This is a genomic window from Paenibacillus zeirhizosphaerae, from assembly GCF_030705605.1.
GTDB lineage: Bacteria > Bacillota > Bacilli > Paenibacillales > Paenibacillaceae > Paenibacillus > Paenibacillus zeirhizosphaerae.
On sequence record NZ_JAPCKK010000016.1, the window covers coordinates 115,343 to 230,685 of the forward strand.

Here is a 115,343-nt window from a genome sequence, read left to right on the forward strand (position 1 = left end):
CATCTACAGTTGCATTATTGATGGTCTGAAAGATAATTGGATTATACAGTAAATTGCACAAATCAGGAATTCTATTCTTCTCCATCTCCGCCGCCAATAATCTGCAGCAGTTCATCCCCCTCGCGCACCTGTCCCTGCTGAAGCGGGAGCACGTCTGCATAATCATGACTGTTCGTTACAATAATAGGTGTTACTGTAGAATATCCTGCTGCCTTAATCTTTTCCACATCAAACTCAAGCAGCAACTGTCCTGCCGTAACCCGATCGCCTTCCTGGATATGGGACGTAAAATGCTGGCCATTCAGCCTCACCGTATCTATTCCGACATGAACCAGAATCTCCGCTCCTTTATCCGAAACAACGGCTAAGGCATGCTTTTTCTTAAATGCGACGGTTACCGTTCCCTCGAATGGAGCGACAATTCGGCCCGTGGCCGGTTCAATTGCAACTCCTTTACCCATGGCCTCCGATGCGAAAGCCGGATCAGGAACCTCTGACAGGGAAACTACCGTTCCACTCAGTGGGCTGAGCGCTTTATCACTGAATTTTCCGATTGGCTTGCTTGCAGCATTGTCCAACTCAACAGCAGCCTTAGCTGTATCTTCTTCTTCAACCGGATCCTTGAAGCCCAGAATATAAGTTAATACAGCGGAGATCAGGAACGACGCCGTAATGCCCATGATTAGACCTGGGAAGCCTTGTCCTCCTGGACCGTAAAAAATCGGCAGTGTCAGCAAACCAGGAGCACCGGATGCAAAGGCCTGCGTGCCAGCTTGCCCGATAATGGCTCCGCCTACAGCACCGCCGATCAAACCTGCGATGAACGGCCGCTTGAGCGGCAGAGTTACCCCGTAAACAGCCGGTTCGGTAATACCGAACAGAGCGGACAGCGTTGCGGAACCGGCAAGGGTTTTCAGCTTTTTGTTTTTCGTTCTCAGCATGACACCCAAGGCAGCGCCTGTCTGTGCAAAGACTGAAGCGGTTGCTGCTGGTTTGATACCGTCTTTGCCATATACCGCGACATTGTTAATGAACACCGGAATAAGGCCCCAGTGTACGCCGAAAATAACAAGCAACTGCCAGGATGCGCCCAAAATAGCTCCCGCCAGCAGCGGGCTGAAAGCAAATGCCGCCAGCAATGCATCTGCGATGCCGTTACCAACGTAAACGCCGAAGGGTCCAAATACGATCAACGTAAGCGGTACCATCACAACGAGCGATACGAGTGGTGTAACGAAATTTTTGATACTCTCATGGATTACACGGTTGCATAATTGCTCCAGCTTGCTCATGACGATAACGGATAGAATGATCGGAATAACCGTGGACGAGTAGCTCATCATGATCACCGGAATACCGAAGAAGTTCGCTGCCGTTCCTGCATTTTTCAGCTCAATGATTGCAGGATAGAGCAAGGCACCAGCTATGGTCAGGGCTGTAAACGTATTTCCGCCGAACTTCCTCGCTGTAGTAACCGCTAACAATACAGGCAGGAAATAAAACAAGGCATCCGCTGCGGCGTACAGGATAGTATAGGTCGATCCGGCCGTGTCCAGCCAGCCGAAATTGCTTGCAATCAGCAGCAATCCTTTAAGGATCCCCGCACCAGCCATCACTCCCATCAACGGGGCAAAGATACTGGAGATTACTTCGATGACGCTGCCAAAACCTTTTTTAGCGCTGTCCGCCTTTTCCTTTGCTCCGGAGCCGGACTCGTCAAGAATGCTGCTGATTTTGCCGATTGCGCTGTATACCTCAGGAACCGTATTGCCAATAACAACCTGAAATTGACCTCCATTTTCCTTCACCGTAATAATTCCATCTGTTTTCTCAAGCCTGGCTTTGTCCGCCTTGGCATTGTCCTTCAGAACAAAACGCAGCCGGGTTGCACAGTGAACAAGTGAATCGACATTTTTTTCGCCGCCGACACCGCTCACAATTTCTTTAGCTAATTTTTCATAACTCACGACTTACACCCCCATATAGTGGTTAAAAAGTACATTTAAGGAAATCAGGACAAACAAAAAACCTAAGCCATAATAAGTAGTTGACATCTCTGCCCACTCTTTATCACGACTTAGGTTTTGCCTGCATAACCAGTAACAATCCTAGGTTGTTATTCGGTTTGATGTGTCTAGAATATAATGGTTTCATCTGTTTGTCAACGATTTGGTCCTGTTCAGCCCCGCCTTTCCACCAGCTTGGCCTGCACGACCAGTCGCCCCTGCTCAGGATCCAATACGTAATCACAGGTTGAAAGCGTAACAATCCGGTCCGCAGTGCTTACATTGACACCCGTTTCATATTCGGAACGCTGCTTTGATTGCCGGATAAATTCAGCATATTCCTGTTCTGAATGAAAGGAAGTCCGTATGTAATTAAAATCGGCAGTTGTCCGGTACACCGCAAAAATCTCCAGATCGTAGCTGCCGTACAGCGTGTCATAATAAATCGTCCGGTGCGCTGCAAAATATTCCTTATCCAGATATTTTTTCAATCCGCCAAACATGGAATTGTCCTTCATACGGTGACCATAAATGACGGTGTTCAGATCTGCTCCTTCAACTCGGTTCCGGAAATCCAGGAAAATGCTGCCGGCTCTCGTCTGCTCCTGTTTATAATTTCTGGTCAGATAGAACTCGTTATCTCTCGCCTGCACCACAGGGTAATCCACCTCTGTGCCATCGATCGTCAGCCAGCCCACAATGTCTGGATTGATCGCCAAAAGAGGACGGAATTGCGGTCTGATCTCACCGTCAGATGCCGCAGCGCTGGGCTCTGCCCCCGTTGCATCCGGCACGGTAACCGCCATTTCCTGATGATAAAGCCGACTCGCTTCCGCCAGTACCTGACGGTTCGTATAATAGTCAGCCGCATACACAGCCAGCCTGCAGGCGGCAAACAAGAAAATGCCAGCCCAAAGCACCCCTAGTCCCTTTTGTACGACCGGCTTCCGGTACAAAGCAGTCACACGTGTGATCATAGCCATATCCGCCCGCATCATATTCCCGCAGGCAGGACGTATAGTCCCGCATCAGCGTCTCTTCGCAGATGAACACGGACACCGTAAACGGAAAAGAGCATCTCCTCTGTAACGATATCAGACGGTGCCCCCTGATCAACGATACGGCCATTGTTCATCACGATTATATGATCACTGTACCGGATGGCCTGGTTAATATCATGCAGAACCATAACAACGGTCATCCCAAATTCGGTAGTTAACCGCCTTACGAGCTCCAGTATTTCAATCTGGTAATACATATCCAGATATGTCGTCGGCTCATCCAGAAAGAGCACCTGAGTATCCTGGGCGAGCGCCATGGCAATCCAGACACGCTGGCGTTCTCCACCAGACAGGCTGTCAATTGTTAAATCCCGTTTGGACAGCAGATTCGTTCCGGCCAATGCCCGTTCGATGGCCGCCCCTTCTTCGTCACTGTCCGGCTTAAACCAGCCCCGGTGTGGCATACGGCCGTAGCTGACAAGCTTCTCCACAGTCAGATCCGCAGGAGCCTCATTGTGCTGATGAACGATCGCCAGCTTTCGTGCAAACTCCTTGGGAGTATATGTATGAATCGCTTTACCGTCGAGCATAACCTCACCCTGCAAAGGAATATAGTTTCTGGACATGACCCCGAGCAGCGTTGATTTGCCACAGCCGTTCGGTCCAATAATCGTCGTTGTCTGTCCTGCCGGGATATCCGCGGTAATATCATGCAGACGATTCACCTTGTGGTCATAAGCGAAGCTAACCTGCTTAATTTCCATATACCCTGTCCCCCTTCCGCAGCATAAAAATCAGGAACGGACCACCAATGACAGCCATGATCGTCGATGCAGGAATTTCAAGCGGTGCCACCACCGTTCGGCCTAGTGTGTCTGCAGTCAGAATAAGCAGCGCACCAAGCAGCGCGGAAAAAGGGATCACAGCCTTGTAATCCGAACCTACCAACTGCCGGGCAATATGCGGGATAAGTAATCCAACGAACGAAATAACCCCGGCAACAGCCGTCGCCACGCCCGCAAGCAGCACTGCAGCCGCCGAAATGACAATCCTCGCCCGCGTGACGCGCAGCCCCAGATTAGCCGCCGTCTTGTCCTGCAGCGCCAGCATGTTGCACCAGGTTATCAGCATAACAGAAATAACCAGCCCGATAGAGCCATATGTAGAAATCATCTGCACATCCTTCCATGTCTCCATCGAAATGTTGGAGGATACCGATGCATCAGGATTGGTCCCCATCAGATAGCTGCAACTGATCACAAAAGCTTCATTTAATCCGGTGAACATGGCGTTAACCGCAATCCCCACAAGCACGATACGAATGGGACTCAGCCCTGATTTCCATGAAAGCGTATAGACGAGAAAACAGGCCAGCGCACCGCCCAAAAAGGCAAACAGCGGAGACCAATAATACAACTGCGGCAGCAGCACAATCATTACCGTCGGAAAGAAATTGGCGCCTGAGGCAATGCCGATGACACCGGCATCCGCCAGCGGGTTGCGCATAACGGCCTGCAGCAGCGCACCGGATACCGCAAGGCACGCTCCGGCGAATAAGGCGACAATAAGCCGCGGCAGCCGCAGGTCTTTAATGACCTCAACCGTCTCATTCCCCCCTGTAAACAATCCGCGCACAAAATCGAGCATGCCGATTTTCAGACTGCCTGTAACTGCCGACAGCACAATCATATAGAGCAAAAGGACAATGACGATGACAAAGCTCCATACTTTTTTGCTCATTCGGACGACTTCCTTATCTCGGGATACATCATACCCGTCAATTCATCCAGCGCTTCGCCTACCGCAAGATTGGCGGTCGTTCCGAACAATCGTTCTTCCAGATCGTAGACACGGCCATTTTTCACGGCATTAAAATGCTTCCAGATATCGTTTTGCTGAAACTCCTGGTCGAACATTTTCACCACTTCCTCGGACATTCCATGAGCTGCACGCAAAATAATATCAGGATTGGCCTGCTGTAAATATTCAGTGTTCGACGCCAGATACTCCACTTTTTCACCCTGGACAATATTGATGCCACCAGACTGCTTCACCAGATCACCGATAAAGGAATGCTCGGTCGCAACCAGATAACTGCCGGGCACACCCAGAAGAATAAGGACTGTCGGCTGCCGTTTCCCTTTAACCTGCTGCTTGATTTCCGCCAGCCTCGCGTCAATCTGTCCCGTGACCGCCGCAGCTTGCTCTGCGCGTCCGTACTTCTCTCCAAGTCTGCGGATCGTCTGCTGCATATCAGAGACACTTTGCAGATTGAGAAAGTCAGACGTAATACCTGCTCCTGCAAATTTGGGTTCAAGATCGTACTGAAGGGTCGTGACGGACAGTACATCGGTCGGATGCAGCGAACGGATTCTTTCCAGATCGGGGCTCATCGGATTGCCCACCGGAGTGGAATCCTTGTATCGTTCAGGAAGCTCTTTGCTGCTTGTCGGAATCCCGACCAAATCCAACTCCAAAGCGTCCATAATTTCCGTAATTGCTACCGTCGTTGATACAATTCGCGGCTCGTTGCCGGAGCTGTCCGCAGAGGCCGGCATGGACGGCTCGGCGCTGCCGGATACGCATGCTGTCGTTCCTAACAACAGCAAAATACCCATCAGTGTAAGCCATATCGGTTTTAGCATAAGCATCTCCTTTAAAAAGCAAGTCTTGATGCGCATGATGAAGCGCACCAAGACCAGTTTAAAATATAGAAGCAAAACATTTAACATTATCCGGCACAAGCTTCCTGATATCGCAAGAAATACTTCTGCTAAATGCGATCTGGCTTCTTAGAATGTACGTCGATAGACGTTTTGCTTATTGCCCGACGGTGCCGGATCAGCATCCATGCCGAGACGGCAAGCAGCAATGCGTAGACTGCCAAAGGTGCAGCGTCAGCCGTAGCAGGATTTTGTCCTGTGCTCCGCTTTTCAGCAACAACAGGGGAGTTTGTCGCTTTCGTGACTTGCATAGCCTCATCCGCATTTCGGTCGAAGCCTGGTACATCCTCTGCATCGTCAACGGTATTCTCATGTGCACCTGTCTCGGTTGTAACCGCTGCATCAGGAGCATCTCCTTCTGCTGCCTGCAGGCTAGCGCCTGGTGCAGCAGATTCGGAGTTACCGTTACTGTCAGATCCGCTTTGTGCATTGTCCTGAGCTGTCTCATCAACCGCGACGATGCTTGAAGTATCGAACGTAAATTCAACTTCATATTCGCCGTTGGCAGGCAATACTGGTGCATCTGCGGTTTCTGCGGCCTGTACCTCGGTCACCACAGGGGATGATTCTGTTTCCGCCGCTGCAGTGCTAACGCCGTTGTTAGATGCGAGGAACAGAGGAAGCTGGTATCCTGCAGCCGCAGTCACCTCAGGATTTACAATATGAAGCTTGGCTTTGACTGGCTTGGTCAGACTTCCTGCTGCAAAACCGACGACACGGGTGTCGGACACAAGATCAGCGCTTACCGTGTCGGAGCCGACAAATTGACCGTCAAGCTCGACTTCAAATTTGCTGATAGATGAGCTGTGATTCAGCATCAGTTGTGCATAAACTTTATTGTCTTTCACCTTTAATCCCGCACCCTTGCTGAAGAATTGCTCCAACCCTGCCGGTACTTTAAGGTTAAAGTCCACAGTATAGATCCCATCCTTCAGTGCTGGCTCATTTACAGCAGGAGCTTCAATATAAGGCTTCGGTAAACCTTCCTCCAGTTCTCCGACATTGAAAACAAACTGCAGCGTATGTTCTTCTCCGGACACCTTCACTTTGGTATACACCGGCTTGGTCAAGTCCGTGACTTCGAATGTGACCACCCTTGTGTTCTGCTTCTCGTCACGAGAGGCTACGGAGACATCCTTATAGGACTGTCCTCCATCCATCTGCAGTTCGGTTACAGAAGAGCTGTCTCGGATAGTCATGCTCACGGTGTTAACACCGTTTTTGACAGTAAGACCTGCCGGGCTGACGAATTTGTCACTTACGGAGGAGATTTTTTGGCCCCCATCTTCCTTCACTTCGAATGGAACGGAATACTCTCCATCTTCCAGAAGGCTTACCGTCGGCGATCCGCCTACATAAGGATCCGGAGCTCCAGCTTCGATAGAAGAGGGGTAGAACTTGATTATAAAATCATAATCCCCATAATAATTCAATGCCGGGATCTCCACCTTGACCTTGCCTTCTACAGGTTGACTCAGATCAGACACCTCAAAGCTGATTTCGCGGGTGTTCTGTCCCGAATCTTCACTGATTGTTGACACATCATCATATGAACCATCCTGTTTGACCTGCAGACTGGTAATGTAGGAGCTGTCCTTCACAGTCATGTTGATCCGGTTGATGCCATTTTCCTTGATCAATGTGGCCGGACTGACCAGATAATCAGCCATTCGCGACTTTTGTACACCATCCGGGTAAAATGCTCCGAAACGGATGCTGTAAATTCCGTCCTCGGTTTCAACCGGAGCACCGCCGCCCCCACCACCACCGGGAACCGGTGAAGGTGTCTCGGGATTCGAAGGTGTTCCAGGATTGGCTGGGATTTCAGGATTCGTCGGGGTTTCAGGCTCAGGATTGGTTGTACCCGGATCTGTTCCAGGCACTCCTGCTTCACCGAATGATAGATCCACATTGTATTCCTCATCATAAATGAACGGATAACCCACTGTGTCCGTCAAATCCCAATAAATTTTCACCCAGCCGTTCAGTTTGGAAGTCAGATCGGCGACCTCAAAGCGTATCGTCCGCGTATTGGCTTCGGTATCCGCGCTTACCGTCTCGGCTTCGATCAGCTCGCCGCCTTTTTCCGTCATAAAACTGGTAATTTCCGCACTTTGCAGCAGCGTGAACGAAACATACTGCTTACCGCCGCTCACGATCACCTTGCCGCTGGTGGCATCCACATACTTATACATCACCGAAGTTTCTTCCGTACCGTCCTTCAGAATGTTAAAGCTGACAGGATACTCGCCGTCTGGAATTGTGGGATTCGTCGGAGTCGGGTTCTCGGGATCGACTGGTCCGCCGCCAGGATTTTCAGCAGCAGTCAGCTGAATATCGACCGGATGTTCAGCATCGTATACCTGACCATTGCCCATCACCATGTGAACCTGAACCAACGCATTAATCCGTTCCGTCAAGCCGGCAACTTCGAATCTCAGAGTACGGGTGTTCTTGGCAGCATCTTCACCAATCACTTCAGCATCGGTCAGCACACCATTCAGCTCGGTTTTGAAGCCGTTGATTGAAGTGCTGTCCGTCAGCGTGAACGTAACGAATTTTCTGTCTCCATAGACGGAAACCTTACCGCTTGCGGGCACGACGTATCTGTTCATCGAAGACGTTTGATCAGTTCCGTCTTTTAAAAACGCAAGGTCAACGGTGTATTCCTTATCCGGAGTTCCTACAGGGGTTTCTGGAACGCTCGGATATTCAACCGGTACACCGGAGATATCAAAAGCCAGATCAATGTCGTACTCTTCATCATAGATAATACCCAGCATATCTGTTAAATCCCAGTAGATTTTCACCCAGCCGTTTAGTTTGGAAGACAGGTCAGTAACCTCAAAACGCACGATACGGGAGTTGGCAGCAGTATCCTCACTAACCGTTTCCGTTTCCTTCAACTGCCCGTCCACTTCCGTTTTAAAGCTGGTGATTTCCGCGTTTTGCTTCAGTTTGAATGAAACAAACTGCTTGCCTCCACTCACGGTCAGCTTACCGCTTTCGTGGTCTACATACGTGTACATCATTGAGGCTTCATCTGTACCGTCTTTTAGTATCGTGAAACCAATAGGATATTCTCCATCAGGAATCACTCCAACGAGCGCCTGCTCCTCCGGCTGCAACTGTACCTTATAACCAGAGGTTTGGCTGAAGTCATATGTACCTCCTGCCCCGTTGGAAATGGATGCAGAGATTACAGATATCTCAGCAGAAGTTTCCTCCTCAAGCGGCTTCACTTTAAAGGTTAGCAGAGCAAACTCGTTATTCGCATTGGCAGCGTCCTGCTCTGAATCCGCAGATACGAATAGACGCAGCCGATCCTTGGCAGTCTGGTCATAAGACCACGTATAATCATCCAATGCCGTTTCTACCGCAACCAGTTCAAATCTCTCGTCATCGAACGAGATCGTTGATTCCAGCTCGTACACATTCTGATATACGCTGTCGGTAACACCGCTGAATTGCAGTGCCACTTGCAATGAGTCCCCAGCTTTTGCTGTCGAACTGCCCGTTAATTCTGCCTGCGGTGTATCCGCTGCAGCAAATGCTGAACCTGCGAGCGACGGAAACACCGATGTACCCAGTAATAGGCATAGGACGGTAAAAACCGATGCCACTTTTTTTAATAACCTGTTCAATTGATTCAGCTCTCCTCAATTCCCAATTTTGCTGTATACACTGTTGAATTAAGGAGTAACCGGTGTGATGCTGGCTGTATCAAACTTCAACTGCACATCGTATTTACCGTTATAGCTCAGAGCAGGAATGAATACTTCTGTATAAGCGTTAAGCTTGGCATCCAAATCAGGAACCGGGAAACCAATCACTCTGGTGTTGGCAGCTGTGTTCGTGCTGATCACATCAGCGTCTACATATTGACCGTTTCGTTCGGTTTGAAACTTGGTGATCCATGTGCTGCTTTTCAGCGTGAGGGTCACATAAGCTTGCCCACCTGTAACTGTCAGATTAGCCGGTTTTACTGTGTAATTGTCCATCATGGAAGTGCTTTCCGTACCATCCTTCAGCACTTTGTAATTAACGGTATATTTCCCGTCGGCAGGAGCTGCTCCAACCACGCCATAAGGCAAGAGTAAAGCAAACACTACGAACGCCATCAAAGACCATTTGAGCAACAGGTTTTTTTTCATAACGAATCATTCTCCTTTGTTTATCAATTATTTAGCTTTGGATAAAAACACACGCCGGACCAAAAATAACAGCGATACGACAAAAATAGTCATCCATACAGCAATCGGAGCAGTGTCCGCCGTGTGCGGATTACTCACAACTTCATTCGGACTCGAGTTTCTCAACACGTTGTCAGAAGAATTGTCTTCTTTGACATTCTCCTGATTCTGCTCCGCTTGATCGTTACTCACTTCAACGACTGTACTATTTTCAGCCTGCACAGAGGATGCTTCAGACGCCTCCGTCGGGGACACTGCTGGCTGATCGTTCTTCACCGGGGTCATACTGCTGCTGTCAAATGCAAACCGTATCGTATAATCATGGTCATAATCCACGGACGGGACGGTTACATGTATTTTGGACATCAGCGGGGAGTCCAAGCTTTGAACAGGAAACCTGGCTACTCGTGTATCTGCAGCGCTGTCACTGCTGACCGTAGCTGCGTCCACATACCCGCCGCCAGCCGGAACCTTGAACTCGGTAATCCAGCCGCTATGGTTCAACTGGATCTCGGCCTCGATCTTTCCGTTATTCACATGGATCACAGCCGGTTTTTCAAAATAATCGTTAGCCATGGAAACCGAATCGTCTTCGGCTTTTAAGATGTTATAATCCATGGTGTATTCTCCATCCTGCAATGCAGTGGCTTCTGCCTGAACTTGTGGTGAAATGCATAAGCTCAGACTTAAGACCGCAGCGAAGAAAAGGATTGAGATTCCTTTCCATCTCCTCATGGAAGTCCTTTTCCTCCTCTCATTCTCTTTCATTTGATGCTCCAACATCATGCAAGTGCATTTTCTCACTGATTATCATTCTCAATTGATAGTTAAAAAAAATGACCTCTTGCTTGATGTATGTTTTCCTCGAATGTTTCTTCCTTCACTCCATGGCATTCCTCCTCCGTGTAAAATAAGGAATAAGATTCGGTTGCGATTTGATCTTATCCCACTCCGAGCGAAGGTGTCAATCAAAAAAATAAAAATTTTAGTTAACTTAACATTGCAATTGACAGTGATAATGATTTTCATTATCATTTTCCTATGCAGTGCCTTTTTCCTTTTACTTCCTCGTCATTCTTTTAGGAACAGGAGTATTCTATGAATAAACAAGCAATATTGGCAAGCAGTTTCGTTCTGCTCCTCATGGCCGGATGCGGCGCAGCCAGTGACTCTGGCGCTCGCACATCAACCCATGCGCAAGCCGCCACAATTACGGTCACGGATTTTGCAGGAAGGGAGGTTACCGTGCCCTATCCCCCGGCCCGAATTATCGCGTTAAGCAACGGGGATATGGATATTGTGAATGCGCTGGGTGGCAATCTGGTTGGAAGGCCGACATCCGAAGCAGAAACAGAATTATCACATATTGAAGAGGTCGGAACAACGCATGAGCTGGATCTTGAGAAAATCACATTTCTCAGGCCGGATATCGTGCTGGGCAATGCCGTGCTGAACGCCAAGGATGCCTCGATGATTGAAAGCATCGGATCTCAAATGGTTCTGACCGAAGCCAACTCCGTGAGTGATATTCAAGCTCAGACGAGACTGCTGGGTAAAATACTTGATCAAAGCGCCAAAGCTGAAGAGCTTGTACAGACCATTGACGCTAAGATCCTGGAAATGCAAAATTCAAAGCTTGCTTCACAGCCAAGAGTCCTGATGATCTATGGAGCACCCGGCACGTATCTGGCGGCACTGCCCAACTCACTGAGCGGCGATTTGCTTGAATTGGCCGGTGGAGTAAATATCGCATCCGATTATCCTGAGCTGGACAGCTATCCCCACTATGCGCAATTAAACACAGAACGGATTGTTGAAGCCGACCCGCAACTGATTTTAATCATGACGCATGGTCAACCGGAGGCAGTGAAGGATGGATTCTTCAAGGAGATGCAGGTGAATGCGGCTTGGAACGGGATTACTGCCGTCAAGAACGGTCAGGTTCATGTGCTTCCCTCCGATCTCTTTGGTACCAACCCTGGTACCAAGGTCACCAAGGCACTGGATGAGCTTCACGCTCTGCTTAAGGATGTGAACTGAGTACGATGAATATTCAGCAAAGAACGAACAGACGAAATTTAATGCTGCTCATTTCCCCAATTATTCTTATTGCAGCAAGCGTCTACGGTTTAACCTATGGCTCAATCCCGGTTTCAATTCAAGATATTGGGTCGGCCATGCTTGAGCGGCACAACTCTACCTACGGCACAATTATTATGGACCTGAGGCTGCCTCGCATACTTACGGGCATGCTGGTGGGAGCCTGTCTGGCCGCTTCGGGCGCCCTGCTGCAAGGGGTGATGAAAAATCCGCTCGCTGACCCGGGCATTATCGGTGTGTCCTCCGGCGGAGGGTTGGCGGCAGTCATCTGTATGGTGGCTCTTCCGCAATACAGCTATTTGCTGCCGGCGGCGGCATTTGCTGGTGCTTTCGCCACTTCGCTTATTATCTACGGGATGGCCTGGGACAAAGGAGCCTCGCCCGTCAAAATTATTCTGGCGGGGGTGGCCGTCAATGCCCTGCTCGGCGCAGTTATGAATGGAGTTATGGTCGTTTACAGCGACCGTGTGCAGGCCGTGCTTTCATGGTTATCCGGCGGGTTGAACGGACGAAGCTGGCATCATCTGTCCTTTATGGCACCCTATGCACTGATTGGTCTGATCTTGACGATACCCTCAATACGTTCGGCCAATCTGATGCAGTTGGGAGACGAATCCGCAAAACTGCTTGGCCAAAGAATTGAACTGCAGCGGCTGCTGCTCATGCTCCTTGCATCCTTCCTTGCCGGTACAGCGGTTAGTGTAGCCGGATTGATCGGATTTGTCGGCCTTGTCGTTCCACACGCCGTACGGCTTGTCATTGGAGACGACTATCGTTTCCTGCTTCCCTTATCCATCATGGGTGGCGCATCTTTGGTGGTCCTGGCGGATACGATCGCCAGATCATGGTTCGATCCCATTGAGCTTCCTGTCGGAATTCTGCTGGCTGCTCTTGGAGCCCCCTTCTTTTTGATCCTTCTCAGAAGACGGGGGGGAATCAGATGAATGCAAAAGCGCTTGAGCTTAAAGATATTTCGCTTAACAGGGGTTATTTTCGACTGCAGGGCATCAATGCTGAATTTCCGCCGGGGCGTATAACGGCTGTTGTTGGTCCCAATGGTTCCGGTAAATCTACTCTGCTGCGAACGATGACCCGCCTGATTGGGGTCGACTCTGGAGAAGTTCTCATCCATGAAAAGCCTGCTTCCGCCTTTTCACCCAGACAATTGGCTCAACACATTTCCATGCTGCCGCAGGCGAAGGATTCCATGCCCGATCTGACGGTCAGGGAGCTGGTCTCTTATGGACGCGCTCCTTACAAGAAGCTGTTCCATCAACGTCATACGAAAGAGGACAAGCGGGCAATTGATTTTGCGATTGAAGCAACATGTATGAGTAAACACGTGGAAAGACTGTATTACACTCTGTCGGGAGGTGAACAACAACGGGCTCGGATAGCTATGGCGCTGGCTCAAGGAACGGATATTTTACTGCTCGATGAGCCCACGACCTATTTGGATATCGCCCACCAATTGGAAATTTTGAATATGCTGAAGCGGATCAATGAGCACATGGGGATCACCATTGTAATGGTGCTTCATGATCTGCAGCAAGCCGCAGCTTACGGCCATCATATGATCGCCATGAAGCGCGGTATCATTGCCGCAGCAGGCCACCCGTCAGCACTGCTGACGCCGGCGTTCTTGAAAGAAATCTATGACATTGATGCCAAAGTCATGTTTATTGACGGATACCCGCTGATTATACCGATGGCGGGAATACAAATTCAGGAGGAATTATAGATGATCATTGTAACCAACACATCGCAAATTACGAAAGGTAATGCTCACAAACTGATCGAACGATTCAATAAAACGGGAAAAGTTGAAATGATGGAAGGGTTTTTGGGGCTGGAAGTGCTTTTGACCGAAAACACTAAAGACCACGATGAGGTTACAATCAGCACACGCTGGGTTTCCAAAGAAAATTTCCAGGCTTGGACACGCAGTGAAGCTTTCCGTGAATCTCATTCCCATCGGGAGATGCCAGATTACATACTGGACAATAAAATTACTTTTTATGACGTCAAAATCATCAGACAGCCGCTGACAGACATCGAGTCTCCTCAGCTAACTGACCTCCAGGCACAATAATAGGCTCGGGCCTTTGATTTGCTGCGACTGCTTCTCTGTAATCTACAGAGGAGCGGTCGTTTTTGTATACGCTAAAATGAATCGGATGTTGGAATAACATGCATACTGTTTAATGTAACATCAATACTTTTTATGGAGGTAACCATTTTGGATAAAAAGAAATCCTTAAAGCAAAAAATGCAATCCACGGCCGACAAAAGCAGCAATGTCGAGGGCGGCAAAGAACATCCGACTACGAACACCAATATGGGTAAATTCCATATTCCTAACCGTCCCTCCGTCTGAACGAATTCATACGCAAAGGGGATGAGCAGGTTGTATTCCTGTTCATCCCCTTATTCTCAACACTGCTTCTTCCACTTCACCTGATCGAATTTACTCCTTCGCTGCCATATACTGCTCCAATTGGTCGAAGGTTGCGCCGAAGCCTTGCTGCATGCCGTCATGCATAGATTTGAAAGTTTCAAGCTCTTCCTCTGTTGCAGATAAAGGCATCGTGCGCAGGGTAAGCATCGTATTTCCATTTTGCTCTTCAAATGTGAATGTGTTCAAAATCTCCAACGGCAAGGTCTGGATGAATGGTGCCCGGGTTATATTGCCCTCTTCATCGCAGAAGGAACTGACATACACCAGCTTCTCAGGTGTAGAAATTTCACGGTAAATAAACTTGCTCCACATCACATTCTCATCAGCTCGCATCCTGAAATGAAAGCATCCTCCTGGACGAGCATCCAACTGGATCACTTCCAGCGTCCAGCCCGTCGGACCCCACCAATGCTTCAGATGTTCACTGTGGGTAAACATTTCAAATACAAGCTCCCTTGGTGCATTGAAAGTGCGTGTAATGACGAGTTCAACAGTTTCAGACATATTCGTTCCTCCTGGAATATTAACTTTGGTATTCACTTTGCCTAAAGTGTACTGCTTACTTGCTTCGACGGGTTCGTTGCATTCAGCGTGCGTATTTTCAACCTTTTATGGTAATAAACATAAGAGCCTGCGATCAACAGATAACCGATCAGGAAAACGATCATCCCGCCCGAAAATCCGTCTACAGCGATATTCGAATACATCGCGCCCGTCAAATCGAAGAACAATCCGGCATACGCCCACTCCTTGATTCGCGGAAAGCCTGGGACCAGAATCGCCACAACACCCAATAATTTCGCAGCCCCGATAAAAGGCAGCAGATAGGCGGGATAGCCCAAGTGCTCAAATATGGCAAGCCCCTCGGGGGAGGACATCATATTAGGAATCGCCCCCAGACCCATCAATGCCGCCAACAGTACAGTGAATATCCAGTAAGGAATTGCAAGTTTCTTCATCGAATATCAGCCTCCTGTAATTATTGTCAATCGTTCTGCAAGACGGTCAAACGACGATTTGACTCCTTCGATCTCCTCAATAGTTAAAATCAATTTCATGAATAAAATATACCCTTTAAGGAATATTCCTGTCAAGGAATATTATGAATTTGTTTTCCGAATTTCCCCCGCTTTCATATCCTCAATAAAGGACGCACCCAGATTTTCACCTAGAATGCGTCCTTTAACCTATTTTGATCCATGTGCATACGAAAAAATCAGGTTCCACAGAAGGTCCGATAAGCACGCCCCGATAACACCGGCGGCTGGCAGTACTCCGCTTTTTCTGAAGCATGCTCGAAGGGACTCGCAAGAGCTTCCAGCAGCCGCTTCATTACACTCAGATCTCCTTGCTGCACAGCAGCCTCAAGCGCTTCTTCTACCCGGTGGTTACGGGGAATCAGAACGGGGTTGCTGCTCCGCATCAGCTCCTGCGAGGAAGCATATGACCCCTGCTGTCTGCTGCGTCTTACCTGCCACCGCTCCTGCCAGCGGGTAAATTCCGTGGCCCCGAACAGAGCATTGTCCTCCAGCTTCTCAGAGGTTAGCGCCAGAAAGGTATTGGTATAATCAGCTTGGTACTGTTCCATGAGCCGAAGCAGGTCGTCAACAAGTGATTGGTCCTGCTGCTCTTCATTGAAGAGTCCCAGCTTCGCTCTCATTCCCGATAGCCAATGCTGCTCAAACAGCTCGTGGAAATTGGCGATCTCGTCCTCGGCCAACCGGATTGCCTGCTTCTGCTCATCATGCAGGAGCGGCAGCAGGGATTCAGCAAATCTCGCCAAATTCCAGGCTCCAATATGAGGCTGATTCCCATAGGCATAGCGCCCTTGGATATCGATCGAGCTAAATACCGTTGCGGGATTGTATACGTCCATAAAGGCACATGGCCCATAATCGATGGTTTCTCCGCTAAGCGCCATGTTATCGGTGTTCATGACCCCATGTATAAAACCGACAAGCTGCCATTTGGCGATCAGTGCAGCCTGCTGGCGAACGACTTCTCTTAACAGAGACAAATAGCGATTGTCATCATCAACAGCCTCGGGATAATGTCTCTGCAGCGTATAATCAGCCAACGTCCGCAGATCCTCTCTCGTCCCCCAATGGGCTGCATATTGAAAAGTACCGACACGCAAATGGCTGGCAGCGACACGAGTTAAGACAGCACCCGGCAGCTCTGTTTCACGGAATATCGTGTCCCCGCTCGTAACTACCGCAAGGCTGCGGGTGGTAGGTATTCCAAGTGCGTGCATCGCTTCGCTGATGATGTATTCACGCAGCATTGGGCCGAGCGCCGCTCTGCCGTCTCCTCCGCGGGAGTATGGTGTTCTGCCCGAACCTTTAAGCTGAATATCGAACCTTTCGCCATCAGGGGTCATTTGTTCGCCAAGAAGGAGTGCCCGCCCATCACCCAGCATCGTAAAATGACCAAATTGATGCCCTGCATAAGCCTGGGCAATAGCCAATCCTCCCTCGGGCATATGGTTTCCGGCAAACATGGCGGTACTCTCCTCATTTTGCAACGCTTGCACGTTCAATCCGAGGGATTCTGCTAATGAAGTATTAAATATAACAAGCTTTGGCGAGCTAACCAGGTTTAGATGGAGTTTGCTGTAAAATAAATCTGGCAGTTTGGTATAACTGTTATCCCAATTCCATCCTGCTTTCCGGATTGCTTTGTTTTCCGTCATAAGAGCACCTTTTCATTAAATTATTTTCGTAGCCTTTTCCCTATAAGAGTATTATACCCGGGATAAACGAACAGAAGCCACATCCTCTGCCATGAGATGTGGCTCTGACTCTCCGATAACCAGTTCTTTGTTCATGCTGAATACTTCCTTCCCGAGACCAATTTTTTATGGGGCTGCATCCTCCCACTCTTAATTAATCTTCACGTTGTTTTGCGTAATTCCTTCCTTATCCAAACTGCTGCTTTCTCCAAAACTAAATCTTGAGCAGCTTAAATGTCCGCTTAATGGCCTCCGTCGTAACCCAGCTGCTTGTTCCGGCCAGTAAAGCATTATGAAGAAGCACCATCCACAGGTTATAGACCAGCGTTCCTAAACCGATCTCAAGGAGAATAAACATTTTAATCGAAGACATCTCTACAACATACACTTGAAAAGGAATCTCAGATATCCGCTTCATACTCCACCCCGCAAACAATTGATGTTCAGAAATTTATATGCTGGGTACGGCATGTCTAAGAAGAGCCCGCAGCAGTTGAAGGCTGCTTATGGCTTCTCCCAGCAGCAGGAAGGCTGCACAAGGAAGCTATCGGATCTCTCCTACTTTTTAACGAGCTATTGGGATGAAGCTAAACAAGACAGCTCTTGTTCGAGCCATGTGACGCCAAGGTCCAGCCGCTTCAGATCCGAAGCCAGCAGACGCACCTGCTGATGCAATACTTCCGGGCCATCCGTTCCGTTCAGATAGCGACTCATAAAGTGCAGAAATACATCGATCTTCCGCAATCGTATGAGGACAGGAATCACATGAATTTCCTCAGGGTAAAGTCGAATTTGGCCCGCATATCCGGCACAAAACTGCCTTACAGCCTCCCTTTCTTGCTCATGACCAAGCAGACCCGAAAGGATAACGGCAGCTTCCATAACCCGTACGTCCCATGTACAAAACTCAAAATCCAGTAAAGCGGTTACTTTATGCGGGTCATTTCGGTCCAGCAGCAGGTTGGACGCGTTAAGATCCCCATGCACAAGCTGGTGCGGCAGCTTGCGCAGCCGATCAAGCGAATGCAGGATGGTGCCGTATTCTGTACACAATGCCAGTAGTTCCTCACGCAAATCCATAAAAGCGGCCGCCGGATATGCACAAAAACGGCTCACCGTTTCAACATCACATAACGGATAGGACTGCCCAAGCTCATAATACGACGGATAGACCGGGGGCATTTCCAACTGCATAGAGGCAAGCGCAGCAGACAGCTCCGCTGCAGCTTCTCCGAAGGAACGGGCAAAAGTTAAAGTATCATTCGGGGCATGCGTTCCTTCAATATATTCGAACAAGCAGGCAAGCTTTCCACTGCCATCCTCCAATTGAACAATCGTATCACCAGCAAGCGTTTGGACCGGCACTGGCACCTTAAAACGCAGCGGCTGCCGCTGCAGTTGCTCCAATACAAAATGCTCAAACCGGATTTTTTCCTGTTCCTTGTGCGTCTCGTAAATCCTCAGTACACCTTTACCTCGATCCCCGCACACAAAATACGTTGTATTATTCCAGCCCCCTGCTCTCTTCTCCATCTGTCCAGCATAAAAAGGCCAGTAACGCTTTATCAGGTTGTCATTCATCCTTGCTCTCCTTAACTACTCGTTTTTCAAGGTAAACCTGTACAACTGGTAGCTCCCGGTTGGCTGCCGATTGATACACAGCAGCCGGTCATCTATCCATTCGAGAGCCTGAACATTGGGAAGATTGCTGTATAACAGGGAATGTGCCTGCATCTCCTTCACATTTCTCTGGTCCATATACATCCCGTACAGCTCGGTTACTCCTCTTTCATTAATTGCAGTATAGGCCAGCTTTTGTCCATCAGCCGAGACGGCAAAATTAAGGATGCTGCCCTCAATCAATTGCTGCGAATTCCCGCTGTTCACATCCAACAAAAAAAGACCTTCAGGCTTCTTATATACAATGTTGTGGTTTGGAAGAACCCGAAAAGTATCTATTTGGGCTTCCATAACCAAAAGCTTCAGTGTATCTGTGTCTATCTGATATTGAAAAATTGCGGCAATTCGATCATTGTATTGCGCGGACAAATACAAGCTGTTGCTATCCCGATCAAAGGATGCATCCATGACTCTTTCTTGCTGGAAATCTATAGCATCCGATGGCGCACCAGCTTCAAATAAAAGCCATAACCGCTCTTTGACTAACAATCTCGGAGGCAGAATCTCATAATCGCTCTGATCCTCGCTGTTTTGCAAAAAAGCATAGTCCAGATTCACTCCGATGAAGTAACCCTCATGATAAAAAACACTCATCGGAGCCCCCTTGAACTGCCAACGGTTCGTCTGTTTATTCACCAGGTTATAGGACTTGGCGGTTATCCAATCGGATATCTGCCTCCACTTGGGCAAGGAAATAATCTCATTTGGACTGGCAAAATAGAATGCGGAGTTGCCTTCCTCCCGTATCGGAATATTTTCTGTTGTTACATGACCGATCCTTGGTCCCCACGCGGAAATCGCGTATGAGCTGGCGAAATCCTCTTCTCCCAGGAAGAAGGTCTGATTTTTTCCAAGAGTAAAAAGATGACCTGCTGCAAAAAAGCCGAGTATAAAAAAGCCAAGCCATCCGGTCAGCAGCAGCACATCCTTGACCCGGGCAAGTGAAATCCTTTTAAACATTCACCTCACCTTCAAAACGCACAGTGACTGTAGTGCCTTCCTTGACTTTACTATTCACCTGAATGCTCCCCCCGTGCTTCTCAATGATGCCTTTGACAATAGCCAAGCCAAGTCCGGCACTGCCATGCTCCCGTCCCTTCCTGCCCGGCACACGGTAAAACGGTTCGAATAAATGCTCCAACTGTGCTTCCGGTATACCTTCTCCCTGATCCGTCACCTGCAGCATAGGTACTTCGCCTTGCTTGAGCACCTCTACCCGAACTGTGGAATTCACATCTCCGTAATTAATAGAGTTATCCAGCAGATTAATCATGACTTCCTTTAACCGGTTGCGGTCCCCCATCACATACAATTTCTCCGGCACGATACTTTGAATGCGGATCCGGTATTTGGCAGCTTTAATCTGCAGCTCCTCGCTTGTCTCAAGGGCCAGCTCACCCAGATTCACCGGTTCCATTCTATACTCTGTCTGAGCGGACGATGCCTGGGCCAGCGTCAGCATTTCGATGACGGTCTGATTCAGCCGCTTTCCTTCTCTAATAATGGAATCCAGTCCTCGTTCAAAAAATTCACGTTCCGTAAAAGCATTCTCCTTGATAATCTGGGCATACCCTATGATCGTTGTTAATGGAGTCTTCATCTCATGGGTAGCATTATCGAAAAATATTTTGTTTTGCGCCTGCGCTTTTTTCAAAGCATCTCTTTCCTGTTCAATAATATGGATTTGCTCCCTGATCTTCTGCACCATCTTCTTGAACATGCCCGCCAATTCGCCGATTTCATCACGGGAGGACACCTTGATATCGATGTTGTAATCTCCCGCATATACCTGCTGTGAGCTCTTGGACAACTGACGCACAGGTTTGGTGATCTGTCTCGAAATCAATATTGAAGCGATAAACACGATCAGAAAAATGATGACTGCGAACATATTAATCGTCTGCTTGAAGCTCAGGCTGGCGGCATAAAGCTGCGAATAGTCCTTTTGATATTGCACGATTCCATACGTCTGTCCTCCGCTTTCCAATGGATAAGCCAGTGTAGCCATCGCCCGCTCCCCCGCGAAATGAACGTTATACGCAATCTCTCCACGCTGCGCCGCTGCCAGCTCCTCTCCGCCGGTGCCGGCTGCGTTTCCGCTTAGCTGATTTCCATCCCGGTCGTATAAATCCACTTCACTGCCAATATCCGCACTCAGCTGTCTGGACAATCCCTCAGCTTCATCCGCCAGCGAGAGCTCGCCAAGCTCACGGTTGCTTAACAGAAAATATTGGTTCATATAAATATCCAGACTTTTTTTGGCGGCGATCATGTCCGTTCTGACCGTCTGCAGCATATTATCCTCTGTGATCTGATAGGACATGATTAACAACGAAATCAGCCCTGCAAAAATAATAACGGAGAAAAGGATGACAATTTTGTGCTGAATCCCAAATCTCATTGCTGTACCAGTTTATAACCGACCCCAAACACGGTTTCGATCAAAGAGGGACGGTCAGGCTCGTCCAATTTTTTGCGGATGCGTTGCACATGGATATCAACGGTCCTTGTATCGATGGCCACCTCGAAGCCCCACACCTTGTCCAGCAGCTCGGATCTGGAGAATACACGTCCTTTATGCTCGGCGAAGCATTGCAGAAGCTCGTATTCCTTTTGGGTAAACACGATCGGTACGCCGTTTTTCCGGACTTCCCGTTTCTCCTTTTCAAGCGTAATATCAGCTCCCAGGCTGAGAATTTGATCTGATGCCTGGTCAGTTGATTCAGCCGTCAACTCAATTCTGCGGAATACCGCCTTGATACGCACAATAACCTCCCGGATATCAAAAGGCTTGGTGATGTAGTCATCTGCCCCAGATTCGATGCCCAAAATCCGGTCGAACGTATCTGCTCTGGCGGTAAGCATAATAATGGGGGTATTAGATATATCAAGCACCTGTCTGCATACGTCGAATCCTGTCATATCCGGCAGCATTAAATCCAGCAGCAGCAAATCCGGCTTCCACTGCGTAAAAAGTTCAAGCCCTTGCCTCCCGCTCTCCGCTGTTTTCACAGCATATCCTTCCTTTCGCAGAGAAAAGGAGAGCATATCGGAAATGGAAGGCTCATCTTCGATGATGAGGATTTTTTGGTTGTCCATATTTATAATTCTCCCGGTTCTAGATTTCATCCTGGTAGTATAATGTCTGCATGTTTCGATTGTACACATAGATGTATCCAAGTTGTAAACAACAGCAAAAAAAGATCAGGCCTCTCTGTTTTGAAAGAGCCTGATCATAGAATACACTATACAGTTTGGAAATAAACCGCCTTCATCAAGGCTGGGTCGTTACAGGAAGAACTTCCCCAAAGTATTCCTCCAGCGTAATCCCCTGCGTGCTGACCTCTTTAGCAAGATCGATGCCTACATACCGGAGGTGCCACGGTTCGTATTTATATCCGGTGATTTTCTCCTTACCTTCCGGGTAACGAATAATAAATCCGAAATCGGCTGCATGAGCTGCAAGCCATTCCGCTTCCGGAGTACCCGCGAAGCAGGACTCGGCCGCACAGCTTCCGTCAGTGCCTGAGACATCTATGGCCAGCCCGGTTTGATGCTCACTGGTTCCCGGATAAGCGCTATAGGTTTTGGCTTTTTCTTCGCCATCCTTAGCAACATATTGATTAAAAATAACCTTTTGCCGCTCCTCCGACCGATAACCGGACACCCCTGCGAGATAAATTCCATCCTTCTCGGCAGCAGCGAACAAATCCTCAAGCGCTTTGGCAGCCTCTTTCCGCAGCATGCGTTTCTCGATCTTTTCATCAAAGAGAAAGCGGACATTCGGATATACAAGATCGTCAGGACTGTAATTTTCAGGAAGACGATTCTGTTTGTTGACCATTACGGTTACCACATCGGGGTCTGCAACCACAGGCAGCGAGTCGCGATCTTGCTTCTCCTTCTTGGTGTTCTTCCCATCCGCAGCAGGTGCGGGTTGCACCTTGACTTCTTCTTTCCGGGAAGTACCCCGCTCATTCGTACTGCCTCCCTGCGGCTGAGTTGTTTGCTCCTGGAAGCACGCTGACAGCAGAATAGATACACCTGTACAGACAAGCAGCAGGCCTGCATAGAACTTTTTATTGCTTTTCAACACGTATGAACCTCCACTCTTAACCTACGGCATCCCCGGCGGAAATGGTTTTTACCACCTCGCCTGTCTTGGAATCCATTTCAATGTAATAACATCCGATGCTCGCATAGTCTTCCGGTTCGGTAGGATTAAATTCAATGCGCCAAACCGTTTCACCGGTTTTCTCATAAGACCAGAAGTAAGGAGTGACCGTAAATTGACTGAGCGTTTGGGAAGATACCCCGTACTGCTTCGCAACCTGCTCTGTTGCCGTGCGAACGGCTTTCTCAACAGCCATGTCAGATGGGCCAGGTATCGCTGCTTCGGGCAGGTTGAGTTCTTCTGTTTGCGCAGAATTCGTTACACTTCCTTCAACCGCGGGTCCTTTCAGCATTTGAGCTTTGTCGGCTGCGGAGCTGTCGGCAAACACACTTGCGGCACCTACAACGAGCAGCAGAGCCACACTCATCGTTAAGACAGAAGCTTTTTTAAATTTCATAATGGATGTAATCCTTTCTTCTGTGAGATTTTTACTATAGCCGTTGTATAAAGGGCTGAATTTCGCCTTCTGCTCAGCCATCGCAATCAATGACATCGCATAGTTCGGTTTTGCTTGTTCACCAAATATCCTGATGACCTTCTCGTCACAAGCAAGCTCTATATCCCTGCTCATCAGCTTGTACAGCAACCAGGCCAGCGGATTAAACCAGTGGACACACAGCGCAGCCAGCAGCACCATTTTCCACAAGGTATCCAGCCGTCTGATATGAGTCAGCTCGTGCATCAGAATAAAGCTTAACTCCTGCTCATCCTTCACAGCCAGGGACTTCGGAAGAATGATCTTCGGCTTGAATATCCCGTACGCCAACGGTGTCGTTATGCGATCTGATACTACAATCTGCAGAGGACGCCGCAGCTTTTGCTCCTGCAGCCATCGTTCTACGAAGGAATTATTGTATGGCAGCGCCATGCTTAATTGCCTGTAGCTCCTGTAGAAAGCAATCCCGAACCAGAGGATGAAACCAGCCATACCGGCAATCCAGATCACAGTCAAAACCTCTTGAACGCTGACTGCAGCAATTCGGTCAGGAGTTACGGCCAGCACAGCGGCCACGGAACCAGGCTCATACGTATGTTTTGCGGCTTCTATGCTCTGAGACCCTCCCGTGATCCTGCCGATCCATGTGTCAGACAGGCTATGTATCCCCAGCCAGGAAGGCACCGGAATGCTCCATGGGAACAAGAGCCTGCACAAAGCAATGCCCCATAGCATTAGAAAAAAGCTTTTGGGAAAAAGGTGCAGAGCTAGCCATCGGATCACCATAACGGCTACAATCAACATACTGGCCGACAGACTCATTTCAATGATGTTCATGGCACGCACCTTATTTCAGCTTATTGACCATTTGCTTCAGCTTCTCAATTTGGTCTTTATCCAAATTTTTCTCATTCACGAACGAAGCGAAGAACAACTCCGGAGACCCGTCATACCATTTACTGATCAGCTCGGTTGTTTCCTGTTCTTGAACATCCTCCTTACTGATGGCAGCTCTGCAGGTGAAATGAGGCTCAAGACGTTCAACCGCCCCTTTATCAATGCATTTCTTGATGACGGTATAGGTCGTATTTCGGTTCCAGCCCACTTCTTCCTTCAGAATCTTGGCTAGCTGGCCTGCTGTACAGTCGCCTTCTCTCCACAGCACTTCCATCACCTTAAGCTCTGAATCAAACAATTTCAAATATGGTTCACCCCCTATGTGACTATTCTAATAGTCATCTTGTATGCTCATCATATACGCTCCACACCAGAGTGTCAATGACTACTTCAGTAGTCAAATGCCGAAACAGCGTCCGCATGCTAGAAAAAAGCAAAGACGGCTTCTGATCATCAGAAACCGTCTACTCATTGCATGGATCTATACCTTATCTATGGGTTATATACAGGTTTAGGTTTGACTGCCGAAGCAAACCTTTCGGAATAAAAGGGATTATACCCGCTGCCTTTTCCGGAGGGCATCGCTCCCGGAACACCGTCGGCCTCCAGCAGTGGGCGAATAATCAGCTTCACCGGCCACTCTTCCTGTTCAAACAACACCGTTTGCAGCCTCTTCCGGTCGGCTTCAGGAATATCGATAGTATCCAACGCTTCCCGTAGTTTGGCTTCTGTTATCCTCCACATGATGTTCTCCGGTATTTCATAAGCTTCAGACAATGCTTCCATGATCGCAGCCAGATTGACCTGGGTGCCCAGGCTTTGAACATAAAAAATTAATTTATCCAGCGTTTCATTGTATAAGCTGTTGGAATATCCTGGCCTGATATGGTAGCCCGGGTCTTGGATCTGATGCCTGTCCAAATACGGTTGATGCAGCCGCACCGAATCATGATCTCTGAACAGCAAACCAGTGATCCTGTTATCCTTCAGTACAATACAGCAATTCTGACCATGGATTTCAGGCACAATCCCAACCTTAAATAACCTCATGACAATATCATAAAAAATAGCCGACAGCTCCGTATAGAACGTAAGCACTTCTGCTTTAGAGGGGCTGCCTCCCCAAATAAGGCTAAGGAGATGAGAATGGTTGGTCAGCACGACACCCAAAGCGGACATGGGAATAATCTTATATCCTTCCTGCACAATTTCCTGAGGATAGATTCTCAACTGCGCCGCCAAATGCCGGGGGTGATCATCGAATAGCCCCATAGATTCGGGCATATATCCCCACCAATGCTTTTCTTCACATAAAAAAACTCGCTCCGCCAGTGTTTCGTCACAAGCTACCGCCTGACGGAACATTTTCTCACCAGCTAATCCGTTTAACAATTTCACAACAGGCAGATACCTGGCTGCACCCAGTGATTTAACACTGAGGGGCAACTTTACCATTCGGGTTGATGCAGCAGTCCCTGTTAATGAACGGACCGAGGAGGTGGCCAGAAATTCGCCTGCTTGTGCATCCAATACAACAACCGTTCTGTCCTCTATTTCTGTCCGGTAATTGGGCAGAATGATATTTTTCAACTGCCATGGATGTACAGGAATCATGGTGTACTGATTCGGGGATATTCCTTTCTCCGCCAGTTCCTGCTTAATCACGGCCCTTTCTGGTTCGCTCAGTACATCCAATGCTTCTACTTCCTCTTCCGGGCTGCCTTTTATTAGGGCATGGTTGCTTACAGCTACCCAGCGCAAGATGATTGGTTGTGCAAATTCGGCCATAAATTGTTGATAGTCCTGTGAGGATAAACCTACCTTGGCTTTCGAAAGCGGATGAAAGGGGCGGTCACGCAAAGAGGCAATTCTCTCCCCCGTGACATACCAGTCATACGGAGTTTCGGGCACAGAAGCAGGTTGATCGGCCAACCGCTGCAGACTCAGGTCTAGCTGCTCAACCGACACTTTCAAGCCCTCCAGAAATTCCTGCACTCCCGGATGCGCATAGGCCTCTTCAGATAATGTGCTGCGCAGCACAATTTGTGCCAGCTCAGAGGAAGCCTGGATTTCAAGCCATTCATCTCCTATATTCTGATAGATCGGGGAATCCAACACCCACTGATAGCCCTGCTTACAGCTTTCCTGGATCAGAAAATATATTTCACCTGCGTATACTAAAGCCTCTTCATCCTCTGCGTAAAGCTCCCGAAGGCTTGAAGGTGCTGCTGAAAGGAGCGCCGTTGTAGCTTCATTGATCGTAAAAAATCGCTCCGCGATAAACGCATCCATTAAGTCCTTCATGATCCGTTGTTCAGCAGACCTGCTTTCGGCTTGAGCTGCGGCGTGATGCTTCATTCATGATCTCCCCCAGTTAAATAGTAGAATTCAGGATGCGGATGTCCCAGGAAATCATGGTGGGAGATCGTCCAGCAATATGCGCCTGATTTCTCAAAAACAAGTACATCCCCCACACGCAGTCGTTCCACTGCGGCATCCGCATGAAGCCGGTCCTTGGGTGTACACAGCTCGCCCACGATCGTAACTTTCTCCTGCTTAATTTCCGGTCTCGGGAAAGGATACGGCCAGCTTTCGAGCGGAACAACGTGAAACGGATGATTATGCCCCCATGAAGCAGGCAACCGGTTATGATGCGTCCCCCCTCTTACAACAGCAAAGTATTGACCCTGTGATCGTTTGATATCAACAATCTCAACGGCATAATAACCGTGATCAGCGACGACTACTCTTCCAGGCTCAAAATAAAGCTCTGTTGTCTCTAAGCCTGCCACGGTTCGAATTTGTGCCAACAAGGCAGTGAATCGCTGCCAGTCGAAGCCTGATGAGCCATCATAAGAGACCCCAATACCCCCGCCTGCGTTGATGACCTGAATGTGCAAATCATATTTATCCTTCCACACTGCCACCTTTTGCAAATAATACTGAACCATGTCTGCATGCAGGTCCGCCTGCAAGTTGTTGGATAAGGAATGAAAGTGAAAACCACTCAAATGAACGTAGGTATTACCTGCCTCCTTGAGTATAGATACTGCTTCTTCAATAAATTGCTCATCCAGCCCAAACGGAGACGGGCGGCCGCCCATCTGGATTTTCGTCTGCGGTAAGGTGTCCGTCCTCAGATTAACGCGCAGCAGGATATGCACATCCTTTGTCCGTTCTCTCGCCAGCAGGATCAGCTTTCTTAATTCCAGCAGACTTTCGACATGGATATAGGCCACATCTTTACTGATCGCCAGCTCAAGCTCGTAGTCTTTCTTCCCTGGCCCTCCGAATAGAACAGGAACACTTTCAGACACCTCCCTCACCTTGAGCAACTCACCGGCCGACGCCACTTCAAATCCGTTTACCAATGGCAGCAGCGCCTCAATGATTCTCTTATCCGGATTGGCTTTAATGGCGTAAAACAAGCTTGTCCGCTCAGGCAGCGTGTTCAACATGCTTCTTACCTGCTGCCGAATGCCGTCAAGATCATAGATATAAGCGCAAATCGGCGCTTTGCTGTTTTCCCGCAGCTCGTGGATTAGATGTATAACTTTAGGATTCATACTTCCCCTCCGGCAGACCCTCGATATTCGTGCAGCTTCTGTCTGTATGCCCTGAAAGCTGTGTTCCTGTCATCGCCAAGCACAAAAATACGTGTGCCGTTGTCCGCCCATTGGGTATAACCGTCTAAACTTCTGGCAACGGACGCATAAGGCACGCTGCATCGTCTGGACACTTCCAATAGCTCCTCCAAATTCCTCTGCACCTCCGAATGGCCGGTATCCCATGGCACATGAAGCGACTGGGACAAATCTGCCGCTCCTTCCAGTACAAAACTGACCTGCGGCACAGATAGAATCGTTTCGCTTTGCCGAACACCTTCTACACTTTCGATCATAGGCACGATCATAATTTCTTCATTCGCTCTGGCGATATATTCGCTTAACGGATATTTTCCAAATACACCTGGCCTGCCGCTGTTCAGGCTTCTCCTGCCAAGAGGATGGTAAAATGCATACTGAACGGCCTTCTCCACTTGCTCCTTCCGTTCCACATGCGGGATTACAATGCCCTGCGCACCGCAGTCCAGCACCTTCAATATTTCAATCCGATCCACCTTGGATATTCTTACGAGCGGGGTCATCTCCAGCAATTCTGCTGCCCGAATCAGTTCTTCAACCGTCTCCATATTAGTGGACGCATGTTCGTAATCGATGATGATAAAATCATATTCTGCATGACCAATCATTTCGACCACAATCGGATGCGGAATCGATACAAATAATCCATAAACCGTTTCGTTTCTTTGTATTTTTTCTTTCAGCCTGTTTTTCCTCATAACAACAGATCCTTTGCCAGTCGCAGAGAATTTTTCACAGACCGGAAATACAGTTCACTGTCTCCATAAATACGCCGTTTTGTCATTTCTTCCACCAGGGCATTTTCAGAAAATAAATCAAATATCTCATACCGTTCCTTATACTCCGGGTGAGCCTCTTGGTAGGTCAGGATCGTTTGTGCACAATTTTGCCAGAATTCAATCTCGCTTAAGCCCAATTTCTCAAACGCAAAGCAAATTTCCGTCATGCAAATAAAGAAGAAAGCATCATAAGTGTAATCTCTTACCTCCGACACATTCTCGGTTTGGAGAAAGGAATATCTGTTAAATTTGCGGTGAGTCTCCGGCTCAGGATGTAATTTCGGAGCCCAATCCGGCCGCAGCAGCTTGTCTGGCGTATAACGGACACCATCATGCAGATCTTTGACGATTATTCTTTTCGGGAAATTGTTTTCTACGACCAATATAATATTCTGGGCATGGGATTCTAGTGCAATGCCATGGGCATACAGCAAGTGAATGATCGGCAGCGTCACCGTTCTGATCAGCGCCTCACTCCATGGCCTGATTCCGTGCTGATCAATGGCTTTTTGAATGAAGGGCTCTCCGTTTTTTTGTATAAGAAACAACGCGTTCAGCGGCCATGCCTCTTCATTTTCTTCAAGACAGACAGAGATATTTTCCCTGTATATGGCACCAAGCGTTCCATACGCTAAGCGGTACGGAATGGACTGCATCTCATCATATCGGAACGAAATCCCCATAACCTCTCTTAAAAGTTGAAACTGCTCCTTCAGTAAAAACGGATCATTCTGAATGATTTTAAACAGCCAATTGCTGATGAGCGGCGCATTTTGCGTAGTGTGATGAGCAAGAATACGGCTCGTTGAGGTATTCGTTATGCTGAGTGAGAGCTTAATATAACTGGCTTCGGCATTGCTGCGATGGGACAAGGAACGAATCGATTGCTGCGGCCTGTACGCACTGCTTGACGTGCCAAGACTGATCATATCCTTGTCCGCCCATTGCTGGGTGAAAAGGGATTGAAGCCGATGTTCCCACTGCCAGGGATGCACGGGAAGGAAAATATATTTTTTGCGGCTGTTGCCCTTCTCCTGTACGATTTGTTGAAATTGGGTGATGTCCTCCTCGGTCAGATGCTGCTTAACTATTTCATTCAAGGACGTTTCTGGGGATACGGATACATCCGTCAGCTCCTCATTGACTGCGACCCAATGAATATGTACGTTCTGGTTAAACTCCGGCCCATAGGCCATATTATCCGTGAGCGAGAACCCGATCCTTGATTTGTAGCTTGGATGATAAGGATGTCCGTCCGTCATATGGCTTTCCAATGCTTCATAATGCCTGTCTTCCGCAGAAATATGCTCCGGCTGAAGCTCCTTGGACTGCTGATCCTTCACGAGTGTTTCCAGCAGCTCATGAATAAACTGATCCGTCAGCAGCCCGCTCAGCTTATTCTGAAGCAGCTCTTCGAGAAAGACATAAATATTGCAGCAAATCTCTCCCTCTCTCCTAATGGAGCCTTTCTTGATTTTGATTCTGCCAAAGGACCATTTCTCGTCTGCCTGGCACGAGTAATGGACAATGCCTCCGTCAGCCTTTATTCCTGTAAACAGCCACTCTTGTTCTGCCCGTTCTGTGTCCATGATCCCTTCATAAATGAAGGCCTCCAGCGTCTGCCGCATGATTCTTTCGCTTACTTCCTCCATGCAAGAAACCTCTTCTTTATACAAACTGCTTACCGTCTTCACTCGTCTCACTCCCCATATACTTCATTACGTTGGTCACTGGAATATAAGCTGGACTTTCGCTATTTCCCGTAAGACAGCTCATCAGGTTCTTTTTCGCAAGAAAGGCGTCCGCGGTCAGCAAATGCTGAATCAACTCTCCCTTGTTCCTTGCGTACTCCTCCACAAGAACTTCCCAGACCATCCGCCAAAACTGCTCTTCAGTTCCGTCAACACCACTGGCGATCGCATGGATCAGAGATCCTAGATGATTGACAAAAAAATAGTACGCCGTACGCGCCCAAGCATCTTCCTTCGAATAGAATAGCGGCCCTGCCGTGTTCTCATTGGCGCCTGCCCTCTCCCTATTCACACTAACCCCTTCCAAATCCCGAATGATAAAGACATGCGGCAGGCCGTCCCTGATCGTTAATAAGGAATTTTGCAAATGAGCTTCAAAATGAATACCTTCCACCTCGGCGACCCGAATGATCGGCAGCAAAGAAATTTGCAGATATCGCCTGAACCATTCGTCTATGCTGCGATTGTTCATCAATGAGAATAACCGCGGCCGCTCTCCTGTTAGGGGTACTTCCACCAGACTGGACAGGACGTATGTGGAAGACTCATCGAAATCGATGGATCGATAGGCTGACGTGAACAACTTTGTAATTTCATCATCTCCGAATCGGCAGGTGCAGACGCCTATTTCATAGGCGATTTGGGTATGCGGCTCTTGTGCAAAGCAGCCTTTCCTTAATAAATAGCCGGCCGCATCCATCGTTCTCCGCATTTGCTCCCGGTTATTGTTTCTCATCAAGTTGGTAATCTGAATATTTAGCGAGAGCTTGATGTTACATTTCAAATCAGGGATATACACCGTACGCACTGAGGAAGTCGGATACACCCGGGGGCCCAAGCTCCCAAGCGGAATGAGCTTATCCTGTTCGATATACTCCTGTACTGCCTGAATCGTCTGAACATGTTCATACTGCCAGGGATGGAGAGGCAGTATAGCATAGCTATGGCCCTTTTCCATCAACAATCGGCGGGTATGCCCTGCAATAGTTACATCCAAATCAATTCTGCGGTGTTCCGTCACCCACTCTTCTTCAAAAACATCCTCCCGAACCGCGAAATAACACAATTGGAACGAGCTGCGAAGCTCGGGACAATAGGCTCTAACTTCCTGTGCGCTAAACCCCATTGTATTCTTGGGGAATGGATGAAACGGATGACCATACAGCAGCGATTGCTCGGATGATATGTAATCCTGCACCTGACCGCTGTCGGAATGCTGCAAAAATAAAACCAGCTTTTCATAGCTGTTCTCCACTTTATTTATAAAATCAATCGTCCGCTCGTCCGGAATGGACGGGTCCTGCTGCCTCAACTCTTGTATGATCAATTGGACTAAATAAGCATGGTCCAATGCCTCTCCTCCATTGACATAGAAGCTTTCATATTCATGCTCTCCTGTCACCGAGAAATAAGAAAATCTTCCATAGATATGAACACCGCTTGCCCCAAAGCGGATCGTGTATGTGTATTCTTTGGGATCAATGGCAACTGACTCTGGATGTTCTGAGCAAAATTCTCTGATATAGCTGTTCAGCAGCACCTTGCACTGATGAAGATTTGCCTTTATTTCAGACCGCAGATTGTCTACTGTTTCCAACATCGATAGCTACCTTCTTCCTTTTCACTACTAAAACAAGCGGTAATGTCGCCAGCATCAAGAAGCCAAGGGCTATACATTCTTCCTTTAACGCGAACCACTTGGCAAGCTCTACACTCACTCCCGAGGAAGAGATCGTTTGCCAGCGGACCTCGTAATAAACCGCCAGCAGCATGACAACAAATGAGGATGTTAAACGTTCGATCGTACTGGATAATACAGAACCTTCATGCAAATCATCTTCCGACAGCGAGTTCAGCCCGACGGTGGTGATCGTTAAGCTGGACAAGCCGTTTCCAATTCCTCTAACCGCCATCATAAAAGCAATGACAATGAAAGATACGGACTGTGGAAAAATTGCAAATACAAGTACAGAAATGGCAACTAGTACGATGCCATAGGAAATAAAATTTAACGATCTGCCTTTATCGATGAAGCTACCACCAATCCAAGCGAACAGGCTCGTAAATATGGCTGCCGGAATAAACACAGCGCCCGTTATCGATGGAGCCAGATGGAATACCTCCTGCAGCATCAGCGGCAGAACCAGAATCACACCGAACATCACAGAATCCTGAATCGCTGAAATAAGAACCGTCATGGCATACAGCGGATTTCTTTGCAGCAGACGATAACGGATTAAAGGCTCGGTTCTATCATTCTCTTTTTGTATAAAACGGACTGCCGCAATCGCCCCCAGCATCATCAGTGAGGCAGGTAGCCAAAATGAAACGGTCTGAATCGAAATGAGCTGAATCCCCAGACTTATAGCAGCAACGCTGACAACCATCAGAACCACACCCTCCAAGTGAACTGCCTTGCGGCGAACAGGCTGGTAGGATTCCATGTTCGTGCAGCACAACAGCAATGACAAAAGCGCAAAGGGGACATTCATCCAGAACAAATGCTTGATTTCACCAAATTGAATGATCAAACCGCCCAAGGTCGGTCCGATGACCGGGGCAATCATAAGCAGCATCCCCCATAATCCAGTGATTCTGCCTCGTGCTTCCTGACCATACATATCAAACAGCAGCACCAGCGACAATGGGATCATTAGACCGGCTGCCGCTCCATGCATGAAACGTACCATTAGCACAACCTGTACATGCTCATAGAACAGACCCCCAAGAACTGAGGACAGACCATAAATACCAAGCCCGGCAATATAAGCGCTTTTTCTGCCGATCCGATCTACGATAAGCGAGGTTAGCGGCATCGTAATTGTCATCGCCAACATGTAAAAAGTAATCAGCCATCCGCCCAATGCCGTGGAGATACCGTATAATCGCACAAAGCCCGGCAGCAAAATATTAAAAGCGCTGTTCGTTAAAACCAGTGAAAAAGCTCCGCTCATAATAGCTAATAAAATGATATGTTTGTGTGCCTTCCTGACCTTCACCCTTCGAATCACAGCATCTCAATCGCTTCTTCAACAGATTTCTCAAAAATATACAGTACTTCCGTAGCTTCGTGTTCCGTTATCGTAAGCGGAGGCAGGAATCGCATCACGGCGGAATGACGGCCGCCAACCTCAATAATCAGCCCATTTTTAAAGCATCTTTCTTGCACACAGGCAGCTAATTGTCCGGATGGCGGGTAATGCCCCAATTGGTCTTTAGACGCTGACGTATTCACCATTTCCACGCCAATCATTAATCCTCGTCCGCGCACATCGCCAATTTCTTCGTATTTTGCTTGGAGGCTGTGAAGATAAGCGAAAAATTGCTCGCTGCGCTGCTCTACATTTTCAAGCACCCGGTTATTCTTCAGGTACTTTAAGGTCGCCAAGCCTGTCGCCATCCCCAACTGATTGCCGCGAAATGTCCCGATATGGGCACCCGGATTCCACTGATCCAGCTCTTCTTTGTAAATCAGTACGGACATGGGCAGGCTACCCCCAATCGCTTTGGAGCAAATAATAACATCTGGAATAATACCCGCATGCTCGAATGAAAACATTTTACCGGTTCGTCCGATACCGGTCTGCACCTCGTCGATGATTAAAGGAATCCCCCTTTCCGCCGTAATGCGTCTCATCTCTTTCAGCCATTCAATATCCGCGGGAATGGATCCGCCTTCTCCCTGGACGGTTTCCAGAATCATGCCGCATGGAGCGGCGATACCGCTCTCGCAATCATCCAACAGATTTTCAATGTATTTTGCACTGATTCTAGCTGTCTCTCCCCGGCCAATGCCGAATGGGCACCGATATTCATAAGGGAATGGCAGAAAGTGCACGTCCGGCAGCAAACTTTGCAAGTGCTGCTTCTTGCTCAGGTTGCCGCTCATAGACATGGTTGCTTGTGTCGAGCCATGATAACCGCCTTGGAAAGCCAGAATCGATTTCCCCTTAGTTGCGTTTTTCACCAATTTAATGGCAGCTTCTACGCCATCCGCCCCCGTCGGGCCACAAAATTGGATTTTGGTAGTGTCTTTTAACTTTTCAGGGAGGATTGAGAAAATTTCTTGCATAAATTCAATTTTTAAAGGAGTCGCCAAGTCCAACGTATGTAAAGGAATCTGCTCGTCCAACACATCCTCAATCGCCCGGATCACAACTTGATGATTATGCCCCAGTGCCAGAGTGCCTGCGCCTGACAAGCAATCATAGTATCGCCTGCCTTCCACATCCGTAACGATCATCCCCTTCGCTTTACTGATTACGAGCGGGAAATGGCGCGGATAGGATTTTGCGTTGGATTCTTTTTCGTTCTGAATTTTCAAGTACTCATTCTCAACATTTACTGGAATCATGATTCGAACACTCCTTTAAATAAATATTGCAGGTAAGCCCCCGCAACGTCTCTGGATTTTCCACAGAACGGAAAGACATGATCGGTTAGATCAGGCAAAGCGTTTACCTCAAGGATGCCTTCATTCTCTCGATTTAACGGCAGGCTGATATCTTTGCACCGGATGTCGATACCGGCAACATCAATCTTCAATACCCCTGCCGCCTGAATAGCCATCTCTGCATTAGCCGTACAAATCTCTTCCGTGCGGTCAATCACGATTTCAGTAATCTCATCCGCTGTTATATCTTCACTGTAGAACAATTGCACCTGTTCTCCTTTTACCGGAACATCCTGAAGTGCCTTGCCTTGATTATGGAGATTCAACAGCAGGCGTTCAGAGTCGCTTCTTATAACTTCCAAGCCCTCAAACTCATCCGCACCGTTACGTCCAAGCCTACCTTCGTTAAGGCCTTCAATAAGCTGCTTGATTGTGGAATCTCCATCGCCTTCTATATATGCCGGTTGATATTCCAACACCCCTGCGACGGCTCCGTCAATCACCAGTACCCGATAGTCATAACCGGTGATGTATTTTTGCACGATGACCTGCTCGCTGTACAATTTTGCTGTGGTGATGGCAGCATCCAGATCTGCTTCCTTCTCCATGCCTACAGCGACCCCGAGGCTGCGGCTGGCATCCATCGGCTTAACAACCCATTTGGGATTCCTGTTCAAAAAATCCAGCAGCTCGGCGCCCCTTGCAGAGACAATCATGTATTCCGGTACTGGCAGGCCGGCTCTTTTCAATAAATGATAGGAAGCCTCTTTGTTCTTAGCCAACAATCCAGCGATTAACGGCAGTCTATCAGATCGGGTCTTATTGATAATCAGCTCTTTATCTTTAGATTTCAGTATCAAAAAGTCCTCACAACCAGGTATCAGCAGTTTCCCTTCAATCCCCATTTCTTTTGCTCTGTCGATGATGAACCTGTTTTGGATGTTATTGACCAAAAAATCACTTCTTCCATAAATTTTGTAAAACAAATCTAGTAATTTCAGAATATATGATAATGATTATCATTGTCAATATATACAAGTATATTATATTTTTTTGTTGCAAACTCGGAGAAATCAAAAGTGAATTAGGGATTTGATCTAGGGGAAAGATGGGGTGGTATGGCAACCACCCATTCATAACGTGGATTATTCCTTTCTTAAGGGGCAGGTTGTGCAATAGTCATGCTCCTGAGAAACTTTATATAGCAGACAGCATGTTTTTCGCTTACGCTTGGGGATATTTGAAGCAGTCATAACCATATGGGAATTGTTGAACTTGGTGAGAGGATTCTCCTTCTCTCCAAATAAGTGCGCTGGCGCTTCATACAGCAAATAATGAAAATCAGCTTGGATTCGCAGCTTTTGTTCCTCCGTTGCTTCCTCCACCATCCGCTGTTCATATAACCAGTATACAGAGATCGCCATATTCTCCCATAGTATGGAGGTGGGAATTCTAGCGGCTTTAGAGATAGAACACCATACCTTAGCGATATTTTCCGCGAAAATACTGGTGATGATACGGTCGCGCCATTCCGTTCGTCCTTCTTCTGGCGGTTGAGTGACCTGACAATCGGTCAGACTTACTTCCGGCAGCCAGGAGCTACCCTGGAAGACGGACTCGATTCGGCAATTCTCGATAGCATAATTCAACCCTTTATTAAACATCGTCATAGCATATAAACCGGATGCCATCGTCAGATAAGCATACCGCTTAGAAAATTGTGAGGCTGCGGCCGCTTTGGCAGACGTGCTAAATATGTCGGCTGCCTGCTCCAAATATGCCTGACATTTCTCTATATCCAGCAATTCCCGTGCTGGTACGGACAATGAACTGTCAGACGTGCTGTTCTGGCACAGCCGATAATCCTTCGATAAAATTTCCAATTCCGCCGGCTCAAAATACGACAGTTGTGCGTTCAGCATAATCTATCCTTCTCCCCTTTCCGTGCGGAATGCATACCGGTGTGCCAAACAGCGGATCTGTGCTGATTTCACACTTCATCCCAAATACGGCTTGAACCATTTCGCCCGTAATAATGTCCTCGGGTTTGCCCTGGATATGGACCTTTTTGTTATGAATGGCAACCATATGATGCGCGTAGCGGGCAGCCAGGTTCAAGTCGTGAAGCACCATAACGATGGTCCGTTGTTCTTTTTCATTCAGTTCAAACAATAAATCAAGAATTTCGATCTGATGCGTCATATCCAGATAGGTCGTTGGTTCATCCAGGAGCAGAATATCCGTTCCTTGAGCAAGAGTCATGGCGATCCAGGCTCGTTGGCGCTGTCCACCGGAGAGAGAATCAACCAGGCGGTCCGCAAAGCCCTTTATTTGGGTAGCCTCCATGGCTTGGCTCACCATGCGCTCATCTTCTTCGGACCACTGCTGAAGCCAATTTTGATGAGGATATCTTCCCTGCTTTACTAGCTGCAATACGGTTAATCCTTCAGGCGCGATCGGTCCTTGGGGTAAAATAGCAATATTTCTCGCGACCTCTTTCGTCGGCGATTTTGCGATTGCTTTTCCGTCGAGCAGCACCATCCCTTTTTGCGGCTTTAACAAACGCGCTAATGAACGAAGCAGTGTAGACTTTCCACACCCGTTACTCCCGACGAAGACGGTAATTTCCCCTTGCGGGATCTTCAAATGAAGCTCATCTATAATCGGGCTATTCCCGTAGGACAAGGTTAATGCTTGAGTTTCCAGTAGTGGCATATGTTTACTCCCTTTAAATGTTTTGTTCACTGATCACGGTTGCGGAAGAGCAAATAGATAAAAAACGGTGCGCCGATGCCGGATACAAACACACCGGCCGGAAGATCAAGCGGCAAAAAGGCGGTGCGCGCCACGATGTCCGCCAATAAGACGATCATGCCTCCGATCAGAGCCGACACAGGCACAAGACTGCCAAATGAGCGGCCAACCAGTTTTCTGGATATATGCGGCGCGAGCAGGCCAACGAAGCCAATGCCTCCAGCATAGGCAACCGCCGATCCTGCCAAGGCAACACTGATAAATAAAAGCACAAATCGGTGCAACTGCACGCTTACCCCTAAACCGGCCGCCACCTGATCCCCCATCTCCTGAGCATTGGCAGTTCTGGCAAAGAATAAAGTCAAAGGAATACATATAAGCACCCAGGGCAGCATGGCAAGGATCTCGTCCCAATTTGCGCCATATACACTCCCGGTCATCCATAGATAAGCCTGCGTAATGGAGACTGTATCCCCAAGCACCAGCATCAGCGTAGTCATAGCGCTCATAGCTGCCGCCATCCCTATGCCTATAAGTACAAGCCGGATGGGAGTAACCCCTTTTTTCCATGCCAAAAGATAGATGAGCACAGAAATACATGCAGCCCCTGCAATCGCAGCCCATGGAAGCCAATCCATACTGACGGTGCCGGCAAAGTAAGTAATAAATATGACCGCCGCCAAAGTTGCTCCGCCTGTAACTCCGATAATATCCGGTGAACCCAGCGGATTTCTGACCATCCCCTGCAAAATAAGCCCGGATACCCCCAATGCAGCTCCTACCAGCAAGGCTAACAGCATGCGGGGTAACCTCAATGTATCAATGATATATGTATACTCGTCGTTCCCTGTCCCCAGTGAATGCTTGATCACCTCTATTGGAGGAATCACGGTGCTTCCAACCGATAATCCAGCCACAAGAAATGCCGTAAGCAGCATTATTAATGCTACAAGCACGACGATCAATCTTTTCTCGACCAGAAAAGAAATGTTCCCCGACCGGCTGCGCAGTGTAATGTATTTGCTCATTCCTTCGTGAACCCCCTGCGTGCAATATAGATAAAGAACGGGGTTCCGATTAGCGCTGTCATCACACCAATTGGCACCTCCTGCGGCATGATGATAAATCTTGCAATCACATCCGCGAGCAGCAGCAAACTGGCACCCAGAATCGCAGAATAGGGAATAATCCAGCGGTAATCGCTGCCGACAAGTCCACGGACCATATGGGGAACCATTAAACCGATGAAGCCGATGGAGCCCCCAACCGCAACAGAGCCTCCAGCCAGCACAATGATGACGACCGCCATCAATGCTTTAACCACAATGGTCCGCTGGCCCAGCCCTTTAGCGATATCATCCCCTGAAGTCAATATGTTCACTGGCTGCCCGAGCAGGAAAGCAACAACCCATCCCACGATCATAAACGGCAGGATAGGCAGCAGCATCTCTACCGATCGTCCTGCGACAGAACCAGCCAGCCAGAATAGTGCTCCTTCTAAATTTTGCCCACTGATGACCAATAAAGCCTGCGATAAGGATACGAATAGAGCATTGATAGCCGCTCCCGCCAGAACAATCTTAATGGGAGACAAGCCATCCCTTCCGAGCGAGCCCAGAAAATAAACCATGACCGCTGCAATGCCTGCGCCGATAAACGCAATCCACATATAATCTGTTAGTGAAGACATCGAAAAAAACGAAAGGCCCATCACGACAAAAAAAACGGCCCCGGAGTTAATTCCAAATACACTGGGTGAGGCCAGCGGATTTCTCGTGAGAGCCTGCATCAGCGCACCGGCCACAGCGAGACTTGCTCCGATCACAGTAGCAATGACTGCTCGCGAAAGCCTGGATGTCGTTAAAATGATATGCTCTGTGGATTGGCCGTCAAAATGAAGGAATGCATCTACAGCGGTCTTCAGCGGAATGGGCGTTTGGCCGAATACAATACTCGAAACAAAAGACCCTATGAGCAAGCACAAGCCAAGTATTAACCCAAGACCCTTTGCTGTTCGTCCAGAAAATAAGTGTGTCATGATTCTCTCTCTCACCAACTCATTATTTTTAAAAAGACAAGAACAAAGGTGTCAGACTACCAGCCTCTATTCTTGTCATTTCGCAAATCTGCCAATTATTTATTCAATTGAAAATGCTCATAAAGCTGGTCAAGCATCAGGTTAGCGGCCAGTGGACCTCCACCCATATTCCAAACCACTTCATCAATCGTGTACACCTGGCCGGCTTTTACCGAATCAAGGTTTTTCCACAGCGGATGATTTGTCCATTCCTCATAGTTTTTCTGAACCGCTTCTTCACTGCCCGGGTCCGACAGGAACACAAAGCTTACATCAGCATTCATGCTTGGTATGCTTTCTTTATCAGTCAGTCTGATAACGACTGTTCCTTTATCGGCTTCCTCCTGCAAATAATCAGAACGTACAAAGCCAAGCTCATCGAGAATATCCCCAGCAAAGCCTGTTACATAAATGCGGGCATGGTCTGCTCTGAAGTTAAGGACGGATACTTCAATCGGCCATTTGTCTCCCAGCTTGGCGCTGATTTTCTCTTTAAAATCAGCTGCTCTTTCGTCCCATTGGGTCAGAAGTGTCTTCGCTTCTTTTTCTTTATTCAACGCTTTTCCCATTAAATCGACGGTTTCCTTGAACTTATACACCGTTTCATGGGTGACGGTCGGTGCGATCTGTGATAACTGCTCATAGATTTCTTCGTGACGAGTTTTCGAAGCAATAATCAGATCCGGTTTAAGCTTTGCAATTTCCTCCAGATTCGGCTGCGTTTCCTCACCCACAACAGCAACCCCGTCAAGATCATCACGGATGTATGTATAAAATGGCTGCTCAAGCCAGGATTCCACAGCTCCAACTGGTTTTACCCCCAGAGCTATAGCAGCATCTGTCGCTCCCTGATATAAAGTGACAATTCTCTGCGGTGTGCCTTTAATCTCGGTTTTGCCCATCGCATGCTCAATCACCCGCACCTCTTCTTGCCCCACAGTTTGTTCCGCCGCCGCTGTCTGGCTTGCTTCGGAAGCTGTGTCTACCGGTTTATTTGACCCGCAGCCTGCAAGTACAAATACGATCATGAATATTGCAGCCAGCATAAATATACTTTTCTTTGCCTTCAACACTGGTCCCCTCTTCCTTTCTCTCTGCCCGAATATAACCACCAATAATAATGATATTGATTATCATTACCATCAAAATTTAGTTAATCATACCCTGCAGGCGTTGTCAATAAAATCCTGTTCTATAGTACATTAAAGGGGCGCCCCCAAAGGTCCATTGACCGGGGGCACCCCTTTTTCGAAGATTTATGCTGTTATTTTTATCTTCTTTCCTGTACTTGCTCACGCAAGAGATCTATCAACTGCTGCAACGACCTGGAGCCAAGGCCCCCTTCTCCCCTTTTTCGAATGGACACAGAGCCGCTCTGCCTCTCCTGCTCACCCAGCACCAGCATGTAAGGTACCTTTTCAAGCTGCGCTTCCCGTATTTTATAGCCAAGCTTTTCACTCCGCACATCTACCTCGACACGTAGCCCCGCTTGATCCAATGCCAATTTTACTTGGTATGCATATTCAGTATCCATGTCAGATACCGCCAGGATTTTCACCTGAACAGGGGCAAGCCACAACGGAAAGGCTCCGCTGTAATGCTCGGTTAGGATACCGATAAACCGGTCAATCGATCCGTAAACAGCCCGGTGAATAACGACAGGACGTTGTTTGGTGCCATTATTTCCGATGTAGATGAGGTCAAATTTGTCCGGCATCTGAAAATCAAGCTGGATCGTGCCGCACTGCCAGCTTCGTTTTAGCGCATCCAGGATGTGAAAATCAATTTTGGGACCATAAAACGCTCCGTCTCCCGGATTGATTCTATATTCGATCCCCCGTTGATCCAAGACATGCTGCAAGGCCTTTTCCGCCTGATCCCACAGCTCTTCCGAACCCATAAAGTCATCCGGCCTTGTGGATAGCTCAATTTTATATTCAAAGCCGAAGGTTTGGTATACATAATCAATCAGCTCGATCACACCGCTGATTTCTGCTTCGATCTGCTCAGGCAGCACGAACAAATGGGCGTCGTCCTGGCAGAAGGTCCGAACCCGCATCATACCGTTAAGGGCTCCCGAAAATTCATGACGGTGCACCTGACCAAATTCGAAAAGACGCATTGGCAGCTCTCTGTAAGAATGCAGACTGTTTTTGTAAATCAGCATGTGGCCTGGACAATTCATCGGCTTAAGGGCAAACTTGGTATCGTCCACATCCGTGAAATACATATTGTCTTTATAATGGTCCCAATGGCCGGATTGCTGCCACAGCCTGTTGTTCAGCATCAGCGGAGCCCGAACTTCAGTATAGCCACGCTGAATCTGCAATTCACGCGAGAAATTTTCAAGCTCATTGCGTATAGTCATGCCTTTGGGAAGATAGAACGGCATTCCGGGCGCTTCTTCGGAAAACATAAACAATCCAAGCTCTCTTCCGAGCTTCCGGTGATCCCGTTTCCTTGCTTCCTCCAGAAGCTTTAAATGTACAACAAGGTGGTTTTTCTTAGAAAAAGCTGTGCCATAAATACGTTGAAGCATTGGATTTTTGGAGTCTCCCCGCCAATAAGCGCCTGCTGTATGCAACAGCTTAAATGCTTTGATCATCCCTGTGGAAGGAAGGTGCGGCCCTCTGCACAAATCGATAAACTCGCCTTGCGAATAGAGGGTAATGACCGCATTCTCAGGTAAATCCCGGATCAGCTCTATTTTGTAGGTCTCTTCCCTCTCTTGAAACAGCTGCAGAGCTTCCTCACGGCTTACAATGCGACGTTCAAAAGGTAAGTTCTCGTGGATAATGCATTGCATCTCTTTTTCGATTTGGACAAGATCATCTACAGACAGCGGATTCTGTAAATCCATATCGTAATAAAAACCGTCGTCGATGACTGGGCCTATGCCGAGCTTCACCGCCATGTCTCCGTATACTCGCTTGACCGCCTGGGCCAGTACGTGCGCTGAGCTGTGCCTGTAAATCTCAATTCCTTCCTTGCTTTCGAGTGTGATAATTTCAACAACACCTTCCTGCTGCAGCGGTTGGTTAAGATCTACGAGTTGACCGTTTAATTTTCCGGCAACCGCCTGTTTCAGCAGACCTGCATTGATCGAAGCCGCCACCTGTCCCATTGTGGTGCCTTCCAGATACCTCCTCACCGCTCCATCCGGCAACATGATGTTAATCCCCATGACTACTCCTCCACTTCTTGAATTATGGTGAATGTGAACGCAAAAAAACGCAGCTGTCCTCAAGGGACGAGTGCGTTCTGCTCGTGGTTCCACCCTAATTCAACCTTGCTTGCGAGGCTTATGCAGTATGCGCAGAGCAGCAAGGTCCTTATTGGTATCCGGTATCGGGGATAATGCGGTGACGCTTATTGCTGTAGAACATATCCACAGGTTCAACGCCACGGCTGCAAAGGGGTAATTTCACATCCGGTTTCTGGAGAAGCTTTCAGCCTGAGCTTCTCTCTCTGGGCAGCTCGTGAAGGAAATCATGTCTTTGGTCAGTGCCGAACTATGATTTGTTGGTTATCTTACAAAATTAAGTAAGTGGGGTCAAGACCTGAAGTGAACTTTCTTTAGAAAAATTCACATCAATCGATTCTCCTGGTGTAGTTGATCAAAAATGATCTGGCTTACACGGGACACACGGTCACGATCCTGATAAGTCAGCCACACCAATTCGGCGATTTCCGAGTCTGGCTGTAGTTCCCCGCTGAATTCTGCGCTGTAGCAGCTCATTTTTACCGTGATACCTTCCGGCTTGCCATCCGCTTGTGCTGCAAAGGTTCCAACATAGGAGATGCTTTCTGGGAGAATGTGAACGGATAGTTCCTCCTTGATTTCCCGGATCAGCGTTTCTTCATCCGATTCGCCGGGCTCTCTTTTTCCCCCTGGCAAATAATACAACCCTTTCCCATGGGAACGTGCACCAAGCACCTGGCCGTTGCAAATGTAAATCCATGCAATTTTATCAATGATTTTGCTCATAGAGTTCACCTGCTCCAGAATTTTGAGGGTTTGAATTTTCTACGTTACGCAGCCGGAGACGGCCGCCTGATTTGAATATGAAAATGCCGCCAACGATGACGAGTACACCAACCAACTGATTGAAGGTAAATGGAACCTTGATCAGTCCCAGCCAGCCTTGAGTATCGAACCATAAGGCAAAGCCGAGCTGTGAGGCCATTACGATGGAAACGGCGTAGGTTGGGCCGAGCAGCTTGATTCCCTGTACGAGACATATCACGACGGCCACGCCTATCATGCCGCTGAACCAATACCAAAGCCGCATGCCGGACAGCTGAAACAGGCCTGCGCCTTCGAAGATAAGCCCCAATGTAAGCGAAGCTGCAAATCCCATTCCCAGCACCAAAGCGGTTGTTGCCCACAATCCCGCTTGGGAATTCACCTTGTTGTTAAAAATATTTTGCAGACCAACCAGTGAGCCTGCGATACATGCCCATACGATTCCTGACAGCATCATGAACCTCCCGTTTGCTGCCTGACTGCCTCTGCTTTACGGATTCGCAAGTGCGGTCAAGCCGTCTCGATCTTTGATAATGATAAAACCATTCTTTCGCTCAATCAGTCCCTTTTCACCAAGCTTTCGGATCACCCTGTTCAGATGCCGGTAGCTCGTTCCGATCAAATTCGCTATATCCGTTAAATTCAGGATGTTTAAACGGTCACAGCAGCCACACTCTGCCGGTTCAAAGGGAACAGACAGCAAATAGCTTGCCACTCTCACCTCCACCGGATGCATCAGATTGAAGCTCATGGAATGGGATTTGGTGAAAAACTTTCGGGTGATAATGTCCAATAAAAACTGCAGCAGCGGAGCATGATGGCTGCCGTATTTTCTCAACCAACGGTACCGAACCCCGATCATATACACAGGAGTTGCCGCTTCAACCGTGTTTATGAGCTCAATATCCCGTATATATTCAATGTCGCCAATGACCTCAAGTGCGGTTTTTAAAGAAATGACAAGTGTCTTCCCATCCTCTGAAGTGGTATAGATCTTGATTTGACCTTGAACAAGCACATATAAAAACTCGGAAACATCTCCCTGCGAGCAGATGATCTCCCCTTGTTCAAAGCTGTATAACGATAAATAGGGAGTCAGCTGTTCATTAAACACGGATTCCAATTGATAAGCCTGTAAAAAGTCGGTTAACTGCTCGCGTTCCCGGACTTCCTTCATGATCGATACTACACCGCCTTATTATCGCTTGCCTCTGGGTCGGGCTACATCTTGAGAATCATCACCCCTGCGATCATCACCCCTATGCCAATAAGCTGCGTCGAGCTCATCTTCAGCTTTTTTCCACCAAACCAGCCGTTGCTGTCGATGACGAAGGTTGTACATAGCTGGGTAATCAGCAGGGCAGCGATCGTAAAAGTGACCCCTATTTCCTGAATGGCACTAACGTTGCTGTAAATGATGATTGCCGCAAATGCTCCCCCTGTCAAGTATAGCGGCTTTACCTGTCTGAAGTTCCGCCAGGTTCTGTCGCGCAAGATCAGCAAAAGTAGCAGAGCCGTAATGAAGCCGGTCCACTGAGTAACAGCCGCAGCCTGCCACGTTCCTATGTCTTGGCCAATCCGTGCATTGGCGACTCCCTGCAGTGTGATAAAGGCCCCTGCTGCGGCTGCAAATAAAATACCTTTCATTCTGCCTCCCCCTTTTAAATTATTAAAAGACGGATGGCTGTTTTGAGGTAGGACATATGTCCTCGCGCGCTGAAGGATTATATGTTTCCGCCATCCCTCCGGCGGTCTCAACCGGGCATAAAACAAAACAGCCGGGTCACATTCCACAGCGACCGGCTGCTTTTCTTCATTTTCCTGCCTATATCTTAAAAACGCGGCAGATTGGAGAGATTGTTATTCGGATATAATCGCTAAAAATGAACATTGGACTGATCTTCACTGCTAATACTGCCGGATTGAGCGGCAATGGGATCGTCAATATTGAACGGGGGATGGTGAATTTCCTGCTTCTTATTCTGATCTGTCACAAGATCAATCAAGTAGGCTTTCAGATCGACAAGACGCAGCTTGGACGGCTTTCGGTCCGTTCCGGCAATAACCAGTGGGATCAGCGACTCCTCCAAACTTAGGGAGCCATGCGCTCCCCCTCCCTTATGCGTTGGGGAACTTCGGTCAACCAGCTCATATCCCGGTTTGGCTCCTACGATCAGAAAGCGGCCCTTGTGAGAATTCAAGGAACCGAGTATCCGCTGCAGGACATCCGGGTATTTCCCGTACCGGATTTCACGGGCGGTCTCATCCAACTGCAGATCCAGCATTTCCGTTCTCCCCTCGATCGTCCACTTCTGCTGATAAGCATCCGTCCATTCGCCCGCCGCTTTGAAACGCAGCTCCTGACCATTTTTCGCTACCACCATCCAGTCGTCTTCCTTCCATGCAACAAAATCCATCCGGGAATCCCCCACCAGCCGCTGTGCAATATCCCGCAAACTCAGCGTCCCCTTCAAACTGTATACATAGGCCATCGTTTCGTTAACGGCCAGTACGATTTCCGTATGCGCAGTTACCCTTTTCCCCGGATACAGCACATTGTATTCTTCAAGGAGCTCATGAAGATGAATGATAGGCCGATCTTGGGCCTGCCTAATTTGACTGACACCGCTGTCCCCTGAAATGACGAAAACCGCCCGCTCAAGCGCCTGCTCTGGTGAACCAAACACCTCCAGCACCGCTTGCAGCTTCTTGTCTGCCTCTATGGCCCCTTCCAGAACGGACGGACCTTTCTTATGCAGCAGCTTGTCCATACCCGGCATGTAAACATATAAAAAATCGGGGAGCCGATCCGTCCGGATTAAGTGCTTCAATGTTTCCACTGAATATGTATCGTTCAGCCCCAACCGGTGCAGGATGCTTTGTGGTGCCTGTATTTTCCCTCTTAGCGGGTTGGTTAAGGCTCCCAGACTGAACCATTCCGGTCCCTTGACTTGAATGTGGCCGGGCCATGAAGTGATCATACGCATCCAGAACGGAATCGTCATATTGTGCTGAACAGGACCACGGTATACGAGCCCATTAATAGAGCCGCAAGTGTATCCCAGATGTGATAATTCTTCATAAATCGTCGGCACTTCAGCATTCAGATACTCCCGATTTAACCGGATCACCGCATCCTCAAGCACGGATGGTATTCCTTGCCTCACCACCTCCATGGGTCCTGTCCCGTAATTGATCACCCGTTCGGAATCCTCATCATACCAGGCCAAGCCGGGCACGTAGTGTTGATCCGGGTAGGTTCCGGTCATCAGTGAGCTGTCAATCGTAACAGACATGGTGGGGAAGGATGTGACGACATCACGGTAATATTGGCCACGTTGAATCAAGAACTGCAAAGCAGGCAGCTTCTTCTGCGCAATGCCTTGATCAATGGCTGAAGCAAGCAGCGAATCAATCAAAATATAAATGACGCTCTTATTGGAGGCATGAGCGGATTTTATCGCATAGGCTGGAGGCTTCTTCTTTGACTGCCTGAACTGAAAAAGCAGTGTGCCCACTCCCAAGATCAGAATTGCAATCGATATGATGACCCACATCATTTCGTAAGGCCTTTGTGTCAGCAACCTGTTCACCCACCATTACTGTATTTGGATACCATTACTAGTGTGGTCTGGTTTGCCGTTAATTATCAGGATTGTTATATCATATATGCATCATCGACCACCCGCCGATATCCTTAAAGCCAAGTCTTTTATAAATGGCTCCTGCCACCGGATTTTCATAAAACAAGCAGAGTGTCCTGCCTTCGGCCAGCAGCAAAAAAATTTAAAGGGGCGCTCCCCTAGTCATTCAGACTTTGGGAGCGCCCCTGCAAACCGTTTTCCTTATTTAAATATGTTTACGATGATATCAGCCTGCTCCTGTGTGATAGTACCGTCAACTACGATACCCGCCAGGGCCGCTTTCAAATAGGCTTCGTTGCTTTTATCCAAACCGTTTTCAATGCTTTTTTGCTTGGCCTGGCTAAGAGCTATATAAATGGCATCCTGTTGAGCTTCTGTAATTTCCCCCTCACTTACGAGGTCACCCAGCGGATTAGGCACCTTGCCGCCAATCGGGAGGTACGGGTAGTTGGCTTTCACTTCTTCCGAGGTGTAATCCTCCAAATCCAAGCCGCTAATATCAAACAGCGCATGATCTCTGTCCTTCCGGTCATATTCATACACAAAGGAGCTATACAGCACCATCTTCCCATCCTTCTCCTCATGGATCTCAGACTTCACCGGCAGACCGGTTTGGGCATCCAAATAGGCGGTTTCGGTAGATTTGACCTTATACATGTTGCTTGGGGATGTTCCTTCATTAGACTCATAGGTTAGAATTACTTTTTTGAGCTTTTTTCCATCCACGGTTACTGTATCTGCATTTTTCCATTCCTCGGTTTGATACTGCTTTTCCATCAATTCATATAGTGGACCGCTTGGTGCGCTGTCTTCAGGAGCTACAGTTACTACAATTCCGTCCTCAACATTGCCTTGAGCATCCCACGCTACCTTGGCCGAGGTTGTTCCATTGTGAAGGGAGTAAAAACTCATTTCTTCCCCTGCAAAGTGTGCATCTGTTCTTTGATTGTAAGTGAGCGGATCTCCCCACGTTTCCTCATAGCCAAGAAGATCACCGTTTGCAGCGTAAATCGATTTTTTAACATAATGCAATAACAACGAATCGTTTTCCGCTACAGTATGATTTGCAACGACCGGACTAACTACAGCGGGCTTCACCGCCTGGTCGGCTGCGTTGGCTGCTACCAGTGCGGCAGTAGAGCCAAGGGCGACGGTGGTCATCACGGATGCGGCGATAAGTGCTTTTTTCATAATAAAATTTCTCCTTTGATTTCATTTTTTGGTGATACACCTGATCACCTTGATATCAGTTTAGTCGGCTGATGTAACATTCCATTGATCTGATGTATCCAGGTTGTAAACAGTTTGTATTGGATATTTTCAAAAGGCTTGCATCATTCAGAAAATGATTGTATGATGTTATTATAACAATATATGAGCAATTGTTCATGTGTTAGGAGGAGAATTTTATGACCCATTCCACTCATCAGCACCCTGCCCATGACCACCATGATCATGGACACAGCCACGGACATGCTCACGGGCATCATGACCACGCGCATGCCCACATGCCAAATAACAAAAAAGGCCTTGCGATTGCTTTGATCATCACAACAGGAATTATGTTTTTGGAGTTCTTCGGCGGCTTGATCACCAACAGTCTTGCTCTGCTGTCCGATTCGGGGCATATGCTTAGCGATGCCGGAGCGCTCGCTTTAAGTCTGGTTGCCATGTTCCTGTCGGCTAAAGCGCCGTCGGCCCAAAAATCCTACGGCTTTTACCGGTTCGAAATATTGGCCGCCCTGTTGAACGGTATCGCACTGTTTGTCATTGCCGGATTTATCATTTGGGAGGCTTATGAACGCTTTTTTGAACCTCCAACTGTAGCCAGCGGCTCCATGATGGCTATCGCTTTTATCGGGCTGCTTGCCAATCTGCTCAGTGCCTGGTTCTTAATGAGAAAAAGCGATGTGAAAGAGAATATCAATGTGCGTAGCGCCTATCTTCATGTTCTTGGTGACGCGCTCGGTTCTGTAGGTGCCATCGTGGCCGGACTGATTATGAGCCTGACCTCCTGGTATGTCGCTGATCCGATTATCAGCGTGCTTGTCGCCCTGCTCATTTTGAAAAGCGCCTGGGGTGTCATCAAAAATGCCGTTCATATCCTGATGGAGGGTACACCGGCAGGAATCGATTCAGCACAGGTACGCGAGACCTTGATGCAGGTAGATGGTGTCGTCGATGTGCATGATCTCCATATTTGGACTATCACTTCCGGACTAAACTCGTTGAGCTGCCACTTGGTGATTGAAGACAAGAAGGATCACCAGACCGTGCTGCAGGAGGCGGTTCGTCTGATCGAAGAAAAATTTAACATTGCCCACACCACTATTCAGGTGGAAAATGGACAGTTGCAGCACGGGGAGCTGAAAGTTTAATTGCAGCACAGGTGACTTTTTCAGGTGCAGATTAGAGCTGACGGCTCATCTGCATCTGTTCGGCATACACAGTAAAGCCGATTTGCTTCAGGATTGCCCCGGCCAAAGCACTCGCACGCTGCGGCAAATTAGGAACGATACGGTTAATATTTTCTTCAAAATTGCCAAACACATGACCTAGCATCCTATGTATCAGATATTCACTGTCAGGGTGGTCAGGGAGCGCTTCGCACTGGTACAACGTAGTGGAAATGTGCTCACCCTCCGGATTGAAAGCTTTACGGTAATAGGCATAACCCGCCGCTTCCCCCTGCTCGCTGCGGAGGATGACCGCCTCGCCTTCCTTTGCGCTCTGCCAGTGCGTTTGCCAGGGATGGGACATACGGTAGAAAGGCAGTTGTCCCGCATGAACAGGGAACGCTGCTTCTGCACTATATGTTCCGCTAGCCTGAATGATTGGATAGCTGTAGCCGGGAAGAGCGCCTTTCAGGGTTAAATACTCCAGTTGATCCACGATTCCATAACCAGCTCTCTTGTATAAGGCGATGGCGCTTTCATTTACAGTTAACGCTTCAAGGGTGGCCGTTTCTACTCCTTCTTCTTGCAAAAGTTCAAGGGCTGCGGACAGCAGCTTTCTGCCAACTCCTTTGCCTCTCATCGACTGCGCAACTCCCGTTCCGCCGTTCCAGGCGATTTTCCGGCCCTGAACGGTGCGCACACCATGCATGATGATCCCGACGGGCTGGTTGTCATCCAATGCGAGCAACGTAAGGGTTGGCGACAGGTCCTCTGCGACCATCCTTTTCAAAAATGCCTCTGGTGTGGTGGCAGCATTAACATAATACCCTTCAAAACCCTCGTTCCACGCCTGCACAGCTTCATCCAGGGTGCATGAGGTCATTTTTTCAATTCGGATCAACGCTTATTCCTCCCTCCGCTACTTAAGAGTATAACAAAAGAAGATAGCATCTACGATATGGGCTTAGGCAACTATCCTCTTGAAAATGGGCAATAAGTTATGGGATAGGATATAATTGGATATGGGATTTTGGTAAAACTCTAACTATCCAGAATCTGGAATATAATTATTTAGAAAAATCAAATTCGGCAGGGGAGTCGGAGAGGAAATTTATGTATCGGAATAATTTCAAAATAATTTTATTGTTGATGGTGCTGTTATTAGTTACAGCTTGCACTCAAAGAGAAGTTGTTCCAAGAACTATATCTGAACAACCTGTTCCAGAAAAAATAGTGGAAACAAATCAAAAAGATTATATAACCGGAAAAGAATTTCCAAATGATGACGATTTTGATGTGAGAGATTATAATTTTTTGTATGATGAAAAAGAAAACTCTATTGTTATAAATATATGGTATAAATTTGGACAAGTCCCTAAAAGGTACATTATTGACGGGCAGCATTCATACTATCTCTATCTAACTGTACCAGAAGACTTGAATAAATATTTTAAATCGCCAAATTCTGATGTGGTAAAAGGCGAAACTTTACTTGAAGAAGATAGTTCCTTGGAATATCAATCAGAATTTAAGATACCTTTAAAGGACCATGTCTCACCAAAACAAATTCAAACCATATTAAAGCAACACCAATTTTACACTATAACTCTTTTTGAGAATCCAGATGCACCAGCAAAAAAGATCATTAATGTTTTCGAAGGGCTAAAGTAAAAGTAAATTCCCGAGCTTTGTCAGCATACTGTTGGCAAGGCTTTTTGTATTTATAAATATATTCCTAAAAAACAAATAAGCTCACTTTTGTATAGTGATTTCATACAAAAAATGAGCTTATTAAAATGCCTTTATTAAAGCTGAGGACAGATGAATTCTTTGACTACTCTTCAAACTCCACATTATGATAAACCTGCTGCACATCCTCCAGATCCTCCAGAGAATCGATAAGCTTCTCAAATTGTGCCTGGGTATCCTCTGGCAACGTTACATACGTTTGTGGTAGCATCGTCAATTCCGCAACGGTAAACTCGTCAACGCCGGCGTTTTTCAACGCTTCCTGTACGGCATGGAATTGATCCGGCTCTGCGTATACGATTACAGCTTCGTCTTCCTCCAGCACATCACGCACGTCCACATCCGCTTCAAGCAAAACTTCGATGACTTCATCGACAGATTTTCCTTCCAGACCGATGATGGCCGTAGCGTCGAACATATAAGCAACCGAGCCGCTAACACCCATGTTGCCGCCGTTTTTGCTGAAAACAGAGCGTACTGCAGGCGCTGTGCGGTTCACGTTATTCGTCAGTGCGTCCACGATAATCATGGACCCGCTGGGACCAAACCCTTCATAACGGAGCTCTTCATAATTTTCATCCGCACTGCCTTTGGCCTTCTCAAGAGCGCGGTCAATAATCGCCTTCGGCACATTGTAGGTTTTGGCGCGTTCCAGAACTACCTTGAGGGCACGGTTGGATTCCGGATCCGGTTCTCCTTTTTTGGCCGCTACGTAGATTTCTACGCCGAATTTCGCATATACTTTGCTCGTATTAGCGTCCTTGGACGCCTTCTTTTCTTTAATATTATTCCATTTACGACCCATACTGTTCCGCTCTCTTTCTATATCGAATCTTGATTTAACATATCAAACATAACCTTTTATATTATAGCTCTTAAAATGGGCACGAACAAGTTCCATTGGGCTCACAGATGCTACACGCCGGTTATTTATGAGGCGCTTCCGCTTTCAATAAAAAGAAGCCGACCCCATTTCCGGTCGACCTCGTGTTTTAGCAGATTCATTTTTATTTAGAAGGAAACCGCTTGAGCCCATGTGCCAGCCTGCTCTTCCAGATGGTGGACACTACGCACAAAACGGACGGTTTTCGTTTCAGAGTACATCACAACCGAGTGGGTTTCCGCACGGCTTCCCGGAAGATGTCGTACACCCTGCAGGAAGTCTCCTGATGTTACGCCTGTTGCCACAAACAGCACACCTTGCCCGCCAACCATATCGTCCATGGTCAGCAGCCGCTTCGGATCAGCGATGCCCATCCGCTTGCAGCGCTCGATATCCTCGTCGGAATCGGGGAGCAGTCGGCCCTGGATATCTCCGCCCATGCACTTCAGCGCTGCAGCAGCAAGAACACCTTCCGGAGCGCCTCCCGAGCCTATATACAGATCAACACCGCTGTCTGCGCATGTATCGATGGCTGCCATGACATCGCCATGCCCGAGCAGCTTGATACGCACGCCCGATTGTCTCAGCACTTCAATAATGGAGCGATGACGGTCCCGGTCCAGAATGGAGACGGTCAGATCCGTTAAGGGACGGTCCAGCAGCAGTGCCGCTTTGGCAAGCGTCTGTTCGAGAGGATCATCGAGCGACAGCTTGCCTGCCAGCTTGGGACCGACGGCCAGCTTCTGCATATACATATCGGGAGCGTGAAGCAGACTTCCTTGGGGAGCTGCTGCAATAACCGAGATGGCATTATTCAGTCCTTTCGCGACGGTCTCTGTTCCCTCCAGCGGATCTACAGCAATATCCATCTTGGGTCCTTTGCGGTTACCGACTCTCTCTCCAATATAGAGCATGGGTGCTTCATCCATTTCGCCTTCGCCGATAACGACGGTGCCATCCATCGGAACCGTATTGAAATGGCTGCGAAGGGCGGTTGTGGCTGCATCATCAGCGTTGTTCTTATCTCCCCTGCCGATCCATTTTGCCGATGCCAATGCTGCCGCTTCCGTGATACGCACCAATTCCAAAGCCAGTTGACTCTCCATTGTTCATCCCTCCAGCTAAATGATGTTTTGTTTAGAGTATCTTCAAGTCGTTCAGAATCAGTCCTGCGGTTTCCTCGATCGCTTTATCCGTTACATCAATTACGGGACAGCCAAGCTCTCCGAAAATACGGCTGGCGTATGCAAGTTCTTCTTGAATTCGCTCAATTGAGGCATACTGCGCATTATTGGGCAACCCCATCACTTTGAGGCGCTCGCTGCGGATTTTTAGCAGATGCTCCGCGTTAATCGTCAGGCCGAATATTTTGCCCTCCAGCTTTTCATATAATTGGGCCGGGGGAGTAAGCTCGGGAACGAGCGGGTAATTGACTGTTTTGTAGCCTTTATGGGCCAGGAACATGGACAGCGGTGTTTTGGATATGCGGGATACACCAAGCAGGATAAGATCCGCCCTCAGGATCGCGCTGACATCCTTGCCGTCATCGTACTGCACGGCGAAATCCATCGCCTCCACCCTTCTGAAATACGGCTCATCCATGCGGTGAAGCAGACCGGGCTTCTCGAAAGGATCGTTATTGAACGTATCCGCAACCGCCTGCATCATCGGTCCCATCACATCCACCACACGCACATTTAAGCGTACCGATTCCTCCTTAATCGCTTCCCTCAGCTCCGGAAGAGCCAATGTATAGGCAACCAGGCCGCCTCGTTCCGCAACCTCCTCCATCATCTCCCTTAATTCCTCTTCGTCCCTGACATTCATGTAGCGTTTGATCTCCGTGTTCGGCAGATCGAACTGCCGCATCGTCGCCTGAACGACGGCCTCGGCAGTTTCTCCGATCGAGTCTGAGCATATCGCAATAAAGTGGCTAGACGACTGTATCATTCCATTCCTCCCGTTAATCCTCGGCAACCATGTCGAGCAGCATTTTAATAATATTGGTCTTCGTAATCCGGCCCACGACCTTCCAGTGCACGCCCGGTTCATCGGAGCCGGACGGTATGACAACCGGAAGACTGTCAATTTGATGAGCTATAATTTTTCGTGCCGCCTCCAGGATGGTATCCTCCGGGGATACGGTTACGACATTAGGCTGTCTGGTCATGATCATACTAACCGGTATAGTCCCAGCCGACGGATTCCCCAGCGTCACCTTCAGCAGATCCTTTCTGGAAGCTACTCCCGCCAGGTTCCCTTCCTCATCCGTTACGATCAGATTGCCGACGTTAGCGAGGAACAGCGACACAACTGCATCCTGGATGGTTGTCGTTTCTCTTACAATGACAGGAACGCTGTGTATCTCCCCAACCTTCTTCTGCAGCATCTTAAATTTTTCTTCCTGCTTCGGATTGCCCTTTTGCCCAAGGAAGTAGCCTACCTTCGGTTTGGCATCAATATATTTCAGAATCACGAGCTTCGACAGGTCCGAGCGCAGCGTCGGTCTGCTCACATTCAGCATCTCTGCGATTTGTTCACCTGTAATCGGGGCATGCTTTTGCACGATTTTAACGATTTCCGTTTGTCTTGGCGTTAATTCGATGTTGATCCCTCCGCTTTGTCTCCACTTTCCATGTCAAATTCCAACAATTGACTTGCACATATAATACGTCATAAATAATGATTATGCAACATACTTTAGTATATATAACATCATAAATATTTCTTATAGGTCCATTAATACCATAAATGACTTATGGAAAAGGGGATGTCCCAGATCAACGGATCTGTAGGACATCCCCTTTGCGATTTGCAGCTCACATGTTGGTTTTGGCTCTCTCTTTCGCATGAGCCTTCTTAAGATCGTCCTGCACGCTTTGTTCCCAGAGCGCTACGCCGGAACGATAGGCAGCCCTGCCATTCAAATGACCGGCCACCGGACCAGTTATAAACACAAACAGGATGCCAAGCAGCAGCTTGATGCTTACATGATCCAGATACAGCCAAAAGTAGAGGAATGCTCCGGTCAATACAAGCAGTACGCCAAGCGTGGCGCTCTTCGTGGCGGCATGGGAGCGTAAATACACGTCGGGCAGCCGGATCAATCCGAAAGCGCTAAGCGCTGTGAACAATGAGCCGGCCAGCACAATGATTCCGCAAATCCATTCACCGATGATGATCATCGCCTCCATGTTCAATCACGACGCCCCTTTCTATATATCTGGCAAAAGCAGTCGTTCCGATAAACGTCAAAATGCCCAGCAGAAGAATAATATCCATGAAGGCCTTGGTCTCCAGCAGCATGCTCAGAACGGCGATCATGGAAAGGATAATAATGCCGATCGTGTCCAGCGCGGTAATCCGGTCCGCCATGGAAGGACCCAGCAGAAGCCGCACCAGACAGCCTAACACCGCAAGCGACATCGTGACCAGCGAAGCAATGAGCAATCCGTCCATCATGCCCGTGTCACCTCCATAATCGCCCGTTCAAAGCTGCTTTTGATCTGGCGTGATAATTCATCCGCATCCTCTATATCCATGGCATGAATATAAAGTGTCTGCCCGTCATGGCCAACCTCCAGCGTCAACGTACCGGGAGTCAGACAGATCAGGCAGGCAAGCAGTGTGATCTCAAAATCCGTCTCCAGCTCGGTGGTCATGGCAAAAATACCGGGACGAATGCTCAGCTTAGGACGGAGAATTTGCCTCACAACCACCAGGCTGGACACCCACAGCTCCTTCAGAAACAGCAGCAGCAGATAAACAACCGCCATCGCCTTTTTCATATAAAATCTGCCGGGCCGCACGCGGTAAATCGCCCATATGAGCACTATGCCGATCAGATAGCCCACGATAAATCGTGCAACCAACCATTCATCGTGGAGAAAGGTCCACACAAGCGCAATCGTAATATTCAACCCAATTTGATAGGCCATCTCAACTACTCCTTTAATACGGCTTCAATATAAAGCGCCGGCTGCACCAGCACCTCCCCTGCCTGGGAAACGTATGCATAGACCCCTTCCGAGGCGAAGCCCAGCATAAAGACCAGCAGCAGCAGGAAAGCCGACGGAATGAAAGCTAATTTCCATGACATTTTCGGATGAGAGACATTACCACTATTAGGAGCAGGAGGCTTCTCCTCCCCCCAGAACGCCTTCATGAACACACGAATCAGGGAATAAAGCACGATGAAGCTGGAAGCAACACCTATCGCTGTCAACCAGTACTCGCCTTCTGCCAGACCACCGCGCACCATCAGCAACTTGCCGGGAAATCCGCTGAGCGGCGGTATGCCAACAAGCGCAAACGCCAGAATCAGAAACATCCAGCCAGTTAGGGGATGACGCTTGATCAAGCCGCCCATTTCGCTCAATTTATCCGTGCCCGCAGCCGTTATAATCATGCCACCCAGGAAAAACATCAGCGCTTTGGCTAGCATATCATGGACCAGGTAGTACACGGCCCCATCCATCGCATCTCCGTTTCCGACCGCCACACCGAAGGCAATAAAGCCAACGCTAATAATTACGTTATAGTTCAGGATGCGCCGGATATCCTGATAAGCGACAGCTCCAATCGCCCCCAGGATCATGGTGCCAGCCGCCAGCCACCCGATCCAGCTTTGGATTTCAAAGGGCTGCTGCGGAAAAATAAGCGTAAATGTCCGGATGATAGCGTACAAGCCCACCTTGGTCAGGAGCGCACCGAACAGAGCTGCGACCGCCGGCGGAGGAGCGCCATAGGAGCCCGGCAGCCAGAAAAAGAGAAACAGGCCGGCCTTCAAAGCGAACACGATCAGAAACAGAATCGCTATGACGGACAGGATTCCTCCCTGCCCCGTTTCTATAATGCGCAGGCTCAAATCAGCCATGTTCAGCGTACCCACCACGCCGTACAAATAAGCTACCGAAGCCACAAACAAGGTAGAGGACACAATATTGACAAGTATATATTTTAGCGTTTCCCGGATTTGCCGCTTCGTTCCTCCGAGAACCAGCAGCGCATAAGAAGCGATCAGCATCACCTCAAAGCAGACAAACAGGTTGAAGATGTCCCCAGTGAGAAAAGAACCGCTCACCCCAGCGAGCAGAAATTGAAAAAACGGATAGAAATAATGCCGCTCACGCTGCTCTCCAATCGTACCGAAGGCATAAAACAGACAGGCTGCACTGACAACCGCCGTCGTCAGGACGAGCAGAGCCGCGAACATATCCGCCACAAACACAATACCGTATGGCGGCACCCATCCCCCCATATGCAGCGTCTGGATTCCCTGTTCATGAACCTGCTGAACGATAACAGCCCCGACAATGATATTAATGAAGACACTAACGGCACTGATCACACGCTGAACCAGGACATTGTTTTTAAAAAATACAAGTACAACCGCCGTACACAAAGGAATCAACAGCGGTAAAACAATCAGGTTATTCATGATCTTCCTCCCCAAGCTGATCCATGCTGTCTGTCCCCAGCTTCTGATATCCTTTATAGGCCAGCACGAAGAAAAAGGACGTGACACCAAAGCTGATAACAATGGAGGTGAGAATAAGCGCCTGCGGCAGCGGGTCTACATAGGAGCTCGCCTCTTCCCCAAGCAGCGGAGCCGCTCCTGTCTTCAGCCGCGACATCGTGAGCAACAGCAGATGCACGCCATGTGTCAGCAGGGACGTCCCCAGAATAACCCGCAGCAGGCTTCTAGACAGAATCATGTATACCCCTACGGAAAATAACACCCCGATCGCCAAAGCCATATACAGTTCCATGCTACTCATCCCTCACAATCGTTAACAAAATATTCATCGTGACACCGATCACAGCTAGATAGACCCCAAGATCAAACAGCACGGCCGTAGCCAGCTCTGTTTTGCCCAACAGCGGAAGCTGAAAATATCCAAAGGCATGCGTCAGAAACGGAACCTGGAACACGAAAGAGCCGATGCCGGTCAGCAGGGCGACCGAAAGCCCAATGGCGATTAGCTTTTTATAATCCACCGGAACGAGCTTGTTAACGATCTTCATTCCGAAGGCCATCAGCATCAGCACCAGTCCGCCAGAGGTCATTAGGGCCCCAATAAAGCCGCCTCCAGGCTCATGATGTCCCGCAAAAAACAGATATAACGCAAAGGTCATAACAATGTACACAACGCCTGTTCTCGCTGCCGTTCTAAGAATGACATCGTTGCTCTTCGCAAGAAACATACCCGCTCCCGGGCGTTTGTTTTTAGGCGGCAATCCATTAACGTCTTTATCCAGACTCAGTCTGACCAACGAATAAATCGCCAGGGAGGCAATACCAAGCACCATGATTTCCAGCAGTGTATCAAATCCCCTGAAATCAACGAGGATGACATTGACTACATTGCGTCCCCCGGCCAGATGATAGCTTTCCGCCAGGAAAAAATCCGAAATGGAATCGAAAGCCCGGCTACCGCTTGCTGCGAGAGCGATCAGGGTCATGACCAGTCCGACTCCGACAGAGATGACCAGATTGGGCAGTCTGAACTTCAGAGACGAGCGGTCTTTGCGCAGCTTCGGCAGATGATAGAAGCAAAGCAGAAACAGGGTGACCGATACGGTCTCGACAATAATCTGGGTCAACGCCAGGTCGGGAGCCCGAAACACGACAAAGAACAGAGATACAGCATAGCCAACCGCGCCGGTCAAAATAATGGATGTGACACGGGAATGGGCAAATGGAACTGCCAGTGTTGCCAGTACAAGAACCAGCAGCACAACACCTTCGTAAAACGACATTGGGGCGAAGCCCGCCATATTCAGGCGTATCCCATCCGCCGCATAAAATGCGACCAGCAGGGAGACGATCATAAACGAAAAAATATAAAGCAGATAATGGCGGACAGATCCGGTCATATAAGTGCCTGTGATCTTAAGCGCACCCTTATCCAGCAGCTCCAGCCCCGAGTCATACACTTGGTTAATGCTGATCCGCCCTGTAAGCGGACGGTGCAGAACCGGCACACGTCCATGCAGGAGGTACAGCACGATGCCAAGAGCAACAACCCCAATGGTCATGAAGATCTCTGCCGTCCAGCCATGCCAGAAGGAAATATGCACATCAAACGTTTCACCGGCGGCAAGCACAGCCGGGTGAACTGCTGATAATGCCGGCTCAATTAGTGTCTGTGACAGTACATTTGGGAACAGGCCGAACACAACGGCGAGCGAGCCCAGCACTACAGGGGGGATCAGCATGCCAAGCGGCGCCTCATGCGGTTTCCGATCCAGCTCGTCAGGCTTCAGCTTGCCTGTAAATGTCTTGAATACAAGCAGCATGCTGTACACGAAGGTACAGATGCTTGCGATCCAGGCGACTGCCGGTACAAGCGCACCCCAGGTCTGCAGATTCCAGAGCTCCAATTCCATGACACTCAGCACGCCGGTAAAAAACATCTCCTTACTGAGAAAACCGTTAAACGGAGGTAGACCTGCCATGGAAAATGTGCCGATCAAAGCAACGGTAAAGGTAACAGGCATAAACGCCATCAGCCCGCCGAGCTTGCGGATATCCCTCGTGCCCGCTTCATGGTCCACATTGCCCACCACCATGAACAATGCCCCTTTAAATATCGCATGGTTGATCAGGTGAAATATGGCGGCAGTTGTAGCCTTCGTATAAAAGAGGGCTTCCTCTCCCGTATAGAACGCGGCGGCAGAGCCAATACCCAGCAAGCTCATGATCAATCCGAGCTGACTGATGGTTGAAAATGCCAGCAGCGCTTTCAGATCTGTCTGCTTCATCGCCCGGTAAGAGGCATAAATAAGGGTCACAAGCCCAAACCCGGTTACGAGCCAAAACCAACCCGTCAGACCGGCAAACAACGGACTTAACCGGGCGACCAGATAAATTCCCGCCTTCACCATCGTGGCGGAATGCAGGTAAGCACTGACCGGGGTTGGCGCTTCCATCGCATCCGGCAACCAGATATGGAACGGAAATTGGGCAGATTTGGTGAATGCTCCGACCAGAATCAGCAGCATGGCAGGCACCAGCAGCGCCTGATCAGCCAGCAGTCCCGCTTGACTCATGATCCCACTGACACTAAATGTTCCGGTCATCACATAGAGAAGTATAAAGCCGCTGAACAGAGCCAGACCGCCAAACACCGTGATCAGCATGGACTTCAAGGCACCGTATAAGGATCTTTCCCTGCGATGCCAGAAGGCAATCAGGAGAAATGACGACACGCTCGTCAGCTCCCAGAAGCCGTACAGGACCATCATGTTGTCGGACAATACAACTCCCAGCATGGCGCCCATGAACATAAGCAGATACACATAAAAGCGATGAACCGCCTCTTTGTTCTTATCCAGATAAAATAGGGAATACAGGACGACCAGCGAGCCGATTCCGCTGATCAGCAGGGCGAACAGCAGGCTTAGTCCATCCAGCCTGACGGCAAAATCAACACCTAGCGAAGGCATCCACGGCAGGACCGAAATCCCCTGTTGCCCATGTTGAACATCAGGCAGACGGCCCAAAAAGTATACAAACAGCAGGAGCGGAACCGGAAGGACGAACCAGCCGGCATGCACACGGCGAGCCAGGCGCTTCGTAAGCGGCATGGCTGCGGCAAGAATGAATGGTAGTACGATGGCTGCATGCAGCAAAGACAAGTTTCTCTCCCCCTCATACGATTCATTTACGATAAAAACAGCTTTTCCATAAATACCATAATTCTGACCCAGATTACCAAAAAAACACAAAAAGAGCCCGCTGTTGGCAGGCTCCTCCGGGTTAATGCATATGCTATTTTCTGTTCGCAATTAGATATAAGTATACATGATTTTGTATTTTGTGTCAAAATTGCTGCGCTTCGAGTGCTAATAATAGGCTGATGAAGTATAAAAATTCATAAGAGCAGGGAAATCTGATGATAAAAGGAGTGATTCCCCTGCTGAAACGCAGCTATCTCATTTGTACCGCTCTATTTATCTTGCTGATTCTGGCTGGAGCCTGGCTGAACCTACGGATACATACCGGATTGACCAAAGGCAGCACAAGTTTAACCGATCCATACCAAGTCCAAATCCAATCCACCGGTGAGATTGAATCAACTCCAGTCACTGACTTCCGGCCGCGTGAATATATTAAAATCCGTCGTATGCAAGAGGATTAATATTCAATCTCAGCTAAACCATTCATTTACCTTATCTCGGTCCAGCTTCTTGACGACCGCCGTCAGCAACGTTGCAGCCTGATCAAAATCCTGTTTGGACATCACTCCGTTATGGGAGTGAATGTATCGTACCGGGAATCCGAGGGACAAGGTTGGACAACCAATACCGCTGATATGAAACCTCCCTCCATCCGTACCCCCACCCGGCATAACGTCAACCTGAATTGGAATAGCGAGCTCTTCCGCCGTATCCATTACCAGATCACGTAGCCCCACATGAGGAATCATGGTGGCGTCAAACAGCAGGACGAGCGGACCTTCACCTACATTGGACACCGTATGCTGGGATTCATTTCCCGGTGTATCGTAAGCTACGCCCACGTCCAAGGCAAATGCAACATCGGGCTGAACCGCATTGGCAACCGTTACAGCACCACGCAGCCCTACTTCTTCCTGCACCGTAGCCCCAGCATAGATGATGTTGGGATGCTGGTCATTTTGCAGCCTTTTCAACACTTCCACAGCGAGCGCACAGCCTGCCCGATTATCGAGCGCTTTACCGACCCACAGCTCATCATTCCGCATAGTAGTAAATTCAGATACAGGCACAACCCAGTCTCCTGGGCGCACCCCCATCGCCTTGGCATCCTCTGCGTCCTTCGCCCCGATATCGATATACATGTTCTTCAGCGGAACGACCTTCTCCCGCTCGGTCTTCTCCAGAATATGCGGCGGTTTGGAGCCGACAATGCCTATATAATCTCCCTTGCGTGTCTTCACCTTAACCCGCTGCGAGAGCACAGAATGCGGCCACCAGCCTCCGAGCTGCTGGAACCGCAAAAACCCCTTCGACGTAATGGCAGTCACCAGAAATCCAATTTCGTCCAGATGCCCTGCCAGAAGAATTTTAGGTCCGTCAGCAGCCCCCGTTTTCCTCCCCAGCACACTTCCAAGCCGATCCTTGACTATTTCATCTGTCAACGGCTGCAGATACTCCAGCATTTTATCTTTGACATTGCCCTCAAAGCCTGAGACTCCATCCGTTTCAGTTAGCTCCTTCATCATCTTTGTCATTTCATCCATCGTCTTACCTCCTGTATGTATTAGGGCAGGCCCTGGATCGGTCGGATGGACCCGTGATTTGTCCTGTCAATCGGTTGTCAAATATTGTCCGCTGCCTTCAAGCATCGGAACAAGGTACTCTAGCGCCTCCAGATCGTCTTCACCGGCTGCCGTCAACCTGATGCTCGACCCGGGAGCGACAATCATGAGCATCATACCGAGCAGGCTTTTCACATCAATTCGATGTTCGGCATCCCCGATATTGAAGGTTATCGTAATATTCGAGGAAAAACGAGAGGCTTCCGACGAAATATGAACGAGCTGATCACGACTCAACTGTTGTTTAATGGAAAATTCATGTACTCTCATCGTGGGTAATCTCCTTCAATTTGCAGTTCTGTACTACTACAATATCGACAAAAAGGAGCCCTGCCTAAACCTGCGATGTGTCCAAACGTTCCCTTCTATCGAATTGCTCTAAGCTACTATATTCAACTCTAGTAAAAAAAGATTGGATTAACGCATCCCACATTTCGCCGCTAATCCTGTAACGGGAGCAATCCTGCTCTGTAGAGATAAGTCCATAGCCAACTGCTTGGTTATGTATTCCAAATAATTATAACATTGGATGGTTGTCAACAGAATACGGGAATTGGAATTTTTTCGAACATTACATATCCTTGCCATTCAGAGCTTTGATCATAGGATAGTGAGGGATTCCCACTTCCATAAACAAGTCCCCTTCGGTCATATAACCAAGCTTTTCGTAAAAAGGTACGGCTGTCAGGCGACCATGCAGCATGATTTTCGAAAAACCTTGCTCCAAGGCCATCTGTTCAGCAAAAACGACCATTTTCCTGCCGATAGCTTGTCCCTGCACGGCGCTATCTACGGCCACCTGCTTCATCTGGAGCCGGCTGTCGTCCAATCTTTTCAGCAGAAGCACACCCACCGTACGCCCGTGCGCTACTGCGCGAATATGGTAATCCTCCACCTCTTGGTCGGTAGGATCATCATGGATGCTGAGCCCAAGCGGTCTTCTCAGCACACGATCCCTTAATTCCAGCCCTTGCGCATACGCGGACGAGCCCCATTCCATACATTCTACAATTACATTCATCCCCGGTCCCTCCTGCCAATTCGTGTATAACACAGCGTCAACAAAATCACACAATAACCTATTATATTAGACTTTCCGCCCGAAAGGTCAAGCGAATCCGACGTTGGTTTTCGGCGCTTGGCCTCGGTTTGGCGATTCTTCATGTTGTTTAAAAGTAGGTGCATGTACGAAGCAGCGGAGAGAATATGAAAAATCCCGCCACAGGTCAACGGGATTCTTAAGGCATTGGATTATTTTAATACACCCGCTTGATCCGTACCGCAGCCACCTTAAAGCCCGGCATCTTGCAAAATGGATCGAGTGCCGGACTCGTCGCAAGATTTACATTTTGCACACCGCCCCAATGCATCGGTACAAAAATGGTATCCTTGCGGATATGACCAGAAATACGGCTGCGAACAGAGAAGCTGCCCCGTTCCGATTCAATCTCTACCCACTGGCCCTCTTCGATCCGGTAGCGGCGCGCCGTGTCCGGGTGAATTTCCACAAAATTAGCTTCCGACCTTGCAGCCAACGTGGGGCTCCGTCTGGTCTGGACTCCCGTCAAATAATGGGCCAGCACCCTGCCGTTCGTCAGTATAAGCGGATACTCCTCGCTAACCGCTTCCTTGGCAACAGAATTTTGCAACGATGTAAATTGCGCTTTCCCGTCAGGATGAGCAAATGCCTCGGAAAACATAAACGGCGTGCCGGGATGGTCCGTTGACGGACACGGCCAGTATATGCCTTCCTCTCTGCGCAGCCTTTCATAGGTAATCCCGTAATAATCCGCTGCCCCGCCTTTACTCGCCACTCTCAATTCTTCGAATATTTCTTCAGAAGACGTATAAGAAAATAGCTTGCCCTTTCCAAGCCGCTCCGCGATATCACACAGGATATGCCAATCATGATGCACCTCTCCCGGTGCGGGTAAAGCCGCTTCCCTCAGCAGCACTCTTCCTTCCAAATTAGTAAGCGTGCCAGTGTTCTCCAGATAGGACGAAACCGGGAGCACAATGTCCGCCATCCGTGCGGTTTCGGAGAGCAGCATATCCGCCACCACCAGAAAATCCAGCTTTTCCAGCCCATCCTTGACTAAATTCACATTCGGATTGGAAACGACCGGATTGGAACCCATCAGAAAAAGGGTCTTGATCTGCCCCTGGTGCATAAGCTCCATCATTTCATAAGCGGAAACTCCCTTACCTGGAATATCCTCAGGAGCAACTCCCCACACCGAAGCGACATAGGCGCGATCCGCCTCATTTTCAATAGATCTGTAGCCTGGCAGTTGGTCCGCTTTCTGCCCGTGCTCTCTGCCACCCTGACCGTTGCCCTGACCGGTGACCGCTCCGTAACCACAGCCTTCCCGGCCGATTTTGCCACTCGCCAGCACAAGATTCAGGAAGGCTCTGACAGCCAGATGCCCATCCGTCTGCTGTTCCACTCCCCTTGCCGTGAAAACAATACCGGTCTCGGCCAGTCCGTAGGCTGATGCCGCCCTACGGATTTGTTCCTCATCGATCCCGCACACCCGCGCGGCCTCCGCCGGATCGACATCCTTCATGCGGGCGTACAACTCCTCATAACCGCCGGTCCGCTCGTGGATAAATTGCTTATCGATCCAGCCTTCATCCAGCATGATCTTCAGCATGGCATCCGCCAGCAGGATATCCGTGCCCGGTCTAATTTGTAAATGCAGATCGGCCATTTTGGCCGTTGCCGTAGCACGCGGATCGATGACAATAATGAACGCCCCGTTTTCTTTTGCTTCATTAAAATAAGGCATCAAGGTCGGCTGGCATTCCGCAATATTGGTGCCTGCCAATATGATGCAGCGAGCCAGTGGAATGTCGGCCAGCCTGCAGGTCAGTCCGCGGTCGATGCCAAAGGTCCTGCTGCCTGCGGATGCAGCCGCCGACATGCAGAAGCGGCCGTTGTAGTCGATGTACCTCGTGCCGACGCCAATACGCGCAAATTTACCGAGCAAATACGCCGTTTCGTTTGTCAGCGATCCGCCGCCATACACACCAATGGAGTCAGGACCGTGCGCGGTCATCGCTGCGGCAAAACGTTCCGCAATCGTATGCAGCGCCTCATCCCACGTTGCAGGCACCAGCCTGCCTTCTTTTCTCATAAGCGGCTGTTGCAGCCGTTCACTATGCAGCGCATGCTGGTGGGCATTTAATCCCTTTACGCACAATCTGCCGCTGGAGGCCGCATTCGGCAGCCCTTCTACGGTATAGGTGACCGCTCCCGAAGGAGTGGTTTGCATATGGATTTGCGCCTTGCACTGTACACTGCAGAATGGACACTGCGTGTGAAGCACCTTATTCCCTGTGCCATCCGACTCCTCAACAACAGCCGCACCTGTCAGCCCATTTTTCATTTCGTTTCCCCTCCTGCTCCATCCTTTTCTCTATCTGGTCGCCTCAATAGGCTGCGGACGATTGAGCAAACCTTCCAGCAGCTCTTCTTGATTAACAGGGTCATAGAGAGTCTCTCTGACCGAAAGTAAGCCGATCCGCTCAAGCCATTTCCACAGCGGTTCACCATACCACGCTTCCTTCCGGTACATCTGCAGGCATGCAGACGCCAAATCGGCGGCCTGATCCGCTGTCTCACTCAATCCGATTAGTTGAGCTTCGCGTACCGGGCGTCCGCTCGTGCCGCCTGCATACACCTCCCATCCAGCCGGGCAGGACACCAACCCAATATCGCGGATTAATGCCGCAACGGGAGAACCCGTTCCTTCGGCTACGGCGGCTGTAATCCGGCGGGGCAGGCTAATCCCGTTCCATCTGAGCCTCAGCTCCGCCGCCAACGCTGAACCCTCTTCGGCAAAGCCGCTCCCCATCGATTCATCCTGAACAATAAGCATCCCTGAAGCTGTTCCGTATCCCAAGATAGTTGACGGATAAGGCTTCCGCAGTCCTTCATGACTCATCTTCAAATCCAAATAATAATGTACAGCCGGTCTGCATACCTCACAGCCTTCTTGCTGACTCGAGCCTAAACGGGCATATATTTCTCCAGGGCTCGAAGCAGAGATCCGGCTCACAGCTTGCTTGAGCTCTTCATGATCCAGCGCCGTACAATCACATACCGACACCTTTTCAGCCGCCACGGGCTCCACCGTTGCCCCGCCCGCAGCCTTCCCGGATGCCGCCAGCTTGACCAAAGCTTGAACCATAGGCCTGCAGCCGCCGCAAGATGTGGAAGCCTTGGTGTGCTTCCTTACTTCCTCTTCCGTCTTAAGACCGTCCTTGGTAACGGCCTGCAGGATGGTTAGCTTTGTCACCGCATTACAGGCGCATACCGTATCCATATCCGCCATGGCCGCCGCCGAGGCTTCTGCCGGATTCACGCCGGTTTCAGGCGCTGCAAGCTTCGCCACTTCTTCACCAAGCTGGACCGCTTTAAGTAAAGCCGGGGCTTCGGAAATATCGCCGTACAGAACTGCCCCCACAGTTTTGCCATTAACCATCGTCACTTTTTTGTAGGTTTCACGGATACCATCGTACTGCTGGAGCGCCGTAATGATGCCGCGGCCCCCAATATCTCCAGCGGAAAACACGTCGATACCCGATACTTTTAATTGTGAATAAGGTATAGATCCGGTATAGGGCCCCGTCTGTTTGCCGCATAACGAACGCGCCAGCACCCTTGCCTGCTCGTACAGCGGGGCTACCAGCCCGTAGGCGATGCCACGGTGCTCGGCACATTCCCCAACCGCATAAACCCCCGAAATGCTGGTGGCAAGGTAATCGTCGACGAGGATGGCCCTGTTTGTGTGCAGACCGCTGTCTCTGGCCAGATCAATGTTAGGCTGTATGCCGACCGCCATAATGACCAAATCGGCCTCTAAGGTGCCTCCATCCGCAAAGCGCAATCCATTTGCTCGTTTCCGACCCGTAATTTTGACCGTGTTTTTGCTAAGATGGAACACCATGCCTTGTCTCTCAAGCTCGGCTTGAAGCAGCCCTGCCGCCATCGGGTCCAACTGCCGGTTCATTAGGAAGGGAGCGTTGTGGACGACCTGAGCTTCCATACCGAGATGGAGCAGGCCCCTCGCCGCCTCCAAACCGAGCAGCCCACCGCCGATCACCGCCGCCTGACGGCAGTTGCCGGTGCTTCTAATTAACGCCTCGCAGTCCTCCATGGTACGAAACGCCATGACACCTTCTTTATCCGCACCCGGTATGGGGGGGATGAAGGCTGAAGAGCCTGTTGCAAGCACCAGGATGTCAAAAGGCGTTTTAGCACCGGAAGCGGTCACGACGTAACGGCCAGCCGTGTCGATCCGGGCGACCCGCACTCCCGCGTGCAGCTTAATTCCGTGTTCCTGATACCAGGACCAGTCATTTAATACGATGTCATCAAATGCGACATCTCCCCGCAGCATTTTAGATAGCATAATCCGATTATAGTTCGGATGGGGCTCCGCTCCGTAAATGGTAATATCAAACCTCTCGGGGTCATGCTGCAGAATTTCCTCCACACATTTTATACCTGCCATCCCGTTGCCGATGACAACCAGCCGTTCTCTCATCCTACCCTCTCCTTTCCAGGGACCAAGACCTGCTCTCTTTATATAGAAGTCTTCTGTTCGGATCAGAAGACAGAAAAAGCCCTTTTCCTAATAATTATAGAAAAGGGCTCCATTGCCGTGTTTACCGTCACCACATTGTGACAGCTCATAGAAACAGCGTATTCGAAGAATGATTATATGTCAATAAAAATGACACATTTAAATGAAATAAGCTTTTTTTAAAACAATTAGAATTTTTGTGTTATCTATATTGACATTTGCTTTGCCGCTTTTTATAATTTGAATCAAATTCACAATGTTGTGAGCAACAGCATAGGGGCGGGGGAACACAATGACGTGCTCCCTGCTACGGCAAAGAGGCCGCAAATCGTTCTGTAAAGGACGGATTGCGGCTTTTTTTGGGATTCACTGGGATTCATCTAGAGAAAAGAAGACAAGAAAAAACAAAAGGGAGAGAGATGAAGGATGGAGAAGAAAGGATTTTTGCAATCCGGGCATAAGCCCACCCTGTTTGGAGCATTCCTCTATTTTGACATCAGCTTTATGATCTGGGGCATGATCGGCCCGCTGGCCGTTGTCATCGCGGCGGACATTCCCATGGATCCCGTGCAGAAGGCTCAACTGGTAGCCCTTCCCGTGCTTGGCGGTTCAATCCTCAGATTGCTGTTCGGCTTTCTGTCCGACTACATTGGACCGAAGCTGACGGGACAGATTGGCATGATTGTGACGCTAGTTCCGCTGCTGCTGGGCTGGCTGTGGGTCGATTCCTTGGATCAGTTGTACGTTGTAGCGCTTCTGCTCGGCGTGGCGGGAGCATCCTTTGCAGCCGCACTGCCGCTTGCCGGTCAGTGGTACCCGAAAGAGCATCAGGGTCTGGCCATGGGCATTGCCGGAGCCGGCAATAGCGGCACCGTCCTGGCCACCCTGTTCGCCAATCGTCTGGCACAGCATTTTGGCAGCTGGGAAATCGTATTCGGACTCGCAATCATTCCCATTGCTATCGTATTTGTCGTATTTTCTCTGTTTGCCCGCAACAGCCCGAACCGTCCTGAACCTAAAAAGCTGTCTGCGTACGCAAGTATTCTCAGCCAGAAGGACGCCTGGGTATTCTGCGGATTATATTGTGTAACCTTCGGTGGTTTTGTGGGTCTCGCCAATTATCTGACGATCTTTTTTAACAGCCAGTATGGACTTGCCGCCGTGCAAGCAGCCGATATCACAACGATCTGCGTAATTGCAGGCAGCTTCTTCAGGCCTGTTGGAGGATTTTTGTCCGATAAAATCGGCGGAGCCCGCATGCTGACCTTCCTCTACGCAGGAGCGGGAATTATGCTGGCCTGTGTGGCCCTGCTGCCGCCACTGCCGGTCGTGATCGTGCTCCTGTTCGCAGGTATGATGTGCCTTGGTGCGGGCAATGGCGCGGTATTCCAGCTCGTGCCTCAGCGCTTCGGCAATGAAATCGGCCTGATGACCGGTATTGTCGGCGCCGCTGGCGGAGTTGGCGGTTATGCCCTGCCGCTCATCCTCGGCAATCTGTATAAAACGACCGGCTCTTATGCCCCCGGTTTTATTACCGTAAGCCTGATCGTAGCAGCAGCGCTCACCCTGATCATCGTGATGCATATGAAATGGAAAAACACCTGGCTGAACGTCTCCACTGCCCGTACAGGCAAGGCGGTTTCCTGAGACAGCATCGAGAGTTTTACGTTGACTTTATTCGATTCCCAAAGGCAAGGAAACCTGATTTTGCAGGTTTCCTTGCCTTTTTCTTTAACCTACTTTTATCCCAAATGCTAACCATCTGCCATCTATATCCTCAACTACAAACTCTCTATTATTGTAATCGGTGTTCCCCAATGAACGAACTATTTTCACATTTGAGTTGATGAATTCCTTTTGAAGCTCTTCTTGATCTTTCGTAATAAAGTAAGCATCGTACCCGTATCCATATAACTCTCTATTGGGAATTACCCGCTGCTTGTTCGCTTGAGTTAAGATAATTTCCGTTGTGTCACGATACAAACAAATATGGGGTTCAACCGCATTCATGTACTGGACAACCCTGAAACCCATCTTTTGTTCATAAAAAGCTGCCGTTTTAGGCATATCTGGTGTTGGAAACACACAATGTGATTCTAATAATAATTTATTCATTCTGTATTCTCCTCTTTAAAAGCTATACAATTAAGGTTTTGTGATGTGCCAGTGTATCGCGATGGGGTTGCTGCAACTGGTCGCTTTGCGCTTTTCAGGCCAGACAGCGGGGTTGTTTTTCCGTTACCTGCGAACCCCTTTCCATGCGGTCAAGAGCCTATGCTTCATCACCGCTTTTATCCCGCAGCAAGGATTGGTTATGAACCACCTTATGGTCGATAAATTTCAAAATGCGTTCCAAATCGGCTATCTGATCGGTGATTTTCTTCCGGTATTCTTGAAGCTTGGCATTCAATTCCGGAACGGATTTAATCGCTTCCCTAAAGGGAAAAGTAAGATATACCTTCATCTCCTCCAAAGACATATTCGTTTGCTTCAGACACTGGATCAATTCCATCCTCTCTATATCCTTCGAATAATACACCCGATGGCCGTTTGGTTTCCTGGATGGAGGAGAGATCAGTCCAATTTTTTCATAATGTCGAATGGCATCCTCCGTTAATCCGGTTTGTTGGGCGGCCTGCTTGATCGAGAGTCCTTGGTCCACGTTATATCACCAGCCTTAACGGTTAAATTAGCACTCATTGCATATTTGCACATGCAAATTCCTGCTTATAGATTCTGTCTACTTTATCCAGAACGTTCGCGCTCTGGTCATTGAACTTGAAGGGCGTCGCTTTGCCTTTATTAAGAAAAATGCCCGTAGCGCCTTTATGATGACCCAATGCAGCGTCATATAAACGGGCCGCTCCTACACTCGGATGGGAGAAGAACAGGTTGACAATCGGAATCATGAAGCCAGGCATCCCTACACCCTTGGACATCTTGGTCTTGCTAGGGCCGGGGCAAACGCTACGAATCCGGATTCCTTCCGTCAATTGTGCAGGAGCGATTTGCTGGGTCCATAGTGAAAGGGCCAATTTGGTGGCGGCGTACGGACCCAGAAGTTTTTTGAATCCGACAGGCTTGTCTAATGTATTGTAATCGAACTGTTTGACCATCAGCAAGGCGTTGGATGAGGTGTTGACAACGGTTTTCAGTTCTCCCTTTAACAAAAGCTCTCTGAGCTCCATGAAAATAATGTAGGGTACCACTGTATTGACCTCAAAGTGCGTTTCGCGCCCTTGTATCGAGTACTGGAATTCTCCGAACGACACGCCGGCATTATTGAAAAGCAGGTCAATATGGTCCTCGCTCTTCTTAATCTGCTCCAAGGCTCTCCTGAGACTTGAAAAATCAGCTAGATCCCCTTTATAAATTCTTAATTGATTCGACTTTTGAGCCGTTTGAATCACTTCATCAGCCGGAAAATTGGAACGGTTCAGTGCGATGACCTGCCAGCCTTCGGACAACATTTTCTTGGCCAGCTCGAATCCTACGCCAGAATTGGAACCCGTTATAAGAGCAACTTTATTATGATGATGTTTCATTATCTAATCTCTCCTGTCTGTCAGTTTGACTGAACACCTTCATGCTACAACCTGGTGTTTACACCAAGTCAAGCGATAAAAAAATGCGAAAAAGATCCAACCGCGACAATGATCTGTCGTTATTGGACCTAAGCCGTTCCTGCAGAATATCCCCTCATCACTTCTTCAAGCTGATCAGCCTCTTATCAACTCCCCGAAGCAGGCTGCAGCATTTCCTTCTCCAATATCACATATACGCTGCCGCTGTCGTCCGTTTCGGTCTGGAAGGTGGTTACGCAGCCGTCATCCGGAGCTTGGACAAGCCCGTTTGCCAGATCGATTTTCCAGTCATGCAGGGGACAGTGCACCTTCGTACCGCATACCATGCCCTCCGACAGCTTTCCGCCTTTATGCGGACAACGGTTTTCCAATGCTTTAATGCTCCCGTCATCCAATCGAAATACGGCAATTTCTATTTCTCCCAGCCGGAATGTTCTCGCACCCCTGAGGTCGATTTCCTCTACGCTCGCTACCCGTATTTTCTGCTCCATGAATGCTTCCCCCTTAAAGTTTTGTGAGCGTTACTGCTTTGATATCTCTTCGTACAAAACTACTTCGAAAGCATATGCTCATGTACCATTCAAAGGCTGCTCAGCGGCTCGAAGTTTTTGCGCAATTCAGGGTTCTCGATAATTTCTTTCCACGGATCGCTCGTATAACTAAGCGTCTCCTCAATTCTTGCGACCAGCGCTTTCCGTTCTTCTTCGTCCGCCAGCGCCACCTTGATCGATTCGAGCCCTACTCTCTCCACCCAATGCGCCGTACGCTCATTCCAGCTTGCCTGCTCGCGGTAGTACTGCAGGTAGGCTGACGTCCACTCAATCACTTCTTCTTCCGTTTTCACGGTACAAAGAAGCTCGGCCGCTCTCACTTTAATGCCTCCATTGCCGCCGACATAGAGCTCCCAGCCTCCGTCGATGGCCACAACGCCCAAGTCCTTGATCGTAGCTTCGGCACAATTTCGCGGACAGCCGGACACGGCAAGCTTAACCTTCGCAGGCGCATTAAGGCGTTCAAATGCCTGCTCCAGCTTGACGCCCATTCCCATCGCATCCTGTGTCCCGAAGCGGCAGAAGGTGTCGCCGACGCAGGTTTTTACAGTACGCAGCGTCTTGCCGTAAGCGTGCCCAGACGGCATATCGAGCTCTTCCCAGATGCCGGGCAGATCCTCTTTTTTCACGCCAAGCAAATCCAGCCGCTGTCCGCCCGTAAATTTGACCAGTGGCACATTGTATTTCTCTGCCACAGCAGCAATTTTCTTCAGCTCTCCAGGGGAGGTCACACCGCCGTAGATACGCGGCACCACAGAATACGTACCGTCCTTCTGAATATTAGCGTGATAGCGTTCGTTGGTCACGCGGGACTCTTTTTCATCCTTATACGTTCCAGGAGAAATCATGCCCAAATAATAGTTCAAGGCAGGACGACACTTCGAGCAGCCTCCTGGCTCATCCCAGCCGAGCACATTCATGACCTCTTTCACACTGCTGAGGCCCATTTCTTTAATACCGCTAACAATTTCGTCACGGGACAGCTTCGTGCAGGAGCAAATACCTTCTTTTACACCTTCACCCGCCTCATCACCCGCATACAACTGCAGCAGGCCTTCCACGAGCGGCTTGCAGCCGCCGCAGGACGCAGAGGCTTTCGTGCAGGCCTTAATCTCTCCAACCGTCCGGCAGCCGTTAGCTACCGCTTCGCCGATCATCTGTTTGGAGACCCCGTTGCAGCCGCAGATAATTTCGTCATCCGGCATTTGCTCGAATCGGGCCATCCCGGAAGCCTCTGCTTTACCGGCCGGGAAGCCGAGCAGCAGCTCTTTCTCCCTGCCTGCCACGGATTCACCGGATTTAATCAGTGAAAATAAACTGGCTCCATCGGTTGTATCCCCGAACAGAACGGCTCCAACCAATATGTCATCCTTGAGCACGATTTTTTTATATACCTCGTCAATTTCATCCTGGTAACGCAAAGCCCGCAGCCCCGGTGCATCCTCATACAGCCCCGCTGAAAACACATCCACACCGGACACCTTCAGCTTAGCGGAAGTGACCGAGCCTTCATATCCGGGAGTTTCGATTCCCGCAAGCCGCTTGGCAAGCACAGTGCCTTGCTCATACAGCGGCGCCACCAGTCCGTAACTAATCCCCCGATGCTCCACACATTCTCCGACAGCGTAGACGTCGGGCACGGTCGTTTCCATAAAATCGTTCACGAGGATCCCCCGTCCGGTCCCTATACCAGCCGCCTTCGCCAGCTTGATCTCGGGTTGTATCCCGACCGCCATGACCACCAAATCTGCCTGTTCGGTGCTCCCATCCCTGAATACAAGGCGCTCCACACGTCTGTGCCCTTCGATCGAGGCCGTTTGGCATTCCAATCTGAAGGTCATGCCCTGGCGTTCAAGCTCGCGCTGCAGCATCAGGGAAGCCGCGGGATCAAGCTGGCGGTTCATCAGATATCTGCTGTTGTGAATAACCGTAACTTCCATGCCGAGATTCAGCAGCCCCCTGGCCGCTTCCAATCCCAGCAGCCCGCCGCCGATAACAGCCGCCTTGCGGTAGCTTCCCGCCGCTTCCATCATCGTGTGACAGTCCTTGATATCACGGAAGCCAATCACACCTTCCTTATCGGCACCCGGCAAAGGCAGCATAAATGCTTTGGAACCCATGGCCAGCAGCAAAACATCATAGTCCGCTTCCCGTCCGGAGGCGGATATCACTTTCTTTTGTTTAACATGGATATCAGTTACCGGATCTCCAGCATACAAACAGATGCCATGCTCCTCATACCAGCTCCAATCATTGATAACGATATCCTCCAGACCGGTACCGCCCGCAAGTACGGAAGAGAGCATAATACGGTTATAGTTAGGATAAGGCTCCGCTCCGAAAATCGTAATATCATAAAGCCCCGGCGCCACCTTCAGCACATGCTCGATGGTTCTGACCCCTGCCATTCCGTTGCCGATCATAACGAGTTTCTTCTTATTTTCCATGACGCTTCTCCCCTCCATCAATCACACCTCAACATTCTTCTGAAGCTCTTCTGAAAAATCAAAAAGCCCACTTCTCCCCGCAAAAATAATTCACAGGTGAAGATGGGCTTCATTGCCGCTTGTTATGGATACGCCATTGTATCCGATACATTCATTTTTAAATTATTGGTTCAAATATATACTCTGACACTCTTCATGTCAATATTATTGACGTAAAAAACAGCTAGAATTTATATTTTATGATAAACCCAGAATTTCCGAGGTATCATATGTCACATTTCAAAAAAGATGATTGCTTTTTCATCAAAAAGACAGCAAAATAAGCAAAAGGATATGTCAGATTTGCTATCTTTATTCATTTCTTGCTTATGGAAAGTGTGGATCTAAGTCATTTACAGGAGGGGGAACCTCTTCATGCGTTCATTTTTGGTTATTGATGTTCAGAAAAGAGCTCATCCGAACAACGCGGGTCCGGAAGCTGTCCTGGAAGCTCACGGTTACCAGGTATTCCTGGCCCGGGATAAAGCCTCGGCCGATCAGAAGCTTCTGGACGTCGATGCCGCTATTCTGCATCTGCCTGTCGCGTCGATCCAGATGTGGGGTGTGGAGTTGACGGAGAAAAAGGAATTGCCGCTTTTTTGGTGGTGCAGCACGGACGCGGCACTTTCCTCAACGGAGGATTGCGAGGTTGATGTATCCATTGACGGAATCCTTACACCAGGTATGGAGGAGCATGAACTGAACTGGGCGCTTCATTTCGGCGCTAAACGTTTTTTCGAACGCAAGCAGTGGAAAAGTGAGCGCGACCAGTTAAAAGCCCGGCTGGAGGAACGGAAATGGATTGATATGGCCAAGGGTATTCTGGGCGAGGTTAACGGCATTCCAGAAGCTGAAGCCTACGAGCTGCTGCGCAAAAAGGCCATGAACGAGCGGAAAAGAATCGTGGACGTTGCCGTTTCCATCGTCAAGGCTCATCAAATGTTGAAGGCATAGCTCATAAGGGGGAGATTGGATATGAATATGATTCAATTGTTGAAGGAAGTCGGGCGTGGCAAACGCGGAGCGCGAGACCTGACCTATGAGGAAGCCGCCGCTGCTGCCAGGCTCATTCTTACACAAACGGCGTCTCCAGCGCAAATTGGCGCCTTTCTTACCGCCGAGCGGATCAAGATCGAAAGCGTGGACGAGCTCGAAGCATTCGTGGACGTATGCCGCAGCTATGCCAACCGTTCGGCTGACCGAGAAGGCATCGATTTCGCAGGCCCTTATGACGGGCGGACTTCGACCTTTATGGCCACCTTTGTATCCGCCTTTATCGTCGCTTCTTGCGGACTGCCTGTTACACTTCATGGCACCGAGCCACTCCCGCCAAAGAGAGGGATTACCATTCCGATGCTGCTCAGGGCGATGGGTATTGACAGCTCGCGTGTACCACGCCGGCAAGCCGCTGCTGCGGCAGCGCACACAGGGGTTCTGTTCGTCTCTGCCGAGCAGGAATGTTCGCCTCTGGGAAAACTGCGCCCACTTCGCGAAGAACTGGGACTGCGGACCGTGCTGAATACAGCAGAGAAATTGATTGATTACAGTTGCTCTCCCTATCTTGCTTTCGGAGTATTCCATAACACCGTCTTCGAAAGAACCGCCAAGCTGCTCGTTAAACTCGGCTATCGTAAAGCCATTATTGTGCAGGGATGCGAAGGCTCGGAGGATCTGTTCATCGAGCGGCCTACCCGCACCTATGTGGTGGAGAATGGAGAAGCGCGGCTGGAGCTGATCGATCCGGAAATGTTCGGTCTGGAATGCATCGTGCCCGAGCTGTCCTGGACGCCGGCCCTCCAGATCGAGGTGACGGAGCAGGTGCTGAACGGCGGAGGTCATATGGCGTTTACGAATCAGGCTCTGTTGAACAGTGCGGTGCGCCTTTATATCGGTGAGCGTGTTCAATCGATTGAGGAAGGAATATACACGTGCAAATCCGCACTTGAAAGCGGAGCTGCCCTGGACAGCTATCAACGCTGGAGAACGGCCATGCAGGACGGCCAAATGGCTGCCACTCCCTCCGCCGCAACGCGGCTGCTCAGCTAAGCAAACCGTCATAGAACATACAGAGGGGAGCCCCAGAGGTCCATTGACCGGGTGCCCCCCTCTGTATGTTCTGAGGCTCCAATAACCTCATCTGCTAATGGTCCGGCTCTGGTTACTTAACGGCTTTTTAAACCACCTGTCCAGCTTCGGCTCCACCATCCATTTAAACAAACCGCGGATACCCCCACCTGACAGGAGCAGAGTCAGCAATACACCTGCAACCGGTAGAAGCAGCTGCAGCGCCGGATAGCGGAACCATGCGTAAAAACCACTTGCCTTCGCCAAATACTTGATGATAAAACCATGCAGCATGTATACATACAATGTATTTCTGCCTCCGGCCGTGACGAGAGAAATCCTTCTTTCCGGTACAAGCGCAAGCACAGCGCCGCCAAGCAAAATTGCCCCTGCATACACAGCTGCGCGGTACAGTCCTGCAGTCCATTCAGGATGCCCCATGGCTTCGTATGGAACACTCCCGAACAACCATCTCTCCTCAAAAACGTTTCCGTACAAAACCATGACCGCAGCAGCAGCCATCATGATGATAACCGCTATACCTCGCATAACCGGAGTTTGAAGACGAGAAATACGCTCTCTATCCAGATAATAGCCTGCCAGAAAAAACGGAAAGAAGACCAGGGTACGTGAAATGCTTGCATAATATTGGGCATCATTCGCGTAACCGGCCAGGATGGCAACTATAATAGATAATGGAAGCGCATAGCGGATTTTCACCGCATAAGGCAATGCAACCTTCCACAAAATCATACTGAACAAAAACCACATCAGCCAGTAGGGCGTAAAATAGGAAAACCTCAGCACCTGTTCGCCAAGCACGTAATAATCAAACAAGGAATACAGCGTTTCGAAAATAAAATAAGGAATAACCAGCTTGCTGATCACCTTGTTCGTATATTCGCCGCTGCTTAGATTTTTGCTGAAATACCCGGATACCAACACAAACAGCGGGATATGAAAAGCGTAAATAAACAAATATAAAGGCCGCAAAAAAGGCTCTCCGCTAAGCGGTTCAATCAGATGCCCAGTGACGACGAGTGCAATCAGCACAAACTTCACATTATCGAAATAACCATCTCTTGCTATCATACTGCTCACTCCTTCATTGCTGACTTATTACCCTGTTTGCCTGGAATGAACGCTCTGATCCGAAAAAAAGGATACAGCCCAAGCTGATGCTCAGGTCTGTATCCTTACATGTTAAACAATATGCAGCATTTTGTCCAAGGCCAGCACCGCTTCGCGCTGGATATGAGACGGCACTTTTACAATTCCTACCGGACTCCCCTGCTCGATCTGCTCAAGCGACCATAGAAGATGGGGCAGGTCAATGCGGTTCATCGTTAGGCATGGGCACATATCAGGATTGAGGGAAACGATGTGCTGCTCCGGATGTTCACGGATGATTCTTTGCACAAGATTCATCTCTGTGCCTACAGCCCACTTGCTGCCTGGCGCGGACTTGCGTATCGTTTCGATGATAAACTTAGTCGAGCCTGCGCAATCCGCCAGTTGCACTACTTCATGCGAGCATTCCGGGTGCACGATAATCCGGACTTCGCGGTCCAGCTCCCTTTGCCGCATTACGTTTTCAACCGTAAATTTCTCATGAACGGAACAGTGACCTTTCCATAAAATAACTTTGATCGTTTCAGGGTCCTGCTCCGTTAGCAGTCTGTTTTCATGCGGGTCCCACACAGCCATCTGTTCCAGCCCTATACCCAGGTCATACGCGGTATTCCGGCCCAAATGCTGATCGGGCAGGAACAAGATCCGCTGCTTCTGCTTCAGTGCCCAATCCACCACCTGTTTGGCATTGGAAGAGGTTACGGTTGCCCCGCCGTTTCTGCCAACAAAGGCTTTGATTTCTGCTGTCGAGTTGACATAGGTTAACGGTAGAAGCGTATCGCCGAATAAGCTCTGCAGCTCGCTCCACGCTCTTTCCGTCTGCATCATATCGGCCATGTCCGCCATCGAGCAGCCTGCCCGCATATCGGGAAGGATGACCGTCTGCCGCTCGGAGGTCAGCATATCGGCGGTCTCTGCCATGAAGTGAACACCACAGAATACGATATATTCAGCCTCCGTATTCAGCGCGGACTGCTCAGCTAGTTGCAATGAATCGCCGGTAATGTCAGCGAATTGGATCACTTCGTCCTTCTGATAATGGTGGCCGGGGATCAGCAGCCTATTGCCGAACTTCTCTTTTAGTGCAACCACCCGCTGCTCCATCTCGACTGTCGTCATTTGCTTGTATCGCTCCGGCATCATTCCTTGATGCCCTTTCAACGCTTCCAGAATAGACATTTTCACTCATTCCTCTCCCAAGGCTTTGGGTTCAGCCCCGTCTATATTTTCACATCCATACTAATATCCAGACTCTGCACCGAATGCGTCAAAAATCCAAGTGAGATGCAGTGAACTCCGGTTCCACGGAACAAAGACAGGCTGTCCGGTGTTATTCCGCCTGAAGCCTCTGTAACGATATGCGGCGGTGTCAAGCCGACGAATTCCCGGACGGTATCCGGTGGACAATTATCGAACATAATGACGTCTGCGCCCGCCTCAATTGCCTCCCTAAGCTGCTGCTCATCCTCAATCTCGACTTCGATCTTGACCATATGTCCGGCTGCGGCGCGGACTCTCGCTACTGCTTCCTTGATGGAACCGCAGGCGGCGATGTGGTTATCCTTAATCATGATGCCGTCATACAGGCCGAAGCGGTGGTTATAACCGCCGCCCGTGCGGACAGCATACTTTTCAAGCATTCGCAATCCCGGCGTTGTCTTTCTGGTGTCACACAGACGAATGTTGGGATCATTGAGCCTGTTCACACAATCCCGCGTCAGTGTTGCGATGCCTGACATCCGTTGAATCAGATTCAGTACGACCCTTTCCCCGGTCAGAAGAGAAGCAGCACGACCCTTCAATTCCGCAATCACGGTGCCGGGGGCCAGTGTCTCTCCGTCTCTTCTGCACATTTCAATCTCGATGTTCGTATCAAGAATGGCGAAGCCTTCCCGGATAATGTCGCTGCCCACGAAGAGACCGTTCCCTTTGCTGTGAATGACAGCTTCACAGACCTGATCCCCGAAGATCAGTGAGGATGTCAGATCCCCGCTGCCGATATCCTCCACATAAAAAGTCTCCAGCATGCGTTTCAACTGTAAACGTTCCATGATTGAGCAATCCCTTCATTTTCTCTGATTTGTATGCCGTTCCTGCTGTGAATGATCTGCTTCCCACGCCAGTTGTCATCATCTGTCACAGAAAAATCAACGCGGAAATGAGCTCCCCGGCTTTCTTCCCGCTGCAGCGCAGAGGCCGTAACCAGCTTGGCGAGCTGCCATAGATGCAGGCGTTCAAGCTGCTCTTTTGTGATCTTTTGCACATGAACAGGGTCTAGCTTCACTTCATGCAGCCAGCGATACAGGGCCCTAAGCTCCTCCCCGCTCCTCTGGATAGACATGTTATCACTCATACGCTGCTGCAATTCTTCAAGGGCCATCCGGGGTAGCTCATAACTACCCTCCCGCTCCTTCGCCGGAAGGCTTCGCCCGGACTCGCGGGCAAACTGGCCAGGTACAAGCTGTGTAATCCGCTGCGCCACCCGGTCACCCATGACCAAAGCTTCCAGCAACGAGTTGCTTGCCAGCCTGTTGGCTCCGTGCAGGCCTGTGCAGGCCGCTTCTCCTATCGCATATAGGCCAGGAACCGTACTCTCGCCCCATTCATTAACCCGTATGCCTCCCATCAGAAAATGCATGCCCGGAGCAACCGGAATCCTGCTCTCCCTGATATCTATTCCCGCAGCCTCACACAGACTGGAAATGGTCGGGAATCGGTCCGCAAAATCCCGGCAGCCGCTGATATCGATGTATAGCGAATGTCCATTCCGAATTTCCTCATGCATCACCCTCGCTACGACATCCCGCGGGGCAAGGTCCGCCATCGCATGACGTCCGTTCATAATCCGCCTGCCGGTTTCATCCCGGATGACTCCGCCCTCGCCACGTACCGCCTCAGAGACGAGTCCGTAGCAAATGCCCTCATGCACGAGCAAGGTAGGATGAAATTGGATGAATTCCAGGTCTGTAAGCTCAGCACCCGCCCTGTAAGCCATCATCAGACCATCGCCGGTCACCGTTGTGTCATTGGTATGACGGCTGAACAGACTCCCGCAGCCTCCGGCCGCGATCACGACAGCATCGGCCCTCATCTCGAACAGTCCGGTTTCCTCATGGCTGGCCAGCACTCCAGTGCAGCTTCCCTGCTCCATTAGCAGTTCATACACCGTGACCTGCTCCATCACACGCACATTGTCACCCAGACGCTCCACCAAATGCCGGACCAGCATTTTACCTGTCGCATCACCACCCGCATGGAAGATCCGGTTCACATGATGCCCGCCTTCCCTGCCAAGCTGCGGCTCTCCCTGCTCATCCAGATCAAATGGAAAACGCTGCTCAAGCAGCCGTTCAAGCATGTGTCTGCCGTCCTCGATGATGCCTGCGGCCACCTTGACATCATTATGTCCGCCGCCGACAGCCAGTGTATCGGCCAAATGAGCCGCCGCAGTATCTCCTGCCTGGTGGAAGGAAGCGATCCCTCCTTGTGCCAGCATGGAATTGCTGCGGGTGACAGTGCTTTTAGTAAGCAGCGTTATCTCTGTATCCTTGGGCATGGCCGTGGCAAATGACAGTGCTGCAGCCCCGCTTCCGATCACAATCACCGATCGAAAAGACATAAAACCACCCCTTTGTCGTCACATGTGTCTTGACACATATGTTTACACATCTCTACAATAATCTCAAGGTTTTTATTTCGGTTGAATTTCTGACATAAAGGAGCAAAGCGATGATTTATCTGGACTACGCCGCATCCGCCCCCATGAGCGAGGAAGCGCTGCACGTGTTTCATGAGTTGAATAAAGAAGTATACGGGAATGCAAGCAGTCTGCACGATGCCGGGGGTAAAGCCGAGCATATACTCAACTACTGCCGCAGACAGCTCGCCGGACTCATCCATGGACGTGAGGAAGGGATTTATTTTACAAGCGGAGGTACGGAATCGAATATACTTGCCCTGCAATCCGTATTGAACGGGCTACCCGCCTCGAAGCGGCATTTCATTACGACCTCGGTGGAGCACTCCTCCATCCGCAATCTGGTCTCCTTACTGCAAAGCCAAGGCTGGGAAATCTCCATCATGCAGCCGGATCTGAACGGTCGGATCACCCCTGAAATTTTGCTCAGCCATTTAAAGGAGAACACGGGCCTCGTCTCCATACAGCACGCCAATTCGGAAACCGGAATCATCCAGGATTTACAGGAGCTGTCGTCTGTTCTGAAAGAACGCCATGTACTCCTGCATACTGATGCGGTTCAGACCTTTGGCAAAATACCTGTTCATGCCGATGAGCTCGGCTTTGATGTGCTTACAGTGTCCAGTCACAAGCTTTACGGTCCGAAAGGGGTGGGCGCGGTGTATATCCGTCCCGGCATCCCTTGGAAGCCCGTCTACCCTGGCACCACACACGAAAAAGGCTTCCGCCCGGGCACCGTCAACGTTCCGGGTATCGGCGCCTTTATTGCAGCCGCTGCCGCAATGATCGGACAAATGACGGAGCTCTCGCAACATTTTCAGAAATTAAGATCACACCTGTTCACGGAAGCGGAACGGCTCGGTATCCCTTTGAAACCGGTTGTGCAAGAAGTGCGGGCACAGGTGCTGCCTCATATTGCAGGCTGCTATTTTCTGAAGGCCGAAGGACAGTATATAATGTTAGAATGCAACCGTAACGGAATATGCATATCCACCGGAAGCGCATGTGCCGCAGGGCAGCAGGAGCCCTCACCTTCCGTCAAGGCCTTGGGAGCAACAAATCAGGAGGCCCTGCGTTTCATCCGTATATCTTTCGGACAGCATACGACCCTGCAGGAAATGGACTTGCTCCTGAAGACCCTGCAGACAACGTCATTCAGCAAGCTATAAGTGTGTCATAAGGAGGGAATTAAACATCATGAGCGGAGAGATCAAGCTAAGCGGTGCGGAACGGCGTGAGAAGCTGCTGCAGTGGCTGAAGGAGAATTCCCCGCTGACGGGCAGTGAGCTGGCCCGGAGATCATCGGTGTCGCGCCAGGTCATTGTACAGGATATCACGCTGCTCAAAGCCAGGAATGAACCGATCATGGCCACCAGCCAGGGTTATATGTATCTGGCCAAGCCCGAGGCAGCCGACAGGCTGATTGAACGCATTGTCGCCGTCCAGCACGGCCCCGAACGGACTGAGGAAGAGCTGCAGCTCATTGTTGATTACGGAGTCACCGTGAAGGATGTCATTGTCGAGCACCCGGTTTATGGCGAGCTTACTGCCCCCATTCTTGCCTCCACCCGCCAGGACGTTCATCAGTTCATTCTGCGCATCACTTCTACGAAGGCGTCCTATTTGTCCGAACTGACGGGCGGTGTTCATCTTCATACGCTGACGGCACCGGATCAGGAACGGCTCGATCAGGCATGCCAAGCCTTGGAGCGTGCGGGTTTTCTGCTGGCAGACTCATAGAAGGGGTTATAATCTTAAGAAACGGGCAGCCCGTTCCGCCTCATGCGGAGGGTTGTCCATTGTTTTTTCCGCAACCCCGTCGTTCCTCCAGCCTATAATTTTCCCCCTGGATAGTTAAAATTTATCCTTTCTTTCAGCTTTTCACCTTTATATAGTGGAATCAATCCTAAATCCTAGAATAAAGGAGGAAATTCATATGACCCGAAAAGCAAAAATGAATAAAACGCTTCGCTCTGTCACGATGACGGTCTTCGTGTTGGTTTTTGTCCTGATCTCTTCTGGTGTTATTTCAGCTCATGGTTACGTGAACTCCCCGACAAGCCGGGCGCTGCTGTGCCAGCAAAAGGTGAATACGAACTGCGGACAGGTACAGTATGAGCCTCAGAGCATAGAAGCCAAGGGCAATTTCCCCACAGGCGGTCCTGCTGACGGACAAATTACGGGAGGCGGCATATTCCCTGAACTGTTCGAACAAACGGCAAACCGCTGGAGCAAGGTCAATATGACCGGTGGTCCGAACACCTTTAACTGGACCCTCACCGCTGCTCATGCCACCACGGAATGGAAGTATTATATTACGAAAAAAGGCTGGAACTCCAACAAGCCGATTGCCCGCAGCGATCTAGAGCTGTTCTGCTCTTTCAATGACGGTGGTGCCCGTCCGGCATTCAGTGTGTCTCATACCTGCAACGTACCGACAGACCGGAGCGGGTATTATGTGATTCTCGGCGTGTGGGAGATTGCGGATACCGGCAACGCCTTTTATCAAGCCATTGACGTGAACCTGTCCAACGACGGTACCGGCGGCGGATCAGATACGCAAGCTCCAACCGCCCCTTCCAATCTTCGCTCAACTGCAGCAACCTCCTCCTCTATAGTACTTGCCTGGAATGCCTCTACCGACAATGTTGGTGTCACAGGATATACGATTTACCGCGATACTACTCCTGTGGGAAGTGTAGCGGGCACCCTGACAAGTTACACCGTCACCGGACTGTCTGCAGATACGCAGTATACCTTTACAGTCAAAGCAGTTGACGCCGCAGACAATGAATCGGCTGCCAGCAATGCTGCAACCGCCACGACCTCTGACCCTTCCACCGAAGCACCAGATTGGGCGCCCAATACAACCTACAATGTAAATGATCTTGTAACTTATAACGGGGTCGTGTATCAATGCCGCCAAGCCCACACTTCTTTGGATGGATGGGAGCCTTCGACAACTCCGGCACTTTGGACAGAAGTCTAAGATCAGGTTTTTGAGATGCACACATGAAGAGGATGAAGCCCGTCCTGCCGGATGCTTCATCCTCTCTTTTCATTGGTACAGGTCCGGGGATTATGATATAATCCGGTTCAGCACAAGACAAAGTTTACCGGAGGTATTATGCTAACGTTTGAGCAAAAAATCAGCATTCTCGAGGTCTTTCCTGAGCTGGAGCGCAGGGACGTCTCTCTCGGGCGGGTTAACTTCCACTATGAGGACAGCGTGTATGATAAAAAAACGGTCGTCTACCACCTGCATCCCAATGGAAATGGTTTCGTTTACGGAGCGCTCCTGTCCGATTATAAGGCGGATAGCAAGGGATTGGTGAATATCCGCGATTTCTCCGCTGAGGAGCTGAAAGCTATAGTGCACGCTTCGATTCGCTCTCTCTCGGGACAGAATCGTCTGAAACCGACAGCCGATGGACATCCGTCCGTCTCAGGCGCTGCTGAACAAGCCTCTACTTGGGCCGATGCCGGAGGGCATACGTTGAATCTGCTGCAGGAGGACGATATGTGGTATATTTACGCAAGTGAAAGCCTCGAAATGGTATTCGAAACCCTGGATGAAGCCGAAGAGTATTTGCGTGAGGAAGGCTTCTCCCCTTCTTAAAGCCAATCAGCCCCTTCCGTACATGGAAAGGGCTCTTTTATTTATACCTCCAGCTTTACCGCTTCAGCTCGTGTCTCTTCAATAAATCTCTTACACGCAGCCATTTCCTGCTCGCTCGCCTGTTCCATGATCATATGCACCTCCGGTTTATACTGCTGCAGAAGACGCATGTATAACGGGTAGTTCATATCCCCCAAACCCGGGGCTACGGTGATCACCCGTCCATCCTCTGTCCGCTTACGGTCCTTGGCATGGCAGGCGATAATGTGTGAGCCAAGCAAGTCGAACGCTTCCCGGATAACTTCATCCTGTCTGTCTATGTTGCCCTCATGAAGCAGATTCCCCGGATCAAGCACAACGCCGATGTGGGAGGAAGGCACCCGGATCAGAAGCTCATTCAGCTCCCTGGCGGTTCCGACCAGATGACCGTTCGCAGCCTCCAGGCCGATAAACACGCCCCACTTCTCTGCTTCTTCCGCCAGTTCCTTTACCGTTTCACGCAGAATAATCCAATCCAGCTCATGGTATGCACCGTTCGGATGGGTGCCCGTCTCCGCCGCTACCATTGGAGCTCCGAATAGATGCGCATACCGGATCAGTTCTTTAAAACGTTCCTTGTTTTCACGGAGCACTACGGGATCACGGTGAAAAAAATGCAGATAGCAGCCCAGTACGGATACCGTGACACCATGCTTGCGAAATTCCTCCGCCATTCCCATCACAAGCCCCGGACTCAATCGACCGGCCTTCGTAAAATCCACATCGCTGACCGCCTTCCACAATGCCAATTGAATATGGCTGAAGCCAGCGTTCCCGATTTTGGCGGCCAACTCCCGGTAAGGCAGGCTGCCGAATAAGTGGGCCAGTACACCAACAGACATGCTCATCATCTCCTCTGTGGAAATATGCAAATTTCTAATCTAACCCAAGTTTAACTTCAAAACAGCCCTTATGGTTGGATTCGCTTACAAAAGTCTGATTTTTGTTGCTTTTCTGCTATTTTTTAATTGCAAATCGCCTTGGGAATGATAAGATAAGAATATAATTCGCATTTATATTATTAATAAATGATTTTATTACATTATTGATGCGGATTATTGTGCAACCGTTTCATTAAATCATTATAGATTCGCCAATAAAGGAGATGAGTAATTTGGGCAAGCTTATCATTAATGCAGATGTTAATAAAGGGACGATCAACCGCAATCTGTACGGCCATTTTGCCGAGCATCTCGGACGCTGTATTTATGAAGGGATCTGGGTTGGACATGACTCCCCCATTCCGAATACGGAGGGCATGCGCAATGACGTGATCGAAGCGCTGCGTGTCCTGCGAATCCCTGTTCTGCGTTGGCCAGGAGGCTGCTTTGCCGACGCATATCTCTGGAAGGACGGTGTAGGGCCTGATGAGCAGCGTAAAAAGGTTGTAAATGTTCATTGGGGCGGTGTCGTGGAAAACAACCATTTTGGCACACATGAATTCCTTCGTTTGTGCGAGCTCATTGATACAGAGCCTTACATTGCAGGCAATGTAGGCAGTGGGACCGTCCGTGAAATGGCCGAATGGGTAGAATACATAACGTTTGAAGGCGAGTCGCCCATGACGGAATGGCGCAAGACCAATGGACGCGAGGAGCCGTGGTCCTTGAAGTATTTCGGCATCGGCAATGAGAACTGGGGCTGTGGCGGCAATATGCGGCCGGAGTATTATTCGGACCTGTACCGCCACTACTCCTCGTATGTCCGGAATTACGGTGCCAATAAAATATTCAAAATCGCATGCGGCCCCAACACCGCCGATTACAACTGGACCGAGGTGCTGATGCGCGAGTCCGGGAGCCTGATGGACGGCCTAAGCCTGCACTATTATACGACCCAGACCGGTGAGTGGAACAATAAAGGCCCGGCAACCGGGTTCGATGAGCAGTTATGGTTTCAAACGTTCAAGCAAACGATCTATATGGATGAATTAATCGAACGGCATGATGCGATCATGTCCAAATACGACCCGCAGAAAAAAGTCGCCCTTATGGTCGATGAATGGGGAACCTGGTATGACGTCGAGCCTGGCACCAATCCCGGCTTCCTGTACCAGCAGAATACGCTGCGTGATGCGCTGGTGGCTGCCGTCAACTTGAACATTTTCCACAAGCATAATGACAGAGTACAGATGGCAAATATCGCGCAACTGGTCAATGTGCTGCAGGCTGTCATTCTGACCGAAGGCAACCGGATGCTGCTCACCCCCACCTATCATATTTTCGATATGTTCAAGGTTCACCAAGGCGCGGAGCGGATCGATCTCGTGCTGGAATCGCCACGTTATGAAATGAACGGCGAATCCATTGAACAGATCAGCGCATCCGCCTCGGTAGACGAAGGCGGCACAATGCACATTTCACTTTGCAATCTGCACCATGCCGATTCCGCTGAACTGCGCTGTGAGCTGCGCGGAACGAAAGCGGGGGCTGTCGCGGGCAAAATACTGCAAGCCTCCAGTCTGGACGCCCATAATACATTTGATGAGCCTGAACAGGTCACCCCAGCAGATTTCCAAGACTTCCGGCAGGAGGACGGTATCTGGGTGATCAAGCTTCCGGCAGCATCCGTCGTTGTGCTGAGTGTACAATAAGGGGGATGGCATCCATGTCCATGCTGCCCAGTGCTTCACAGGCAGATAACTTCTGTAAAGGCTGCACTGCAACGGTTCATATCTCAGAGGAAGAGATTCAAAAGCTGTTCGGTCATGTCGCCCGCATCCGTTCCGTTAAGCTGACGACAGAGGCAGAATATGAGCGGCGCATGCAGACCTGCCGGGCGTGCGAGGCTTTTCAATTGGGCACCACCTGCCGCTGGTGCGGCTGTCTGATGGAAATCAAGGCCAAGCTGCAGGCCTCAACCTGCCCCGCACCGGCAGGAAGCCGCTGGTAAAGCTGTCCCTCAGATTTAGCAAAAAGGTCAAGCACAGGAGCAAGTTTATCCCTGTTCTTGACCTTTTTGTACTCCCCTTACAACCAAATTTCCGTTACCTTTCCGCCTTCAAAAATGGCGGCTTTAAAATAAAAAGATCTGTCTCCGTATACCCATATTTCTACACCTGATTCATTACTTTTCGCGGTTGGACGGCCCCAGGCGAACTCTACCTGTGTCGTATTCATCCCAAAATCCACTTCATTATTTTTAATTTTGTTCCATACGGATGAGGACCAGTTATATTTCTTGTAGGGATCGTAGGTCAGGAACTGATCCGAATCGGACAGCATGTCCGGTATGCGTGAGGCTCCGATCTGAGAAGGCGTTTTGAAAATCTGGCCTCCCGGTGTCCGGAACACAACGCTGAAGGAGCTTACCCCCATGGCATCTGAGCTGACCTCGATATCCTGGATGGTGACTTTGCCAAAACGCTCCCCGGCATTATAATAATTATTCACCCAATAGCTTTTGCCGATCAGCTTGACCAGACTTCCAAGCTCTATCGCCTTCTTGATCTTCGCAGTTTGAGAAGATTCAACAACCAGTTCGGAGCCGCCTACAATCAATACCGCCTGTTGAAGCTTAGCATCCCATTGAACGGTTCCTTTTTTCAGATCAGTGATCAAACTTGCCGGAAATACCGTCTGCCCGTTGACCGTCTGCAGGGTACCTTTCAGTGTAATTGGTTTCCCGTTGACTGTAGCTGCTGCGCTGCCTTTCTTCATAGCTATTGTATCTTTGCCCAATTGCACCGTAAATTTCTGCCCTGCTGCCGCAACCGAGCCGCCGAGTGTCTTGAAAACAGATTGCAGAGGCAGATACGCTTTATTGTTCAGCATAGCCGCACCGGTAAGATGTTCACCGGTCGTAACCGACAATGTAATGGCGGAAGAAAAGCCTCCGGTGTTAAGATTCACGGACGTGCTTCCGATACCGCGTACCTTCAGCGTCCCAGACTGCTGCAGCTCGGCCACCTGCGTCTGATCCACCATAATTTCTCCTGCCTCCGGATCACGAATCAGCTTATATCCATTGGAGTAGGTTTCATGCACCTGCAGCCGTATCGTATCGCCTACAGCCGCATTCACCTCACTGCTCATCAGGGAAACTCCGCTCAGTACCGGCACATTTAAGACAGTGCCAGTCCCGTTTTTATAACCGATCCAGGAACCATCTCCCCTCTGTACAAAAAGCTCATTAGCTGAATCTACAAGCTTGACTGCGTCCGATATCCCGCTCAATTGTACTGGCTTGTAGCCCTGCATTCGATCGTAGGTCCAAACAGAACCGTCCTGGTGAGCGGCATACAGCGTATGTGTGCCTTTCTTCCAAAGCATGGAGCGGATATCCTGTCCTACCTCCACCGGCTCCTCATCTGTCATCAGATCCAGCATAACGACACGGCCATCCTGTCGAAGCACCGCGGCATATGCGCTATTCATCCGGATATCAACGGCATTGTCTACATGACCGACGATTCGGGGCTTGGAACCTTGGTATCCTGAAGAATAATATATGTCCCCCGATTCGGTAATAACCGTAAACTGCTCCTCCAGCTTGTCTCCATCTACTACTCCGGAAAGTCCGTCAATGGTTTGGCCGCCAACGAGCACCGATCCATTCTTTTTAATCGTCAGACCTTCTCCGGAAATCTCGGAAATCCCGGCAGATTGCGCAGGTATCACAGCTTCACCGGTCGCCGTGCTCCAGGATAAGGATTGACCATTCTTTGTCCAGCCATAGTGGCTGGAACCCTTGCCCGCCGTAATTCCCTCCAAATTTAAGTGCTGCAGCACAGGACCGTCAACGCTGGTGGTCCATAAGGAGCCATCATCAAGAATATAGTTGCTGCGGTCAATGACATCGGCTATTTGGGCGGTTTTCCATGTGTTGCTGACCGCAGCCTGACCCGCTGATACAGGTACTGCCGTCATAGGTGCCGCTGCCGCAAATAGCAAAGAAACGGCAAGAATTGCTGCTGCTTGTTTCATAAGTGCTCCCCTTTTATGAATGTAAAATATGATTCTCTGAACATAGGAAAAAAGACCCTCCTAATTATACTAGAAAACCCTTCACATTTCCTTTATTTTCTTATATAGCAATAGCCTACGCTGGCTTCACATCATTCCAAGCAGCTTCGCAAAATCATAGGCAGGATATATAGCCCGCTTTCGAGCATGAATTTACTATTATTCACCCAAATTAAGTGAATTTTAAGCTTAGCGACATTTTTCATTAAGGTTGGACATATATAATTATACTAATAATCGTTTTCCGGGGAGGGCTTAAGATGACCGACAGAGCGTATACATCATTGTGGATGACCCAATTTTTAAGAGGTACTGACCAGGAGAAGAGGCAGCGGATTCAGGAGGCCAAGCGGAACAATGATATAGATTTGATCAGCAGCATCTATTTTCATCTTTCGCTGCGCAATCAGGAGCATTTACTATAATGGCAATTGCATAGCTTTCATTGCCTGCTCCTATTCACCTTTGCCCATGCATTTCATATGATGAATGTAGATGAAGCCTCTCTAACTCATGCTGAGATGAAGGAGGAGTATATGATGAATCATTCTGCCCGGAACATCAACCTTATCGTATTTATCATCGTCTCTTTGGCATTTATCTTCGGATTTGGGAAACTTACACCCAGTAATTCTGACACCATTATCCTATCATAATGACCTAGCGCACGTAGGAGGGAAGCGTAATGGCTAATCAGAAAAATGGCAGAGCCAAAAAAAAGGCTGCTGTGCGCCAGAGCCCTCCTCCTCTATCCCAATTAACCCCTCAGCAAATTGCGGTCATCGCCGGTCTGCTTTCCAATGCTTTAATTGTGGAGTCCATCCTGGTGGATAAGGATCAGCAACTGGAAATCGTACTAAGCGGCTCCTTACGACGGCACGGCAAACTGGATCATCTTTTGTCCAAACTGGATGCTACCTCACTTCGTGATTTTTTCGATGCTATGAATAAAAGTTGATTTTTAGAGAAGCACACTATTCTAAAACCAACAACCTCCACACTCTGAAGCTTAGCTTCTATTTCTTGGACAAGTTCCCTAAATCCTGAGCAGCATCTAGGCTTAAGATGACGATGATAACAAAAGAACAGCTCAATTATGGTAGTCATCTGACCATAATCAATAGCTGTTCCTGCCTTTCTAACATCTATTGCATCATACGATTTATATCCTTCTATCCGCTCATCCGTTGCAAATGGACTACTTGGGTTTGATTTCTCCCAGGTATGGATCGGAACCTAATTGGAACGCAGCGGTTCTATTGGCACCGCCACCTGGCCGTGTTCAAGTGAGACAGATGGAAGAGATGCGGCGAGCTTTCGTTCAGCATCTTCTCTCTCCAAGTCTTGCTCACTAATCTCACCAGACAATACCCCGCGCATACGCTTCTGATCGAGCAGCCCCTCCCATTTTGCTACAACAAAAGCGGCTACACAGTTCCCCATTAGATTAGTGAAGACTCGCATCGTATCCATAAACCGGTCTGCGCCGAGCAGCAGCGCGACTACAGCTACCGGGAAAGCGTTGAGGGCAGCCGCCGTGGCGGACAAGGCCAGAAAGGCTGAACCCGGAACCCCAGCCATGCCCTTGGAGCTAAGCATCAACACCAGCAGCATCGTAATTTCCTGCCCTAAAGTCAGTTCAATGCCAACCGCCTGCGCAAGGAACACGGTAGCAAGCGACAGATAGATGGATGCCCCGTCCAGATTGAACGAATACCCGGTGGGTACAACCAGCCCCACAACAGCACGGTCGCAGCCTGCCTTGGTCAGTTTATCCATCATCCGCGGCATGACCACCTCCGAAGATGCGGTGCCGATAGCCAGCATGATTTCAGCGCGTGTATATCTCACAAACTGTAGAAAGTTCAGGCCAGTAATCCACCACGCTGCCAGCGCCAGCAGGACCAAAAATAGCAGTGCTGCACCATAACAGGCCAGGATGAGCATACCGAACGAGGACAGCGTAGCTACACCGTAGGCTCCCACCGTGTAGGCCATCGCTCCAAAAGCTCCGATCGGGGCGAGCTTCATGACATAACCGATAATGCGGAAAACGATGCCCAGCACTTGTTCGATCAGGGTCAGGACATTCTCCTTCGCCTTGTGCTCTGTTGCAGAAAGTGCTACCCCGAACAGGCAGGCGAACAGAAGCACCTGCAGCAATGCATTCTGGGCAAAAGCATCCACAACGCTGGTAGGAATGATGTTCAGAATGAACTCGACCACACCAGGCAGATGGGACCCATTTGTCTTGGCTTCAATGCCGTTTGCATCCAGTGTGGACGGATCAATATTCATGTCTGCTCCAGGGCGAAACAGATTAGCCGCCGTTAAACCGAGCACCAGCGCGATAGTGGTTGCAATTTCAAACCAGATGATCGCCTTCATGCCAATCCGCCCTACCGATTTAATGTCTCCGATTTTAGCGATTCCCGTGACAATCACCAGGAAAATCAGCGGTGCAATGACCATTTTGATGAGCTTGATGAACCCGGTTCCAAGCGGCTGCAGCATACTGCCCAGATCAGGCCACAGCACACCAACGGTGATGCCAATCACCACGGCGATGATGATTTGAAAAAAAAGTGATTTCACAAAAGACATTAAACGATCTCTCCCTTGCGTCGGATGGATTAACGTACTGTTCACGTGTAACTTTTTATACCATCCAGGATCAGAAGACAACAATGAAATATCTTTAATTTTGTGAATTCATACAAGTTGAGAAACCAAATTTAGATGCGAAAACGGAAAAAGACGAATGTTACGTCAATAAAAATGACACAACATCCACCTTTAGGACAAAATTATGATCATTCTCTAGATCGCCACATTCCCCACCTTATGGACAAGATACATCATCCCGCCCAGAAATAAAGCAAGCCCTACATACCCAAGACCAAACTTCAAGCGGGACGCCAGAGGCACTTCATAATAGCTGTCATTTTCGAACACAGCATAGTCAACAGCCACATGGATTCTTAAATGAAGACCACTCTCCGCTTCCAGGGGCTCAATTTTATACACATGGACCCGCTCTATGATCCCCTGCCGAGGCAACGCAAGAGTGCCCTCAAAATCCATGCTTTCCCACAGCACTTTAACGTACTGTCTTCCTTCCCGGTCACTATATGTCATGTAAGGCAGCTCCCGCCGGTGTTCCGGTCCGGGAATAAGCATCCCCTGTTCCTTCAAATGCTCTACCGGAAGCAAAAAGCTGTCGGTTTCGATTTCACTTTGTTCGTTCGGACGGCGCCGAATGTATTTTTTGTACAAATCAAAGGCGAACATGCCCCAAATAATAAAGAACACAAAGGATTTCAAATAAATAATGACAACCAGTCCCCCAACCAGACCGACCACCCATAACCAGCGGGTAACCGCAGTGGCAATGCGTCCGCCATCGAGAGGATGAATCGGAAGCAGATTAATCAGGTTGAGGAAAAAGCCTACATAGGATAACGCATATAATAGCGGACTATCCGTTATATAAGCAGCGACGAAAACGGCTGTCGAACCAACCGTCCCAAGCAGTGGCCCACCAAAAGCCATATAAGCCTCTGTAACTGCATCCTGCGGATGCTTCTTCAATGCAATCAATGCACCTAAGAACGGAATGAAGACAGGTGCACTAACCGGTAGCCCCTTCCGTTTTGCGGCAATAACATGCCCCAATTCATGAACAAACAGTAGCAGGACAAACCCGATCGCAAATGACCATGGGTAGATCAAGGCATATGCACCGATGGAAGCCGCCATAGAAAGCAGCGCACCGCCGAATTTCCCCAGCTTCAGCAAAGCCAACAAAGACTTCCCTTTGGCCAGAAGGAGCACGATTACAGCACCCCAGGACCAAATGGACGAAGATTTCTTGCTTTCTTCCTGCTTCAGTACCATCAATCCTTCCTGAATTTGAATTCATCATGAGATCACACTTCACTATTTTACAAGCAGTTGCCCCATAAGATAAACTAAATAAAGAAAAAAAGCCGCCGTATACATAAACGGCAAGCTTAGTCTGGACCTCATTATTCATTCAATGCTGTAGTCAGTGCCTTTAGATTCTCCTGCATGACCGCGATATAATCACGATTATTCTTGATATCATCCTCAGTCAGCCCTTCCAGCGGGTTCAGCACAGCGGTCTTGGCTCCGATCTCCCCGGCAATCGTCTGGGCTACTTTGGGATCGACTAGCGTTTCGAAGAAAATCGTCTTCACCCCGTGCTCTTTGGCAAACTGTACGATCTCGGCCATTTGATCCGGGGACGGCTCCTGATCAGGGGACAGGCCGGAGATCGGCACCTGTGTCAGACCATATTCATGTGCAAGATAGGCAAATGCGGCATGCTGAGTGACAAGCTCCTTGTTCTTGACATTAGCAAGGCCGTTTCTGTAAGCCGTATCCAGCTCCTGAAGCTTGGCGATATAGGCATTCGCATTTGCTTCATAGTCAGCCTGGTTGGCGGGATCCGCCTTAATCAGAGCCTGCTCTATCGCTTTAACTTCCTTCTGGGCAAGCACGGGACTCAGCCACACATGTGGATCTTGGGCGTAATCATGGGAATGGCCCTCTTCTTCCCCATGCGCCTGCTCCTCACCTTCGTGGGAGTGCTCTTCTGCCTCATGTTCATGTTCCGCTTCTGCACTTTCAGTAAGATCTATACCGCTCGTAGCTTCTATAACAATCCGTTGATCATTGCCGGTACTGGCCAATGCGTCTTCCACCCAGGTTTCCACGATGCCGTTGTATACAAATACATCGGCCTCCTGGATCTGTGCCATGTCCTTGGCGCTTGGCTCCCAATCATGAGGCTCCGTTCCGGTAGGCACCAGTGCCGTTACGTTGGCATGTTCCCCGGCGACCTGTCTGCTGAACTCATACATGGGATAAAATGTCGTCACAATATTCAGCTTGTCACCGTCCGCGCCCGACTCCGCACCATTTCCCGCCCCTGTGCTTGTGCTGCCTGCGCCAGATCCGCAGCCTGCCAATGCAAGCACAAGTCCAGCACTGACCAACCATGATTTTGCAAAAAACTTGTTCAATACTCTCTCCCCTATCTATATCGTTCTAAATCCTTCTATATCGTTCAAACAGCCAACATTACTGCTCAGGTACGTCTTTAGTGAAATTCGTAGCATGTTCATGAATCTTGGCCTGGTCATCCGGCTTGCCCGCCGATTTGAGCTTAGCCAGCTTCCGCACCAGCCGCTTAATGCCTGTGCCCACAATCAGCAGAAGCAGCAGAGCAAAGGCAATCGTACCCCCAGGCGGTGTGCTGAATTCATAGGACGCGGTGAGACCTGTGAAGACACCGACCAGACCGATCCCCATCGCTAGGAAAATAGCTGTCGTGAAGCTCGGGGCAATCCGGATAGCCAGTGCCGCCGGCAGCACGATCAGAGAGGATACGAGCAGCACGCCGACAATCGGCATCGCAGCAGCGACGACCATCCCCGTCAAAATGCTGAACCCAAACGAGATCCAGTTCACGGGCAAGCCGTTCGTTTTTGCCGTTTCTTCATCAAATGTAATCTGATACAACGGTCTTCTAAAGAAAAAGAAAAACAACGCCGCCAAAACGGCTACAAAGAACATCAATTTAAGCTCGGTTGCATCCACCGCCACGACCGATCCGAACAAGTAGGACGTAAAGCTCTTGTTGACGCTCTGGTCAAGGCTCATCAGAATGACCGCCGTTGATAGCCCGCCTACCATAATAATGGCGACAGATATTTCGCTGTAGGTTTTATAGGAACGTCTCACATATTCAACGATGATGGCCCCTAGGACCGCAACCGCAAAACCGCTCAAGGTCGGATTCAGCTTCAGGTATGCTCCACCCGCCACACCGGCCAGCGAGACATGGGACAACATGTCCGCCATCAGCGCCTGTCGGCGCAGCATGAGATAGACTCCAAGCACCGATGCCAGCAAAGCAATTATCCCACCGGCATAAAATGCCCGTTGCATGAAGTCGTAGTGCAGCATTTCCATCCGCCCTCCTCCTTTCTTTCGAGCTCAATGATGCGATCCAGGTACCCCTGAACCTCCGAAAGTCCGTGGGTGACCATGACGACGGTTCTGCCATGAACCTTCACCTGGTGATGCATCAATTCATAGAAGCCCTGACGGCTTTGCTGATCCATGCCTGTAGTCGGCTCATCCATGATGAGCAAATCAGGGTCCTGCGCAAGCGCCCGCGCGATACAGATGCGCTGCTTCTGTCCACCCGACAGCTCACCGATCCGGCGTTGTCTCAAGCCCCACATGCCAACCTGACGCAGTGCCGTCTCCGTTTGCCTATGATCCTCCTCCGTCATTTTCCGCAGCCATGATCCCTTCGTATAACGGCCTGAACGGACAAATTCCAACACCGTGCTCGGGAATCCTCCGTTAAAGGCTGCGATTTGCTGTGATACATATCCAATGACCAGCTTCTTGCCCTCCGCATTCACCGGGGAGCGGAACACCTCACCCTTCCAAGGCTGAAGCAGTCCCAACAACAGCTTGAGCAGCGTGGACTTGGATGCTCCGTTCGGTCCGGTTACGGCCACAAACTCGCCGGAATAAATCTCAATACTTGCATCTTCAAGGCCAGGAACATCGTTATAACCAAACACGACATTCTGCAATGATGCCAAAAGCATACGAATTCGCTTCCTTTCCAATCTTCCATTCTACATGTATACACCGGGACACTTCTGTAAATATTACGATCTGTGTACAAAAAAATAATGTCCATCCGGTTAAATGTAATTTTTACGTACAAATCAGTTTACCATCCGTTTACACGTTGCGTCAACCCGTTTATGCTCCACACCCGCCTGGCTACCAGGCTGCAAAAAAAGAAGCCGGGCCGCGCAGCTTCTTTTAAGACCTGTGCTCCTGGCACTCTTCACAAACCCCGTACACTTCAAACCGATGATTCATAATCTTGAAGGAACCCGGAAGATGAAGAGTCTGCTCCATAGGGCAATAATCAAAAGTAAGCGTCTTTTCACAGTTCACGCAAATAAGGTGATGATGATGGTGCTCTGTGCAGCTTGCACGGAACTTCAAGCCGCCGTCCATAAAATAAAACTGCTCCAAGGCACCCATCTCGCTCAGCAGACGCAAATTGCGGTACACAGTATCAAAGCTGACATTGGGGTACTTGACGGTCATTTGATCATAGACATCCTTAGGTGACAAATAACCATCAGCTCCGGCAAAAATATCGGCAAGATTCTTCCGTTGTTCGGTAACGCGCCAGCCGTGCTGTGTCATAATATGAATCATATCCTGAACCGTAGCTTCATGGCTTTGTTTATGCTCGTGCTTGTGCTCTGTCATGGCATATCGTCCCTTCCCTTATGCAGAAACTGTACGGTGCCGGCTTCTGCAACTCTTATGACGATATTTATTTTAACAGTAATTATTACTTATTGCTATCCTAAGCTTCAAATACTTCTTGCGGAAGCCATGGCAAAGGGTTATCAAAGGTGGCCCAATTCAGGGTCATTTCTTCTTCAGTTAACAAGCAGGCATCCAGATTGTGTTCAATGGCTTCACGGTCCATACCAATCCCGATCATCACAAATTCGCTCAATCGGTCGCCCCATGTCTCGTCCCATGTCAGCTTCACCTCGGGATCATTACGAAAGACCTCTTCCTGTTCCTCCGGCGGAAAGGACGCCAACCAGGCCCCGGCAGGTCCGAATTGGATGGATGGTCCGGCCTGGCTTAAGCTGGCTGCCCAATCCTGTTCGATGGCAACCCATATCAAACCTTTGGCTCTCACCACCTCCACAGGCCACTCACTGAGATAATCAGCCAGACGTTCCGGGTGAAACGGCCTTCTGCGGCGGTAAACGAACGAACTAATGCCGTATTCGTCTGTTTCAGGAGTATGGTTGTCTTTACCCAGCTCCCGAATCCAGCCGGGGGCCATGCTGGCTTTCTCAAAATCAAAAAGTCCTGTATTCAAAATCTCGGTGGGCTCTACCTGTCCTTTAACCGTGCGAATGATTTTGGCAGACGGCTGAAGCTTCCGCATCATTTCCTCCAGCTTGTTCAGTTCTTTCTCTTCCACCAGATCACATTTGTTAAGAAGCAGCACATCACAGGTCTCAATCTGGTCCATCAGTAAATCTACGACATCTCTTGTGTCCTCTTCACCAGCCGCTTCGCCCCGTTCTAATAGACTTTCCCCTGATGCAAAATCATGCCAGAACCGATATGCATCCACCACCGTAACCAGACAGTCAAGTCTGACTAAATTCGACAGGTTGATGTTCGAGCCCTCGTCAGCATATGTAAAGGTCTGGGCAACAGGCACCGGCTCACTGATCCCCGTCGATTCAATCAGAATATAATCAAATTCCCCCTCTGTCGCCAGCTTATTCACCTCCAGAAGCAAGTCTTCGCGGAGCGTACAGCAGATGCAGCCATTGGATAGCTCGACCAGCTTTTCTTCAGTACGGGACAAATTGGCTTCTCCCTTGACCAGTTGAGCGTCAATATTCAGCTCGCTCATATCGTTTACAATAACCGCTACCTTCATGCCATCCCGGTTGTTCAGCACATGATTCAATACCGTTGTTTTTCCGGAGCCCAAATAACCGCTTAAAACAGTAACAGGCACCTTTTGGTCAGTCATAATCACTTCTCCTTGTGTTTAAATTGTAATTATTACGATTGATTTAAACACCTTTACACCCTATTGTCAACCGTATGGAATGCGTCTATTTGCTCTCATATAGGACAACATACAGGCACCGAGTAGGTGTAATCCATAGAATATACCGTTACTTGATAAACCATTACCAAAGAAGGTAACGATTCAATAGAGGAGGTGACTCATATGTCAAAAGCGGCAGTCCGCAGAAGCGATGTCAGCAAACTTATCGGCAAGCAAGTGTATGCTCTTAAAAAAGACGGCACCGTGGTCGAAGGCAGGCTTGTACGAATCAACGGGAACAAAATCTATGTAACCCATCCAAATAAAAAAGTGAAAACCTCTGCCATCCTGCCACTCGTGCTTTTTGACCTGCTTGCTATCAGCACTGCTCCTTATGCCTTTGGCTCCTATCCACCTTACGGCTACGGCACACCTTACGGCTATGGAACACCACCCGGATATCCAGGATATTTCTGGTGATTGTCGAAAATACTCTCCTTTGAATAGCACAAAAAAGTCCCGGTAATCGGGGCTTTTTGGGCTGATAAGCAGACGTCAATCAGTATACTTCAAAGCCTTCAAGCAGGGGGCCGCCATACGGTTCGAGCCATTGAAGGGTGAGCGCAATGAGCTGCTCCATGGAATCATTCCGGTATAATTCTTCGAGGCCTGCCTCAAGTGCTGTTCCCTTCTCCGGATCGAACAATCTCAGATTGCGGATTAAATGTTTTCCTTCCCCGATCCACTGATTGTTCGCCCTAAGCATCAGCTTACATAACGCTTCGCTCAGCTTGCTCGCCACAAACCAGGTCTCACAGAGCTGCGTGCTTCCCTTCAAATCCTGAATATGCTCCGTGATCTCGTACCGTGCGTGATCCAGTTCATATTCCCCCCATGGCATTGGTCCGTAAGCCAGGTCAGCACGGGCCTCCTCAAGCACTTCAAGCCCGTCTTCATCTGCCCGGATAACCTCGCCCTCCGCTATAATTCTTTGCAGTGTGGGATTCCCTTCGTTAATCCCCGCATCGAATAGTTCCCGATAGGATGTGGAATTGAGAATAAACAGCTCTGTAACCCATCCAAAGGCAGCAACGGTTTTCCGAAAAGGAAGCTCCTTGCTATTGTCATAGATGACAATGTCCAAATCTGAGTAAAGCGTGACCTGTTTCCTGACCGCGCTTCCCCCCAGCACGGCAAGAGAGCAATCGGGGAAATCCAGATGAACTAGGCTTTTAGCCGCCTCAAGTGCTTCTTTTCGCATAACAACACCTCCTCTTCAAGCCCTTTTACCGCTCAGTATATTCATCAGCCCCGATTCGTTGCATGGGTGAATATCCAGATATTCTGTTCTGAAGCGGACAAGCATACAATGTTTCCAAGATCATGTTCTAAAAGGAGACGGAAGATGCCGAAAACCATGCCTCTTAAGCTGCTGCCCTTGTTCCTTTCCTCTGCCTTCGCTATTCCCGTTATTGTAATCTTCAGCCCGCATTGGCTGTCCATGCTTCAATCCAGTGCACTGCAGCAATTAAAAACGGTTTTTACTGGTATATTTCTGGAGGCTCTGCCGTTCATGCTGGCTGGCGTACTGCTGTCCTCCCTGGTGTTATTGTTTGTGTCCGAGCAATGGGTGCGCCGCCTGATGCCCTCTAATCCATTTGCCGGTGTACTGTTTGCTGTCCTGCTTGGCATATTGCTTCCCATTTGTGAATGCGGGCTTATTCCCGTCGTGCGCCGCCTGATGCGAAAGGGCATGCCAACGTATATTGCCGTCACCTTTATGCTCAGCGGACCGATCATTAACCCCATTGTGTTCGCCGCCACGGTGATGGCTTTTCCGGGTCATCCCGGTATGGTCGCGGCCCGCTTTGGACTTTCCTTTACAATAGCGGTGATCACTGGACTCCTTGTGTACGTTTTTGTCAAAACCAACCCGCTCAAGCGCCCTGTGCAGCATTTTTCTGCTCCGGCACCGCAAACGTTCAATCATCATCATCGAACCTGGAAAACCTTTTTTGTTCATTCCGGAGATGAACTGATCGATATGGGAAAATACCTGATTATCGGCTGTCTGCTGACGGCAGCGATCCAGACCTTCATTTACCGTGACGATTTGCTGGCCATTGGCAGTGGACCTGTGCTTTCTTATGCTTTTATGATGAGCTTTGCCTATGTACTGTCGCTCTGTTCTACTTCCGATGCCTTTGTCGCTTCGTCGTTTATCCATTCCTTTACAGCCGGGCCGCTGATCTCGTTTCTGGTGCTTGGCCCTATGCTCGACTTCAAAGGTACGCTGATGCTGTGGAGCACGTTTCGTCTCCCGTTTGTCATCGGGATTGGAGTAGTGATCATCGTGCTTGTTTTTATAGGCTCTGTCCTGGTGAACAGTATGGTTCCATGATGATTTAAAGAATGCGGCTGCTGAAATTCAGAAAAAAGGAGGCGAACAAACGATGAATTCTTCCTTCTCCATACGAATGCATTATTTGCTGCGCATGCTGCTGATTGCCGGCCTGGCCGTCTACATCATACATCTGAACCGGGCTGATGCGCTGCATTATTATCTGGCTCCACATATGCAGCTCCTGCTGCTGTGCTGTCCTGTTCCTTTGCTGTTTATCGCTCTGAGTATGGGACTTCACGGGGTGGGAGGACGCACCGAGGAGCTGTGCGACTGTGAGCATACACTTCCCGATACATTATCCAAAAAAATCTTTGTTTACGGACTCTTTGTCCTGCCTCTGTTGCTCGGTGGCTTACTGCCGGATAAGTCCCTGGGCAGCGATATGGCCGCAAAGAAGGGCATGTCCTACACCCTGCCCGGCCAGGAGCTTCGCCGTAAGCAACAGGATGGCTCCGTACAGGGTATAGGGCAAGCGGCAGCAGCGGGGAACGGGGAAGCAGCAGCTTTAAGGTCGCTGGACGCGAGATTCGTGCCGCCGGATGAATACAATGTGGAGTTTGCCGAGCTTGCCAAGCGATTATATTTGGAGCCGAAAATCGTCGTGCAAGAGAAGATTTTTTCGGAAACGATCGGGGCTATTGATTTGTATAAGCATGAGTTTGAGGGCAAACCCATATCCATTACAGGGTTTGTATATAAAGACGAGCAAATGGGAAATGGGCTGCTCTTTGCCATCGGCCGATTCCTGGTCATGTGCTGCCCCGCAGACGCCACCCCATTTGGCATTATGGTGGAGGCAGAGCATGCGCCAAAGCTGGCCAAGGATTCCTGGGTCAAGGTGGAAGGAACACTGCATGTGGCGGCAGATGAAGGTGTGGAGAGACTGGAAATCCGCGCTGCCAAAATTACGCCAACAGAGGAACCCGAAACACCTTATATTTACACACAGGCGGATGCCTTGGCCATATTTGACCGGCTCTAATCATCCATTCAACTTACTCGGCTAAATGCAGAACAATGGAATCAGCTGTTGGCATAGGCCTCTTGCGCCACCCGGCCGCATGCTTCGATACGATCCGCAGAAGCTCGCTTAATGCAGGCGACTGCCACTTCTTCGTATGGTATGCGACCTGTGTGGAGACACGCTGTGGGCGGTCATCCCAGTTCAGCCTCAGCAGCTTGCCTTCCTTCAGCTCATTCTGTACAGTAACGAGTGGCAATAACGACAGACCGAGCCCTGTCATCACACATTGCTTTATGGCTTCAATGCTCCAGAATTCAAGCTTGGGGTCCGGAAAGATTCCGTGGCTGTTCAGATGCTGCTCAAAGAGGGCCCGGTACGTACAGCCAGCTTCAGTATGCAGAATGGTTTCCTCTCTGAGATCGGCGGGCTCCACGTGCTCCAGCTCTGCAAGGGCATGATGAAGCGGGGCGACCAGCGCCATCTCCTCTTCAACCAGCAGCTCGATATGAAGGTCTTTGTCCTCCAATTCCGGCTGCAGCAGGAAAGCCATATCCAGTTGTCCAGCACGGACCAGATCCTTCAGCTCCCAGCATAAGCCTGGCTTGAGGGAAATTTTCACGTTCGGATAACGCTCACGGTATTCCCGCAGCACGGCAGGCAGACGGAACGCAGCCAGTGACTCTGGCGCCCCGATCATCAGCGTACCGCCAACATCCGCAACCGAATGCACGGCATCTCTCGCCAAAGCATGCATTTTGGCAATTTCCTGTGCATAGGGGAGAAGTCTTCGTCCCGCATCGGTCAGCATAATCTTCTTACCTATTCTGTCAAATAACGGTGCACCCAGCTCAGCTTCAAGCGCCTGAACCTGGGCTGTGATGCTGGATTGCGCATAATCGAGCCGCAGGGCTGCCCGTGTGAAGCTTCCTTCCTCTACCACCACAAGAAATGTAAATAAATGTCGAGATTCCATAACTCCTCCTTACCCATCGATTATTCCGATGCAAATCATTTGATATTTCCGTTTTTCCGATGTACCTATTATCTGTTAAGCTGGGTTCAAATTCAAGGAAAGAGGAAAAAATTTATGGAATCCAACGGCTCTCAACAGCTTCAAAAAACGATAGGAACTCCACAGGCTGTAGCAATGTATATCGGAGCTGTCATCGGCTCCGGCGTTCTGATCGTTCCCGGGCTGGCGGCGGAGATAGCCGGCCCTGCCTCTCTGCTTGCCTGGGGATTCATGACTTTGCTTATTTTGCCGATGGCCCTCTCCATGGGCCTGCTGTCGGCCAAGTACCCGAATGCAGGCGGAGTCTCCCATTTTGTCACCCTTGCTTTCGGCCCCCGTGCAGGAGCGCTTGTCGGCTGGTTTTTTCTGATGTCCGTACCGATTGGGGCTCCTGTCGCCGCCTTAACCGGTGCCGGTTATTTGACCGCTGCGCTCGGCTGGGGCGACAGTGCCCGAATTCTCATTGCTTTCCTGATTCTGGCCGCCGGCCTGTTGTCCAACTGGGTTGGCATGAAGCTGGCTGGAGGAATTCAGGTGGTCGTTGTGATCGGCATCGCAGCCGTGCTTTTGTTCGCATTCGCCGTGTCGGTCCCCCAGATGGAAGTATCACATTTCACGCCATTCCTTCCACATGGCTGGGTAAGCATCGGGCAGTCTGCTGCCATCTTGTTCTGGTGTTTTATCGGATGGGAAGCCGTTTCGCATATGTCGGAGGAATTCAAGAATCCGCAGCGGGCTGCCGTAAAAGGTGTGATGATCGCTGCCGTCATCGTTGGTTTCCTTTATTTTCTGTCCGCGCTGGCTACCGTTGGGACACAAAGCTACCTTAGCGGTGCGGATACGGCGCTGGTCCATATGATCAGCGTACCGTTGGGACGCTGGGGAGCCTTGATTGCAGGCGTCATGGGCATTTTTATCTGTACAGCAACCATAATCGCTTACACCGGTGCCGCTTCACGTGTGGCTTACTCCCTGGCCCGCGAAGGTCACGCTCCGGCATGGATGGGTCGGTTATCCGGCAAACACCATTCCCCTACAGGCGGTCTGATCTTCCTTGGCATTACATTTACGCTTATCATGTTTCTGTATGCCAGCAAAATAATTTCACTAACAACACTTATACAGTTACCCAACGCCGCTTTCATTCTGACTTATTTGTGCGGATGCGCCGCAGGAATACGGCTGCTGAAAGAAGACAGACGGGCGCTGGCCGTAAGCTGGATCTCATTTCTATGCACAGCCGCCGTCTTTCCTTTTACCGGCTGGGCCATGCTCTATCCGTGCGCCATTTTGGCAGTCTACTGGATTGCTGCTTTACTCAGACACAAAAAAAGCGGCCGCATCCACTGCACACCGCTGTCTGATCAGCCCTCGACAGGAAAAAAAGCTTAAGTTGATCAGTCCAATGTCCCTGCCTTAATCGTATTAAGCAATCAGCATCGCCCCTGATCGGCCATTGAGCCGCCATTAGGGGCGATGCTGAAATGCTTCCAGATCGATCCTCCGGTTGCCCAGCAATTCAACTCCTTCAGCCTGCAGAAACAGACATTGCAGCTCAGCCGATTCATCATCCTGGACGGCAATTTCACCTTTGGCGTTGACTACACGATGCCATGGCAGACGATACTTGCGGCTCATGGAATGAAGAATGCGCACGACCTGCCTCGCGGCACGGCTGCTTCCCGCTTCTCTGGCGATCTGTCCGTATGTCATCACTTTTCCCTCCGGAATCTGTTGAATCACTTCAATGACCCGGGCTGTAAATGGTGTCAAGCTTGAAATCCTCCCGTTCAAATAAGCTTTGTTTAACATTTTATTCGGGATTTGAAGAAGAAATCAAGGCTTTTAAATCCGTTTCTATTTTTACCGGAGCGGTGGCCGGAGCATAACGCTTTATAACTTTTCCGTTCCGATCGACAAGGAATTTCGTGAAATTCCATTTAATTCTGCTCGAAAGAACTCCTTTTTTCTGTTCTTTTAAAAATGTAAAAAGCGGATCTGCGTGCTCTCCATTCACATCAATTTTCGCAAAAACAGGAAACTTCACCCCATAATTCAGCTGGCAAAATTGAGTGGTTTCTTCTATATTGCTGAATTCCTGATTATTGAATTGATCACAGGGGAAACCAAGTATCTCCAGACCTTCTGCTTGATATTTTTCATATAGCTCCTGTAATTCTTTAAACTGCGGCGTTAATCCGCATTTGCTTGCCGTGTTCACTATAATTAACACTTTGCCTTCATATTCTTTTAATGATCTTGTTTCACCATTTGGCATTTTTGCTTCAAAATCATATACCGTCTTCATGATTAATGTCCTCCCGGATTGCACGGATGCGAAATTTGTATAACACCTTCTATACTAGCACGTGTCTTCCAAACTAGAAATTGGTTCATATTTCTTTTGACGTTAAGCCCGAGTAAATCAAGATTTTTATGTAAAAGGCTCTGCCAGCCAAAAAGCCGATAGAGCCTAATATGCGGTTTAATCCTGAAACACGTTAGCCAGCCGATGATATTCATCGAATACTCTATTTATGTCTGCTGCTATTTTTTGTGCGCCATAACTGGTTGAGTAAACAGAATTGGCCGTAAACACTTCCCCCTGAACAATAGAGCCATTGGCGTAGATAGGCAGGTCTTCACGCAAGCGATGATTATTCGTGTTGATGGATACGCCGCCAAGCCCATTAAATTGAAGCAATTGTTTGCCTGCCAAGTGTGACAGCAGCGAATCGGTGTCCGCCGTCTGGAGACCTGTCGTGTTGATGATGACATCATAGTTATCTGTATTTATCGTTGACAAATCATCAACATTTATCATGCTGAGCTGGCCGGAGCTGAACAGTTCCGAGATAGTCCTTGCATTACGAAGGGGCATGGAATGAGCAATTCTCCCCAGCCAGGAGTTGACTTCAATGTTAAAGCGCTTTTTATCGTCCAGAGACAGCCGCGGCCAGACAGTGTTCAAGCCGTCGATCACATCCATTAAAATATCTTCCCACACATTCTGTTTTTGATTACATAGTTGAATTTCATAATTTAATTGCGCAACAGAATCTCGATCCCCGGGAGCAATGAAATCTGTTAAATACATACCATGTTCAAGGAAGTGCTGGTCAAGCATATCCAACATGCAGGAAATGAGAGAATAATCATTGGGCAGCTTTCCTGATCTCATCAAATAATGATTAAGAAAGCTGCGTTCCGTTGGTTTAATCACCTGCTTCCGTACGGAAGGAAATAATTGACTCGTCGAGCAAATATCTATACGCCCCTCATGTTCGCAGCCAGCCAGATGCGCCAACGTGTCTACCGCCGATAGCTTGCTCCCCAAAATCAGTACAGATGCCCTCCTGTCCATATCGGTAAGGTTTTTTGCCGGGTAAGGAGGCAAAATTTTCTCTCCTTGCAGAAAGCCTACATCCTTTTTAAATTGAAGTCCTGTTGAAATAATGACAGCATCATAATCCGTAATTTCTTCATTAACGTGAATGCAAGGCTTGCCACCCTTGGTGTTAACATAAAGATCATAGACCCGGTCAGAAATAAAATTCACTCCAGATATATACGTTCTAGCGACAGACAGCTCTTTTTCTAAAAAAGCTGAGGCCAGATCCCTCGGAACCACATCACCGGTAGACACATGCAATCCTTGGTCATGGACAAGAAATCTCTCGAAGCCATCAGGCTCCTCAGGATCAATAAAACTGACACCCACGCTGGTATTAAGCAGCATCCTTTCAGAACCGGTATTAAAGGATCGTCCTCTAAATGGAAGCCCCGGATCATAGATATCTATCACAACATGTTCACCCTTTAAAACTTTACAGACTGAGATAGCATCAACAATACCTGACGGACCCGCACCAACAATTGCTAACCTGAAAGCTTCCATTTCTCGACCTCTTTTCTATAAAATAGTGGTTGATCAAATTAATAATAACATCATTTTATTGCTATAATATTAAAATTCATCTATGTAATTGGAACTATTTTCATGATTACTCCTCTCGGTTCAACAGTTAAACTCGCTCTTCAACTTCCCGTTTACTATCGGTAGTGCCAGTGCTATTTATAAAATCAATATGCTTAAATCCCCATCCACACATATCGGTCAAAACAGAACTCAACGTTGTCCCATGTTCGGATAGCGAGTATTCGACCTTTGGAGGGATGGTTTGGTACACTTTGCGAATGATGAGTCCGTCCCGCTCCAGCTCCCGCAGCTGATTCGTAAGCATGCCCTGCGTCACATTGGGCAGCTGGCGTTTTAACTCACCGAACCGTTTGGTGCCTTCCTTCAGCAGAATAAACAAGATGAGCGGCTTCCATTTGCCCCCTATGACCTGCAAGGTCGTCAATATCCCCTGTTTTCTATACAACGGATTGTTCTCGGCGTCCATATTCTCCCCCCTGATTTTGACTCTATCCAAGTACTTATCTCTACTTTACCAAAGCAGCCTGATTTAAAATAGTACTACTTATTTTCGTACATAGTACAGTTTAACGTACTATCTTTATCCCAGGCGGCATCTATCGTACGGTTTTCAAGACTAAGTATGAATAAAAAGCGTACTTTTCAAAAATAGCTTTCGATTGAATAATTGGAGATGCAAATAAGCTGGCTTTAAAAACAGGAGGCAAACAAAATGAAAACGATGGTAATCGTTGCACATCCAGGCCTGGAGGCATCCCGTGTCAATCGGACTTTCATGCTGGAGATTCAAAATCATGCAAATATCGATGTAAGAGACCTCTACAGTATTTATCCCGATTGGAATATTGACGTGGAAAAGGAACAGCAATTGCTCCTGTTGTATGACCGGATTATTTTTCAATTCCCTTTTTGTTGGTATAGCTGCCCCCCGTTATTAAAAAAATGGTTTGATGATGTATTTACGTACGGATGGGCGTTTGGACCTGAAGGAAATCATTTGAAAGGCAAGGAATTTATGCTTGCAACTACGACGGGAGGCCCGGAACACGGCTACCAGGCGGGCGGAGACAATTGCTTTACGATCAGCGAATTTTTCAGACCGATACAAAGAACGGTAACCAAATGCAACGGAACGTATCTTCCGGCTTTTGTTACCTATAATACTACTCATGGTACCGATGCCTATTTCGCGCAAGAGGCCAAGAGATATGCAGAATATATCCAAATTTCTTCGAGCTTGCTCGTGCATTGATGCAGCTTTTTCTCAATTAAGGGGAGCAGCGGCAATAATTCACTCCCAAACCTTGTCAAGCTGATCAGAATAAAAAAGAATGGCCCTTTTATATTTCTGTATTTCGCTGTCATTGGAGCTTTCCGCTATGCACTGCAGCAGAATTTCCATCGCTTGCGGATGCTGCTGCAGGTTATACAACGTCATCGCGTAAAAAACCTTCATCGCCCGGTTGTCCGGAAACAGCTCCATTCCTTTGCGGAACGTGCGCTGCGAGCCCTCATAATCTCCCAGTGTGCGGTATGTGCTGCCCATTCCCAGCAGTGCCCCTTCCAGGTCTTCCCCAGACAAACCCAGCGATACCGCCTTTTCATAATAAGGTATGGCTTCCCTCTCCCGTCCCAGTACGTCAAAGCTCCAGGCGCATTGGTAGTTCACCAGCGCATCCTGCGGGTGCAGTTCCACCAGTTCCACCAGTATTTGGTTCGCTGCCATAAGCTCGCCTTCACTTCTGAGCTGCAGGGCTTTGTCCAGTCGCTCCTTCATCCCCTCACTCCTCTATTTAGTCAGTATCATCCACAAAATCTTCGATTCCGGACACCTTATTAATGATTGTTCAGATGAACTTTGTAATAGGCCTTCCGATAATCGGTTGGTGTCATCTGCACATACTTTTTGAACAGGCGCATAAAATATTTTTCATCCTCAATTCCTACCTTGGCGGACACCAGCTTCACGCTCGCTGAACTGCGGGACAGGATGTCCTTGGCCTTCGCAATTTTTAACAGATGTATGTACTCCTGCAGATTGTAGCCGGTCTTTTTCTTGAAGAAACGTGAGAGATAATCGCGGTTGTAATTGAATCTGCTGGCAACGTCGGCTACCGAAATATCCTGCGCCGCATGAATCCGCACCCATTCTATAATTTCTGCGATATTGCGGTCTCCCTTGTTCAGTTGGGCGCTGCGGTACACTTCCGTAATCGTCTGTTCAGTCAGCTCAATAAGCAGAGAGGTCGTTAAATAATGGGCGCTTTGGCGTGTATAATAATTGGAATGCACGATATGCTGCAGTTGCTGAAACAGGATGTTGATCCGCTCCACCGCCTGCGGCGTAAGCATTAACGGCAAATAAATATCCGAACAGGTGCGGTCCGCATCCGGTCCATTCAGAGCGGGCCATACACGGGCCATCTCCTGCTCATCCAACCACTCAACCTGCGCGGACGGGATAAAATGAAACCAGTAAAAAGAAACACCCGCCTCGCACGGCTTATGCCCGTGGTGGACAAGTCCGGGCTGCAAAAGCAGCACCTGGCCTGGCTGCAGCTCGTACTCTACTCCATTTTGCGAGATATAAAGCGTTTTGTGAACCCCAATCAGCACTTCATAGGAATCGATGCATCGTTCACTGTGCGTCCAGGGCACACTCGAAATAAAATGACCGCATGATATGAATTCTACCGGATTCGTGATGTCTGTCTTTAGAAACTTCATATCCTCAGCTCCTCAAGCCTGTGATTCTTATCCATGATTCCATCGGTCAGTATAATCCACCTTTTCTGTCAGTACAGCTACTTACAGCCACAAGCAATCATGTTATGATTTCTTGTGCAAGCGCTTGCATTCGTGAGAAACTCCGCGTTCCCGAACCATCCGATCTTTGTCCATTGAAGGAGGGTCATCCTGTGAGAAAGTTACACCTGCTCATCATTGTCCTGTTATGCTCACTGCTTGCCTCAGCCTGCTCAGGAGGTATGTCTCCAAACGGCAGCACGTCAAACGGTGACCAGGCAGACGGTATCGTCACCCTCAAGTTCATGGGCTGGGAAGCCAGTCCGCTGGAGACCCAGAGCGTGCAGCAGGGACTGGATGCCTTCATGAAGGCACATCCCAACATTAAAGTCGAATATCAGCCTGTCCCGCAGGCGCAGTATGTGCAGAAGCTGCTGACCATGCTCGCCGGCAATTCCGCGCCGGACGTCTTTTTCCTCGGCTCTACGGAATACAGAGCTTTTCAGAAGCGGGGCGTACTGCTGGATTTAACCGACCGCTTCCAGGCCGATCTCTCGGTGGATGAGTTTATTCCTTCGGCAGCAAACATTATGCAGATTGACGGCAACATCTACGGCGTAAGCAGCTGCACCGTTTCCCCTGTACTCTACTATAACAAAGATATTTTTGACAAGGCGGGTATTGCCTATCCGCCTGGCGATCCGGCCAAGGCATGGACGTGGGAGCAATTCCGCGACACGGCCAAGCAACTGACGATTAAAAACGGCGACAAAGTCACGCAGTATGGGGCGTTTGGTCTGGAAGCCTTCGCCAACACGACGGCCGAAATTTTGTCCAATAACGGGACACTCTTTAATGAAGACGGCACCAAAATGACCATCAATACACCACAAACGAAGCAGGTGCTGCAGTCCGTGCTCGACCTGCGGCTGGTCGATGGTGCTTCCCCAACCGCCAAGACGCTGGAGAGCATCGGCATGAAGCCCGCCCAGATGCTGCAGACCGGCAAGGTTGCGATGATGATCGACGGTTCATGGGCTTTGCAGGAGCTGGCAACCATGGGCTTCCCTGTAGGTGTCGCGGCGCTCCCCAAATTTGAGCGTGCCGTGACTCAGGGACAGGCGCACCTGCACTCCGTCGCGGCTAATACGAAGCACCCGGAGGAAGCATGGGAGCTGGTGAAATTTCTTTCCTCCGAGGAATATCAGATCGGGCTGGTGAAGGAAGGCTTATGGATGCCAAACCGGACCGCTCTTTACACCGAAGAAGGCATCGCAAAATGGTATAACGACAAGGTTCATCCCGAAGGCTTCAAAGAGCTGGTCCCTTTCTTTAAAGATGCGGAGGCTCATCCTTTCTCCCTGATCCGCCAAAATAAAGTGAACGATATTATTACCGAGGAAACGGATAAGCTCTGGTATTCCGGTCAATCGGTGGATGCTACTCTCGCCAATATTGAGAAAAGAGCCAACATCGAGCTTGCCCAATGAGTTTCTGGCACACCAGCATTTATTCTGACGGGCACGCCCGGTACAGCAAGCCGGGCTCCGTTACGGAGGTGACCCCGTATGCACCCGAATCAAGACTTGGCTGACCCTGATATGGCATCCGTGGAAATCCGCGTTCCAAGCCGCTCAAGCAAACTCAAACGGTTATTTTATAAGGACGGAACCTGGGCTTTTCTGCTGCTGCTGCCCAACCTGCTCGGCTTTCTTGCTTTTACGTTTCTGCCGGTCATCGCTTCATTTTTTCTAAGCTTCACATCCTGGGATATGTTGAGCCCCATACAGTGGGTCGGGATGGAGAATTACGCCGGATTAATCCATGACGAGACCTTCATCAAGGTATTCTGGAACACCCTTTATTTTTCGGCCGTTTCCGTTCCGCTGGGTATCGTACTGGCGCTGTTTCTGGCTGTGGCATTGGATCAGAACATTAAGTTCAAAAAATTTTACAGGGCAGCCTACTTTCTGCCGGTCATTTCCTCTATGGTGGCCGTGGCGGTGGTGTGGCAGTGGATCTACAATCCCGAATACGGAATTCTGAATTACTTCTTGGGCTTCTTTGGCATCAAGGGACCGGATTGGCTGACCAGCACGGTATGGGCTATGCCCGCAGTGATTATCACGAGCGTGTGGAAAAATATCGGGTTTAACATGCTGCTGTTTCTGGCCGGCCTGCAAGCGATATCTGAAAGCTACTACGAAGCGGCGGACATGGACGGAGCCCGTTGGCACCACAAATTTCGTTATATTACCGTTCCGCTGCTGTCACCGACCACTTTTTTTGTGACCGTCATGTCTGTGATCGGCTCATTCCAGGTGTTCGACACCGTGTTCCTGATGACCCAGGGCGGGCCGGCGCGTTCCACCTCCGTCATCGTGCATTACCTCTATGAGACGGCATTTAAGTATTTTAATATGGGGTATGCAAGCGCGATGGCGTATGTTCTGTTTTTCCTGGTGCTGCTGATTACCCTGTTCCAGTTCTGGCGTCAAAAAAAATGGGGCATTTATTGAAGGAGGCTGAGCCGTGAAAACGAATCTGGCGCTTAAAATAACCGCACACGCCGTACTGCTTGCAGGTGCCATTACGATGATTCTGCCTTTTCTCTGGTCTGTCAGCACCTCGCTGAAAAATATCAGTGAAGTGTTCGTGTTCCCGCCCACGCTGTTCGGGGAATCCATTCAATGGGAAAATTATTTGCGCATATCGGACCGGTTTCCGTTCATGACCTATCTGCTGAACAGTGTTAAAATCACTGTGATCGCCGTAGTGGCCCAATTGATCACCAGCTCCATGGCCGGGTATGTATTTGCAAGACTCAAGTTCAAATACAGGGAGCTGCTGTTTGGACTATATCTGGCTACGATGATGATTCCTGCCCAGGTGACCCTGATTCCCAACTTTATCATCATGCGTTCGTACAATCTGGTGGATACGCATTGGGCGCTCATTCTGCCCGCGCTGGTATCCGCTTTCGGCACATTCCTGCTGCGCCAGTTTTTCCTCACGATTCCCGCCTCGCTGGAGGATGCGGCCAAAATCGACGGATGTACGCCTTTCGGGGTCTACTGGCGCATTTTCATCCCGCTTTCCAAACCGGCGATGGCTACACTTGGTGTATTCGTCTTCATGGGCATGTGGAATGATTTCCTCTCCCCGCTCGTGTACATTAACTCGCAGGACATGATGACACTGCCGCTTGGCCTCGCCGCCATGCAGGGCATGTATTCGACAGACTGGCCCGTTCTGATGGCAGGTACTGTCATTACAATTATTCCGCTTATTGTCGTGTTCCTGCTGGCCCAGGATTTTTTCATCAAAGGTATTACGTTGTCCGGTTTGAAAGGTGAATAAAACATGTATAACGCCAAAAATTTATAATCGAAGGAGTATGACCATGAGCACAATGAACAATCAGGTACAGAAAAAGATGAATCCTTTAACCCTGCAGCAGGTGACGATCCAGGACTCCTTCTGGAGCTCACGGGAGCAAAATGTAACCGAGACAGTCGTCCCTTATCAATGGGATGCATTGAACGACAATATCCCCGGCGCGGAGCCCAGCCATACAATCGAAAACTTCCGTCTTGCCGCGGGTGAAGCACAAGGCGAATATTACGGCATGGTGTTCCAGGACAGCGACCTTGGCAAATGGCTGGAAACCGTCGGCTTCATTTTGTCCAGGGAACGGGACCCCGAGCTGGAAAAAACGGCCGATGAGGTCATCGACCTGCTGGAAAGAGCGCAGCAGCCGGACGGGTACCTGAATACGTATTATACGGTCAAACATCCGGGAGAGCGCTGGACCAACCTGCGCGATAATCATGAGCTGTACTGTGCAGGTCATCTGATGGAAGCAGCCGTATCGTATGTTCAGGCCACCGGCAAAAGGAAATTCCTCGATATCATGGCCAGATATGCCGACTATATCGGTACGGTTTTCGGTCCGGGACCTGACCAGATGCAGGGTTACGACGGACATCCGGAAATCGAGCTGGCATTAGTGAAAATGTACGAGGCCACCGGCCAGGTTAAATATTTGGAGCTGAGCAGCTTCTTCGTCGACCAACGCGGACAGCAGCCGCATTTCTTTGATCAGGAAGCCCGGCAACATCAGGAGAATACTGCCCGCAAGCGCAATTACGATTATTTCCAGGCCCACGCTCCTGTTCGTGAGCAGCATACGGCGGAAGGCCATTCGGTGCGGGCCGTATACTTGTACAGTGCCATGGCCGATCTGGCGGTACAAAACGGGGATCAGCAACTGCTTGATGCGTGCAGACAGCTCTGGAAGGATACGACCCGCCGTAAAATGTACGTCACCGGAGGTATCGGCTCCTCTGAATATGAAGAAAGGTTCACCGTACCCTATGACCTGCCCAACGACCGTGCCTATGCGGAGACCTGCGCAGCGATCGGGCTCATGTTCTGGGCACACCGGATGCTGCAGATTGAGGCGGACCGGGAGTACGCAGACGTCATGGAGCGCGCGCTGTACAATGGTGTGTTGAGCGGCATTTCGCTGGATGGCAAAAGTTATTTTTACGTCAATCCGCTGGAGGTATGGCCGGATACAGCCAATCATCGTCACGATATGTCGACGGTTAAGGTCACCCGCCAGCCATGGTTCGGCTGCGCCTGCTGTCCGCCGAATATCGCACGCCTGATCGCTTCGCTCGGCCAATACATCTACTCGCAAAATGACGAGCGTAAGGAGCTATACGTGCACTTGTATATCGGCAGCAGTGCGACGGTTGATCTAGCCGACCAAGAGGTGCGCCTGATCCAGAAAACCAATTATCCCTGGGATGCAGCGGTTGAGCTGGAGCTGGACATGGACCACGAGGCTGAATTCGGTGTTTCGCTGCGGATTCCGGGCTGGTGCAAAGAAGCCAAAATCACTGTCAACGGTAATGAAGTAACGGATGCCGTAATGAGCAACGGTTATGCCTCCCTGCACAGAACCTGGCAGCCAGGGGACCGCATCATGCTGGAAATGAGCATGCCGGTCGAGCTGGTATTTGCCCATCCGGCACTGCGGGAAAATGCGGGTAAAGCTGCCCTGCAGCGGGGACCGA

At 49.4% G+C, this 115,343-nt stretch carries 109 protein-coding genes and 1 pseudogene (1 of these 110 cut by a window edge); 28 read left to right on the forward strand and 82 right to left on the reverse strand.

Translation table 11 applies throughout. The annotated features are described in order from the left end of the window. Positions 1-71 precede the first annotated feature (71 nt). The 8 genes from OIN60_RS10315 to isdC form a co-directional block, all read right to left on the reverse strand. On the reverse strand, positions 72-1,967 hold the full coding sequence (locus tag OIN60_RS10315) for a beta-glucoside-specific PTS transporter subunit IIABC (protein WP_305754787.1): 1,896 nt from the start codon (positions 1,965-1,967) through the stop codon (positions 72-74). 212 nt (positions 1,968-2,179) lie between these two features. After that, positions 2,180-2,983, reverse strand: a complete 804-nt coding sequence (srtB, locus tag OIN60_RS10320; RefSeq protein WP_305754788.1) for a class B sortase — start codon at positions 2,981-2,983, stop codon at positions 2,180-2,182. Positions 2,984-3,000: 17 nt separating this feature from the next. Then, positions 3,001-3,771 carry an ABC transporter ATP-binding protein gene (locus OIN60_RS10325; protein WP_305754789.1) on the reverse strand — a complete coding sequence of 257 codons (771 nt, stop codon included), beginning with the start codon at positions 3,769-3,771 and terminating at the stop codon, positions 3,001-3,003. Continuing rightward, positions 3,761-4,747 (reverse strand): FecCD family ABC transporter permease, encoded by a 987-nt coding sequence (locus OIN60_RS10330; protein WP_305754790.1) that lies wholly within the window; start codon positions 4,745-4,747, stop codon positions 3,761-3,763. The genes OIN60_RS10325 and OIN60_RS10330 overlap by 11 nt, the downstream gene beginning before the upstream one ends. Next, a complete protein-coding gene (gene isdE / locus OIN60_RS10335) occupies positions 4,744-5,658 on the reverse strand; it encodes a heme ABC transporter substrate-binding protein IsdE (protein WP_370872491.1) in 915 nt (304 codons plus the stop codon). Before isdE ends, OIN60_RS10330 begins: the two co-directional genes overlap by 4 nt. Positions 5,659-5,780: 122 nt before the next feature. Further along, the gene (locus OIN60_RS10340) at positions 5,781-9,374 is read right to left on the reverse strand and encodes an NEAT domain-containing protein (RefSeq protein WP_305754791.1); all 3,594 of its coding nucleotides are present in this window, start codon (positions 9,372-9,374) and stop codon (positions 5,781-5,783) included. A 48-nt stretch (positions 9,375-9,422) separates the two neighbouring features. Continuing rightward, positions 9,423-9,884, reverse strand: a complete 462-nt coding sequence (locus tag OIN60_RS10345; RefSeq protein ID WP_305754792.1) for an NEAT domain-containing protein — start codon at positions 9,882-9,884, stop codon at positions 9,423-9,425. Positions 9,885-9,911: 27 nt separating this feature from the next. After that, positions 9,912-10,709: a heme uptake protein IsdC gene (gene isdC, locus OIN60_RS10350; protein ID WP_370872463.1), complete on the reverse strand. Its 798-nt coding sequence runs from the start codon at positions 10,707-10,709 to the stop codon at positions 9,912-9,914. 312 nt (positions 10,710-11,021) lie between these two features. Here isdC and OIN60_RS10355 point away from each other — a divergent pair, with 312 nt between their 5' ends. From OIN60_RS10355 to OIN60_RS10375, 5 genes are all read left to right on the forward strand, one after another. After that, positions 11,022-11,963, forward strand: coding sequence for an ABC transporter substrate-binding protein (locus OIN60_RS10355; RefSeq protein WP_305754794.1), 942 nt, complete (start codon positions 11,022-11,024; stop codon positions 11,961-11,963). Between the two features lie 5 nt (positions 11,964-11,968). Continuing rightward, on the forward strand, positions 11,969-12,967 hold the full coding sequence (locus tag OIN60_RS10360) for a FecCD family ABC transporter permease (protein ID WP_305754795.1): 999 nt from the start codon (positions 11,969-11,971) through the stop codon (positions 12,965-12,967). Then, entirely contained in the window at positions 12,964-13,764 is an 801-nt protein-coding gene (locus tag OIN60_RS10365) for an ABC transporter ATP-binding protein (RefSeq protein WP_305754796.1), read from the forward strand. The genes OIN60_RS10360 and OIN60_RS10365 overlap by 4 nt, the downstream gene beginning before the upstream one ends. After that, positions 13,765-14,115 (forward strand): heme oxygenase, encoded by a 351-nt coding sequence (isdG, locus tag OIN60_RS10370; protein ID WP_305754797.1) that lies wholly within the window; start codon positions 13,765-13,767, stop codon positions 14,113-14,115. It begins immediately after the preceding gene. 147 nt (positions 14,116-14,262) lie between these two features. Continuing rightward, positions 14,263-14,400 carry a hypothetical protein gene (locus tag OIN60_RS10375; protein ID WP_305754798.1) on the forward strand — a complete coding sequence of 46 codons (138 nt, stop codon included), beginning with the start codon at positions 14,263-14,265 and terminating at the stop codon, positions 14,398-14,400. Between the two features lie 90 nt (positions 14,401-14,490). On the opposite strand, the gene OIN60_RS10380 is transcribed toward OIN60_RS10375, so the two are convergent. From OIN60_RS10380 to OIN60_RS10535, 32 genes and pseudogenes are all read right to left on the reverse strand, one after another. Next, positions 14,491-14,985, reverse strand: a complete 495-nt coding sequence (locus OIN60_RS10380; RefSeq protein ID WP_305754799.1) for an SRPBCC family protein — start codon at positions 14,983-14,985, stop codon at positions 14,491-14,493. Between the two features lie 41 nt (positions 14,986-15,026). Further along, a complete protein-coding gene (locus OIN60_RS10385) occupies positions 15,027-15,440 on the reverse strand; it encodes a DoxX family protein (RefSeq protein ID WP_305754800.1) in 414 nt (137 codons plus the stop codon). Between the two features lie 257 nt (positions 15,441-15,697). Further along, positions 15,698-17,173, reverse strand: a complete 1,476-nt coding sequence (locus tag OIN60_RS10390; protein WP_305754801.1) for a protein adenylyltransferase SelO — start codon at positions 17,171-17,173, stop codon at positions 15,698-15,700. 253 nt (positions 17,174-17,426) lie between these two features. Next, a complete protein-coding gene (locus OIN60_RS10395; RefSeq protein WP_305754802.1) occupies positions 17,427-17,630 on the reverse strand; it encodes a hypothetical protein in 204 nt (67 codons plus the stop codon). A gap of 155 nt (positions 17,631-17,785) precedes the next feature. Further along, positions 17,786-18,793 (reverse strand): phosphotransferase, encoded by a 1,008-nt coding sequence (locus OIN60_RS10400; protein ID WP_305754803.1) that lies wholly within the window; start codon positions 18,791-18,793, stop codon positions 17,786-17,788. A 15-nt stretch (positions 18,794-18,808) separates the two neighbouring features. Continuing rightward, complete coding sequence (locus OIN60_RS10405; RefSeq protein ID WP_305754804.1) at positions 18,809-19,852, reverse strand: TolB-like translocation protein; 1,044 nt, start codon at positions 19,850-19,852, stop codon at positions 18,809-18,811. Further along, positions 19,845-21,293 carry a sensor histidine kinase gene (locus OIN60_RS10410; RefSeq protein ID WP_305754805.1) on the reverse strand — a complete coding sequence of 483 codons (1,449 nt, stop codon included), beginning with the start codon at positions 21,291-21,293 and terminating at the stop codon, positions 19,845-19,847. The genes OIN60_RS10405 and OIN60_RS10410 overlap by 8 nt, the downstream gene beginning before the upstream one ends. Beyond that, the gene (locus OIN60_RS10415; protein ID WP_305754806.1) at positions 21,290-21,991 is read right to left on the reverse strand and encodes a response regulator; all 702 of its coding nucleotides are present in this window, start codon (positions 21,989-21,991) and stop codon (positions 21,290-21,292) included. Before OIN60_RS10415 ends, OIN60_RS10410 begins: the two co-directional genes overlap by 4 nt. A gap of 175 nt (positions 21,992-22,166) precedes the next feature. Beyond that, positions 22,167-22,985 carry a M15 family metallopeptidase gene (locus OIN60_RS10420; protein WP_305755518.1) on the reverse strand — a complete coding sequence of 273 codons (819 nt, stop codon included), beginning with the start codon at positions 22,983-22,985 and terminating at the stop codon, positions 22,167-22,169. A gap of 19 nt (positions 22,986-23,004) precedes the next feature. Next, the gene (locus OIN60_RS10425; RefSeq protein WP_305754807.1) at positions 23,005-24,339 is read right to left on the reverse strand and encodes a M56 family metallopeptidase; all 1,335 of its coding nucleotides are present in this window, start codon (positions 24,337-24,339) and stop codon (positions 23,005-23,007) included. Positions 24,340-24,349: 10 nt separating this feature from the next. Next, on the reverse strand, positions 24,350-24,703 hold the full coding sequence (locus OIN60_RS10430; protein WP_305754808.1) for a BlaI/MecI/CopY family transcriptional regulator: 354 nt from the start codon (positions 24,701-24,703) through the stop codon (positions 24,350-24,352). Between the two features lie 188 nt (positions 24,704-24,891). Beyond that, positions 24,892-26,757, reverse strand: a complete 1,866-nt coding sequence (locus OIN60_RS10435; protein ID WP_305754809.1) for an IucA/IucC family protein — start codon at positions 26,755-26,757, stop codon at positions 24,892-24,894. Next, entirely contained in the window at positions 26,754-27,965 is a 1,212-nt protein-coding gene (locus OIN60_RS10440; protein ID WP_305754810.1) for a type III PLP-dependent enzyme, read from the reverse strand. Before OIN60_RS10440 ends, OIN60_RS10435 begins: the two co-directional genes overlap by 4 nt. Then, positions 27,962-28,741, reverse strand: coding sequence for an HpcH/HpaI aldolase family protein (locus OIN60_RS10445; RefSeq protein ID WP_305754811.1), 780 nt, complete (start codon positions 28,739-28,741; stop codon positions 27,962-27,964). Before OIN60_RS10445 ends, OIN60_RS10440 begins: the two co-directional genes overlap by 4 nt. Then, positions 28,738-30,474: an IucA/IucC family protein gene (locus OIN60_RS10450; protein ID WP_305754812.1), complete on the reverse strand. Its 1,737-nt coding sequence runs from the start codon at positions 30,472-30,474 to the stop codon at positions 28,738-28,740. The genes OIN60_RS10445 and OIN60_RS10450 overlap by 4 nt, the downstream gene beginning before the upstream one ends. 16 nt (positions 30,475-30,490) lie before the next feature. After that, complete coding sequence (locus tag OIN60_RS10455) at positions 30,491-32,173, reverse strand: IucA/IucC family protein (RefSeq protein WP_305754813.1); 1,683 nt, start codon at positions 32,171-32,173, stop codon at positions 30,491-30,493. Beyond that, a complete protein-coding gene (locus tag OIN60_RS10460) occupies positions 32,142-33,584 on the reverse strand; it encodes an MFS transporter (protein WP_305754814.1) in 1,443 nt (480 codons plus the stop codon). Before OIN60_RS10460 ends, OIN60_RS10455 begins: the two co-directional genes overlap by 32 nt. After that, positions 33,581-34,927, reverse strand: a complete 1,347-nt coding sequence (locus OIN60_RS10465; protein ID WP_305754815.1) for a diaminobutyrate--2-oxoglutarate transaminase — start codon at positions 34,925-34,927, stop codon at positions 33,581-33,583. Before OIN60_RS10465 ends, OIN60_RS10460 begins: the two co-directional genes overlap by 4 nt. Next, complete coding sequence (locus OIN60_RS10470) at positions 34,924-35,826, reverse strand: ATP-grasp domain-containing protein (protein ID WP_305754816.1); 903 nt, start codon at positions 35,824-35,826, stop codon at positions 34,924-34,926. Before OIN60_RS10470 ends, OIN60_RS10465 begins: the two co-directional genes overlap by 4 nt. Positions 35,827-36,111: 285 nt before the next feature. Further along, on the reverse strand, positions 36,112-36,888 hold the full coding sequence (locus OIN60_RS10475; protein ID WP_305754817.1) for an IucA/IucC family C-terminal-domain containing protein: 777 nt from the start codon (positions 36,886-36,888) through the stop codon (positions 36,112-36,114). Further along, positions 36,860-37,681 carry an ABC transporter ATP-binding protein gene (locus OIN60_RS10480; RefSeq protein WP_305754818.1) on the reverse strand — a complete coding sequence of 274 codons (822 nt, stop codon included), beginning with the start codon at positions 37,679-37,681 and terminating at the stop codon, positions 36,860-36,862. The genes OIN60_RS10475 and OIN60_RS10480 overlap by 29 nt, the downstream gene beginning before the upstream one ends. 26 nt (positions 37,682-37,707) lie before the next feature. Beyond that, a complete protein-coding gene (locus tag OIN60_RS10485; protein WP_305754819.1) occupies positions 37,708-38,748 on the reverse strand; it encodes a FecCD family ABC transporter permease in 1,041 nt (346 codons plus the stop codon). Further along, positions 38,745-39,758: a FecCD family ABC transporter permease gene (locus OIN60_RS10490; protein ID WP_305754820.1), complete on the reverse strand. Its 1,014-nt coding sequence runs from the start codon at positions 39,756-39,758 to the stop codon at positions 38,745-38,747. The genes OIN60_RS10485 and OIN60_RS10490 overlap by 4 nt, the downstream gene beginning before the upstream one ends. Positions 39,759-39,853: 95 nt before the next feature. Next, entirely contained in the window at positions 39,854-40,843 is a 990-nt protein-coding gene (locus OIN60_RS10495; RefSeq protein WP_305755519.1) for an ABC transporter substrate-binding protein, read from the reverse strand. 224 nt (positions 40,844-41,067) lie between these two features. Then, the gene (thrS, locus tag OIN60_RS10500; RefSeq protein ID WP_305754821.1) at positions 41,068-42,981 is read right to left on the reverse strand and encodes a threonine--tRNA ligase; all 1,914 of its coding nucleotides are present in this window, start codon (positions 42,979-42,981) and stop codon (positions 41,068-41,070) included. A gap of 402 nt (positions 42,982-43,383) precedes the next feature. Beyond that, positions 43,384-43,785, reverse strand: a complete 402-nt coding sequence (locus tag OIN60_RS10505) for an NUDIX hydrolase (protein ID WP_305754822.1) — start codon at positions 43,783-43,785, stop codon at positions 43,384-43,386. Then, complete coding sequence (locus OIN60_RS10510; RefSeq protein WP_305755520.1) at positions 43,769-44,278, reverse strand: DMT family transporter; 510 nt, start codon at positions 44,276-44,278, stop codon at positions 43,769-43,771. Before OIN60_RS10510 ends, OIN60_RS10505 begins: the two co-directional genes overlap by 17 nt. 36 nt (positions 44,279-44,314) lie before the next feature. Further along, complete coding sequence (locus tag OIN60_RS10515) at positions 44,315-45,001, reverse strand: Crp/Fnr family transcriptional regulator (RefSeq protein ID WP_305754823.1); 687 nt, start codon at positions 44,999-45,001, stop codon at positions 44,315-44,317. Between the two features lie 44 nt (positions 45,002-45,045). After that, complete coding sequence (locus tag OIN60_RS10520) at positions 45,046-45,471, reverse strand: DMT family transporter (protein ID WP_305754824.1); 426 nt, start codon at positions 45,469-45,471, stop codon at positions 45,046-45,048. 230 nt (positions 45,472-45,701) lie between these two features. Continuing rightward, positions 45,702-47,408, reverse strand: coding sequence for an alkaline phosphatase family protein (locus tag OIN60_RS10525; protein WP_305754825.1), 1,707 nt, complete (start codon positions 47,406-47,408; stop codon positions 45,702-45,704). Positions 47,409-47,487: 79 nt separating this feature from the next. Next, positions 47,488-47,592 (reverse strand): annotated as a pseudogene (locus tag OIN60_RS10530) (GNAT family N-acetyltransferase); the annotation flags it as partial. Between the two features lie 77 nt (positions 47,593-47,669). Continuing rightward, entirely contained in the window at positions 47,670-48,659 is a 990-nt protein-coding gene (locus OIN60_RS10535; protein ID WP_305754826.1) for a hypothetical protein, read from the reverse strand. A gap of 218 nt (positions 48,660-48,877) precedes the next feature. Here OIN60_RS10535 and OIN60_RS10540 point away from each other — a divergent pair, with 218 nt between their 5' ends. Beyond that, positions 48,878-49,846 (forward strand): cation diffusion facilitator family transporter, encoded by a 969-nt coding sequence (locus OIN60_RS10540; RefSeq protein ID WP_305754827.1) that lies wholly within the window; start codon positions 48,878-48,880, stop codon positions 49,844-49,846. Between the two features lie 31 nt (positions 49,847-49,877). Here OIN60_RS10540 and OIN60_RS10545 read toward each other — a convergent pair whose 3' ends face one another. Continuing rightward, the gene (locus OIN60_RS10545; protein WP_305754828.1) at positions 49,878-50,765 is read right to left on the reverse strand and encodes a GNAT family N-acetyltransferase; all 888 of its coding nucleotides are present in this window, start codon (positions 50,763-50,765) and stop codon (positions 49,878-49,880) included. 212 nt (positions 50,766-50,977) lie between these two features. Here OIN60_RS10545 and OIN60_RS10550 point away from each other — a divergent pair, with 212 nt between their 5' ends. Then, positions 50,978-51,535 carry a hypothetical protein gene (locus OIN60_RS10550; RefSeq protein WP_305754829.1) on the forward strand — a complete coding sequence of 186 codons (558 nt, stop codon included), beginning with the start codon at positions 50,978-50,980 and terminating at the stop codon, positions 51,533-51,535. Positions 51,536-51,698: 163 nt separating this feature from the next. On the opposite strand, the gene OIN60_RS10555 is transcribed toward OIN60_RS10550, so the two are convergent. From OIN60_RS10555 to OIN60_RS10600, 10 genes are all read right to left on the reverse strand, one after another. Continuing rightward, positions 51,699-52,418: a YebC/PmpR family DNA-binding transcriptional regulator gene (locus OIN60_RS10555; protein ID WP_305754830.1), complete on the reverse strand. Its 720-nt coding sequence runs from the start codon at positions 52,416-52,418 to the stop codon at positions 51,699-51,701. Between the two features lie 206 nt (positions 52,419-52,624). Further along, the gene (gene glpX, locus OIN60_RS10560) at positions 52,625-53,602 is read right to left on the reverse strand and encodes a class II fructose-bisphosphatase (protein WP_305754831.1); all 978 of its coding nucleotides are present in this window, start codon (positions 53,600-53,602) and stop codon (positions 52,625-52,627) included. A 31-nt stretch (positions 53,603-53,633) separates the two neighbouring features. Further along, positions 53,634-54,446, reverse strand: a complete 813-nt coding sequence (locus OIN60_RS10565; RefSeq protein WP_305754832.1) for a pyruvate, water dikinase regulatory protein — start codon at positions 54,444-54,446, stop codon at positions 53,634-53,636. Positions 54,447-54,459: 13 nt separating this feature from the next. Beyond that, positions 54,460-55,074 (reverse strand): helix-turn-helix transcriptional regulator, encoded by a 615-nt coding sequence (locus OIN60_RS10570; protein ID WP_305755521.1) that lies wholly within the window; start codon positions 55,072-55,074, stop codon positions 54,460-54,462. 241 nt (positions 55,075-55,315) lie between these two features. Then, positions 55,316-55,681 carry a monovalent cation/H(+) antiporter subunit G gene (gene mnhG / locus OIN60_RS10575; RefSeq protein WP_305755522.1) on the reverse strand — a complete coding sequence of 122 codons (366 nt, stop codon included), beginning with the start codon at positions 55,679-55,681 and terminating at the stop codon, positions 55,316-55,318. Next, positions 55,665-55,958: a Na(+)/H(+) antiporter subunit F1 gene (locus tag OIN60_RS10580; protein ID WP_305754833.1), complete on the reverse strand. Its 294-nt coding sequence runs from the start codon at positions 55,956-55,958 to the stop codon at positions 55,665-55,667. Before OIN60_RS10580 ends, mnhG begins: the two co-directional genes overlap by 17 nt. Continuing rightward, positions 55,955-56,434, reverse strand: coding sequence for a Na+/H+ antiporter subunit E (locus OIN60_RS10585; protein ID WP_305754834.1), 480 nt, complete (start codon positions 56,432-56,434; stop codon positions 55,955-55,957). Before OIN60_RS10585 ends, OIN60_RS10580 begins: the two co-directional genes overlap by 4 nt. A 5-nt stretch (positions 56,435-56,439) precedes the next feature. Continuing rightward, positions 56,440-57,936, reverse strand: a complete 1,497-nt coding sequence (locus tag OIN60_RS10590; protein WP_305754835.1) for a Na+/H+ antiporter subunit D — start codon at positions 57,934-57,936, stop codon at positions 56,440-56,442. Beyond that, positions 57,929-58,267, reverse strand: coding sequence for a Na(+)/H(+) antiporter subunit C (locus tag OIN60_RS10595; protein WP_305754836.1), 339 nt, complete (start codon positions 58,265-58,267; stop codon positions 57,929-57,931). The genes OIN60_RS10590 and OIN60_RS10595 overlap by 8 nt, the downstream gene beginning before the upstream one ends. Before the next feature lies 1 nt (position 58,268). Continuing rightward, positions 58,269-61,139, reverse strand: a complete 2,871-nt coding sequence (locus OIN60_RS10600) for a Na+/H+ antiporter subunit A (RefSeq protein ID WP_305754837.1) — start codon at positions 61,137-61,139, stop codon at positions 58,269-58,271. A gap of 257 nt (positions 61,140-61,396) precedes the next feature. Here OIN60_RS10600 and OIN60_RS10605 point away from each other — a divergent pair, with 257 nt between their 5' ends. Beyond that, the gene (locus OIN60_RS10605; RefSeq protein WP_305754838.1) at positions 61,397-61,642 is read left to right on the forward strand and encodes a hypothetical protein; all 246 of its coding nucleotides are present in this window, start codon (positions 61,397-61,399) and stop codon (positions 61,640-61,642) included. A gap of 9 nt (positions 61,643-61,651) precedes the next feature. Here OIN60_RS10605 and OIN60_RS10610 read toward each other — a convergent pair whose 3' ends face one another. From OIN60_RS10610 to nirB (OIN60_RS10630), 5 genes are all read right to left on the reverse strand, one after another. Further along, a complete protein-coding gene (locus OIN60_RS10610) occupies positions 61,652-62,725 on the reverse strand; it encodes a M42 family metallopeptidase (RefSeq protein WP_305754839.1) in 1,074 nt (357 codons plus the stop codon). A gap of 66 nt (positions 62,726-62,791) precedes the next feature. After that, positions 62,792-63,073, reverse strand: coding sequence for an HPr family phosphocarrier protein (locus tag OIN60_RS10615; protein WP_305754840.1), 282 nt, complete (start codon positions 63,071-63,073; stop codon positions 62,792-62,794). Positions 63,074-63,374: 301 nt separating this feature from the next. After that, on the reverse strand, positions 63,375-63,824 hold the full coding sequence (locus tag OIN60_RS10620) for a GNAT family N-acetyltransferase (protein ID WP_305754841.1): 450 nt from the start codon (positions 63,822-63,824) through the stop codon (positions 63,375-63,377). A gap of 235 nt (positions 63,825-64,059) precedes the next feature. Further along, positions 64,060-66,192 (reverse strand): assimilatory nitrate reductase catalytic subunit NasC, encoded by a 2,133-nt coding sequence (gene nasC / locus OIN60_RS10625; protein WP_305754842.1) that lies wholly within the window; start codon positions 66,190-66,192, stop codon positions 64,060-64,062. A gap of 30 nt (positions 66,193-66,222) precedes the next feature. Continuing rightward, a complete protein-coding gene (gene nirB / locus OIN60_RS10630) occupies positions 66,223-68,355 on the reverse strand; it encodes a nitrite reductase large subunit NirB (RefSeq protein WP_305754843.1) in 2,133 nt (710 codons plus the stop codon). A 465-nt stretch (positions 68,356-68,820) separates the two neighbouring features. On the opposite strand from nirB (OIN60_RS10630), the gene OIN60_RS10635 reads away from it, so the two are divergent. Then, a complete protein-coding gene (locus OIN60_RS10635) occupies positions 68,821-70,041 on the forward strand; it encodes an MFS transporter (protein WP_305754844.1) in 1,221 nt (406 codons plus the stop codon). Between the two features lie 84 nt (positions 70,042-70,125). On the opposite strand, the gene OIN60_RS10640 is transcribed toward OIN60_RS10635, so the two are convergent. From OIN60_RS10640 to nirB (OIN60_RS10660), 5 genes are all read right to left on the reverse strand, one after another. Next, entirely contained in the window at positions 70,126-70,509 is a 384-nt protein-coding gene (locus OIN60_RS10640) for a VOC family protein (RefSeq protein WP_305754845.1), read from the reverse strand. 157 nt (positions 70,510-70,666) lie between these two features. Then, entirely contained in the window at positions 70,667-71,056 is a 390-nt protein-coding gene (locus OIN60_RS10645; protein WP_305754846.1) for a MerR family transcriptional regulator, read from the reverse strand. A gap of 34 nt (positions 71,057-71,090) precedes the next feature. Further along, positions 71,091-71,939, reverse strand: a complete 849-nt coding sequence (locus tag OIN60_RS10650) for an SDR family NAD(P)-dependent oxidoreductase (protein ID WP_305754847.1) — start codon at positions 71,937-71,939, stop codon at positions 71,091-71,093. A 185-nt stretch (positions 71,940-72,124) separates the two neighbouring features. Next, positions 72,125-72,469 carry a nitrite reductase small subunit NirD gene (gene nirD, locus OIN60_RS10655; protein WP_305754848.1) on the reverse strand — a complete coding sequence of 115 codons (345 nt, stop codon included), beginning with the start codon at positions 72,467-72,469 and terminating at the stop codon, positions 72,125-72,127. Positions 72,470-72,558: 89 nt separating this feature from the next. Then, positions 72,559-74,976, reverse strand: coding sequence for a nitrite reductase large subunit NirB (gene nirB / locus OIN60_RS10660; RefSeq protein WP_305754849.1), 2,418 nt, complete (start codon positions 74,974-74,976; stop codon positions 72,559-72,561). A 414-nt stretch (positions 74,977-75,390) separates the two neighbouring features. Here nirB (OIN60_RS10660) and OIN60_RS10665 point away from each other — a divergent pair, with 414 nt between their 5' ends. Together OIN60_RS10665 and OIN60_RS10670 are read left to right on the forward strand one after the other, a co-directional pair. Beyond that, positions 75,391-75,969: an ANTAR domain-containing response regulator gene (locus OIN60_RS10665; RefSeq protein WP_305754850.1), complete on the forward strand. Its 579-nt coding sequence runs from the start codon at positions 75,391-75,393 to the stop codon at positions 75,967-75,969. A gap of 21 nt (positions 75,970-75,990) precedes the next feature. Further along, on the forward strand, positions 75,991-77,061 hold the full coding sequence (locus tag OIN60_RS10670; RefSeq protein ID WP_305754851.1) for an anthranilate phosphoribosyltransferase: 1,071 nt from the start codon (positions 75,991-75,993) through the stop codon (positions 77,059-77,061). 87 nt (positions 77,062-77,148) lie between these two features. Here the strand turns inward: OIN60_RS10670 and OIN60_RS10675 are convergent, their stop codons facing one another. The 4 genes from OIN60_RS10675 to nadB form a co-directional block, all read right to left on the reverse strand. After that, entirely contained in the window at positions 77,149-78,171 is a 1,023-nt protein-coding gene (locus OIN60_RS10675) for an acyltransferase family protein (protein ID WP_305754852.1), read from the reverse strand. A 111-nt stretch (positions 78,172-78,282) separates the two neighbouring features. After that, positions 78,283-79,389 (reverse strand): quinolinate synthase NadA, encoded by a 1,107-nt coding sequence (nadA, locus tag OIN60_RS10680; RefSeq protein WP_305755523.1) that lies wholly within the window; start codon positions 79,387-79,389, stop codon positions 78,283-78,285. 41 nt (positions 79,390-79,430) lie between these two features. Further along, complete coding sequence (gene nadC / locus OIN60_RS10685; protein WP_305754853.1) at positions 79,431-80,261, reverse strand: carboxylating nicotinate-nucleotide diphosphorylase; 831 nt, start codon at positions 80,259-80,261, stop codon at positions 79,431-79,433. After that, the gene (gene nadB, locus OIN60_RS10690) at positions 80,243-81,829 is read right to left on the reverse strand and encodes an L-aspartate oxidase (RefSeq protein WP_305754854.1); all 1,587 of its coding nucleotides are present in this window, start codon (positions 81,827-81,829) and stop codon (positions 80,243-80,245) included. The genes nadC and nadB overlap by 19 nt, the downstream gene beginning before the upstream one ends. A 110-nt stretch (positions 81,830-81,939) precedes the next feature. On the opposite strand from nadB, the gene OIN60_RS10695 reads away from it, so the two are divergent. From OIN60_RS10695 to OIN60_RS10710, 4 genes are all read left to right on the forward strand, one after another. Then, positions 81,940-83,076, forward strand: a complete 1,137-nt coding sequence (locus tag OIN60_RS10695; RefSeq protein ID WP_305754855.1) for an IscS subfamily cysteine desulfurase — start codon at positions 81,940-81,942, stop codon at positions 83,074-83,076. 28 nt (positions 83,077-83,104) lie between these two features. Beyond that, on the forward strand, positions 83,105-83,647 hold the full coding sequence (locus tag OIN60_RS10700) for a transcription repressor NadR (RefSeq protein ID WP_305754856.1): 543 nt from the start codon (positions 83,105-83,107) through the stop codon (positions 83,645-83,647). 196 nt (positions 83,648-83,843) lie between these two features. Then, positions 83,844-84,896 (forward strand): lytic polysaccharide monooxygenase, encoded by a 1,053-nt coding sequence (locus OIN60_RS10705; RefSeq protein WP_370872464.1) that lies wholly within the window; start codon positions 83,844-83,846, stop codon positions 84,894-84,896. Between the two features lie 138 nt (positions 84,897-85,034). Next, positions 85,035-85,526, forward strand: coding sequence for a hypothetical protein (locus OIN60_RS10710; RefSeq protein WP_305754857.1), 492 nt, complete (start codon positions 85,035-85,037; stop codon positions 85,524-85,526). A 41-nt stretch (positions 85,527-85,567) separates the two neighbouring features. Here the strand turns inward: OIN60_RS10710 and OIN60_RS10715 are convergent, their stop codons facing one another. Continuing rightward, the gene (locus OIN60_RS10715) at positions 85,568-86,407 is read right to left on the reverse strand and encodes a sugar phosphate isomerase/epimerase family protein (protein ID WP_305754858.1); all 840 of its coding nucleotides are present in this window, start codon (positions 86,405-86,407) and stop codon (positions 85,568-85,570) included. A gap of 263 nt (positions 86,408-86,670) precedes the next feature. On the opposite strand from OIN60_RS10715, the gene OIN60_RS10720 reads away from it, so the two are divergent. Together OIN60_RS10720 and OIN60_RS10725 are read left to right on the forward strand one after the other, a co-directional pair. Further along, positions 86,671-88,158, forward strand: coding sequence for an alpha-N-arabinofuranosidase (locus OIN60_RS10720; protein WP_305754859.1), 1,488 nt, complete (start codon positions 86,671-86,673; stop codon positions 88,156-88,158). Positions 88,159-88,172: 14 nt separating this feature from the next. After that, entirely contained in the window at positions 88,173-88,457 is a 285-nt protein-coding gene (locus tag OIN60_RS10725; protein WP_305754860.1) for a DUF6171 family protein, read from the forward strand. 77 nt (positions 88,458-88,534) lie between these two features. Here the strand turns inward: OIN60_RS10725 and OIN60_RS10730 are convergent, their stop codons facing one another. After that, entirely contained in the window at positions 88,535-90,490 is a 1,956-nt protein-coding gene (locus OIN60_RS10730) for a copper amine oxidase N-terminal domain-containing protein (protein WP_305754861.1), read from the reverse strand. 299 nt (positions 90,491-90,789) lie between these two features. On the opposite strand from OIN60_RS10730, the gene OIN60_RS10735 reads away from it, so the two are divergent. Both OIN60_RS10735 and OIN60_RS10740 read left to right on the forward strand, forming a co-directional pair. After that, positions 90,790-90,954, forward strand: a complete 165-nt coding sequence (locus OIN60_RS10735; protein ID WP_305754862.1) for a hypothetical protein — start codon at positions 90,790-90,792, stop codon at positions 90,952-90,954. 260 nt (positions 90,955-91,214) lie between these two features. Continuing rightward, positions 91,215-91,487: a hypothetical protein gene (locus OIN60_RS10740; protein WP_305754863.1), complete on the forward strand. Its 273-nt coding sequence runs from the start codon at positions 91,215-91,217 to the stop codon at positions 91,485-91,487. A 278-nt stretch (positions 91,488-91,765) separates the two neighbouring features. Here OIN60_RS10740 and dctA read toward each other — a convergent pair whose 3' ends face one another. The 7 genes from dctA to OIN60_RS10775 form a co-directional block, all read right to left on the reverse strand. Continuing rightward, positions 91,766-93,133 carry a C4-dicarboxylate transporter DctA gene (dctA, locus tag OIN60_RS10745; protein WP_305754864.1) on the reverse strand — a complete coding sequence of 456 codons (1,368 nt, stop codon included), beginning with the start codon at positions 93,131-93,133 and terminating at the stop codon, positions 91,766-91,768. 216 nt (positions 93,134-93,349) lie between these two features. Next, positions 93,350-94,426: a site-2 protease family protein gene (locus OIN60_RS10750; protein WP_305754865.1), complete on the reverse strand. Its 1,077-nt coding sequence runs from the start codon at positions 94,424-94,426 to the stop codon at positions 93,350-93,352. Between the two features lie 131 nt (positions 94,427-94,557). Then, positions 94,558-95,577, reverse strand: coding sequence for a metal ABC transporter substrate-binding protein (locus OIN60_RS10755; protein WP_305754866.1), 1,020 nt, complete (start codon positions 95,575-95,577; stop codon positions 94,558-94,560). 58 nt (positions 95,578-95,635) lie between these two features. After that, positions 95,636-96,529, reverse strand: coding sequence for a metal ABC transporter permease (locus OIN60_RS10760; protein ID WP_305754867.1), 894 nt, complete (start codon positions 96,527-96,529; stop codon positions 95,636-95,638). Next, the gene (locus OIN60_RS10765; RefSeq protein WP_305754868.1) at positions 96,475-97,182 is read right to left on the reverse strand and encodes a metal ABC transporter ATP-binding protein; all 708 of its coding nucleotides are present in this window, start codon (positions 97,180-97,182) and stop codon (positions 96,475-96,477) included. Before OIN60_RS10765 ends, OIN60_RS10760 begins: the two co-directional genes overlap by 55 nt. A 223-nt stretch (positions 97,183-97,405) precedes the next feature. Further along, positions 97,406-97,867 (reverse strand): Fur family transcriptional regulator, encoded by a 462-nt coding sequence (locus OIN60_RS10770; RefSeq protein ID WP_305754869.1) that lies wholly within the window; start codon positions 97,865-97,867, stop codon positions 97,406-97,408. A gap of 100 nt (positions 97,868-97,967) precedes the next feature. After that, entirely contained in the window at positions 97,968-99,173 is a 1,206-nt protein-coding gene (locus OIN60_RS10775; protein ID WP_305754870.1) for a GTP-binding protein, read from the reverse strand. Between the two features lie 204 nt (positions 99,174-99,377). On the opposite strand from OIN60_RS10775, the gene OIN60_RS10780 reads away from it, so the two are divergent. Continuing rightward, positions 99,378-99,674 (forward strand): hypothetical protein, encoded by a 297-nt coding sequence (locus tag OIN60_RS10780; protein WP_305754871.1) that lies wholly within the window; start codon positions 99,378-99,380, stop codon positions 99,672-99,674. 79 nt (positions 99,675-99,753) lie between these two features. On the opposite strand, the gene OIN60_RS10785 is transcribed toward OIN60_RS10780, so the two are convergent. Further along, positions 99,754-100,455, reverse strand: a complete 702-nt coding sequence (locus tag OIN60_RS10785) for a nucleotidyltransferase domain-containing protein (RefSeq protein ID WP_305754872.1) — start codon at positions 100,453-100,455, stop codon at positions 99,754-99,756. Between the two features lie 144 nt (positions 100,456-100,599). On the opposite strand from OIN60_RS10785, the gene OIN60_RS10790 reads away from it, so the two are divergent. Beyond that, positions 100,600-101,595, forward strand: coding sequence for a permease (locus OIN60_RS10790; RefSeq protein WP_305754873.1), 996 nt, complete (start codon positions 100,600-100,602; stop codon positions 101,593-101,595). A gap of 52 nt (positions 101,596-101,647) precedes the next feature. Next, positions 101,648-102,580: a TIGR03943 family putative permease subunit gene (locus tag OIN60_RS10795; RefSeq protein ID WP_305754874.1), complete on the forward strand. Its 933-nt coding sequence runs from the start codon at positions 101,648-101,650 to the stop codon at positions 102,578-102,580. A gap of 13 nt (positions 102,581-102,593) precedes the next feature. On the opposite strand, the gene OIN60_RS10800 is transcribed toward OIN60_RS10795, so the two are convergent. Continuing rightward, positions 102,594-103,535: a LysR family transcriptional regulator gene (locus tag OIN60_RS10800; protein ID WP_305754875.1), complete on the reverse strand. Its 942-nt coding sequence runs from the start codon at positions 103,533-103,535 to the stop codon at positions 102,594-102,596. Positions 103,536-103,649: 114 nt separating this feature from the next. On the opposite strand from OIN60_RS10800, the gene OIN60_RS10805 reads away from it, so the two are divergent. Then, the gene (locus OIN60_RS10805; protein WP_305754876.1) at positions 103,650-104,966 is read left to right on the forward strand and encodes an APC family permease; all 1,317 of its coding nucleotides are present in this window, start codon (positions 103,650-103,652) and stop codon (positions 104,964-104,966) included. A gap of 75 nt (positions 104,967-105,041) precedes the next feature. Here OIN60_RS10805 and OIN60_RS10810 read toward each other — a convergent pair whose 3' ends face one another. The 4 genes from OIN60_RS10810 to OIN60_RS10825 all read right to left on the reverse strand — a co-directional run bounded on the left by OIN60_RS10810 (position 105,042) and on the right by OIN60_RS10825 (position 107,980). Continuing rightward, positions 105,042-105,347 carry an MGMT family protein gene (locus OIN60_RS10810; protein WP_305754877.1) on the reverse strand — a complete coding sequence of 102 codons (306 nt, stop codon included), beginning with the start codon at positions 105,345-105,347 and terminating at the stop codon, positions 105,042-105,044. 40 nt (positions 105,348-105,387) lie between these two features. After that, entirely contained in the window at positions 105,388-105,882 is a 495-nt protein-coding gene (locus OIN60_RS10815) for a glutathione peroxidase (protein ID WP_305754878.1), read from the reverse strand. 177 nt (positions 105,883-106,059) lie between these two features. Then, positions 106,060-107,472, reverse strand: coding sequence for an FAD/NAD(P)-binding protein (locus OIN60_RS10820; RefSeq protein ID WP_305754879.1), 1,413 nt, complete (start codon positions 107,470-107,472; stop codon positions 106,060-106,062). Positions 107,473-107,599: 127 nt separating this feature from the next. Then, a complete protein-coding gene (locus OIN60_RS10825) occupies positions 107,600-107,980 on the reverse strand; it encodes a winged helix-turn-helix transcriptional regulator (RefSeq protein ID WP_305754880.1) in 381 nt (126 codons plus the stop codon). A 246-nt stretch (positions 107,981-108,226) separates the two neighbouring features. Between OIN60_RS10825 and OIN60_RS10830 the strand changes: the two genes are divergently transcribed. After that, positions 108,227-108,766: an NAD(P)H-dependent oxidoreductase gene (locus OIN60_RS10830; RefSeq protein WP_305754881.1), complete on the forward strand. Its 540-nt coding sequence runs from the start codon at positions 108,227-108,229 to the stop codon at positions 108,764-108,766. Positions 108,767-108,805: 39 nt separating this feature from the next. On the opposite strand, the gene OIN60_RS10835 is transcribed toward OIN60_RS10830, so the two are convergent. After that, positions 108,806-109,291 (reverse strand): tetratricopeptide repeat protein, encoded by a 486-nt coding sequence (locus OIN60_RS10835; RefSeq protein ID WP_305754882.1) that lies wholly within the window; start codon positions 109,289-109,291, stop codon positions 108,806-108,808. 59 nt (positions 109,292-109,350) lie between these two features. Then, entirely contained in the window at positions 109,351-110,241 is an 891-nt protein-coding gene (locus OIN60_RS10840) for a helix-turn-helix domain-containing protein (protein ID WP_305754883.1), read from the reverse strand. A gap of 191 nt (positions 110,242-110,432) precedes the next feature. Between OIN60_RS10840 and OIN60_RS10845 the strand changes: the two genes are divergently transcribed. The 4 genes from OIN60_RS10845 to OIN60_RS10860 all read left to right on the forward strand — a co-directional run. Next, positions 110,433-111,749, forward strand: a complete 1,317-nt coding sequence (locus OIN60_RS10845; protein WP_305754884.1) for an ABC transporter substrate-binding protein — start codon at positions 110,433-110,435, stop codon at positions 111,747-111,749. A 111-nt stretch (positions 111,750-111,860) separates the two neighbouring features. Further along, complete coding sequence (locus tag OIN60_RS10850) at positions 111,861-112,778, forward strand: carbohydrate ABC transporter permease (protein WP_305755525.1); 918 nt, start codon at positions 111,861-111,863, stop codon at positions 112,776-112,778. A 13-nt stretch (positions 112,779-112,791) separates the two neighbouring features. Beyond that, complete coding sequence (locus OIN60_RS10855) at positions 112,792-113,619, forward strand: carbohydrate ABC transporter permease (RefSeq protein ID WP_305754885.1); 828 nt, start codon at positions 112,792-112,794, stop codon at positions 113,617-113,619. A gap of 43 nt (positions 113,620-113,662) precedes the next feature. Then, positions 113,663-115,343: the 5' portion of a glycoside hydrolase family 127 protein gene (locus OIN60_RS10860; RefSeq protein WP_305754886.1), read on the forward strand. Its footprint extends 284 nt past the window's final position; the window shows 1,681 of its 1,965 coding nt (coding positions 1-1,681); it begins with the start codon at positions 113,663-113,665; the stop codon falls past the right edge of the window.

Coding starts and splice junctions, on each gene's coding strand:
- srtB (WP_305754788.1), bottom strand. CDS start 2,983: ATGATCACACGTGTGACTGCTTTGTACCGGAAGCCGGTCGTACAAAAG.
- OIN60_RS10325 (WP_305754789.1), bottom strand. CDS start 3,771: ATGGAAATTAAGCAGGTTAGCTTCGCTTATGACCACAAGGTGAATCGT.
- OIN60_RS10330 (WP_305754790.1), bottom strand. CDS start 4,747: ATGAGCAAAAAAGTATGGAGCTTTGTCATCGTCATTGTCCTTTTGCTC.
- isdE (WP_370872491.1), bottom strand. CDS start 5,658: ATGCTTATGCTAAAACCGATATGGCTTACACTGATGGGTATTTTGCTG.
- OIN60_RS10345 (WP_305754792.1), bottom strand. CDS start 9,884: ATGAAAAAAAACCTGTTGCTCAAATGGTCTTTGATGGCGTTCGTAGTG.
- isdC (WP_370872463.1), bottom strand. CDS start 10,709: ATGATGTTGGAGCATCAAATGAAAGAGAATGAGAGGAGGAAAAGGACT.
- OIN60_RS10355 (WP_305754794.1), top strand. CDS start 11,022: ATGAATAAACAAGCAATATTGGCAAGCAGTTTCGTTCTGCTCCTCATG.
- OIN60_RS10360 (WP_305754795.1), top strand. CDS start 11,969: ATGAATATTCAGCAAAGAACGAACAGACGAAATTTAATGCTGCTCATT.
- OIN60_RS10365 (WP_305754796.1), top strand. CDS start 12,964: ATGAATGCAAAAGCGCTTGAGCTTAAAGATATTTCGCTTAACAGGGGT.
- isdG (WP_305754797.1), top strand. CDS start 13,765: ATGATCATTGTAACCAACACATCGCAAATTACGAAAGGTAATGCTCAC.
- OIN60_RS10380 (WP_305754799.1), bottom strand. CDS start 14,985: ATGTCTGAAACTGTTGAACTCGTCATTACACGCACTTTCAATGCACCA.
- OIN60_RS10385 (WP_305754800.1), bottom strand. CDS start 15,440: ATGAAGAAACTTGCAATTCCTTACTGGATATTCACTGTACTGTTGGCG.
- OIN60_RS10390 (WP_305754801.1), bottom strand. CDS start 17,173: ATGACGGAAAACAAAGCAATCCGGAAAGCAGGATGGAATTGGGATAAC.
- OIN60_RS10395 (WP_305754802.1), bottom strand. CDS start 17,630: ATGAAGCGGATATCTGAGATTCCTTTTCAAGTGTATGTTGTAGAGATG.
- OIN60_RS10400 (WP_305754803.1), bottom strand. CDS start 18,793: ATGAATGACAACCTGATAAAGCGTTACTGGCCTTTTTATGCTGGACAG.
- OIN60_RS10405 (WP_305754804.1), bottom strand. CDS start 19,852: ATGTTTAAAAGGATTTCACTTGCCCGGGTCAAGGATGTGCTGCTGCTG.
- OIN60_RS10410 (WP_305754805.1), bottom strand. CDS start 21,293: ATGAGATTTGGGATTCAGCACAAAATTGTCATCCTTTTCTCCGTTATT.
- OIN60_RS10415 (WP_305754806.1), bottom strand. CDS start 21,991: ATGGACAACCAAAAAATCCTCATCATCGAAGATGAGCCTTCCATTTCC.
- OIN60_RS10425 (WP_305754807.1), bottom strand. CDS start 24,339: ATGAACATCATTGAAATGAGTCTGTCGGCCAGTATGTTGATTGTAGCC.
- OIN60_RS10435 (WP_305754809.1), bottom strand. CDS start 26,757: ATGAAGCATCACGCCGCAGCTCAAGCCGAAAGCAGGTCTGCTGAACAA.
- OIN60_RS10440 (WP_305754810.1), bottom strand. CDS start 27,965: ATGAATCCTAAAGTTATACATCTAATCCACGAGCTGCGGGAAAACAGC.
- OIN60_RS10445 (WP_305754811.1), bottom strand. CDS start 28,741: ATGAGGAAAAACAGGCTGAAAGAAAAAATACAAAGAAACGAAACGGTT.
- OIN60_RS10450 (WP_305754812.1), bottom strand. CDS start 30,474: ATGGAGGAAGTAAGCGAAAGAATCATGCGGCAGACGCTGGAGGCCTTC.
- OIN60_RS10455 (WP_305754813.1), bottom strand. CDS start 32,173: ATGTTGGAAACAGTAGACAATCTGCGGTCTGAAATAAAGGCAAATCTT.
- OIN60_RS10465 (WP_305754815.1), bottom strand. CDS start 34,927: ATGATTCCAGTAAATGTTGAGAATGAGTACTTGAAAATTCAGAACGAA.
- OIN60_RS10475 (WP_305754817.1), bottom strand. CDS start 36,888: ATGCTGAACGCACAACTGTCGTATTTTGAGCCGGCGGAATTGGAAATT.
- OIN60_RS10480 (WP_305754818.1), bottom strand. CDS start 37,681: ATGCCACTACTGGAAACTCAAGCATTAACCTTGTCCTACGGGAATAGC.
- OIN60_RS10485 (WP_305754819.1), bottom strand. CDS start 38,748: ATGAGCAAATACATTACACTGCGCAGCCGGTCGGGGAACATTTCTTTT.
- OIN60_RS10490 (WP_305754820.1), bottom strand. CDS start 39,758: ATGACACACTTATTTTCTGGACGAACAGCAAAGGGTCTTGGGTTAATA.
- OIN60_RS10495 (WP_305755519.1), bottom strand. CDS start 40,843: ATGCTGGCTGCAATATTCATGATCGTATTTGTACTTGCAGGCTGCGGG.
- thrS (WP_305754821.1), bottom strand. CDS start 42,981: ATGGGGATTAACATCATGTTGCCGGATGGAGCGGTGAGGAGGTATCTG.
- OIN60_RS10505 (WP_305754822.1), bottom strand. CDS start 43,785: ATGAGCAAAATCATTGATAAAATTGCATGGATTTACATTTGCAACGGC.
- OIN60_RS10510 (WP_305755520.1), bottom strand. CDS start 44,278: ATGCTGTCAGGAATCGTATGGGCATGTATCGCAGGCTCACTGGTTGGT.
- OIN60_RS10515 (WP_305754823.1), bottom strand. CDS start 45,001: ATGAAGGAAGTCCGGGAACGCGAGCAGTTAACCGACTTTTTACAGGCT.
- OIN60_RS10520 (WP_305754824.1), bottom strand. CDS start 45,471: ATGAAAGGTATTTTATTTGCAGCCGCAGCAGGGGCCTTTATCACACTG.
- OIN60_RS10535 (WP_305754826.1), bottom strand. CDS start 48,659: ATGAAAAAAGCACTTATCGCCGCATCCGTGATGACCACCGTCGCCCTT.
- OIN60_RS10540 (WP_305754827.1), top strand. CDS start 48,878: ATGACCCATTCCACTCATCAGCACCCTGCCCATGACCACCATGATCAT.
- OIN60_RS10550 (WP_305754829.1), top strand. CDS start 50,978: ATGTATCGGAATAATTTCAAAATAATTTTATTGTTGATGGTGCTGTTA.
- OIN60_RS10555 (WP_305754830.1), bottom strand. CDS start 52,418: ATGGGTCGTAAATGGAATAATATTAAAGAAAAGAAGGCGTCCAAGGAC.
- glpX (WP_305754831.1), bottom strand. CDS start 53,602: ATGGAGAGTCAACTGGCTTTGGAATTGGTGCGTATCACGGAAGCGGCA.
- OIN60_RS10565 (WP_305754832.1), bottom strand. CDS start 54,446: ATGATACAGTCGTCTAGCCACTTTATTGCGATATGCTCAGACTCGATC.
- mnhG (WP_305755522.1), bottom strand. CDS start 55,681: ATGATCATCATCGGTGAATGGATTTGCGGAATCATTGTGCTGGCCGGC.
- OIN60_RS10580 (WP_305754833.1), bottom strand. CDS start 55,958: ATGATGGACGGATTGCTCATTGCTTCGCTGGTCACGATGTCGCTTGCG.
- OIN60_RS10585 (WP_305754834.1), bottom strand. CDS start 56,434: ATGGCCTATCAAATTGGGTTGAATATTACGATTGCGCTTGTGTGGACC.
- OIN60_RS10590 (WP_305754835.1), bottom strand. CDS start 57,936: ATGAATAACCTGATTGTTTTACCGCTGTTGATTCCTTTGTGTACGGCG.
- OIN60_RS10595 (WP_305754836.1), bottom strand. CDS start 58,267: ATGGAACTGTATATGGCTTTGGCGATCGGGGTGTTATTTTCCGTAGGG.
- OIN60_RS10605 (WP_305754838.1), top strand. CDS start 61,397: ATGATAAAAGGAGTGATTCCCCTGCTGAAACGCAGCTATCTCATTTGT.
- OIN60_RS10610 (WP_305754839.1), bottom strand. CDS start 62,725: ATGGATGAAATGACAAAGATGATGAAGGAGCTAACTGAAACGGATGGA.
- OIN60_RS10615 (WP_305754840.1), bottom strand. CDS start 63,073: ATGAGAGTACATGAATTTTCCATTAAACAACAGTTGAGTCGTGATCAG.
- OIN60_RS10620 (WP_305754841.1), bottom strand. CDS start 63,824: ATGAATGTAATTGTAGAATGTATGGAATGGGGCTCGTCCGCGTATGCG.
- nasC (WP_305754842.1), bottom strand. CDS start 66,192: ATGAAAAATGGGCTGACAGGTGCGGCTGTTGTTGAGGAGTCGGATGGC.
- nirB (WP_305754843.1), bottom strand. CDS start 68,355: ATGAGAGAACGGCTGGTTGTCATCGGCAACGGGATGGCAGGTATAAAA.
- OIN60_RS10635 (WP_305754844.1), top strand. CDS start 68,821: ATGGAGAAGAAAGGATTTTTGCAATCCGGGCATAAGCCCACCCTGTTT.
- OIN60_RS10640 (WP_305754845.1), bottom strand. CDS start 70,509: ATGAATAAATTATTATTAGAATCACATTGTGTGTTTCCAACACCAGAT.
- OIN60_RS10650 (WP_305754847.1), bottom strand. CDS start 71,939: ATGAAACATCATCATAATAAAGTTGCTCTTATAACGGGTTCCAATTCT.
- nirD (WP_305754848.1), bottom strand. CDS start 72,469: ATGGAGCAGAAAATACGGGTAGCGAGCGTAGAGGAAATCGACCTCAGG.
- nirB (WP_305754849.1), bottom strand. CDS start 74,976: ATGGAAAATAAGAAGAAACTCGTTATGATCGGCAACGGAATGGCAGGG.
- OIN60_RS10665 (WP_305754850.1), top strand. CDS start 75,391: ATGCGTTCATTTTTGGTTATTGATGTTCAGAAAAGAGCTCATCCGAAC.
- OIN60_RS10670 (WP_305754851.1), top strand. CDS start 75,991: ATGAATATGATTCAATTGTTGAAGGAAGTCGGGCGTGGCAAACGCGGA.
- OIN60_RS10675 (WP_305754852.1), bottom strand. CDS start 78,171: ATGATAGCAAGAGATGGTTATTTCGATAATGTGAAGTTTGTGCTGATT.
- nadA (WP_305755523.1), bottom strand. CDS start 79,389: ATGTCTATTCTGGAAGCGTTGAAAGGGCATCAAGGAATGATGCCGGAG.
- nadC (WP_305754853.1), bottom strand. CDS start 80,261: ATGGAACGTTTACAGTTGAAACGCATGCTGGAGACTTTTTATGTGGAG.
- nadB (WP_305754854.1), bottom strand. CDS start 81,829: ATGTCTTTTCGATCGGTGATTGTGATCGGAAGCGGGGCTGCAGCACTG.
- OIN60_RS10695 (WP_305754855.1), top strand. CDS start 81,940: ATGATTTATCTGGACTACGCCGCATCCGCCCCCATGAGCGAGGAAGCG.
- OIN60_RS10700 (WP_305754856.1), top strand. CDS start 83,105: ATGAGCGGAGAGATCAAGCTAAGCGGTGCGGAACGGCGTGAGAAGCTG.
- OIN60_RS10705 (WP_370872464.1), top strand. CDS start 83,844: ATGACCCGAAAAGCAAAAATGAATAAAACGCTTCGCTCTGTCACGATG.
- OIN60_RS10710 (WP_305754857.1), top strand. CDS start 85,035: ATGCTAACGTTTGAGCAAAAAATCAGCATTCTCGAGGTCTTTCCTGAG.
- OIN60_RS10715 (WP_305754858.1), bottom strand. CDS start 86,407: ATGTCTGTTGGTGTACTGGCCCACTTATTCGGCAGCCTGCCTTACCGG.
- OIN60_RS10720 (WP_305754859.1), top strand. CDS start 86,671: ATGAGTAATTTGGGCAAGCTTATCATTAATGCAGATGTTAATAAAGGG.
- OIN60_RS10725 (WP_305754860.1), top strand. CDS start 88,173: ATGTCCATGCTGCCCAGTGCTTCACAGGCAGATAACTTCTGTAAAGGC.
- OIN60_RS10730 (WP_305754861.1), bottom strand. CDS start 90,490: ATGAAACAAGCAGCAGCAATTCTTGCCGTTTCTTTGCTATTTGCGGCA.
- OIN60_RS10735 (WP_305754862.1), top strand. CDS start 90,790: ATGACCGACAGAGCGTATACATCATTGTGGATGACCCAATTTTTAAGA.
- OIN60_RS10740 (WP_305754863.1), top strand. CDS start 91,215: ATGGCTAATCAGAAAAATGGCAGAGCCAAAAAAAAGGCTGCTGTGCGC.
- dctA (WP_305754864.1), bottom strand. CDS start 93,133: ATGTCTTTTGTGAAATCACTTTTTTTTCAAATCATCATCGCCGTGGTG.
- OIN60_RS10750 (WP_305754865.1), bottom strand. CDS start 94,426: ATGGTACTGAAGCAGGAAGAAAGCAAGAAATCTTCGTCCATTTGGTCC.
- OIN60_RS10760 (WP_305754867.1), bottom strand. CDS start 96,529: ATGGAAATGCTGCACTACGACTTCATGCAACGGGCATTTTATGCCGGT.
- OIN60_RS10765 (WP_305754868.1), bottom strand. CDS start 97,182: ATGCTTTTGGCATCATTGCAGAATGTCGTGTTTGGTTATAACGATGTT.
- OIN60_RS10770 (WP_305754869.1), bottom strand. CDS start 97,867: ATGACAGAGCACAAGCACGAGCATAAACAAAGCCATGAAGCTACGGTT.
- OIN60_RS10775 (WP_305754870.1), bottom strand. CDS start 99,173: ATGACTGACCAAAAGGTGCCTGTTACTGTTTTAAGCGGTTATTTGGGC.
- OIN60_RS10780 (WP_305754871.1), top strand. CDS start 99,378: ATGTCAAAAGCGGCAGTCCGCAGAAGCGATGTCAGCAAACTTATCGGC.
- OIN60_RS10785 (WP_305754872.1), bottom strand. CDS start 100,455: ATGCGAAAAGAAGCACTTGAGGCGGCTAAAAGCCTAGTTCATCTGGAT.
- OIN60_RS10790 (WP_305754873.1), top strand. CDS start 100,600: ATGCCGAAAACCATGCCTCTTAAGCTGCTGCCCTTGTTCCTTTCCTCT.
- OIN60_RS10795 (WP_305754874.1), top strand. CDS start 101,648: ATGAATTCTTCCTTCTCCATACGAATGCATTATTTGCTGCGCATGCTG.
- OIN60_RS10800 (WP_305754875.1), bottom strand. CDS start 103,535: ATGGAATCTCGACATTTATTTACATTTCTTGTGGTGGTAGAGGAAGGA.
- OIN60_RS10805 (WP_305754876.1), top strand. CDS start 103,650: ATGGAATCCAACGGCTCTCAACAGCTTCAAAAAACGATAGGAACTCCA.
- OIN60_RS10815 (WP_305754878.1), bottom strand. CDS start 105,882: ATGAAGACGGTATATGATTTTGAAGCAAAAATGCCAAATGGTGAAACA.
- OIN60_RS10820 (WP_305754879.1), bottom strand. CDS start 107,472: ATGGAAGCTTTCAGGTTAGCAATTGTTGGTGCGGGTCCGTCAGGTATT.
- OIN60_RS10825 (WP_305754880.1), bottom strand. CDS start 107,980: ATGGACGCCGAGAACAATCCGTTGTATAGAAAACAGGGGATATTGACG.
- OIN60_RS10830 (WP_305754881.1), top strand. CDS start 108,227: ATGAAAACGATGGTAATCGTTGCACATCCAGGCCTGGAGGCATCCCGT.
- OIN60_RS10835 (WP_305754882.1), bottom strand. CDS start 109,291: ATGAAGGAGCGACTGGACAAAGCCCTGCAGCTCAGAAGTGAAGGCGAG.
- OIN60_RS10840 (WP_305754883.1), bottom strand. CDS start 110,241: ATGAAGTTTCTAAAGACAGACATCACGAATCCGGTAGAATTCATATCA.
- OIN60_RS10850 (WP_305755525.1), top strand. CDS start 111,861: ATGGCATCCGTGGAAATCCGCGTTCCAAGCCGCTCAAGCAAACTCAAA.